The organism is Ignavibacteriales bacterium (assembly GCA_026390815.1).
In the GTDB taxonomy this organism is placed as follows: Bacteria; Bacteroidota; Ignavibacteria; order Ignavibacteriales; family SURF-24; genus JAPLFH01.
In genome coordinates this window covers 1-115,343 of record JAPLFH010000016.1, presented here as the reverse complement: position 1 = coordinate 115,343, position 115,343 = coordinate 1, and the positions used below count along the sequence as shown (strand labels likewise).

The window sequence follows — 115,343 nt, the reverse complement described above, 5'->3', positions numbered from 1 at the left end:
GCAACTTGGTGTAATGGAGGATGCAAAGAAAGAAATCATAAAATATTCCTCTAAAGCATTAAGTGAACTTAAATTTATTCCTTCAATTAAAGACAAAGAAATGCTAACTTGGATTACACATTTATTGATTAAAAGAAACAAATGATGATTGAAAGAACCATAAAAATAATTAACAATGCGGGTTTACACACTCGTCCCGCAGCAACAATTGTAAAATTAGCTGCCAGGTATAAATCAGAATTCTATTTGGAAAAAGATGGTTTGCATATAAATGGAAAAAGTATAATTGGAGTTATGACACTTGCGGCAGAAAAAGGTTCAGAAATAACTCTTACATTTGATGGTCCAGACGAAGCACAAGCCTCAGAAGAAATTATTAATTATTTTAATAGAGGATTTGACGAGCTGTGAACGATTTAAAACAAATTGAAATAAATACAATAATGGGAATTGCCGCCGCACCAGGTATTGCAATAGCCCGTGCACATCTATATTCAAAAGAAAAACTTGAAATAATAGATGCCGTTGTTGATAATACTGAAGATGCCAAAAAGATTTTATTTGAAGCGCTGGAAAGATCCAAATATGAATTGCGGAAAATATTAGACATTGCAAATGAGAAAATGGGAGAGAAACGCGCAGCAATTTTCGAAGCTCAGATTATGATCCTTGACGATCCAATTCTTATTGAAACTATTGTAAATAGAATCGAAGCTGAGAAAAGACTTCCGGAGTTTATTGTTAATAGTGAGATTTCTAAATATATAGATCTGATGAATGCATCCGATGAATCATATATGAAAGAACGTTCGCACGACATCGAAGATATTAAAAATAGAATCATCAGAAATATCCAGAAAAAAAAATTGAAATCGAAAATTACCGGTGAAGTAGTTGTAATTACTTCTAATCTTACGCCGGCAGATACGCTTCTCTTTTCAAAAAGTGATGTAAAAGGATTTATAACTGATTTTGGTGGATTGACCTCTCACGCAGCAATAGTTGCACGTTCCTTAAAAATACCGGCAATAGTTGGTACACACGAAGCAACTAAAAGAATTAAAACAGATGATTTAGTAATTATTGATGGTTTCCATGGCGTTGCAATTCTAAAACCAGATGAAGAACAATTAAAGTTTTACCAGCAAAAGCTGGAAAGACTAAATCAATACGACAAAGAATTGACACTGCTGAGGGATGAACCGGCAATAACAACTGATGGCAGGGAAATAATTTTACGCGGCAATATAGATGTTCCGGAAGAAATTGAAATCCTGATACAAAATGGTGCAAGAGGAATTGGATTATTAAGGACTGAACAAATTTTTGGCGATATCGATACTTTTCCTGATGAAGAAGAGCAATTTAAAGTATATTCTGAGATTGCTGAGAAAGCTTATCCTGAGTATGTAATCATTCGTGCTTTTGATGTTGGAGGCGATAAGTTTTTACCACACGATATTAAAGAGCCAAATCCTTTTCTTGGCTGGAGAGGAATTCGGTTTTTATTGGACAACATGGAAATCTTCAGGAGTCAGATAAAAGCCGTTCTGCGAGCTTCCATACATAAGAATATCAAGTTTATGCTTCCAATGGTTTCATCATTATATGAATTAAAAAATTCCAAGCAAATTCTCCAATCTTGTAAAGATGAATTAAAATCGCACAAAATAAAATTCGATAACCATATTAAAATTGGTATTATGATTGAAGTTCCATCTGCTGCTGTACTTGCAAAGGAATTTGCGCGTGAAGTTGATTTTGTAAGTATAGGAACCAATGATTTAATTCAGTTTCTTCTTGCTGTTGATAGAGGTAACGAAATTGTCTCTTCTCACTACCAGGAATTTCATCCTGCTGTTATTAGAACCATCCACAATATAATTAAAGCAGCAAAGGAAAATAATGCGTTGATAAGCATGTGTGGTGAAATGGCTGCAAATACTTTTGCTATACCGCTTCTAGTCGGAATGGGTTTGGATTCTGTAAGCGTTTCTCCGGCTGCTATTCCTTACATCAAAAAAATTATTCGCAGTATCAGTTTTGAAAAAGCCAGGTTACTTGCAGAAGATTGTTTGCATTGCACAATGATGGAAGAGGTCACACAAAAGATTGGTAAATTCTGCGAGACAAATTCTATTATACATTCAAATAACATTTTTTAATAAAATTTCAGAATAATATTATCCAGAGGAGAGAATGACAACTAAAGAATTCATTAAAAAGTACGATACAGAAAACCAGGTTGAAGTTTTAAAAGATTCTTATAAGCAAATTGAATACGCTTGGAAAAATGAATTTGATTTGGGAAAATTAGTTGAGAAAAAGTTTAAATCTGTTGTAGTTACCGGGTTAGGCGGTTCAGCAATCAGTGGTGATGTTCTGCAAAATTTTCTGCATAGTGAAATAAATGTTCCCTTTTTTGTAAACAGAAGTTACTCACTGCCAACTTTTGCTAATAAACAAACTCTTGTAATTGTATCCTCATATTCTGGGAATACAGAAGAAACAATTTCTGTTTTGGAACATGCGATTAAAAACAAGTGTGAAGTAATTTGCATTGGTGCAGGTGGAAAAACTGAAGAAATGGCAAAGCAATTTGGTTTTCCATTTGTAAAATTGGAAAAAGGATTTCAGCCTCGGTTTGCACTTTATATCAACTTTTTTTCGTTACTCAAAGTTTTTCAAAAACTTAACTTTATTAAACCACAGGATGATGTAGTTGAAAAAATTATTGCACTGATAAAAAGTAAATCACTTGAATATTCGTCTGAAGAAAATTTTGCGGTTGAAACTGCAAAATCTTTAATAGGATTTATTCCAATTATTTATTCTGCTGTTGATCTGACTTCTGCGGTAGGCAACAGGTTTAAATGCCAAATAAATGAAAATGCCAAGCTAAATGCGTTTAATAATGTTATCCCTGAATTGAACCATAATGAAATTATTGGTTGGGAAACTTTTTTTGAAAAGCAATTTGCAGCCAAAGTTGTTAACATACTTGATAAAGATTACCATCCGCAGATAATAAAAAGATTTCAAATAACGAGTGAACTTATTGAAAAGGTTGGTGTTGAAATTATAAATCTTAAAAGCGACCAGGAAACATTTAAGGAAAGAATCTTTGACTTGATTTATTTAGGAGATTGGATTAGTTATTATTTAGCAGTTTTTCGTGGACAGAATCCGATATCAATCAAAAACATTAACATCCTGAAAGAACGGCTTGCAAAGGAATAAGTTAAAATATTTTCTGCTTTTCTTTTTTTTACTTCCTCAGATTCTTTCTGCCCAATATTATTTCTTTGGAAGGAATAAAGTCCAGTATAATAATTTTGAATGGAAAGTTTTAAAGACTGAGCATTTTGATATTTATTATTATGATGATTTTGAAGAGATGGCAGAAATGAGAGCTGCATATGCTGAAGAAGCTTATAGTGAGTTTAAAGTAAAGTTTAATTATATAGTTACCACCAGAATTCCTTTAATTTTCTATAATACCCACATTCATTTTCAACAAACTAACACTACACCTGGATTTATTCCTGAAGGAGTCGGAGGATTTTTTGAATTTTTAAAAGGCAGAGTTGTAATTCCATATCTTGGTTCGCTCAACTCATTTCGGCACGTTATAAGGCATGAACTTGTTCACGTGTTTATGACATTAAAAATTTTTAGAGTTCTCAAAGATCATAGGTTGCCCGCAGAACAATATCCACCGCTGTGGTTTACCGAAGGTCTTGCGGAGTATTGGTCTACGGATTGGGATACTCAAGCAGAAATGGTTATGCGCGATGCTGTAATAAATAATTATGTTGTTGGACTTGAGAATATGTACCAGATTTATGGTTCGTTCCTGATGTATAAAGAGGGACAAAATCTACTTGATTTTATAGGCAAAACTTACGGTGAAGAAAAAATTTATTATTTGCTCGAGAATTTCTGGCAGTATGAAAACTTTAAGGATTTGTTGGAATATGTAATTGATAAGAAAATTGCAGAGATTGATAAGGAATGGCTTTTTTATCTAAAGCAGAAATACTATCCATTGATTTCAACAAATATTCCTCCGGACAATGGAGCAGAAAAGTTAACTGAGGATGGATTTCATTTCTCGCCATCGTATTATTCCGTTGATGGTAAAAAATATATTTATTTCGTTGCCAACAGAGATGGATATTCGTCAATATACAGGCTTGAATTAAGAAGCGACTTGAAAAAAGAAAATAGACCATCACCGGAATTGATATTACAGGGAGAAAAAGAGGAAGTCTTTGAAACTTTTCATTTGCTAGAACCATCACTTGAAGTTTCTAAGCAAGGAATTATTGCATTTGTAACCAAATCGGGTAGAACTGATGCGATTCATTTTTATTCTATCGCGGATGAGGAGGTTATTGGAACATTTCAGAATGATGAATTAATTTCAATATCATCACCTAAATGGTCCAACGATGGTACTAAAGTATTATTTCAGTCAATTGATCATAAAGGTTACAGTGATTTGTTCATTTATAATTATAATGATAAATCATTGGAAAGAATAACAAATGATTATTACAGCGATATTGATCCAATATTTGGAAAAGGTGATAGCACAATTGTATTTGCTTCCGATAGAACTGATGGAATTTACAAAGCTAAGTTTAATTTATTTGAATATAATTTGGGAAGTCACTCAATTAAATACCTCACTTATTGCAATTCCGATTTTCGTTCACCAAAATATTCAGCAGATTATAATGAACTCTATTTTACAACTGATTATGGTGGTATTCAAAACATCTGGAAACTTAATACACTAAACAATAATCCAGTTGGTATGACAAAGGTAACCAAATTTCTAACGAGCATTTATCAATATACATTTACCAAACCTTCGGAAGTAGTTGCCGCAGCTTTCGAGAATTTTTCATTTCAACTTTATCAAATAAATCTAAATTACCAGCAAGATAGCTTAAGAATAAATGTTGCATTCAATTTTGATTCTACTGGAAGTAAATGGTTTGCTAATAAAATTAAATTAAATCCAACAACAGATAAACTTAGGTATGAGAATAAATATACACTGGATTTTGCACAAAGCCAGATTACTACCGATCCAGTTTATGGAACGAGTGGTGGAGCAGTTTTTGCATTAAGCGATTTGTTTGGAGACGATAATTATTTTTTCCTGATTTATAACACTGCTGAAGTACAAAGCGAATTTTTGAAAAGTTTTAATATTGCAATTTCAAGAATTAATATTAAGAACAGGACTAATTACGCATATGGTCTTTTCCATTTTAGCGGCAGAAGATATGACATCAGGGATTCTGACGAATATTTTTTTGAAAGGAGTTTTGGCGGTTACTTTACTCTTTATTATCCACTTTCAAAATTTCAACGGATTGAAGCCAATATTTCTATTGCAAATTCCGATAAAGAAGTAATTACCGGTGTAATTGAAAGGAAGGCGTTGTTAGTGTCTAATTCGCTATCCTATGTTATTGATAATTCTCTTTGGGGACCAACTGGACCGCTTGATGGAACAAGGTTGAGATTGCTACTGGCATATACAAGCGATGTAAAATTCAGTAATGTAAATTATTTTACAGTGATAGCAGATTATAGAGAATATTTCCGCCTTTCACTTCGATCAAGCCTTGCATTTAGAACTGCTCTTTTCTACAATGAAGGAAGAGAAGCAAGAAGATATTTTATGGGTGGAAGTTGGGATTTGCGTGGCTGGCCCAGGTGGTCAATCCGTGGAGAAAAACTCTGGCTATCTTCACTTGAATTACGCTTCCCTTTGGTTGATTTATTCCTTGTCAAATTACCATTTCTGGATTTAGGATTTCCAAATATTCGTGGAGCACTTTTCTTTGATAGCGGGGGAGCGTGGGATAAAGAATATCAAACTACATTGGGAAGCGTTGGTGCTGGTATTAGAATAAATTTATTTGGTGCTTTATCCCTTAGATATGATATTGGGAAGAGGATTGAAAATAATTATACTTTGTTTCAACCAAGATTGTTTTACCAATTCTTTTTTGGCTGGGATTTTTAAAAATGGAAATAGTCAAATTTAAAATTGCAATTAACCGATGATAGAATTCATTTATAAAATAATTCATTTTTTCAATTGTAGGATAATTAAATCTCTCATTCCTTTGGTTGTGATTAGTATTTCATTTAGTTTTGGTTGTTTTAAAAGCATCATAATTTCAGATTCAAAATATGATAGCCCTGCTTATCCGATGTTCGGGAAAAATCCTGCCAGAAACTTCTTTGTTCCTTTAACAATAACCGATTCCCTTAAATTACTCTGGGAAAATGGAATTAACGGAAGTTTAAACAGTTCATCGTTAGTATTTCAAGGTGATTATCTTTTTGTATCAGATCTATCAGGAAGGATATATGCTTTTAATTTAATGAGCGGAAAAGAAATTGGTTATTTGAATTATAAAGGATTTATTGTTGCTTCTCCAATAATTAATCAATTAAAAATTATTTTTGCCGTTACTATTCCAAAGGAAAATAAATCTGTTATTTACAATTATGATTTCCGTACAGGAAAAGAAGTAAGTAAAATTGAAGTTGATGGCAGAATATTAACGGACATGATCGAATTGGATGATGGAATTATTTTTACTACGGAGCAAGGTAAAGTTTATCGATACCATTTCAATTCAACAAAAAAATGGGAGTATGATAATAATTGTTTTATTCACTCCTCATCGGCGGCAAACAATAAAACATTCGTCTTTGGTGATGATAAAGGAAATGTTACTGCGCTAAACTTAAATGATGGAAATCTTGTCTTCAAGAAAAAGATATCTTCTGGATTTGAATCTGGATTTGCAGTTTCCGGTGATACAGTTTATGTGGGCGATAATTCCGGTAATTTGTTTTCGTTTGATATTAATACAGGAACAAAATTTTGGGAATTCAAATCTGGTGCAAGTATAAAAAACTATCTTGTAATGAATGAACAATTTATTTTTGTTGGAAACTTGAAAGGAGAAATTTACAAGTTAAATAAAAATGATGGGCGATTAATCTGGGAAACGAAGACAGGTGGATTATTTAATACAACGCCACTACTATTTAACAATCGTTTGCTGCTAACAGATCTAAATAAAAAAATATTGATGATTGATGTAGAGTCCGGGAAAATTGTAAAATCAATTCCATTCGAGGAAAAACCAGTACTTTCGCCAATGTTTTTTAACAATATTATTTTCTTTGGTACAGATGAAGGACAAATATTCGCATATGAAATTGTTCACTAAAATTATTTCAAGCTTTCTGAATTGCTTGAAAACAATTTCATGTTGTAAGAAGTATTTCATTATCAATCTTGTAATATTACAATTTTGTAATTATGCATTTATTTCCGCCCAGGATTGTAAATCAGAACTATCCATAAAAACCAATCTTTCTTCATCAATTATTTATCTTAACAATCAATACGTTGGTAAAGGAGAAACAACATTACAAGTTGAAAAAGGTAAATATATAATTTCCATTAGGAAGGAAAAGTATGAATGGAATGCAAAGGAGATTGCGGATACAATATTAATTGCAAACTGTGGTGAAAAGAAAGAATTAGTTTATAATTATTCTGAGTATATTTATTTGAATAGCAGTCCGCCGGATGCTGGAGTATTTGAAAAAGATTCTTTAATAGGTTATACCCCGCTTAATTTAACATCTCCGTTTACTAATATTGAACTTAAGCGAAAGGAATATTCTAATAAAATAATCAATATAAATAATCTTAAAAAAGATGAACTAATGCACTTAACTTTTTCTGGTAAAAAGAATGGGGAAAGTTTTTTAAAAAAAGATTTATTTAAAATACTTTTTGGAACAGCAGTAATATTAGGCGGTGCGTCAGCTTATTATAAATTAAAAGCAGATGAAAATTTTGATAAATATAACCAAACAAAGCTGAATGATTATCTAAATAAAACTCATGAATACGATCTTATAAGTGGAATTGCATTCGGAGCACTTCAACTTAATTTTGGTGCACTTATTTATTACTTTTTGATAGATTAATCCGCAAAAATATAATTCTTAAATCTCCGCTACGTAACCAAACCGTGCAATACCTGACAAAAAAAATAATTTAACAATTTATCAATAGAGCAATTGTTTGTTAAGTTAAACTGATCTTACAATTTTGAATGATATTAAGAACTAACTAACTAATTTATATTGTAGATAAATAGAAATAAGGATAAATTTGAACGTAATAATTTAGTTTGGCAATAGGCTTGGTATATGATATTTAGCAGATTTAATTTATGGTTAGCAGTTTTAATAATAAGTGTTTCATCTTTACATTTTTACGGACAAACTTTCTCCAGTAATCTTCCAATTGTAAAAATTAACACTAATGGAAAATCTATTCCGAATTCTGTTAAAATTACTGCTGATCTTAAGATAATTAATAACGGAGAAGGAAACAGGAATAATATTACTGATGTACCGAATGATTACAACGGGAAAATTGGAATTGAATTAAGAGGATCTTCTTCACAAATGTTTCCCAAAAAACAATATTCCCTGGAAACACGCGATTCTCTTGGGAATCCTTTGGATAGCCATGTACTTGGCTTGCCCAAAGAAAATGATTGGGTCCTTTCCGCTTCCTTTAATGATAAATCATTTATTAGAGATGTTTTAGCTTTTAAGATAATGACCGAGATGGGATATTATTCAAGCCGATATAAATTTTGCGAACTGTTTTTAAATGGTGAATATCGCGGTATATATATTCTGTTTGAGAAAATTAAAAGAAATAAAAATCGGGTTGATATTTCAAAACTTGCTTTAACTTCGTCTACAGGTGATTCTCTTACCGGCGGATATATAATTAAAATTGATAAATGGGATGGTGAAGGAAATGCCGGATGGGAATCAAATTTTTTGCCTCAACCGTATTCAGCGTACAAAATATATTATCAATATCATTATCCCAAACCCGAAGATATAACTCTACAGCAGAAAAATTATATCCAGAATTTTATCAGGGTATTTGAAGCGGTTATGGCAGGCTCTCAGTTTTCTGATACAACAAATGGTTATCCTAAATATATTGATGTAGATTCTTTTGTAGATAATTTTATTATAAATGAATTTTCCAGAAATGTTGATGGATATAGGTTGAGCACGTTTTTTTATAAGGACAGAGATAGTAAAAATCCTAAATTGTTTGCTGGACCTTTATGGGATTATAATTTAGCTTTTGGAAACGCTGATTATTATGATGGTTGGCTTACTGAAGGTTGGGAAATAAATTACCTTACTACTGATCAGTCTTTTATATCTGGTGATAGTTACCAACCTCCATTTTGGTGGGGTAAACTTTATAAAGATCCCAGATTTATGACGAAGGTAAAGTCCAGGTGGAAAGAACTGCGTAGTAATATTTTAAGTGAAACATATATTAATCATTTCATTGATTCGCTTGCTGTACAGCTTGATGAAGCACAGCAAAGAAATTTTGCTCTATGGAAAATCTTAGGGACTTATGTATGGCCCAATCCTTATGATGAGTGGATTTTATCAACTTATGGTGAACAGATAACTTATTTAAAGAATTGGATAAAGCAAAGAATAGCCTGGATCGATTATCAACTTGGTTTAAGTGATGTTAAAGAGGATAGAGGCAACCTACCAACCACGTTTAAACTTTATCAGAATTATCCTAATCCTTTCAATCCTTCTACCAGCATTAAATATAATATTCCGGAAAATGGATTTGTAAAACTTATGATCTTTGATATTTTGGGAAGAGAAGTAAAAACTCTGGTTAATGGAAGCAGATCTGCAGGAAACCATATTGAAAAATGGAATGCAACTAATTTTGCCAGCGGTTTATATTTCTACCAATTGGAATTTACAGCGCAGGGTATGAGTAAAACTACTTTAAGAAAGAAAATGGTTTTAACAAAATAAACTAACAGAAAAAAAGAATAGAACACTGATGGCGCAGATTAAACGGATTTATACAGATTTAATCTGCGAGAATCTGCCGGATCCGCGTCATCCGCGTGCTATTAAAATTAGTGAAGAATGTATAATTTAGAACGAAGAACTAAGCGTGAAGAATGAAGATGAAGAACGTAGAATTATTAAATGATTGTTGATTGTAAATGAAAAATGATCTAATTTGAATCCGAAATAATTTTGAGGGGACGAAATAATGACCGGGATGAAATTTTTCAGAGATTACACACAAACAAATTTGTTTGAACAATCAGACTCCACTTTTTATACTTACAAACATAAAACAGCAAAAGAAATATTTAATATAGAGTTGAATAGTATATTTTATTATTCATCTGGAAATGTACATACCTTGTCTGAGATAACTTTACTTGATTATCAAAGTGTTATAATGATGGAGATGAAATTCAATTCACTATTTATTTTGATAATAGAAATGAATAAATACATCGAGGAAATTTTTTAACACCTAAGGACATTAATAATTAGTTATGTGAGGTGATTTTATGAATAGAAATTTTCTATTGATAATTATCTTTTTAGGAACACAATCTATTCAGTGGTCTAACCCAACTGATAATACTCCCATTACTGAATTATCAGAACTGGTTTTTGATAATAACGACAAATGGACGATGGAGCTTTTGTTTCCATTTGGCTATTGGGCTGAGGTAACTGATAGTATTGTTATTAAAATTTCAAATGTGGGGTCAAAATTAAAAAAAAAATATTTAAATGGTATTTTTGTAGCTTTTATAACTTCTGACAATCTCACGATACCGCTTTCAATAAACCGACAGGGTGATACAATAAAAATTTTTACTTATTCAAATATTTTTAACAATAAAAGTGTTAGAGAAGATCGGTTAATTTTTGGTGATTGTCCTGGTGCAGGTGTAGGTAAACCAATTAATGGATATTCCATTTTTAGATTAAGTGATGGTCCTGCCAAAAGTACATGGGAGGTTAATTTCCTTACTAAAAATCCATCATTAGGTGTTCTAAATAAAAGTATTGGTCAATATGGAATACTGAAAGGTAGCTTTTATGATAGGAATGGAAAGTTAATATCAAAACTTGGATTGTTTGGAGTAATTGGTTATCCATATTTTGAATTAGAGACACCACTTAAAATTGATTCAACTGGCGCATATTCAACACAAATATTTAATACTATTTATAAAGCAGGACAAATTAAAATTAAAGGTTGGGATTTCCCTGGATATTTAACTATAATAGAGATAGATTCATTTGAGTTGAAGGATATCCATCCAGATACTTTAGTTATTCAAGATATACATCTTAAATGGGATTGTGGTTTTTGCCAGGTTCTTGATGAAGTTGAAGATTATGTAACTCCAATTACAGATGAATTTAAACTAATTAACTATCCTAATCCTTTTAATTCTTCAACTAACTTCTTTATCAAAATTCCTTCATGGACAAAAAATAAATCAACGAATATTAATATCTATAATATTAGTGGGCAACTTGTCAGAAGTATTCCAGCAACAGAAAGCTCAACACTAAAATGGGACGGAAGAGATATGAATGGTGGAACAATGTCATCAGGAATATATTATTACAATCTTATTATGGATAAACAGGTAATGAAAAGCGGCTCGATGATTTTGTTGAAGTGAAATGAGAAAAATTTTGTACTTAATATTTTTTCTCAGCTCGTTTGTTTTGGGACAAAGAGCGGATTTCTTCAAGGAGGATATAACTTTCCGCTTAGATAGTCTTGCTATTGATGTTGATGGTTACTATTGGTTTGCTAATCGCTCTGATAAAACAATTGAGAGTAATATATTCTACCCGTTCCCGAATTATTCAGATGAGAAAATAGATTCAATCAGGCTTTATAATTTATCAGATGGGAGAGAAACCAGTTTTGCTAAAGAAGGGGAGAATGGAATATCATTTTTTTTGAATATTCCTCCTTTTGATACTGTTATATTCCAAATTGGTTATAGGCAGAAACTAATTGGAGATAGCGCAGTTTATATTTTAAGAACAACACAAGGCTGGGGTAAACCAATTGCTTATGCTGAATTTAAACTTATAGTTTCAAATTCTTTTTTGATAAAGCAATTTATTTATCCTCCGGACAAAACCTATAAATTTGAAAAGTACAAAATATACTATTGGAAAAAAGAAAATTTTATGCCTGTTCAAGATATGATATTTTATTTCTGATAATCTATTTTTCATCTGCCAATGTAAACATCTTGAAAGATATAACTTTACTTAAAAAACAAAGAGTTATAATATTGGAGACAAATTTAATCACCTAACTTTATAAAAATAATGATTACCAATTTTTCAAGGAATTGTTATTGAAACCAAAGCAATGGTAATAGAATAGTCTGCTGAAATTTTAATTAGTTGAGCTTTGCGATTTATCTACCAATTCCTCTAACCTTTCTACGCTAAAAGAATTTTCAAGATATTCTCCCATCCATCTTGCACACCGGTTTGCATTAAGCGGGATGCCGACGACAGGGATTCCTTTTTTAATGCAATTCATCATACCGTTAATCAGCTCTGGAATGCATGCAATTCCAAGGACACCTAACGAGCTATATTCATTTATTAAATTGTGAAAAAGTTTTTTGTCGTTTATGTTCATCCAAATGTATGGATGAATATCATTTTCCTTTAATAATTTTGTAGCAAAGTTAATAAAGCAATCTTTCGAACATCCTTTACATACAAGGTCAATATCATCCATCTCTGTACGGCAGTTTTTATTCAAATCGCGCAGACAATGAGGAAGTAAGGCAATTTTATAATTACAGGCTTCAAATTTGTTTTTATTTTTCAGCAGCTACACTATGTTTTTTTATTTTCCTTAAATAATGGATCTGAGCCAATCATCCCAACCAAACTTTTTAAATAGGATGGTGACTTAACTTTTTGTAATTGACTTTCCGCTATTGCCAACTGATTTTTTATTCCTAATTCTTCTGCTAATCCCAAATTGTTTGTTTGATTAATAAAGTGTTGTAAATGCGTTACATGCTTTTGCCACAAAGCAATATCACCCAGTTGCTTTGTCATCAGGCGATCCATATACCAATCGCTGGATAGCAAATTTTTCCTGGTAAACATTTCCCGTATTGAAGGATCATCAACATTTTTCCCTTCATAATTTCCGTTAGCCATTATAAAAAGTATTGCTTTCAATGGAGGGCAAGCGGCGCCAATGCTTCCATCATTAAAATATTGAATGGCAACTCTCTTTTGGGCTTCGACAATGTTATTAACACCATCAACAAAAATTTCTAAACTTTGTTTTTCAGGTTTCAGCATATCTTCGTTAAATACTGTATAAGGATTTTCAAATACCTTTCCACAAAACGTATGTACAAATTTTTCTGTTATTCTATAACCAAGTCTACTTGCAAATACTTTTTGATTGTTAAATTCGAAATCATCAAGTTTCTCCAAATACTTTCCTTCAATCAGGAATTTTGGATCACGTTCTTGAACAGATAATCGGCACCAGATTTCTGGTATAAGAAGACTTATATCGTGATCGACTCTGTAATTAGGACCAATATATCCAGCGGCAGTTGTATAGCAATCATAACCTGTAAGTATATAGGAAACAAGTGCATTGTTAATATCATGGATTGGGCTTAATGCATTGAACGGTCCTTTTGTAAGAGCGCCTTCAGAACCTGCCCCGGTTGTTGATGGTGATTTGCCAGTTAAACTGCAAATAAAATCCATGAACATTTCCGGAAGTTCCTGATAATGAATTGGATTGTATACACAAAGCGATCTTACTTTTGCATTAATCTCTGGTGGATTATTTCTTCTGCCTGGTAGTACTGCATTAACGGCAAAATGCAGTGGTTCATTCAGGGGAATTCGCCGGAAAAATCTCATCCCAATTTCTGCAATATATTTATTACGCGGATAAACCATGTCCGGGCGGTTCTGCAAATACCGCATGTTAGCCGATGGTTTTCCATTTATCATTCTTGGATGTGCAGAAGAAACAAAATATTTATTTTCATTATCCGGGTAAGCATCGATAATAAATTTTTTCATTGGTTCAGTAAACTTATCAAATCCGATTGCATCATCAATAATATTCTTTAAATCAGTTTTTGTCAGAGGTTCAAAGTTCGATATAAAAGTGCCTGGAGAAGAAATATCAAGCTCAGCTTGCTTATCATAACCACGATGTATTGCTTCATCAGGGCGTTGGAAGAAACGAAACTCGCAGTTCTCAACAATCTTTACACTTGGGTTATGATAATCAGGATTTAAGTTTTGTAAGGTCTCGGATGGAACAACAATAGACGCAGTGATATCATCTTCAAATTGAATTTTATCAGCCGCCACAAAATCCTGCCTTAGTTTAAAAGTTCGCCACGATTTATCCTTTTGCAAACCAACACGCAGGTAATTTGCAGAAAGTTTTCTGTTGTTGTATTTCAGTTCATTACCAGGATTTCCATTTACTATATCAACTGTAAAATGCTCTTGCCAATTTCCTTCCCATTCGTGTCGATAAAATCGTTTAATTAAAAATACCAATCCCTTTATGTATTGAGGAATTGTGTTTAACCAATCATTGTAATCTTGTGTAAATTCAGTTGGCGAAGGTGTAAGCATTTTAATTGCCGATCCAAGAGATCGCTTATAGCTAAGCAGCGCTCTTGCAGATTTATTTGGATCTTTCCGCACCTTATAACGATTGCTATAATCGTGATTAATTATTTCATCAATTAACTCAAAATCCTTTTTGAAATCGGCGATAAAGAAAGGACCAAAGATAATTGAATCAGAGATTGATTTTGATATTTCTGATTTTCCACCGCCGGAAACTGTGCTTGGTTTATGGCAAAATGTTCCTTCAGCAGTTGTTCCTACAAGACGCCAATTTTGACTTACAGGATTTTTTTCGAGTCGGACTTTGTAACCAGCCGGCAGAATGTAGGTGTTTTGCGGAAGTAATTTTATAGTAACATATTTTTCTTCCTGATGCCAGCTAACGGTTTGAACATTTAAATTAAATTTTACATCTTCAGGTACGTAAATAATATCAGAATAAATTTTATCAACAGCGTAGCCTTCCGGATGAACTTCAAGAATTTCAGAGAAAAGCTCAGTCATCTCCTTAAAATTGTGCTCATCTTTTCTAACCTGGTTATCATCATGGAAATCATCACCAAGATTGTAACTTGGGAAAGCAATGGCGCCACCGGAATGTTCTTCTTCAGCATTTCCATAAAGATTTGCTGAGTAGCTTATTTGTGTTTTAACTTCTTTTTTACAATAGCCAAAATAATTATCGGCAATTATTGTAATAATAATCCCGTCTTCTGTGCGCGCAGTTAGCTTAAATGCGTTGCCTTCATTGTACAATTCATCTTCATTTTTCCAGCACATTCCATCACGTATTTGTCTTTCAGTTGCGTCATCGATGTGTGGCAGCCCTAAAGATTTTTTTGTTAATTCAATTAGATGAGGAGCAAGAATAATACATCCTGAATGTCCAACCCAATGTTCAACATCTAACGCAGAATCATTTTCAGGGAGATAAGGATCACCTGCATTACCAAATATCGATTCAACAAAATCCAGATTGCCAACAAGATTACCAGGTGCGAAGAATCTTATCTCCATAGTTTTTTGTGGAGAATATCCTTTAACTTCTGGGCAAACAATGGGGCGAAGCAGAAGCGAAACGAAAACTTCCGCTTGATCTATCTGTGAAGAAGTATATGGAAGTTTAAGTAATTCTTTTGGAGGATTTAATGCAGACTTCAGAATTTTGAAAAATATATTTTTAGTAACTGAAATTTTATCATCGGGGATTGGCAATCCACCTTCTGATATGTGAAATACTCCTTTGGTCGTTCTCCTATCATTTTTGGGATTATGCAGCACACCTTGTTTAATTTTATATGAACTTACTATGTCGGACAAAAACTCATACTTGTCTGGGGGAATTGATAGAACGCGTGCTAAGCCATGTCTATCCAGGATAAATGTGTTAGAAGGAAGTCTTATTTCTTCTTTAAGTTTCAAATCGTTTAAATAGCTATTTAAAAAATTTTGGATGCGCTGATCGGCAGGGCAGAGGTAATCTGAAAGTAACCGGTTCTTTTCAATATGATTTGCAATTAAATCGTGTGCTATTTCTATAAATTCTTGATTTATGGTACCTTTAAAAATCGGCGCCCCAATAGCTGCTAACTTAAGATTGATATACTGTATTAATTTTTCATCATTTGCATAAGCAACACTTTTGCCTGACTCAAAACCAAGCGCTCTCCGATAATCCATTATGCTCCTTTTGTATTAATATTTTCTTAATTACGCATCTAAATAACTCAAAATTCCAGATATAATTCAAGGTAAAGATAATTTTGTGTGGATTAAACAATTGTAAATTTTAATTGATTACAATTTTTTTATTCTGATGGAATTATTCTTATTTTTCCTGCCATAAAACAACGTAACATAATTTTTATCTTTTCGGAAAACTTATCATGAAAAAATTTCTCTTATTTATATTTTCAACTCTATTCATTACCAATTTATATTCCCAATATCAATTAGACACAGTTTCAAGCAAGACGGCTGGACCGGGTGTAATCCATACTAAGATTCTTGTTAAATCTGCACCCTGGACAATTAATGTTCTGGAAGTAGATTTGAAAAATCCATTTATTAAAATTGAATCAGTAAAATCCAAGGATAAATTGATTGGAATGGAAAGAGCAAGCTCTATTTCATCAAGAAAAAATTACGATGGGCATCATGTTGTTGGTGCTGTTAATGCCGATTTTTATAATACAGCTAATGGTATTCCGATTAACATCCAAGTTGCCAATGGAGAACTGCTTCGAACACCAATTGCACTTTCTACAATTGGATTTGATGTTGATAAAAAACCCATGCTTAATATTGTTAATTTCCAGGGAAAAGTTATTGCTCAAAACTCAAGTGCTTTTGTAAGTGAAGTTAATACTGCGCGCGGAGAAAATCAGTTAATATTATACAATAGTTATTTTGGAAATTCTACAGCTACAAACCTGTGGGGAACTGAAGTGTTAATTCAACCTATTGATGAATGGTTAATGAATGATACAATGAACTGTGTAGTTGAAAACCTTGTAAAAGCAACTGGTAATATGATTATACCTGCAGGTAAAACTGTTCTTTCTGGTCACGGTTCTTCCGAAACTTTTATAAACAACAATATTAAAATTGGTGATACAATAAAAGTTTATATGGGAATTTCACCGGGTATTTCCAGGTTAAAAGAAATGTTGGGCGGCTTTCCCAAAATTGTGGCTGATGGAAAAGATTATGTTGATCAAGGCTATCAACAGGAAGGTGGTCCATCGCATACTTATGAAAAACATCCACGAACTGCAGCAGGTTTTTCAGCAGATAGCTCAAAATTATTTTTAATCACTGTTGATGGAAGACAGGCAATAAGTGCAGGTATGGATTTACACGAGCTTGCTAAAATAATGATTCAACTTGGCGTTTACCAAGGTTTAAATTTTGATGGCGGAGGATCTACTACCATGGTTGTTAGAGGGAAAATAGAAAATTCCCCGAGTGATCCGGGTGGAGAACGTTCAGTTGCAAATGCTATGCTTGTTGTTTCTTCGGAACCTGTTGTACCAGTTGGAATTAAGGTAACTCCGAAAAGGATTTATGTTGATACTTCTACCGTTGTAAACTTTGAAACGGGCTTGAAGGATAAATATGAAACTTTATCTGCATTGAACAATGATTTATGCAACTGGACTGTTGATAGTCCTCTTATTGGAAAAGTTGATTCTCATGGTAATTTCAGAGGACTTGCTGATGGTGTTGTGAAAGTGATTGTTGAATATCATGGTTTTTATGACACCGCTGAAGTGCATATTGAATTAGGTAAAGGAATTAGAACCTTAGATACTTTAGACAACTTATCAACCTGGATTTTAAGCGGTGCAAATTATGATTCACTGGCAACTAATATTAGTTTTTCTCAAGACTACAAAACTTTAGGCAATGGTTCATTTAAAGTTGATTACAAATTTACATATGAAGGTAAGTTCAATTACATTTACCTTGATCCTGTTGCACCAATACAAATTTACGGTACACCGGAATCCTTTTTTCTTGACGTGAAAGCAGACAGCGTTAAACATAAAATGTTTTATGTTGTATCTGATAATGATGGAGAACTTTTCCGTGTTAATGCAAACAAATACCTGGAAAGGGCATTCACCTTTGATACAATTACCTGTCCAACAACCAAATATATTCCAATAAACAACAGCCAGACACTTAATTTTCCAATTTCAATTAAAAGGATTGAAGTACAGCTTGGGAGCAAAAAAGTAAATGGACAAATTTATTCCGGTACATTATACTTCGATAATCTGAGGGTAAAATATTCCACACCTACAACAAATGTATCTGCTGAATCGATGGTTGCCAAAGGTTTTTATCTTTTACAAAATTATCCAAATCCATTTAATCCGGTAACACAAATCAGATGGCACTCTGCCATTAGAGACGACACAATATTAAAAGTCTTCGATGTTCTTGGAAGAGAAGTTGCTACTTTAATTAACAAGGAAACAGAAGCTGGACTGCACCAGGTTTCTTGGAATGCAAGTAATTGTTCAAGTGGTCTTTATTTTTACAGACTTCAAAGTGGAAATTTTTCTGAGACAAAAAAGATGATTTTAGTTCGTTAAAAAAATTATTTAAAATTAGTATTAGAAAACAGATTAAGATCAAGATTAAGACATTTTGATTGCTATAGCTCTTATTCTTGCTCTTAATCTTAATCTTGCTCTTAATCTTATTTCTTGTTCTTTTTCCTTCTCTTGAACTTTTTCTTGCATCTTATCCAATCCTTGTTATATTATTATATATCCAACAATCTACTTCTTTCAAATTCAATTTTAATGGAGGGCACATTAAATGAGTAATTACGAAAAGGAATTACGTATTGGTCTGGTGCTTTATGGGGGAGTTTCTTTATGTATGTATATTTTTGGAGTAGTTTACGAATTCCTGCGTCTGGTTCGCAAAGATGGAGCGTATAAACAACTTACTGATGAAGCTAAAATAAAGCCAATAATTGATGTTATATCCGGAACATCCGCTGGTGGAATAAATGGTATCTTTCTGGCAAAAGCACTTGCAACAGGTGCCTCACTTGATTCATTAAAATCTCTTTGGATTGAAGAAGGCGATCTGGATAAACTAATTGATATGGGGAAAAATCCTGTATCGCTTCTTGATTCCAACAACTATATGAAGAAACTTGAAAACGCACTAAATGGAGTTAAACTTAGTCCAGATGATCAAAAAAATTTTCAACCAGAGTTTGAGTTATTAGATTTATTTATAACTGCAACCGATCTTGATGGAGTTTTTCAAACTTTCGAAGGAAATTATTTTAACAGCCCGGTAACTGTAAAATCATACGAAACTGTTTTTCAATTTAAGATCCGTCCTGAAAGATATGAGAAAGTAATAGGTATTGAAGATAAATTATTGAACGAAAACCGAACTGGACGAAATGATTTTTCTGGAGAAAATGAATACCAAAAAAACAAGTACCTTGCACGAGTTGCGGCTACAACTTCTGCTTTTCCAGTTGCATTTGCACCGGTTAAATATACAGTGGAAGATAAAAAAAGAATGAAGGAAATTTTTCAGGAAAGCGTTTGTAAAGGCGATGGTACAAAAAACACGGTATATGGCGATGGTGGGATGGTTAACAATAGACCATTCAACTATACTGTACAAACCATTTTTAATAGACAGGCTGACACAATAGTTGACCGTAAATTATTTTTTGTTGAGCCAGATCCTGAAACTGTTAAATTTGCTCTTGAAGAAAAAGATGGGACTTTGAAAAGAGTGGCGGATAAAGAGGAAGCTGATGGATTCGATTCTTTAAAAGGATTGTTTGAAGCTGGATTATATCAAAGTATTGCAAGCGATTTGAAAAATGTATTTGAAAGAAACAATAAAATTGTTGAAGTAAAAAAAGTGTTGCGGGATATGGAAGCCGAACTCATTATTTTTATTTCAAATAATTCCAACAATATTAGAGAAGGAATTATTAGCAATCCTATCCACAATTCATATACAAATTTCAAAGTAAAAAGCCTTTGCAGTAAAATAGAAAATAATTTAGTTCAAAAAATCATCGATAAAAAAATTGAAGCTGAAATAAAATCTCTTGTTAAAAATAAACTAAATGACTTAGCGAAAGATAAATATGAATTTCTACAAACTTTTGATTACCCGTTCCGCATTCGCCGATTAAGATATTTCATTAGTATGATAAATCGCTGGGTTAGGGAGAATGAAGATATCGAGAAGACTACAGTGGAAAAGTTGAGTGAACTCAAATTGAAACTTTACAATTTCGTTGAGTTCTATAATCATCAAGCATGGCGGATTAATAACTTTATCCCAATTATTACAAAGGAAAATTGCAATGATGTTATAAATGATTACACGGAAAAATTTAAGAAAATAATGTCAGACGAATTCAAAGAGCAATCGAGAAAAATAATTGTAGAGTTACAGGATTACTTAGCTATAAATAAATTGAATGAAAAATTCGGTATAAAAATATTACTCAATGATATTTTTAATGCTTTTGAATTTTTAGATATGCACATTTTTCCAATGATTATTCTTTCAGATATTGGTGAAGCAGATCCTATCGAAATAATTAGGATTTCGCCGGATTTGGCAACTCATTATTCAAATGGTGACAATTTAATTTCTGATAAACTTGCCGGAGAAATGTTGATGCACTTTAGTGCATTCCTAAAAAAATCCTGGAGGGAGAATGATATTCTTCAAGGCAGGCTTGATGCTGCTGAATTAATTGTAAGAACAATATTGAATGAACCTGAAAATCAAAAGACCGCTGAAAGTATTATAGACAATCTGTGTAAAGGAATTGTCGAGACTGAATTGAAGGAAATTATAAACAGACGGAAATGTGAAATTACAAATTCGGCTATCAATCAAGATGATCTGAATAAAATAAAAACGATTTTGGATGAGAGATGCGGATTGGACATCAAGGCGACAGAAGAATATTTTAAAACTAATTACAAAGTTGGTCTGGAAAATTTAAAAGATATTCCTCAAAATTATGTTGTAGTTCTTGGTGCCAAAGTTTTACGCACGTTTGGATTTTTGGTTCAACGGATACCAGGAAAAGCCACACCATTAATTTCCAAAATGTTAAATAAGCCAGCTCAAATTGTTTCTAAGGTTAATAGTTATATTTATTACATGGTGTTAGCGTTAAAGGGGGAGTTAAAATCACTTACGCAAAATATTCTACTTTTTGTTTCTTTGTTTATTTTAGTTCTGCTAACACTAAATATTTTTGGGATGGTAAAAATTCAAACACCATTTATTTGGGGCGCAGTCGGATTGCTTTTCGTTTTTATTATAACAAACAGTAAGTGGATTCGGGTTATTTCATCCGCAGCCTATATAGGATTTGTCTTTCTGCATTATTATAATCGTGGCAGTTTTGATGCAATTATAAGCTTCTTCAATTAAAAAATTCAGGAACACGTATTTGCGTGTTCCTGAAGATATTAATTTTCTATCCTGTATACCTTCCAACCAAAGGCAGGAAGAACTAACGTGGCTGTATTGTTTTTTATTTCAATCGAATCATTATTTAAAACATCAATCAGTTTTTGAGATTTATAAACAGAAGGAATCCGAAGTTCAGTCGTTTGTTCTTTTTGATCTTTGTTTAAAACTACAATTAGTTTTTCATTCATATCAGCGCGTAGATATGAGTAAATTAAATTATCTGCTTTTAAGGTTTGGAAATCACCATATCTTAAAGCGGAATGTTCCAATCGTAGTTTTGTAATTGTCCTGGTTATCTTTAACATTTCTTTTTCTAATTGACTTAGCTGAACTCCAAATTTCATCATTCTTCTATTATCCGGATCATCTAAGCCAGTCATCCCAAATTCTGATCCGTAATAAATAATTGGAAGTCCTGGGATGGTATGCATAAAAGCAAGATATAATTCTGCTTTCTTATAACTGTCTGCGTGGTCAACTTGCGGTGGATTATTCCACGCCATTTCCCTTGAATCAACACCCTGGGTTTTAAAATCGCCATCAGCATACGCCATAAAGCGCACTTTATCATGACTATCCATAATATTTCCCATAAGGTTATTTACACCATAAACATCCAGGCATTGCTTCATATGCAAATCAAGTGTTGTAAATGATTTATCCTGTTCAAGAAAAACCGGAATAGCAAAGTATGATAGATCAAAATTGAATTGAGCATTTAGTTGTCCGTTGTTTACATACGATTTGACCAGCTTATGGTTCCCGAATGTTTCTCCAATCTGATATACAATTTTATTTTCTGGAATACCAATTTCTTCTTTTAACCTTTTTGTCAAGGCTCTCCAAAATTCGTTTGGAACATGCTTAACGGCATCATGTCTAAATCCGTCAGCACCGGATTCTTTTAACCACCATACGGCATTTTCCGTCATTGCATTTATTGCATTGCTTGAGTTGATAAAATCGAAAGAAGGCATGTATGGCTCGAACCAGGTTGTTAAACGATACTCATCCCAGAAACGCAGATTTAATCTTCCATCCGGTAACTTTAATTTACCAAACCAGTCCGGATGTTCTTTATAAAATGGATGATCGATATGAACATGATGAGCTACAAAATCCAATAGTATTTTTATTTTATGATTATGAGCTTTTGCTACTAATTCCTTCAACTTTTCCATTGTCCCAAATTTTTCTTCAACCATTTGGTGATGAACAGGCCAGTAGCCGTGGTATCCGGAATACCATCGATGAGGTTTTGGAAATTCCCTGAATGCAACATCTGGATTATCATAGACTGGAGAAATCCAAATAACATTTATGCTTAACGAATCAAAATATCCATCTTCAATTTTATTAATGATTCCCTGGAAATCACCCCCCATATAATTTGCCTGAGGGAAAAGAGAATCGTGAGCAACCGGAATATCGTTCAATTTATCCCCATCGTTAAATCTGTCAATCATAATTGAGTATATATTACTGTCATACCAGGAATTATGTTTTTCTTTATCAGCTGGTTTTCCATTAACTAAAAACAATGTTTGAAGATTAGTTGCTCTGTCATTTTGAGTAACGGCAATTCTAAAAATTTTTTCTCCTTTCATAAAAGAAGAGGGAAGCGATACTTCAATTGTGTTTCCTTCAATTGTAATATTATCGGCACTTACTTTTTGATTGTCAATCAAAGCAGAAATATTTTCTTTAACAATTTTATTCTTCTGATTGTCTCTTTCATAGATGAAGAATAATTTTGTAAAGTTTTTTGTTGCTTCATATCTATTGTTGTGCAGATAGCACTTTTCAATTTTTGAATCACCAATATTTATTACAGAATTAAAATCATCAAATCCTGTTGGTGTCCTTTGTGGATTTTCGGGATCAACTATTTCTTTTCCATCAACTATAAATTTGTAAGTGTAACTACCGGGTAAAAGTGGAATAAAAATTTCATAAACCCCATTTACTTCCTTTAATGGATGGTTATTCTTGTTCCAGTCATTAAAGCTTCCAAATATCTTAACTTCATTAACTTTTTTTGCTGGCTTGTAAGTAAACTTTTGTAAAATTGGCTTCTGCCCATTTTGTGGTGATTCAGAAAGGATTGGAATTGAATATTTTTTTCCGGTGAGTGAAAAATCGAGAAGTGTCAATCCTGTGAAATTATTTTTTGCATTTAAGATTAATTTCTGTGAAGATTTAGAATAATTTGCATCAACATTTTTATTCTCAAAGATTTTCAAATTATAATTTTTCGAATAAAAGAGATCAGAAATTAAAGTTGTATCAGGTACACCGATGGTTATTTTTTTTACTTCAATTAAATCGCTGGTAATTTGTCCCCAACTTAATGTTTGAATTAATGCAAAAAACAATAAACAAATAATCTTGATTCTTGATGAAAACATTATATTCTCCAGCTCTCGTTATTTTTAAGTAAAGATTTTGCCTTAAGAAAGATAAAAAAAATTGTTGAAGTTATATAATTAACTAACAGGCAAAAAAAAGCTCGTGATAAAACACGAGCTAATGATTAAAATTACTGTACCGGAGGCCGGACTCGAACCGGCACCTGGTGTAAGCCAGACTGGATTTTGAGTCCAGCGCGTCTACCAATTCCGCCACTTCGGCATTTCTAAGAACAAACTTTAATTCTATATACGTTAAGATCGATCTCAATATATCAAATATCGAAAAAGGTGAACACATTCAAACATTTTCAAGATCAAAATTACGATTCAAAATTACCCTAAATTTGATTTAATATCAAGATTAGTTTGTAACTGCTCATTTTATTATTTTTGTATAAAATATTAATCGAGGAATATGACAACTGCAGATAACAATCCAAACGAAAAATCTAATGAACCATCAAAAAAAAGTAATTTTATCCGCGAGATTATTGATGATGATTTGAAAACCAATAAGCGAGAAGGAAGAGTTCACACACGTTTTCCTCCGGAGCCAAATGGCTATCTTCACATTGGGCATGCAAAATCTATTTGCCTGAATTATGGAATTGCGAGAGATTATAATGGCAAATTCAACCTCCGTTTTGATGATACAAATCCCGAAAAGGAAGAACAGGAATATGTTGATTCGATAATTGAAGATGTTAAATGGCTTGGTGCCGATTTTGAGGATAGAATATTATTCGCTTCGGATTATTTTGAGCAGATGTATGAATACGCCACTGAGTTAATAAAGAAAGGCTTGGCGTATGTTTGTGATCTTAACGCTGATGAAATTCGTCAAACACGTGGTACACTTACAGAACCTGGAAAGGAAAGTCCATACAGTAATAGAAGCGTGGAAGAAAATCTGGATCTCTTTGAAAGAATGCACAATGGAGAATTTGATTCTGGAGAAAAAACCTTGCGTGCAAAAATTGATATGGCTTCACCAAATTTTAATCTACGCGATCCGATAATGTATCGTATCGTACATTCCGATCATCATCGGCAGGGAAATGCTTGGTGTATTTATCCAACATATGATTGGGCACACGGTATTGAAGATTCGATAGAAGGAATCACTCATTCAATTTGTACATTAGAATTTGAAAACCACAGACCACTTTATGATTGGTATCTTGATTCACTTAATGTTTACCATCCACAGCAAATTGAATTTGCAAGATTGAATTTGAATTATACAGTGATGAGCAAACGTAAATTGTTGCAGCTTGTTCAGGAAAAGTATGTTGATGGATGGGATGATCCACGAATGCCAACTGTTTCCGGATTAAGAAGAAGAGGATACACTCCATTGGCAATTAGAAATTTTGCTGATTTGGTTGGTGTAGCAAAACGCGATGCACTGACGGATATTTCCTTACTTGAATTTGCAATCCGTGATGATTTGAACAAACATGCACAGCGCGTTATGGCAGTTCTCCATCCACTGAAAGTTGTAATTACCAATTATCCGGAAGGAAAAGTTGAAGAACTTGTAGCGGTGAATAATCCAGAAGATATAAATGCAGGTACACGAAATGTACCTTTCTCCCGCGAGATTTTTATTGAACAGACTGACTTTATGGAAAATCCTCCAAAAGGATATCACCGTTTAATTCCTGGTGGCGAAGTTCGTTTACGTTATGCGTACATAATTAAATGCGAAGAAGTAATTAAAAATGATAAAGGTGAAGTAGTTGAACTCCATTGTACGTTTGATCCGGAAACAAAGAGCGGAACAGGAACCAGCAAGAAAAAAGTGAAAGGAACTATTCATTGGGTTTCTGCCAGCCACGCTGTTGAAGTAGAAGTAAGATTATACGATCGGCTTTTTACAATTGAAGATCCTGGTAGTGATGAAAACTGGTTGAGTTATTTAAATCCAAATTCGCTGGAAATTATTCCCAACGCATTGGTAGAACCATTTTTAAAAGATTCCGAACCTGGTGATAGATGCCAGTTTGAACGGAATGGATATTTTTGTGTTGATACAAAATATACAACAAGCGATAAGTTGGTTTTTAACAGAACAGTAACTTTGAAGGATAGCTGGGGAAAAGCAAACCAATAACAAAAGATGAAAACAGATTTAAATGATTTGTTATGAATAAAATCTTTTAAATCTGTTTTATTAATTTTTTATTTAATCTTTTCTAATGCTGAGTTAATTCGTTTTACGACTTCATCTTTTCCAAGAATAAACAACAAATCAAACATTCCCGGTCCAGTGCTTTGCCCAGATAGCGCTAAACGCAATGGATGAATTAGTTTTCCTTTGCTAACATTCAATTCTTCCGCAACTTTAGCCATAGTATTTTCATAATCTTCTTTGGTAGGATTTTCAAGTTGTGCAATTATATCGCGCAATTTTGTTAGTTGATCTGGAGTTTCAGATGTCCAGTTTTTCGCAACAGCCGCTTGCTCATATTCTTTTGGTGCTTCAAAAAAGTACGGACTCTTACTCAAATATTCCTTAACGAACGTTACTCTTTCTTTCATTGCAAAGATAACTTGTAAAAGATAATCATCCGAATAATTGCCAATTGCTAATTTCGAATTGCGAACTTCGTCTTTTAACATTTGAAGAATTTCATTATCACTCTTTTTTCGCAGATGTTCAGCATTAAGCCAGTTTAATTTTTCCAAATTAAAAACTGCTCCCGAATTATTCACTCTATCCAAAGAAAATTTTTCAATTAACTCCGGCATATTATAAAACTCAACATCATCGCCAGCATTCCATCCAAGTAGAGCTACAAAATTAACCAGCGCCTCCTGCAAATATCCTTTTGCACGATAATCTTCAACTGCCACATCGCCTTGCCGTTTGCTTAATTTGGATTTATCTGCGTTAAGAAGAAGCGGAAGGTGAGCAAATATTGGTCGCTCCCATCCAAATGCATCATAAAGCAAAACATGTTTTGGAACGGAAGGAAGCCATTCTTCACCACGAATAACATGAGTAATTTTCATTAAATGATCATCAACAACATTTGCCAAATGGTAAGTTGGATAGCTATCGCTTTTAACAAGAACCTGGTCGTCAATATTATTGCTATTAAATTCAACGCTTCCACGAATTACATCATCAACAACGATTGTGAAGTTTGGTTTTACATTTAAACGAATAACATGTGGGGTCTTGTTTTCAAGATTTTCATTTATTTCTAAGGAACTAAGGTTAAGACAATGCTTATCATATTTTGCCTGAGGAAGTTTTTGCCGCTGTTGTTCTTCGCGTAATGCTTCAAGCCGTTCTGTAGTGCAAAAACAATAGTAGGCATTTCCATTATCAATCAATGCTTTAGCATGCTTGTGGTAAATTTCCAGTCGTTGAGATTGCAAATACGGACCATATTTACCGCCAACATCTGGACCTTCGTCGTATTCAAGTCCACACCAGTTTAGAGCGGAAATCAAATTATCAACTGCACCTTCAACAAATCTGTTTCTGTCAGTATCTTCAATGCGAAGAATGAATTTTCCATTTTGATTTTTTGCAAACAAATAATTATAAAGTGCGGTTCTTAATCCGCCTACATGCAGAAAACCAGTTGGACTTGGAGCAAATCTAACTCTTGGATGTTCGTTAATCATTTTTTAGTGTTCCATCTTATCTAATAAGAAAAGGTCAGACAACTTTGTCTGACCCATAAAAAGAATTTATAAAATAGTAATAGGTTAAAATTTAAGCGCGCTCATTAGTATAGTATTTAACTTTTTCAATAAATTCCTTGCTGTCAATCGGTTTTGGAATATAATCAGTTGCACCAGCTTCAAGACATTTTTCTCTGTCACCCTTCATTGCAAAAGCAGTTAGCGCGATGATCGGAGTATCTTTATATTGCGGCATTAGTCGGATTTTTTCTGTTGCCTCAAAACCATTCATAACCGGCATCTGCATATCCATCAAGATCAAATCGAAATGTTGTTGTTTAGCCATTTCGATTGCTTCTTCTCCATTCTCTACAACAACAATATTTTCAAAAGTATTTTTCTTTAGCAATCTGGTTACAATTATTTGAGAGTGTTTATAATCTTCCGCTAAAAGAATTTTTATTACATCTTTCTTTTCAAATACTTCTTGTTGTGGCGGCGGTGTGTCATACCGATTGATCATTTTACTAATTACTTCGGAAAGGTCTTCGATATTTGTACTGCGTTTGCTTAAAAGTTCTTCAAATAGTCCATCAATGTTTTTCAAATCTTCTTGGTAATTTTCTTTTCCTGTATAGATAATTATTGGAAGATGAATAAACTTAGGATTCGATTTAATCAATTTAATTAATTCAAATCCATTTGGATGGGGCATATCTAAATCAATAATAGCTAAATCCAAATCCTTATCTTCAACCAGATCCATAACATTAGCAGAAACATTTTCTGCTATTGCTTTAAATCCTGCTGTTTCAATAGCTTCTTTAAGAAGTTGCAAAGTAGGTACATCATCATCAACACAAAGAATATTAGAATCAGTTCTTAGTCTATAACTCTGAAGTACTTCAACCAAAAATTTGTATTTAATTGGTTTTACAAAATATTCTACCGCACCAAGCATAAAAGCTTTTTGTTGCTCAGCTTCAACAGAACATACAATAACCGGTGTGTGTTTAGTATTTTTATGCTCATGAATTTTTTTAAGCAACTCTAAACCATTTATGTTTGGAAGAACAATATCCATTATGATCGCAAGGAATTTTTCCTTTTCGATCAGTTCCATTGTTTGGTCTTCACTATTTACAATAATTGGATTATATCCCCATCTTGTTAAATAACTGGATAATAGTTTAGATGTAGCATAATCATCTTCAATTACAAGAACACGCGTGCTTACAGTTGGTGGTGGAAGTTCAATAATTTTTCTTTCAATTTCAGAAATAGATTCAACATTAATCGAGAAATTAAATGTACTTCCTTTGCCAACAGTACTATCCAGATTAATATCTCCACCGAGTAGCTGAATATATTTTTTTGAAAGAACTAAACTGAGACCAAAGTTTCCGTTAGGTTTAATATTATCAGAGATAGAAATTGATGTTGGTTCAAATAAAGTTTTTCTTTTTTCGGAAGGAATTCCTTTTCCTGTATCTGCAATTCTGATGTTTAGGTGTTTATTATCAGCTTGTAAAACACGAACTGATATTTTCCCCTTTTCAGTTGATTTAACTGAATTAGCTATTAAAGCTATAATTACAAATCGCAATTTTTGATGATCAATATTTAATTTATCAGGAATATTTTTATCTATATCATAACTTAACTCAACATTTTTTTTATCAACTTTATCATCAAATACTTTCAGGATGTCATCAAAGAAAGGTTTTATTTCAATCAGACTTTTATTTTCAATTACTTTACCGGAATCAACTTTTGCAATATCAATAAGATCGTTAATTAATATAAGCAAACTATGTGCATTACTTTTAATTGTGTTTACATACTCTGATTGCGAAGAAGTCAAACTTTCTTCGCCAAGAATTGAAGCAAATCCAATAATGCTATTTGCTGGTGTTCGCAAATCCTGCGAAATTGAATTTAATATTTCGGATGTTGTTTTATTAACAACAAGAACTTCTCCGCCTCTTGCAACAAACCAATTCCTTAAAATCTGGCTTAAAAATTCTGAAATAGACTTAAATGAATCGGAATCATTTCTAAGGAATGGAGTTTTTCTTGCAATCTTAGCAAATCCTTTTTGTGTTTCAGAAATATTAAAAATATTGCAAGCTTCATAAATGATAAATTCAGAAATCAATACGTCACATTCCGGATCTGAAAAGAAATTAGTTGTTTGATCATTTGGATTGACAATTTTGCAATTGGTGCAGCTAAATATGGCACCTCGTAAATAATTCTTCTTTGTTGAAGTAGATTTCCCTAAAACTGTCAGGCTTTTATCTTCATTCACCTTAAACAAAACCATTGCCTGCAAATCGAATTCATTTACAACATAATCACAAATTTCGTCAGGAAATTGTTCTAATCCCTTGTTAGCTGATTTAACCAGTTGATTATATTTCTCAAGGAATTCTATTTTAACGCTTTGCATTATTAAGCCTTTGATTTAATGCATTAAAATATTGTATTTAAGTATTACAAATATATATAAAATTATATAGAAACTTTAAAAAACGCTGTTGTGAGTTTAAGATAATTTTTAGATAAAGACAATCAGAAAATTTGCAAATCACTATAAAATCCTTATTATTTACTTTAGAAAACATTTTTACAGATACGATAAACTAAATTGTATCTTTTTAAGGTTATTGCTATTATTCACCGACAATAAATTTAAATTGGAGAAGAAATGCTATTAATGATAAAAAGAGTATTAGTTCTTTTACTATATCCTGCGTTTTTATTCGGACAATTATACCAGGGACCGGTAGGTGGATCTGTTACTAATGGTGTTATTGTATCTACCAATTCTTTTGCGGATGTGGTTGTATTTAGTTTTCAGGAAAAGCCAGTTCATAATAAATTGCCTCGTAAATTATTTCCTAATCCAGATGGACAAGATTTGTATGAATCATCCATACCTTTACAAATTTTTAATGATCCGAGATTAACATTAAATAAAGCTTCGCAATTTGATAGTTCGTTTGTATTAAAGAATTTTGAAGGGATCCGGGAAACAAATTCAATTCCCCCTGATCCGTACATTGCCGTAGGACCAAACCACATAATGTTAGTTGTTAATTCCACTTTTAGAATATGTGATAAATCAGGAAATACTTTAAAAACTATTGGTGCAGATAATTGGTTTGCAACAACTTTAACAGGTGCATCACCATTTGATCCAAAAGTTATATATGACCATTACAGTAACAGATGGGTTATGGTATGGTTACATTTTGATGAAACAAAGAAAGAATCCTTTTACTTAGTATCAGTTTCTGATGATGAAAATCCTTTAGGAACCTGGTACAATTACGCAATGTCTGCTAAACAAAATGGAGCAACTGAAACAAATAATTGGGCGGATTATGAAGCTGTTGGTTATGATCAGCAAGCAATCTATATTACTTCTAATCAATGGTCATTTGGAACACAGGCTCAACCGCAGTATAATAAATTGCGTGTTATTATTAAAGAACAACTATATAGTAATACGGCAGGTGAAGTGGAATGGATTGATTTTTGGGATTTCAAAACTGGAAGTCCAGGTTCTTCTACCTGGACGTTAAGACCAGCTCGGTTAAAAAATACAGCTAACGAATTTTATTTATTAGCTTCCTCACCATTTCAACGTCCTACAAATTTGCTTGTACTCTATAAATTAAAAAACGCTCTTAGTGTTCCACAGTTAACAGTTAAAACTATTGCAATAGCAAATTATAATAATCCTCCAAATGCAAACCAGCTTGGAGGTAGCGGTAGCAATGATTCTTTATTAATTGAACTTGGCGGTAGTGAATTAAAAAATGAACCAATTTATAGTGATGGTAAATTATACCAGGTTTTTTGTGATAGAAATTTAGGGGATAGTAAATATTCAAGCATTAGATATGTTTCAATTGATGTTGCAACGGAAAAAGCAGTTGAAGATGTATCAATTGGTGCAAATGGTTTTTGGTATTATTATCCCGCTGTTGCAATAGATAAAAATGAGAATGTTGTAATTACTTATAGTAGATCAGGTATGGAAGAATATGCCGGTGCATATTATATAACCAGGCAAAAAGCTACTGGTATTTTTAATGGTAGTAAAACTTTGCAACCTGGTAAAGGAAATTATATTAAAGACTATAGCAGCAAAAGAAATCGTTGGGGAGATTATAATGGAATTTGGAATGATCCATTTAATGATGACATTTGGCTTTTTACTGAATATGCAGCAAGAACTAATTCCTGGGGAACCTGGGTAGGTCAAATTAGGTTAACTCCTTCAGAAGCTGCTTTCGTTTATGCTTCAGACACTACTTTGTATTTTGGTAACCGGCTCATTGCTACTACAAGCAACCCTTCAAAATTAATTATTAAAAATTTTGGTTATCAACAACTCCAGATTTCCAGCATTTCCAATGCAACTAACTCATTTAAGATTGAAAACTCATTTAATTTTCCAATTACAATTTCAACTTATGATTCACTTGTTCTTGATGTGGTTTTTAATCCAACAAAAACTGGTAACATTACAGATTCCATTGCAATAGTTTCCAATGATCCAAATTATCCTTCAAAATTTGTTGGGCTATCAGGATTCGGATATGTTATTAATCGGGCAACACGCGGAGTAATATATGGGTTAGCTGAGTTAAATACTGATTTAATTACCATCAATCCATCTACTGGTGCAGGTACCAAAATTGGTTCTACCGGCATTAAAGGATTAATTGGATTATCAGTTCAACTACAACGAGGTGAATTATTTGCTTTAATAGATCCGCTTTATGCTACTAACGGAGCATCAATCCTGCATACAATAAATGCCTCTGGTGGTGATGCATATGAAGTTTATTCTACCCAGTTGAGTGTTGCAGCATCGGCTTTTGATAAGCAGGGGAATCTTTATGTGGCAGCAAAAGATGGTAAGTTATACCAAACAAATGAATTCACAGATGATTATACTTTAATTGATTCACTTGGAATATCAATTTCTGGTATTACTATAAATCCCATTACAGACCAAATGTGGGCTTCAGTAGGGCTGGCTTCTACAAATGGTAAAGATAGAATTTACAAAATCAATAAATTGAATGGAGATACAACTTTTATCGGCAGGACAGGTACGAACAATACCGTTTATGCACTAACATTTGATAATGCTGGTAATCTTTACGGCACGGTTGGCTCTAATATTAATAGTTTAATAAAAATAGACACTACTACTGGAGTTGCTACCACCATTGGATCCATAGGACTTAAGCGGGTTAAAGGATTAGCATATTTTCCAGATTCTACAACAGGTGTTAATGAAAACAAATTGGCAAACTTGTTACCAGATAAATTTTCCTTAAAACAAAATTATCCTAATCCGTTTAATCCTAATACCACAATTGAGTATACAATTCCTTTTAATGCAAAAGTGCGTTTATCAATTTTTAATCTTCTGGGAGAAGAAGTTAAACAATTAGAAAATGGTGAAAAACCAGCTGGTTATTATAAAATTATTTGGAATTCGTCTGATAACTTTAATAAGCAACTGAGCAGTGGAATTTATTTCTATCGTTTAACTGCGGTTGATAATAATGGAAAAGAATACAAAGATTTTAAGAAGATGATTCTTTTGAAATAACGACAAATGGGGTAATAGTGAATAAAACTTCTGTAAACATGAATTGGTTGCCGGCTGTTAAGCGTACTGCTTTGCAGCCGGGAAATTTAGAATGAAGGATGTATGAGTCTGATCTAAAAAGGTCATTCCCATGAAAACCTACTTGCAGCAGGCAAGCGGGAATCTAAAAAATGTAGAATTTTGAATAGATTTCCACTCCCGACTGCGCTGGCAGGTTCGTAGGAATGACACTCAACTAATTATTAATTTTTCTGGAGTTTCTAAATATTAGTTGATTTGTATTGTTTTAATCCCATTCGAACTCAACCCCTCGTTCCCCTTTTCTTTTGAAGAAAAGGGGATAGGGAATGAGTTGGATAAAGTTTTTCTGTTTTATTGATATTGAAATGATTTTGGTTTAGTTTAGGCGAGAAATAATATTGAATAGTGTGGGCGGGAATTGATGGCAAAAAAAAATAATAATACTGTAGAAGAACCTCTCGAAAAAAAACTTTGGAAAACTGCTGATAAACTCCGCAAGAATATGGATGCGGCTGAGTACAAGCACGTTGTATTAGGTTTAATATTTCTAAAATATATTTCCGATGCGTTTGAAGAGCAGTATCAAAAACTTGTTGAGCAGAAAAGTGAAGGCGCTGATCCTGAAGATAAAAACGAATACACAGCAGAAAAAGTTTTTTATGTTCCGCCATCTTCGCGATGGAAATGGATACAGGGCAGAGCCACATTGCCAACTATCGGAAAAGATGTTGATGATGCAATGGATGCTATCGAAAAAGATAATCCAAAATCTTTAAGAGGTGTTTTACCTAAAGTATATGCTCAGGAAAAACTTGATAAAGCAACAGTTGGTGGTTTAATAAATTTAATTAGCACAGCAGTACTCGGTACTAAAGAAGCGCAAAGCAAAGATGTTCTTGGTCGCGTATTTGAATACTTTCTTGGTGAGTTCGCTCTTGCTGAAGGCAAGAAGGGCGGACAGTTCTATACTCCATCAAGCGTTGTAAGATTATTAGTTGAAATGCTTGAACCTTATGAGGGCAGAGTATTTGATCCTTGCTGCGGCAGTGGTGGAATGTTTGTGCAAAGCGAAAAGTTTATTAAATCCCACAACGATCATTATAAAAGCCAAAATGGTAAAGGATTAAATCTCAATCCACAAGATCGCATTTCTATTTACGGACAGGAAAGCAACCAGACTACCTGGCGTTTGTGCAAAATGAATCTTGCAATACGAGGAATTGACAGCAGTAATGTTAAATGGAATAACGAGGGCAGTTTCTTAAACAATGCACACAAAGATCTGAAAGCAGATTATGTTTTAGCTAATCCACCTTTTAATGATAGCGATTGGAGCGGTGAACTTCTACAGAACGATGCACGATGGAATGTATTAGGTGAAAAATTAACACCGCCTGCCGGAAATGCAAACTATGCCTGGATATTGCACTTCCTATATCATCTTGCACCTACAGGACAAGCAGGATTTGTTCTATCAAAAGGTTCACTAACTACTCAAACAAATAATGAAGGCGAGATAAGAAAAGCACTTATTGAAAAAGGTTTGGTTGATTGCATTGTAAACCTTCCCACAAAACTCTTTTTGAATACTCAGATTCCCGCTTGCTTATGGTTCTTATCCCGTATTAAAAACCCTCACCTAACCTCTCCCAAAGGGAGAGGGACTGATGAACCCAATTTTAGAAACAGGCATAATGAAATTCTTTTTATTGATGCATGTAATCTTGGATTCTTAGTAAACAGACGTAACCGCGATCTAAGTCCAGATGATATAAATAAAATTGCTAATACTTATCATACCTGGAGAAGTAAAGAAGGCAAGTATGAAGATATTGCAGGCTTTTGCAAGAGTGAGACTTTAGACAGAGTGAAAGAACTTAATTATGTTTTAACTCCCGGTAGATATGTTGGTTTGCCGGATGATGAAGATGATTTTAATTTTGTTGAACGCTTCACTTCACTTAAAGCAGAGTTGGAAAAGCAGCTTGCTGAAGAAGACCAGTTGAATAAAACGATTATAGAGAATTTGAATAAAATCAAATTATAATTGTGTAAATACCGCTTACACAATTACTTGACGAAATAGCAATTTTGAAGTCGCAATTTGCGACCTTTGACAGAAATAGTAATGAGATAACAGATGAATGAATCTAAAAATAATATAGTCGTTTATGACTCAACTGCAATTCAGCGAAAAATTTATACTATCCGTGATGTCCAGGTAATGCTTGATAGCGATTTAGCTGAGTTTTATGGTGTTAAAACTAAAAGACTCAATGAACAAGTAAATAGAAACAATGAAAGATTTCCCGATGAATTCATGTTCCGTCTTACTGAGGTTGAATACGAAGAATGGAAGTCACAAATTGTTACTTCCAATAGTATGGCTTTGAGGTCGCAATTTGCGACCTCAATTAAAAAAGGTGGTCGAAGATACTTACCTTATGCATTTACTGAGCAGGGTGTTGCAATGCTCTCCGGTGTTTTGAAAAGTGATACTGCTGTTAAAATGAGTATTCAGATAATCAGTGCTTTTGTGGCAATGCGGAAATTTATAATAAACAATGCACAGCTTTTCCAAAGGATTGATACTGTTGAGAGAAGACAGATAAAACACGAAATGGAAACCACTGAAAAGTTTGATAAAGTTTTTGATGAATTGCAAAGTAAAGATTTAGAACCCAAACAGGGAATCTTTTTTGACGGGCAGATTTTCGATGCTCACAAATTTGTTTCTGATCTTATCCGGAAAGCAGAAAAGTCTATCCTCTTAATTGATAATTACATTGATGACACTGTACTTAATTTATTTACCAAAAGAAAAAAGAACGTTGCAGTAACAATTCTTATAAAGAGGATAACAAAAGAGTTGCTGCTCGATTTGGGAAAATTTAACGCTCAATATCCTTCAATTGAAATTAAAGAATTTAAGGACTCCCACGATAGATTTATGATAATTGATAATGAAGATGTTTATCACATTGGAGCATCATTAAAGGATCTTGGCAAAAAATGGTTTGCTTTTTCTAAATTCGAAAAGAAAGCATTGCAGATTTTAGATAAGCTGAATGAGAAAAAATAATGAGTAATACAAAAGCAAAAATATCTGAACCGGGATTTATGGGATTAAATGATTACTCTGATTCAAATTCAAAAAAATCAAATAAATCATTTAATCATAAAAATCATAGTTCAGACTATATTATGTTGGTGAATAATGGGTGAGTGGAAAGCAAAAACGTCTGAACCAGGATTTATGGGATTAAATGATTACTATGATTCTAATTCAAATAAATTAAACAAATCACTTAATCAGAAAAATCATAACTTGTACCGACTCGGCGGGAGTTCAGACAATTATGAAATTTATAAAAGCATAATTGAGTTGGTGAATAATGGATGAGTGGAAAGAATATAAACTTGAAGAGATTGTTCTATTCCAAAGAGGGCACGATTTACCAAGAACCAATATGATTCAAGGCACATATCCAGTTGCAGGGTCAAACGGCATAATTGGTTATCATAATAGTTTTACTACAAAAGGTCCAGGCGTAACAATAGGTCGAAGCGGTAATATTGGTAATCCAAAATATTATGAATCAGATTATTGGGCTCATAATACAGTACTATATGTTAAAGAATTTCGAAATGCTATCCCAAAATACATTTATTATTTTCTCCTAACGTTCGACTTTTCACAATTTAATGCTGGAAGTGCAGTACCCACATTAAACAGAAATCATATACACGATCTCAGATTTTATTTTCCAGAAATTCCAGAACAACGCACCATTGCCACAATCCTAAGCAGTTTAGATGACAAAATAGATTTACTCCACTGCCAAAACAAAACCTTAGAACAATTAGCAGAAACACTTTTTAGGCAGTGGTTTGTGGAAGAGGTGGATGAGAGTTGGGAAGTTGGAACGTTTGGAGACGTAATAAATATTTTTGATAGTAAAAGAATACCACTCTCAAGTATGGAAAGAGATAAAATGAAATATGGCACTCTTTACCCTTACTATGGTGCTGCTACTATAATGGATTATATTAACGATTATATATTTGATGGAGAATATATTTTAATGGGTGAAGATGGAACAGTTGAGACCGAAGATGGCTATCCGATACTTCAAATGCCCGTTGGCAAATTCTGGGTAAATAATCATACGCACATTTTTACTGCCAAGCAACCTTACACAAATTATCTCATCTATATTTTCTTGAAGCTTACAAATATTTCTAATATTGTAACTGGTGCTGTTCAACCTAAAATCAATCAAGAAATGTTGAAATCAATTATTTTCTCTTTTCCACCAGCAGCAAAAACAAATGATTTTATTTTCATTACAAATCAATATTGGAATAAAATAAAAACGAATAACAATCAAATCCGCACTCTCACACAACTTCGCGATACACTTTTACCCAAGTTGATGAGTGGAGAAATACGTCTGAACTGTGATTTATATGATTAACTGATTAACGATGATTATGATAAATAAAAGTTTAACAATATTATTTTTGTATAAGGGATTAGTTATGTTTATAGCAATAAAAAATCAAATAAATCATAAGAATCATATGGATCAGCGGTTCAGACAATGATTGATGGTAAGTATAAATATTCTGAAATGACTTCTAAAATTATAGGATGTGCAATGAGAGTACATTCAGCTTTAGGAAATGGATTTCAGGAGGTTATTTATCAAAGAGCTTTGGAAATAGAATTCATAGATTCCAATATATTGTTTTCAAGAGAATACGAAATGCCGGTATATTATAAAGATCAACAAATAGGAACAAGAAGAGTTGATTTTTTAGTGGAAGAAAAAATTTCAGTAGAATTAAAAGCATTGGTAAAATTAGAAGATGTGCATTTAGCCCGCGCAATCAATTATCTGGAAGCATACGATTTAGAAGTTGGTCTATTAATAAATTTTGGTGCAAAAAGTCTGGAATTCAAGCGACTTGAAAATAAAAAATTCAAACAGAAAAATCAGGGAAACCCGAAAATCAAATGAATCATAGTTCAGACAAATGAAACCCATAACCGAAGATAAAATAGAATACTTCGCAATTGAGCAACTGAACTCACTCGATTGGGAATATGTCCACGGTTCTATAATATCTCCTGATGGCGAGAAACCTGAACGGGAAAATTATGATAAAATTATTTTAACGGATCGATTGCGTAAAGCAGTTTCAACAATAAATCCTCACATTCCAAAAGAAGCACAAGAACAGGCAATACAAAAAGTACTTCGCATCTATTCGCCGGATCTTCTTCATAACAACGAAACATTTCATCAATGCTTAATAGAGAAAGTAAAAATTCCTTATCAGCAGGATGGTTATGAAAGAAGTTATGAAGTTGCGTTAATAGATTTTGATAATGTTGAGAACAATCAGTTCCTTGTTGTTAATCAATACACGATAGTAGAGAACAACCCCGCCTCGGCGGGCAGGCAAAACAAAAGACCAGATATTTTACTCTTTGTAAATGGTATTCCACTCGTAGTAATAGAATTAAAAAATGCAGCAGATGAAAACGCAACAATTGAATCTGCATTTAACCAGATACAAACTTATAAAGCTATTATTCCAGGTTTATTTACTTACAATTCTATTTGTGTAATCTCAGACGGATTAGAATGTAAAGCAGGTAGTGTTTCCGCCGGTATCAAACGTTTTATGGCTTGGAAGAGTTCAGAAGGAACTAAAGAAGCATCACGTTTTACTCCTCAGCTTGAAACTCTTATCAAAGGGATGCTAAATCCTAAAACATTACTTGATATTACAAGATATTTCATAGTTTTCCAGAAAACTATGAAACCCTCTCCTAAATCCTCTCCCAATGGGAGAGGACTTGATGATGGGATTGTTCAAATATCTACAGAAAAGATCTTAGCAGCTTATCATCAATACTACGCAGTAAACAAAGCTATTGATAGCACTATTCGGGCTATTGGCTATCAACCCTCTCTTAATCTCTCCCAGAGGGAGAGAAATATGAATGATGAAACTCAGAGAGATAAAAATTATAGGGGTGGATTTAATTTTTCAGGATTGATTGATGAAGCAAGAGAACTTAGGAAAAACCAAACTAAAGCTGAAGAAATATTTTGGGAGTTGGTTCGCAACAGAAAATTTCTTAATCTGAAATTCAGACGACAGCATCAAGTCGGCTCTTATATTGTTGATTTTTATTGCAGCGAAAAGAATTTAATAATTGAATTTGATGGTGAAATCCATAATACCCCGGAACAACAAAGACACGATAGTATCAGGGACAAATATTTAACCTCGCTTGGCAATCAGGTTTTAAGATTCAAGAATGAAGAGTTATTAAATAATCCTGAGTCAGTATTTGAGAAAATAACTTCATCCCTCACCTCTAACTCCTCTCCCAGCGGGAGTGGAAAAACCAGTTTCTCGGACACATATTCTAAATCAAACCACACTCTCCCATTGGGAGAGGGCAAGGGTGAGGGTTACGGAAGCCGCAAGGCTGGAGTAATTTGGCATACACAGGGTTCAGGTAAAAGTTTAAGTATGGTTTTTTATTCCGGTAAACTTATTACAGCACCTGAGATGCAGAATCCTACTATAGTTGTAATAACAGACCGTAATGATCTGGATGATCAGTTGTTTGATACATTTGCAGCTTCAACACAATTGCTTAGGCAAGAACCAATCCAGGCTGAAAGCAGGGAACACTTAAAGAAATTATTAAAAGTTGCAAGCGGTGGAATTGTATTTACTACTATTCAAAAATTTCTACCGGAAGTAGGCAAAGAAGAATATGATCAGCTATCGGACAGAAGAAATATAATTGTAATTGCAGATGAAGCTCACAGAACACAATATGGATTTGAAGCATCGTTAAAAGATGTAAAAGATAAAGACAGCAACACAGTGATCGGGCAGCGTATTGCTTATGGTTTTGCAAAGTATATGCGGGATGCTTTACCAAATGCTACTTACATCGGATTTACAGGAACACCTATTGAAGGTACAGATATAAATACTCCTCAGGTATTCGGCAACTATGTTGATATTTATGATATAGCGAAATCGGTGGCGGATGGGGCAACAGTTAGGATTTATTATGAAAGCAGGCTTGCAAAAGTTAATCTTGATGAAGAAGGCAGACGCTTAATTGAGGAATTTGATAAAGAGTTAGAGCAGGATGAAGAGATTACAGAAAAACAGAAAGCAAAAGCTAAATGGTCTAAGTTAGAAGCTATTGTGGGTAACAATCATAGAATAAAAAATTTGGCGAAAGATATTGTTAATCATTTTGAAAAACGTCAACAAGTATTTGAAGGCAAAGCAATGATTGTTGCTATGAGCCGTAGAATTGCCGTGGATCTCTTCAATGAAATAATTACAATAAAACCTGATTGGTATAACGGAGATCTTACTAAAGGAACTATAAAAGTTGTAATGACTGCTGCAAGTTTCGACGGTCCCGTTTTGGCAAAGCATCATACATCAAAACAGCAGCGAAGATATTTATCGGACAGGATGAAAGATCCTGCTGATCCGTTGAAAATGGTTATTGTAATTGATATGTGGCTAACAGGATTTGATGTTCCTTGCTTACACACGATGTATATAGATAAACCTATGCGTGGGCATAGCCTAATGCAGGCAATAGCCAGAGTGAATCGAGTTTTTAAAGACAAGCCCGGTGGGTTGGTTGTTGATTATCTTGGTATTGCAACAGATTTGAAAAAAGCGTTGTCATTTTACTCAGACTCTGGTGGTAAAGGTGATCCAACTGAAAAGATAGAGCAAGCTGTAGAGGTAATGCTTGAAAAGCTTGAGATTGTTCAGCAGATGTTTAATGAGGAAAGTAAAACACAAAAAGATATTTTAGTTGAGGAACCGGCAGCTTATTACAAAGGACAATTTAGATTTAATTACAATCGTTTCTTTACTGGTACACCACAGGAAAAGCTTTCAATAATTCTTCAGGCTGAAGAACATATTTTAGGTTTGCAGGATGGAAAGAATCGCTTTGTTCATGAAGTTACTTTGTTAAATCTGGCATTTGCACTATCAATGCCGCACGAAAAAGCAATGGAGATAAAAGAAGAAGTTGCGTTCTTTCAGGTAGTGAAAGCAAGGTTAGTAAAATTTGAGACGGAGGGAAAAGGAAAATCCCAGACAGATATTGATACTGCAATTAAAATGATAGTTGACCAGGCAATAAGTTCAGATAAAGTTATAGATATTTTTGAAGCCGCAGGAATTGAAAAACCAGATCTATCAATTTTGTCAGATGAGTTTCTTTTGGAAGTTCAGGGAATGACTCATAAGAATCTTGCAATTGAATTGTTAAAGAAAATTTTAAATGATGAAATAAAATCACGATTGAGAACTAACCTTGTAAAGAGTAAAAAGTTTTTAGAGATGCTGGAAACTGCAATTAAGAAATATCAAAATAATCTATTAACAACTGCCCAGATTATTGAAGAGCTAATAAAAATTGCAAAGGAAGTTAAAGAATCGGATAAAGAAGGGGAGAAACTTGGATTATCGCAAGATGAATTGGCTTTTTATGATGCACTTGAAACTAATGATAGTGCAGTAAAAGTTTTAGGCGATGATACATTAAAAACTATTGCAAAAGAGATTGCTGACAAAGTAAAAAGAAATGCAACGATTGATTGGACAATTCGTGAAAGTGCAAGAGCGAAACTAATGATGCTCGTAAAACGCACATTAACTAAGTATGGTTATCCACCAGACAAACAACAAAAAGCTATTGATACCGTACTTAAACAGGCGGAATTGTTGGCAGATGATTTAACAATAAATTGTTGATTATAGAAGACTGGTTCAATTAATAGTTTCTCAGGAATGCTTGCATAGAAATATTATTCTTAGAAGATGCAAATCATTGTAACTTATCTCCCCTTTGTATTTTTCGAAAATCGGACTCAGTTTATCAGAGTTATCTTTCTTAAATTCATCAAATATTTTTTGGTGGCGATAGGGAGACAAAGTAATATATTTTAATAGTCCATCAATCCTTACTTTATTTCCTTCATTAACATACCTGCCAAGATGGTTTATTATTGTTGAAAGTTTAACTTTGTACTGTGCTACTAAAATTTCTAATGAAGTACCTGCATTATATGCTTCACTAACAACAACGTGTCTTAATTTATCTGCCGTTTTTTTATTTTGAGAAGGTCTCAATCCCTGCCTGTTACTGGAAATATTTTTTTTTGCGCAATAACTCTTCAAAATCTGTAAAAATATTTCGCCGTATCGTTCCAGCTTAGATTTTCCAACCCCGCTTATACTGGCAAAATCTTCTCTTGTCTGCGGATAATAAATAGCCATTTGCATCAAAGTCTTATCAGAAAATATTACGTATGGAGGAATATCAAACCGATCAGCTAATTCTTTTCTCTTTTTGCGGAGTAGTTCAAATAGCTCGTTGTTAAAAGATTGATCGACAGGTTTAACTTTCTTTGCTACAAATTCTGGTTCTTTAATCGATCCAAACACACGTTCATTTTTCAGTAAAACATTGTATGCTTTAGCCGGCACTTTTAAACTTCCAAATTCAGCATCTCTAAACAAAAGCTGCTTTCGCAAAAGCTGTTGAGAAAGCAATTGCCATTCTTTTCTTTTTAACTCTTTACCAATTCCATAAACTGTTAAGTTTTGATGCCGGTTGCTAAAAATCTTATCCGATTCAATACCAAGCAAAACATCAATGATGTATTTTGCCCCATATATTTCTCCGGTTCGTTTTATTGTTGATAAGAATTTTTGAGCTGGAATAGTTATATCCGTTAATTCTTTTTCATCAGCAACGCAATTATCGCACATTCCACAATTATCAATTTTATAATCCTCACCAAAGTAATTAATAAGCGGAATTCGTCTGCAGATTTCGGTTTCTGCAAATCTAACCATTTCATTTAAATGTGTTTTGGCAGAAAGTCTTTCATGCTGATCTTCTTTCTGATCAATAAAATAATTTATTTTAGCAATGTCCGAGTAACTAAATAACAGCAGACAATCAGACTTCAAACCATCGCGACCTGATCTGCCAATTTCCTGGTAGTAAGACTCAAGATTTTTAGGAAGATCGTGATGAAGCACGAAACGAACGTTAGATTTATTGATCCCCATTCCAAATGCAATTGTAGCAATAATTATTTGAATCTTATCTTTTATAAAAAGATCCTGATTAGAATTCCGTTCTTCATCAGAAAGCCCCGCGTGGTATGGTTTGGTTGAATACCCGAGATGAAATAAATCTTCATGTAAACTATCCACTTGCTTCCGCGAAAAACAATAAATAATTCCGGATTGATTTTGATGTCCCTCTAAAAATTTAACAGTCTGATCGAATGAATTTCCTTTTGGCAGCACCTGTAAAAATAAATTATCCCTGTTAAAACTTGCAATAAACCGGGTAGGGGATACCAATTTTAGATTCTTAACAATATCATCCTGAACTCTTGGTGTAGCAGTAGCAGTTAATCCAACACAAACCGCAGATGGAAAATTTTTCCTAAACTCTCCAAGCTGCCTGTATTCAGGTCGGAAATCGTGTCCCCATTCAGATATGCAGTGTGCTTCATCAACAGTAATGCAATCCAGCTTTATAGATTTTAATAAATTTATTATTTCTTCTTTGAATAGAGACTCAGGTGCGATGTAAAGTAGTTTTGTCTTCTGATTTCTAACGATAGATAAATTATTGTTATAGTCACTTGTAGATAATGAACTGTTCAAAAGTATTGCATTGATACCAAGCTGTTTAAGCTGTTCAACCTGGTCCTTCATCAAAGAAATAAGCGGAGAAATTACTATAGTCAATCCATCAAAGTGTAATGCCGGTATTTGGTAGCAAATAGATTTACCACCTCCAGTTGGCATTATTACCAATGAATCCTTTTTATTAAGAATAGTTTGAATTATATCCCGCTGTAACGGTCTGAACGAATCAAAACCAAAAATATTTTTTAATATTGCGTTTACTTTATCCATTAAAAATAAACCAATATTAGGGTAATTATAAATTCGGAAATAATCCTGTCTAAAAAATTTCTATCAACCATCCTAATGTGCATCCAGCCAATTGTTGCCAACGCCGGTATCTACAACAACAGGAACATTAAGTGGAAATGAAGTTTCCATAATTTCCTTTATGATTGGTCTGAGCGTATCGATTTCGTCTTTGTGCGCATCAAAAACAAGTTCATCATGTACCTGAAGAACCATTTTAGTTTTAGCTTTTCTCTTAATAAGTTCATTGTGGATGTTTATCATCGCAATCTTAATCATATCCGCAGCCGTTCCCTGGATGGGCATGTTTATGGCGGCTCTTTCTTCAAACGAACGCACCACGTGGTTATTGCTATTGATGTTTCTAAGGTATCTTCTTCTGCCAATTAAAGTTTCTGCATAACCTTTTTCTTTTGCTTGTGCAATCGCCGAATCCATATAACTTTTTACTTTGTTAAAGGATTTGAAATATGTATCAATAATTTCCTTTGCGTGTGCTTGACTAACTCCAAGTCTTGTTTTTAACCCAAAAACTCCAATGCCATAAAGGATTCCGAAGTTTACTTCTTTAGCTTTCCTTCTCATATCAGGATTTACATCTTTTGGATCAACCTGGAAAACCAATGCAGCAGTGCTACGGTGAATATCTTCGCCTTCCCGGAATGCTTTGCACAATCCTTCATCTCCACAAATGCTTGCCATTATTCTTAATTCAATCTGACTATAATCTGCACTTAAAATGATATAATCTTTATCTCTTGGAACAAATGCTTTTCTTATTTCTTTCCCAAGTTCAGTTCGGATCGGTATGTTCTGAAGATTGGGATTATTAGATGACAGTCTTCCGGTAGATGCAACAGTTTGGTTAAAGCTGGTATGTATTCTACCAGTTTTTGGATGAATTATTTCTGGAAGAGTATCTGAGTAAGTAGATTTTAATTTTTGCACTTGTCGATAGTTCATCAGCAGATCAATTATTTCATGTTCACCTTGAAGAACTTCCAGGGATTTTGCATCGGTGGAAAAACCGGTTTTGGTTTTTTTACCGGTAGCAAGTCCTAATTTATCATAAAGGATTTTCTGTAATTGATTAGGTGAATTGATATTAAATCTTTCACCGGCAATCTTCCAGATATTTTCTACAAGTCCATCAAGCTGTATTTGCAGTTCTTTGCTGAATGCTTTAAGGAAATTTTCATCTACTTTAATTCCTTCTCTTTCCATATCCTCCAAAACATTTACTAATGGAAATTCTACATTGAAGCATAAATTTTCCAAATTATCTTTTTCAACTTCCCTGGAAAGAATGTCAAATAAATGATAAGTAATATCAGCATCCTCACAGGAATAGTCGGATAACTTTTCTAAATCAACATCAAAAATTTTTAATGGATCTTTTTTTAAGCCAATTAGATTGGAAAGAGGAATAGGTTGATAGTTCAGGTATTTCACAGATAAGTCATCCATTCCATGTTTCTGATCTGGATCAATGGCGTAGCTTGCCAGCATTGTATCAAAGAAAAAATTCTTTACAACAATATCGTACTTCCTTAAAACAGATATATCAAACTTACCATTCTGACAAACCTTTTTTATTTTCTCATCCTCAAATATCGGTTTGAATATTTTGATGAAGTCATTAATATGTAAACGGTTAGAAAGATCACGTGAAAATAAATCGCTACGATCAGGAAACGGATTTGTTGCGATATAGAATGCCTCACCCTTTTTCAAACAAAAAGAAACTCCGGCAAGATTCAAATCAAAACTATCCAACGAGTCTGTTTCAGTATCAAAAACAAAAAGTGAAGTATGTTGTAATTTTTCTGCAAGTTCTTTTGCTTTTTTATATTCAGTTATCAATTGATAATTGACATCTTTTGAATTAAATGATTTGATTTCTTCCTGCTTCAAAACTTCTGTCTCTGGATTTTCTATTTTAGTTTCTTCCTTAGAAACCTTTTCATTAACCTTAGTCTGCGGCTTCAATTCTTCGCCAAAAATTTTCAGAAGTCGTTGAGCAAAATACCTGAATTCTAATTCAATGAATAAATTGTTCAGCTTTTCAATATCTGGTTTGGTGAAAGCAGCTTTTTCGAAATCGAAATCAATTGGAACCTCAGTATGTATCGTAGCTAACTCTTTTGAAAGAAAAGCATTCTCTTTTCCAGTTATAAGCTTTTGTTTAATACCAGCTTTTTCAATTGCATCAATATTCTGGTATATCCCTTCAACCGATTTATATTTTTGGATTAATGGTATTGCACCTTTTGGACCAATGCCGGCAACACCGGGAATATCATCAGAAGCATCACCAACAAGGGACAGGTAATCAATCATTTGGATCGGTTCAAATCCGAATTCTTCTTTTATCCAGGCTTTATCTACTAACACAATTTCATCAGTGGATTTCCCTGGTTTTATAATCTTTATATTTTCAGTAACTAATTGATTAAAATCTTTATCAGGTGTAATTGCAAATGCTTCAAAACCCAGCTCTTCCGCCTTCTTAACAGCAGTACCAATTATATCATCAGCTTCATAACCCTGAAGGATATAAACCGGAATATCAAAAGCTTCTATAACCTGCTTTATTCTTTTAATCTGAGGAATAAGATCTTCCGGCATTTCTGCACGCGATGATTTATATTTTTCATAACGTTCATGCCGGAATGTTTTTCCTTTTGAATCAAAAGCCACAGCTATATAATCAGGTTTATTCGTTTCAAGAATTTTTAAAAGCTGGTTGATAAATCCAAATACCGCCGATGTCGGTTCACCTTTAGTAGTTTTTAAAGGACGAGTGATAAAAGCAAAGTATGCTTTGTAGGCTAATGCCATTGCATCTATGATTACGAATTTCTTTTTCATTTTAAGTTCGATTCATTTTTAATTAGATGTAGAATTCTTTTTTGAAAAATATTTCCAGTACGCATAAATGGGTAATCCAAGTGAAATTAATATCAATCCCATCATTGCATTCCGTGTATTGGAAATAACAGTGTTTAATAAAAATATTAACGAAAAAATTATAAATATTGCAGGGGTATATGGATAACCCCAAACTTTGTACGGTCGTGGAGTGTCCGGCATTTTCCTGCGTAAAATAAAAACTCCATATGCACCTAATGCATAAAACAACCAGGCGGCAAACATCACGTAGTCAGTAATAATATCAAATGTGCCGGTAAGAACTAATCCACTGGACCAAATTCCAAGTACCACAAGTGAAATATGAGGTGTTTTATATTTATCATGAACGTTTCCCAAACTCTTAAAAAATAATTTCGATTTTGCCATTGCATAAAAAACTCTGGAAGTTGATAAGATACTTCCATTCACTGCTCCAAATGTAGAAACGATTACAGCGATAGAAATTATTGAAGCTCCAAGCGGACCAAAAATAACTTGTGCAGCAGAAGCAGCTACAAGCGGTGAATTTGCCATATCTTTTACTGGAAGGATATAAAGGTATGCAATATTAATTACCACATATACTAGAATTACAATCAATGTTCCAAAAAGCAAAGCCAGGGGAATATTACGTTTAGGATTTTTAACTTCACCGGATACATAAGTAACATTATTCCAACCATCGTAAGCCCAAAAAGCCCCGGCTAATGCTAATCCCATCATTACAAAAATACTATGACCATTGTTAACCGGTAAACTAAATCCAGTGTAAACATTGCTAAAAGATCCATTACCGAGAATTAAAATTAAGGCTGTTAGAATAAGGATTGAAGCAATCTTTATGATGGTTATTATAATTTGTACTATTCCACCAAATACAACTCCGATATAATTAACAAAAGTTAAAAAACCAAGACAAAGCATAGCAACTGCCTTAGTTCCAAAATCCTTTAAGGGAAAAATATCTCCAACAAACGGCATATAAATGGCAAACTGCTCAACCTCTTTAGAGAAGTGAGGATATTTAAAGAAGTAGCCTAAGTATTCAGAAAACACATAAGCTATGGCTGCCTGGCTGCCGCTTTGAATAACGGCTAATGTTGCCCAGCCATAAAGGAAAGCGGTAAAGTCACCATACATTTTACGGAAATAAATAAATTGCCCGCCAGTTTCGTCAATCATACCAGCTACTTCTGCATTAGATAGCGCACCAATAAATGTTATCAACCCTGCAACTATCCATACAATCAACAATAATTCAGGTGACATTAATTGACCAGCCATAGTTGCCGGTTTTCTAAATATACCTGAGCCAATCATTGAACCTGCAACAATCATCATTGCTGCTAAAAGACTTAATCCTCGCACAAGTTCATGTTCTTTACCGCTTTTGATCATTCGATTATGTCCTTAATACTTTTTGTGAAAATACTTATTTGAACTATTAAATGAAACTGGCAGATAAAAGAATTTTCATTTTTATAAAATGTTGTAGATTTTATTTGGATTTAAGCAATAAATTTGATTAGCACATTTAATTTCAATAGATTTGTTAAGAATTAACAAACAATAATTAAATACAAACTAATATGAAAAATATCACTTTAATAATTTTATTGATTGGTTCGTTAGTTTTTGTCTCAAATATTAATGGGCAAGAAAAGAAATATTTTGTTGCCGCCAACTGGAATTTGGAAAACCTTTTTGATACCGAAGATGATCCCGCTAAAAATGATGATGAATTTACACCTTCAAGTGAAAAAAAATGGGACCAGGAAAAGCTTGATAAAAAACTTTCCAATATTTCTAAAGTAATTCTTTCGATGAATGATGGAATTGGTCCTGATATTTTAAGTGTGGAAGAAGTTGAACACAAAGCATTGCTTGATACTTTGGTTAAAAAATACACTATTGCAAAAAACTATAAAGTGGCATATGCAGAAAGTCCGGATGAAAGAGGAATTGATGTAGGATTAATTTATAACTCCGATATTTTCAATTTGATAAGCATTATAACTGATACTGTAAATCTGCCGGATAAATGGCCCACAAGATTAATCCTAAATGTTAATTTGTTAACAAGGGATAAAGATACTATTTCTGTTTTCGTAAATCATTGGCCAAGTAGGAGAGGTGGTGAAACGGAATCCGAAGTAAACAGGTTAATGGCTGCATTGGTGTTACGGACTGAGGTTAATAAGTTATTCTTGAGAAATTATCATGCAAAGATTATAATACTGGGCGATTTTAATGATGAACCAAATAACAAATCAATTTCCGAAACATTGAATGCAAAAGATTTTGACTGCAGTAATATATCTCAAGTTAATTCCAAAGATCTTTTCAATTTAGCATATAAGAAATCGCAAGCAGGAGAGGGAACGTATTTGTACCAATTGAATTGGAACATGCTTGACCAGATTATCGTTTCTGGTGGACTTCTTCAACAAAAATATATTTGTGATTCGTTCGAAATTTATAAACCTGAAATTATGGTTACAAGAAGCGGTAAATTTAAAGGTGCCGCCTTTCCGACTTACGGCGGCGGCAACCGTTATCTTGGCGGTTATAGCGATCACTTTCCTGTCATAGCAAAATTTCTACTTAAATAGAGAACTGCGATGAAAAAAGAATTATTGATATTTGGTGCAGACGGAAATCTTGGCAATGGTGTTACGGAAATATTATCCAAAAAAGATTTCGAAAAGATTTATTTATTTGGACAAAATCCAAATAGCATCAGTATTCTAAATGATAAAACAGAATTTATTCATACCGTTGATTTGTCAATCGAAGAAAATGTTATTAATATTTTTTCCAAGATCCAACCAGCAAAAGATAAACTTTTTTTTCTGTTCAGCACAATTGGTGGTTATGATGGCGGAAAAAATCTTTGGGAGATTGAGCAAAAGGATTGGGAGTTTATTTTTAAACTGAATGTGAACATTTCTTTTTTGATTGCAAAACATTTTTCATTGTTAGTTAAAAAATCTGCTGGCGGTTCAATTTGTTTTACAACTGCTTTAACAAGCCTTCAACCGGAAGGGAATAAATCTTCTTACGGTGCTTCCAAAGCTGCATTAAATTACCTGGTGCAAACTCTTGCTGTGGAAGGCAAAGAGATTAGTCTTTCAGCAAATGCAATTGCTCCGTTCATTTTGGATACAAAAGAAAACAGGCAATGGGTTACAGATCAAACTTCGCTTATTAAATTAAATGAAATTGGAGAATTAGTTTCTAACATTTTTGAAAACTTTAGGATTGTTTCTGGTAACATTATACGGTTGCCTTACAATCTAAATATATAAGTTCGATATTTAATTCTATTTGATTTATTTTTACTTAGAAAATTTTAGGCAGTAACTCAAAAATATTCAAGGATAGTTATGACATTAAAAGAAAAAATTAACGAGGACTTAAAAACTGCAATGAAATCCGGAGAAAAGCTTCGACTTGAAACAGTGCGTTCTATCCGCGCATTAATATTGGAATTTGAAAAAAGCGGTGTTGGAAGAGAAATTAATCCTGATGATGAAATTAAAATGCTTACATCTGCAGTTAAAAAACGAAAAGATGCAATTGAACAGTATAGAAATGCCAACAGAAATGATTTGGCTGATAAAGAAGAAGCGGAAATGAAAATTCTTCTGGATTACCTTCCTAAACAATTAACTGAAGAAGAAGTAATAGTTATAATTAAAAAGATTGCTGAAGAAAGCGATTCAAAAGCAAAAGAAGATTTTGGTAAACTTATGCCGCTTGCAATGAAAGAATTGAAAGGTAAAGCCGATGGTAAACTTGTTAAATCAATTGTTGAAAAATTATTGAGCGGTAATTGAATTACATCGATTATATTATTATTGCTTTTTTAGTTATTGGATTCATACTAGGATTTAAAGATGGAATGGTTCGGAAATTAATTGGGCTTAGCGGAATACTAATAGGGATTTTTCTTGCAGTAAAATTTTCTGAACCTGTTGGCAAATTACTATCACCATTTTTCAACAATGAACCTTACCTTGCCGGCATTATTGGAGCATTTGTTATTTTTATCATTACAATTATTGCAGCTTCAGTTATAAAAAGATTAGTACATCCTCACGACAAAGTGAACCAATTAGTTAACCAGATTTCAGGCGGAATAATTGGAACAGTTCAGATTGTATTTTTCCTAAGCGTACTGCTTTTGTTACTTGGTGTATTTACTTTTCCAAAAACAAAAACTGCAGAAGCTTCTTGGCTGTATAAACCGGTTTATAATGTTGTTCCAAGTACAATTGGATTTCTAATTGGTGGAAAAGATTTTGTAAAAGAATTTATCGAAAGCAAAGACATAGATACTTCTGCTAATAATAAGCAAAAAAACAAATCATCTGACAAACAGAAAAACAATCAACCTGTTAAACAAATCGAAAAGAAAAAGAAATAAGGTCTAAATGATTTCAGAAGCTGTATTGGAAAAATTAGAATTTCCTAAAATCCTCCAGCAAATTTCCAAATATTCTTCTACTGAACCAGGTAAAAAAATCCTATTAGGATTGAAACCATTTGAGAGTTTATACCTCGCTATTCAGGAAGGAGATTATGTAACAGAAGCAAAAGAAATTTTAATTAAAAATGATTTCCCTCCGATAAATTATATTCCGGAACTTGCCGATTCATTATCACTAAGTGCAATTGATGGAAGTGTTCTGGATAGTAAAGCTATTTTAGAAATTCTAAAATTAGCTGAAACCTCGCGCTATTTATTTCTATTCTTAAAATCAAATGCTGAAGGAAAAAGTATAAGTAAAGATTTTCTGAATGATCTTTTTGTAGATAAAGTTTTAGAACATCATATAACAAAAGTTATAAATGAAAACGGTGAAGTTAAAGAAAATGCCAGTAGTAAGTTAAAAGAAATTCGTGAAGAAGTTAGAAGAAAATCCGAGACTCTTCAAAAGGTAATAAATAGAATTTTGAAATCTTTAAGTGATGCTTATCTTGTCCGAGAAGAATATGTAACACAACGGGATGGAAGAATTGTAGTACCGGTAAAAGCTGAACATAAACGTCATGTTAAAGGATTTATTCATTCAGAATCTGCAACCGGACAAACCGTTTATATTGAACCGGAAGAAACTCTTGAACTAAACAATGATATACTTTCTCTCTACTTTGCAGAGAAACGTGAGATTGAAAGAATCCTGCGCGAGCTTACGAAAAAGATTGGTGAGTATGTTCTACCGTTAAAGAAATCTTTAAGCGCCATCGCAGATCTTGATAGTATTTTTGCCAGAGCAAAATACTCAATTGAAATAATTGGATCTTTCCCATCAATCGATAATTCAAAACCAATTAAAATAATGGAAGCCAGGCATCCGTTACTTATTAAAAAAATTGGAAGAAGCAACGCTGTTCCATTGGACTTATCGATAGAAAATGGAACAAATATTATTCTAATTACCGGACCTAATGCCGGTGGAAAGACTGTTGTACTCAAGACAGTTGGATTGTTGTCCATAATGGTTTTATCAGGAATTCATATACCAGCACAGGCGGATTCCAATCTACATTTTTTAGAAAATATTCTAATGGATATTGGCGATCAGCAATCAATTGAAGATGACTTGAGTACATTTAGCTCACATCTTTCCAACATCCGAAAAATTATTTATGAAGCTGTAGAAAATTCGATTATACTTCTCGATGAAATTGGGACCGGAACTGATCCTGCTGAAGGATCTGCATTGGCAATTGCAATCCTCTTAACTTTGCAGAACAAAAAATCAAAAGTACTTGCAACAACTCATCACGGAAGTTTGAAATTAATGGCAGAAGAGCTTGAAGGTTTTCAAAATGCCTCAATGGAATTTGATTCAGATAATCTAATTCCAACATACAAATTCAGGCAAGGAGTTCCAGGTTCATCTTACGCATTTGAAGTTGCTGAAAGAATCGGTTTCACTAAAGATTTTCTTTCTTTGGCAAAAAACTACCTTGATTCCGATAAAATGAAAGTAGAAGAATTTTTAGTTGAACTTGAAACACGTTCCAGAAATCTACAGACAAAATTAAATGAATATGAAGTAGAAAATAGCAGGTTAAAAGGATTAACAAATCTTTACAAACAAAATTTGGAAAAACTGGAAACGCAAAAGAAAGATATATTGATTGATACGAAAACTAAAGCTGAATCGTTTATTAAAGATGTGAATAAGAAAGTTGAAAATGCTATCAAACAGATCAGAGAATCGCAAGCAAATAGAGAAGTTATTAAAGATGTACGAAAACAAATATCTGATTTGAAAAAAGATGTAGAAAAAGTTGCTGAAGTTAAAATTCAGAATGTAGCTAAAATGGAATTTGCGATTGGTAGTTTTGCCAAATTAAGAACTTCTGAACTTAGCGGTAAAATTATAGAAATTGATTTTGAAAAGAATAAAGCTGTATTGGTTACCGGTACCGTTAAACTTCAGGTTAAACTTGATGAAATAATTCCGATAAGTGGTAAAGAAGCTAAATCCCAAGAGAGGTTTCAGAGCAGTTTCCATCAAACAGAAGCAGAGGTTAGAATTGATATAAGAGGACAAAAACCTGAAGAAGCTGAATTTGAAGTGATTAAATTTTTAGATAACGCTTATACATCTGGATTGAACCGGGTTGAAATTTTACATGGTAAAGGAACTGGTGTACTGAAAAAAATGACGAAGGATATTCTGTCAGAACATCCTGGTGTGAGTAAATTTTATTTTGCAAACATAGAATATGGCGGTGATGGAATTACAATCGTTGAATTGAAGTAATTAAATTATGTTTTTTTAGTTGGATTTTTATTAAATAAAATCCAATAAGCAAATTGCAAATTCCTAATAATTTGAACATTCAAAATTCCTGCTTCATTTGAATATTGTTAATTGATTTTTATTAGTAATTTGCGTTCTGTTAATTAAATATTTCTATTCTTATTTGAATCTATATCTTATTTTAAAAGAGGGCAATAGTTTTGATAAAGAAAATCCTTATCGCTAACCGCGGTGAGATTGCAGTTAGAATAATTAAAGCTTGCCGCGAGCTTGGGATAATTTCTGCTGCAGTTTATTCAGAAGCTGATAAAAATTCACTTCACGTAAGACTTGCAGATGAAGCTTATCATATTGGTCCATCGCCATCATCCGAGTCATACCTGAATTTTTCTCAAATCATTTCAACAGCAAAAAAAATTAATGCATCCGCAATTCACCCAGGATATGGTTTTCTATCAGAAAATTATGAATTCATTAAAGCAGTTGAGGAATCAGGAATTATTTTTATCGGTCCCGATTCTAATTCAGTAAGATTAATGGGCGATAAAACTTCAGCAAGGAAGTTAATGTCTTCGCATATGGTTCCAATTGTGCCTGGAACTACAAGTCCAATTATATCTTTAGCAGACGGGAAGCGTGAAGGGGAAAGAATTGGTTACCCGATTTTGCTTAAAGCATCTGCTGGTGGTGGTGGTAAAGGAATGAAAAAAGTTACTTCAGAAAAGGAATTTGAATCAGCATTTACCAGCGCACAACGAGAAGCCTTAAAAGCATTTGGTAGTTCGGATATTTATATAGAAAAGTACATAGATAATCCCAAGCATATCGAAGTTCAAATTATTGCTGATAAACATGGGAATTATGCACATCTTTTTGAAAGAGATTGTTCCATTCAGCGAAGGCATCAAAAAGTAATTGAAGAAGCACCATCTACTTTTGTGGATAAGGAACTAAGGAAAAAATTAACTGATGCTGCAATTAATGCAGCAAAAGCATGTAATTATTATAACGCTGGCACAATTGAATTTCTTGTTGATAAAAATAAAAATTTCTATTTCCTGGAAATGAATACACGCCTTCAGGTTGAGCATCCCGTTACAGAAGCAATAACAGGAATCGATTTGGTAAAAGAACAGATCAATATTGCAGATGGACAAAAACTTTCTTTCAAACAAAAAGATTTGAAAATTAATGGGTACGCCGTTGAATGCCGTGTTTATGCCGAAGATGTTGATAATAATTTTGTACCATCAACTGGACATATTAGACTGCACCGGCGACCTGATGGAATTGGAATTAGAGTAGATACAGGAATAGATCCGTTCTCTAACATTTCGGTTTATTATGATCCGCTTCTTACAAAATTAATTGCGTGGGGAAGAACAAGATTAGAAGCTATTGAAAGAACGAAGCGCGCTTTGGGTGAATATAAAATTGCGGGAATTTTAACTAACATTGCCGCATTAAGATGGGTACTAAAACAGCCGTCATTTATAGATGGTAGTTATAATATAAATTTTGTTGAGGATTATTGGATACCGCTATTACCAGATAAATGGAAAGGAGAAAGCGCACAGGAATATGAAGATGTTGCTGCAATTCTTAGTGCTTTGCTAAAACAAAAAATGACAGAAGTAAATCCTTCATCAATTGACTGTGCTAAAAATAATAAATGGATCCAGCAGAATTATGAATGAATTTGTTGCTACAGTAAATGGAAATAAAAAATACATTACAGTTATAGATAACCAAATAATTCTTTTTAAGGAAACTGAAATTGAATACTCACTTTCCAAAATAAGTGAGTTTTCCTACCTGCTGAAAATTGGCAACAGGGTTTACGATTTAACTACTAACATTATTAACAACGAAAAAATCGGTGTACTTATAGATGGACATTATTTTGAAACAACAATCAGAACGTCCCTTCAAGAGAAAGCTAATGAATTAACGATTCTTACAAACCAGAAGAATCATCATGATTCGATCAAGGCTCCTATGCCCGGACTTATAATTAAAATAAAAAAAGTTGTTGGAGAAAAAATAGAGATTGGTGAATCTGTTATAATTTTAGAAGCGATGAAAATGGAAAATGATTTAAGAGCGCCATCATCTGGAATAATTAAAGAAATATTTGTAAAAGAAGGTAATTCAATTGAAAAAGGAAGTATTCTTCTTTCGATTGAATAAAAATATTGACTTTATTTCCTACAATTCATATTATCACTTGCCAAATTAATAAATAGTTTTCAAAATTCAATAAGGAGGTCCCGTGCGAAAGAATCTACTTACTATGTTTTTTATAATAGGGTTTTCCGCAATCCAGGTTTTTGGCAGCGGATTTCAAATAAACGAAAACGGTGCACGAGCAATGGGTATGTCCGGGGCATTCGTTGGATTAGCAAATGATCCATCAGCAGTTTATTTTAACCCAGCGGGTATAACGCAATTAGCTGGGGCTCGTTTTAGTTTTGGAGCAACCTATATTCGTCCAAACACTGCGTTTACCGGTCCAACTCCCGCCACTACAGAATCTAAGTTGAAACCTCGATATTTCACACCAGCTAATTTTTATTTTACTTATGATTTAGGAAATGATTTCTGGCTGGGATTTGGATTTCAGAATCCTTACGGGAATGGAATCGAATGGGAAGATGATTGGGTCGGTCGATATAAAACTACAAAAATGGAATTAAAAACTTATAATTTTTCTCCTACATTTGCTTATAAGATTTCAGAAAAATTATCAATCGCTGCTGGAGTAACAGTATCTTTTGCCGATGTTATTATAGCAAGAAAAGTTAAATACATCCCAACTGGTAACCCAGCAAATCCTCTTCTTGTTCTTCCAGACGATGCTAATATTGAAATGACCGGTGACAATACAGCCATTGGTTATTCTGCAGGATTGCTATATAAACCAACAAAGGAACTGTCAGTTGGATTGTCTTTCCACAGTAATGTTAAATATGATTTTAAGGGAGATGCAGTTGTTACTCTTGGTCTCAAAACTCCTGCTGCAATGGCAAAATATATTCCTTTTGGAAAGATTTCAGCTCCCTTTAAAACTCCTTATGTTTTTACCGCAGGGCTTGCATATCATGCAAATGATGAGTTGGTAATTACTGGAGATTTTCAGTATACCGGATGGAAAAGTTATGACAAGTTAGAAGTAACATTTGCAGATTATAAACCGGATGGAAAGAATCCTTATATTTCTACTTCAGTTAGAGATTATCAGAATTCATTTATTGCAAGATTAGGTGCAGAATATATTCTTAGTGATCAATTTACAATAAGAGGTGGAGGACTTTATGATAAAAATCCTATTAAGGATGAACGATTAGATGCAACTCTGCCAGATGCTGACAGATTTGGTGTAAACGTTGGTTTGGGAGTAAAATTAGCAAAGAATGTTACTGTTGATATTGCTTATCTGTTTATAATGTTCAAGGAAAGAACAATTAATACTTCAACGGATATCGTTCCTTTAAGTGTAACTAATTTACAGCAACCATGGAATGGAAAGTATAAATCCAGTGCTCATTTATTCGGATTGAATTTTAATTATAATATGTAATTAACCCAATTTATATTTACGGAGAAGGAATTATTCTTTCTCCGTTTTTATTTTCCATTAAACTCCAATTATTTTTGGAATTTATATGACTATCTCTCCCATTCTTTATAATCTTATCGTAATGATCTTTTCTGTAGTTTATGTTTTTTCTGTTGTTGCAATCATGGATCATTTTGTTAAGAAAGGATTTCCACAGGATATTTCGCGAAAGTTAGTACACATTGCTGCTGGTTCCTGGATTATCTTCTGGGCATTTTATGATAACTCACATTGGTCCAAATATTTCAATATCGCTCCGGCGCTTATTTGGTCAATACTTCTTTTACAAAAAGGATTTTTTGCTAAACCAGAAGATGAAGCTGTTAAAACTATGACCAGAGCCGGAGATAGAAGAGAATTACTTAAAGGACCTTTGTATTTTACTTTGGTAATGAACCTGATGGGGACGTTATTCTACAATACGACTTTATCAGTTACTGCTATGTCTTACTTAGGCTGGGGTGATGGTATAGCTCCGATATTTGGGAAAAAATTTGGGAAACATAAATTTAAATTCCTTTCCGAAAAAAGCATTGAAGGTAGTTTTGCATTTTTAATATTTGGATTTTTATCATCACTTTTATTCAATTACATTTTATTTGGAAATATTAGACTTACTGAAAATATTATAGTGGGAATTGCTGCAACAATTGCAGAAGCTTTTAGTCCAAAAGATTCAGACAACTTAGTTGTTCCGGCAATTATTGCTATTCTTTACCTATTCGTCTTAAACTGATCTGGGTGAAGTTTTAGAAATATTAATTGTTTACAAGTTAATTTTTTCTACTTATATTAAAACAGAATTAATTCAATATATATTAACATTATAGGGGCAAATGTAAAATGGCTTTTTCACTTAACAAGATTCTTCTTATTGGTAATTTAGGCAATGATGCAGAAACCAGGTTTACTACATCTAATGTTTCTATTACTACGTTTTCTTTAGCTACAACTAATAGTTACAAAGGCAAAGATGGAAATTGGGTAAATGAAACTACTTGGCACAATGTAGTTTCTTTTAATCTTTCTGATTACTTCAAAGAAGCTCTTAAAAAAGGTAAAAAATTCTATGTCGAAGGGCGACTTACTAAAAGAGATTATACCGACAAGGAAGGTATTAAACGTTATATGACTGAAGTTGTTTCTGAAAAAATAATTCCGCTTGATGCCCGCGGTGGTGAAGAAAGTGAATATACCAAGGATACAAGTACGGCAGAAACTACAAATGCAGGTGAAGTATCTGTTGACGAAAATGATGACCTTCCATTCTAGTGTTTTTCTAGTTTTTAATTTATAATGGATTAATAACTATAATTCATAAAAATTAAAATGATTTCTTGATCTTGCTCTTAATCTTGAATTCAATCTTAATAATCTTCTTTAATAAAAAGAGGATTTAGTTTATGTGGTTGATAAAGTTAAAGAGCAAGTTCAAGAAGAGTTTAACAACTGCAGATAAAACATTATACTTTATTTTAATATCGTATCCAATAAACTGTTCCTGCAAAATCAATTTATTTATACAACCAATTCAGCATATCATTTAGCACTTCAGGTTAAATTTGGAGAAGATAACAAGGAAAGTTAAGTTTGTAATTGAAACAAGCAATTGAACTAATCCAATTTTATCTTGGTAAGAGTTATAATATTATTAATAAAAATCATAAATTTGATACAATAGAAATAGTAAATAAGTACATTATAAAATTGATAGAAATAATTTCTAATATTAAATGAAATGAAAAAAGGATGTTTTATTATTCTTCTGGTTGTACTTACTGTTATAATTTCTGTAATCATTTATATCTTTAAAAATCATAAGAATGACGTAATTGGTATCTTTAAACCTGTTATAATAAGTTCGGTTGAAAGTGAATTATCAAAAAAAATAGATAGCGTTAAGAATTCAATTTACAAAGATTCTCTAAAATCCATTATCGCTGATTATATGATTCTAATAAAAAAAAGAAAAGATTTCAGCATGGATAAAGCCGGGAATTATTTTGACCAGGTTAAATTTGCTTTAATGGATGGAAAAATCGATTCGATTGAAATTAAAAATCTAAAAACATTAATGAAGGAAGATTTTAATACCAATGAAAGACCAAAGAAAAACAGAAATTAAAGTCGGGATAACTGTACTGCTCGGTTTAATTGCCTTGATTTATATTTTTGGTTGGGCAAAAAACTATAAGGTTTACGCAAATCAAAAATATATTGATGTAGAATTTGAAACTGCTTCCGGACTGGAGAGCGGCGATCCGGTAATGGTTAATGGTGTAAGATCAGGTTTTGTTGATGATATTTTGGTTAAAGGTAATAATGTAATTGTTAAAGTTGTTGTTAATCCGGATGTTCAACTAAAGGAAGATGCTGTTTTTTCAATATCAATGCTTGATTTAATGGGTGGTAAAAAAATAGAAGTTAAACCTGGCTTGTCATCTAAAACAATTGATTACACCATCATCCAAAAGGGAAAGTTTGAAGGCGATATTTCAACTGTTATGGCAATGGTGGGTGGAGTTCAAAATGATCTTGTGAAAATAATTAAAGATTTACAAGTTACTTTATCTTCGGTAAATAATATTATAAGTGATAAGGAATTTAACTCTCAGATTCGATCTTCAATTTCAAATCTTGCTCAGATAAGTTCTAAACTTAACGTGATGATAGAAGAGAATAGAACAAATTTAAAAACTATTACCAATAACACTGCAGAATTGACGAAAGAGGCTACTGCTTTTCTTAATGAAAATAAGGACCAAGTAAAAGCTGCAATAGATGACGTTCGCATAGTTATTAAAAGTACAAATGAATTAGTCGCAAAGATTAATAACCTTACTGATGAAACATTAAATAAAAAAAATAATGTGGGTAAATTATTGTACGATGATCAATTGATTACCGATCTGAAAACTTCATTGGAGCAAGTAAAAGAACTTACAAAAATCATCCTTGAACAATTAAAAGGCAAAGGATTAAATGTTGATGCAAATGTTGATCTCTTCTAAAAAAATAGTTTTTACTTTATTCCTTTTCCTACTGTTACTCAACTTTTCTAATGCGGCTTCGCCGGATCCTGCGCGTGGTAAAAAAGGAATGGTTGTTTCTGCAAGTGAACTTGCTTCTCAGGTTGGAACCTTAATGCTAAAACGCGGAGGTAATGCAATTGATGCATCAGTTGCAGTTGGATTTGCTTTAGCTGTTACATATCCTTCGGCAGGTAACCTTGGTGGAGGAGGATTTATGGTGCTTCATCTTGCAAATGGAAAAGATGTCGCTATCGATTTCCGCGAAACTGCACCAGCAAAAGCTTTTAAAGAAATGTATCTTGATTCAAACGGCAATTATTCGCCAGAACTTAGTTTGGAAGGAACAACCTCTGTTGGTGTTCCTGGAAGTGTTGCAGGTTTATTATATGTTCTTGAAAAATATGGTACGATGAAATTAGAAGAAGTTATTCAACCAGCAATTAATTTAGCAATAGATGGTTATCCACTTAACTTTAGGTTAACCGAATCATTAAATAGTGAGTTAAAAGATTGGAGAAAATATAAATCATCAGAAAAAGTTTTTACAAAGCAAGGAGATCCATTTTCTGAAGGAGATATTTTTAAGCAGCCTGATTTAGCTAAAACTCTAACTTTAATTAAGGAAAAGGGAAGAGATGGTTTTTACAAAGGGGAAATTGCTCAATTATTTATCAAACAAATCCAGTCAATGAAAGGATATATCACTTCTGAAGATTTAGAAAATTATAAAGTAATTGAAAAAGAACCAGTTAAAGGAACATACCGCGGATATGAAATTATTTCAATGCCTCCATCTTCTTCTGGTGGAATTGCAATCATTCAAGCATTAAATATTTTAGAAAATTATAATTTCAGTAAAGCTGATTGGAACAGTAGTCAATACATTCATAAATTAGTTGAAACATTAAAATTTGTGTACGCAGATCGTTCAAAACATCTTGGGGATGAGGATTTTTACAAAGTGCCAAAAAACTGGTTGACTTCTAAAAAGTATGCCCACAATCTCTTTGATAAAATTAAAGATAAAGCTGTTCCATCAAAAGAAATTTATCCTGGCGTGCCTTTTCAAAATGAAAGTAAAGAAACAACCCATTATAGTGTAGCAGATAGTTATGGAAATGTTGTTAGTACTACTACAACTATTAACTCAGCGTATGGATCAAAGATAGTAGTAGATGGAGCAGGATTCCTTTTAAACAACGAAATGGATGACTTTAGTTCGAAGCCCGGGGTTCCAAATCAATTTGGATTAATTGGAAGCGAAGCAAATTCAATTCAACCTGGTAAAAGAATGCTCAGTTCAATGTCTCCAACAATTGTTCTTAAAGATGGTAAACCTGTTTTGGTTATCGGTTCTCCTGGCGGTTCCACAATAATTACAGTTGTCTTACAAGTAATCTTGAACTACATCGATTTTGGAATGAATATTCAGGAGGCAATCGATGCACCAAGAATTCATCATCAGTGGTTGCCTGATGAAATTATTTATGAAGATTATGGTTTATCTCAAGATGTAATTGAAAATTTGAAAATACTGGGACATATTTTCGGAAAGCAAACCCATCTGGGTCTTGCAGAAGGAATACAAATCGATAATAATAATAATATCATCTATGGAGCCAGTGATCCGCGTGGTTATGGTAAAGCAGTAGGTTTTTAATGATTTTTGGGATAGGCATTGACATAATTGAGATTGATCGGATTAAGGAAAGCATAGATAAATTTGGCGACAGATTTCTAAATAAAGTTTTCACTCAAACTGAACTTGACTATTCACTTTTAAAACCAAATAAATACCAGCACCTTGCTGCTCGATTTGCTGCAAAAGAAGCTGTTGCAAAAGCATTATCTTTTAATGGCGATAAAGGATTTCACTGGAAAGATATTGAGATTTATAATGAGCCAAATGGGATGCCATCTGTTGTTTTGTTTAATTCATTGAAGAAAATTTTAAGTGATAATAAGGAACTTAAAATTACAATGAGTCATTCGCAGAATTATGTTACTTGCTTTGCAATAGTTCACCAAAAAAAGTAGAACTTATACCTATTTATCAGCCAATGCCTTTTACATAGAATCTTCCTCTATAATTGCCTATATTGTAACAGGTTTGATGAAAAGAAAGGTTTTTATGCCTAAAGGGCGGGTAGTTGTTGCTATGAGTGGAGGGGTTGATTCTTCAGTTGCAGCGGTCATTCTTCACAAAGAAGGTTATGAAGTAGTTGGTATAACAATGAAGACATGGGGATTCATGGAAGTTGGTGGAGCACCTAAGCACGAATCCGGTTGCTGCTCACTTGATGCTATTTTTGATGCTAAGAATGTTGCCACAATGTTTGGATTTCCTCATTACACGGTTGATTTTACCAGAGCATTTGAGGATGAAGTAATTGATAATTTCGTGTCAGAATACCTTAATGGAAGAACACCCAATCCTTGCGTTATTTGTAATAGAAAAATAAAATGGGAAGAATTATTAAAAAAAGCTGACGCACTTGATGCAGAGTTTGTAGCAACAGGTCATTATGCTAAAGTTGAATTTAACACAGAAACAGGCAGGTATTGCCTAAAAAACTCTGCTGATGATAGGAAAGATCAAACTTATGCTCTTTGGGGTTTATCACAGGAAAGTTTGAAAAGAACAATTTTTCCATTAGCAAAATTGAATAAAACTGAAGTGCGTAAATTGGCAGAAGAATTTGGACTGAAGACAGCTAACAAACCCGATAGCCAGGAAATTTGTTTTGTAGCAGATGATAATTATGAAAGATTTCTTAAAGAAAGAATTCCTGAGGTAATTGAAAATCTTCCCATAGGTGATTTTCTTTATAATGGAGAAAAAATTGGCGAGCATAAAGGAATACCATTTTACACAGTAGGACAAAGAAGAGGTTTAGGTATAGCAAAAGGAAAACCAGTTTATGTTACAAAAATAGATCATAAATCTAATACCATAGAAATTGGTGACAAAAACGATTTGCTTACTTATGAATTAATTGCTGATGATATAAATTATGTAAGCAAAGATTATTTTAAACCTGGGGAAAAAGTATTTTGTAAAATTAGATATTCCGATAAAGGAACAATGGCAGAATTGATTTCTGCGGATGAAAAAACATTTAAAATATTATTTAATGAAGCTAAAAGTGCAATTACTCCCGGACAATCAGCCGTATTATATGATGAACGGGGATACGTTTTGGCTGGTGGTATTATCAATCAGGTTTAAATGATTAAAAGATTTGACATATATAGTCTTGTTGGTTTAGGCGGAGTGATTCTATTATTTTTGCTTGTATTATTTAAAATAATTCCTCCGGAAGCTAACATTTATATAATAATATTTGTAATTCTTTCGTTAATTTTAAGAGTAGTTTTAAGAGTTGTCATATTCATTCAAAATAAAAATGATAAATAGGAGGTAGTCTTCGAACCTTATAAACATTTAAACGGTAAATTAAATGCAAAGGTTTTGATTTTAAACAGAAGTTATGAACCACTTACTGTTTGTAATGTTAAAAAAGCAATAGTATTAACTCTTCTTGAAAAAGCAGAAATTGTTGCAAGCAATAATGGTAAAATCATCCACAGTGCTTTCAATCAATTTCCATGGCCAAGCGTTATTAGGTTAAACAGATATATCCTGGTGCCCCATAAAAAAGTAATGATGACCAGGAAAAATATCTTAAAGAGAGATATGTACAAATGTGCCTATTGTGGAAGAAGTGATTTACCATTAACAGTTGATCATATTATTCCAAAAGCACGCGGTGGAGAAGAAACATGGGAAAATCTTGTTACTGCTTGCGTTGCCTGCAACAATAAAAAAGGGGATAGAACTTTAGAAGAAGCTGAGTTGAAGTTAAGGTTCCGTCCTTATAAACCACATTACATACTATTCATCAGTAATTCTGTAAGCAAGATTGATGAAAATTGGAAACCTTATTTATTCCAATAATAATTCGGGAATCCATAATAGAATTTTATCCGCCAAATATTAATAACAATTCATAGAGATATGCAGAAGAAAAGAATTTTAAGTGGAATGAGAGCAACAGGAAAATTGCATCTGGGTAATTATGTTGGTGCTCTTGAAAATTGGATTAAACTACAGGATGATTATGAAGGTTATCATTTAATTGCAGATTACCATAATCTTACAACTAACTTAGATACGTCTTTAATTTATCAGAATACGATTGAGATGGTGATTGATTGGCTTGCTTCCGGACTTGATCCGCAAAAAAGTCCTTTTTTCAGACAGTCTCAAATAAAAGAGCATACAGAACTTCATTTGATATTTTCAATGCTTATAACAACCGCCCGACTTGAACGAAATCCAACGTTGAAAGATCAACTAAGGGAATTGAATATTGACAACGTTGCCTACGGTCATCTTGGCTACCCGGTGCTTCAGGCTGCAGATATACTATTATACAAAGGAGAAGTTGTACCAGTTGGTGAAGATCAGGTACCGCACGTTGAAATAACAAGAGAGATTGCAAGAAAATTTAATTCGCAGTATGGATTTGTTTTTCCAGAACCCGAACCATTGCTAACAAAATTTGCTCGGCTTCCAGGATTGGATGGTCAGGCAAAGATGAGTAAATCACTTGACAATACAATTCTACTTTCAGATGAACCAGAAATTGTAAAAGCTAAGTTAAGAAAAGCAGTTACCGATCCTCTTAAAATAAGAAAAGGCGATCCTGGTAGACCCGAAATTTGTCTTGTATTTACATATCATAAAAAATTCAATCAACTAAGTGAAGTTAATGAAATTGAAAGCAACTGCCGATCTGGTGCTTTAGGATGTGTGGATTGCAAACTTAAATGTTCAGAAAGAATTAACCAGATATTGGCACCAATAATAGAAAAACGGAAATATTATGAAAGCCATCTTGATTCTGTAAAAGAAATTTTATTGGATGGTGAAATACGTGGTAGAAAAGTTGCACAGGAAACTATGAGTGAAGTTCGTGAAAAAATGAAGCTGGGTTAATCTTGTATAAAATAAAATTACTCAATTTTGAAGGTCCATTAGATTTACTTTTATTCTTTATAAAAAGAGATGAACTGAATATCTATGATATTCCTATCTCTACAATAACTGGAGAATTTGTTGAATATCTTAATCTAATAAAAATGATGGATCTTGAAGTTGCTGGTGATTTTATTTTAATGGCAACTACATTAATGCAAATTAAAGTAAGAATGCTTCTTCCCAAAGAGATTGATGAAAAAGGTGAAGAAATTGATCCAAGAGCAGATTTAGTTCGCGCGCTTCTTGAATATAAACGTTATAAGGAAATGTCCGAAGAGCTTTCATTCTTCGAAGCTAATCAACGAAGAGTAAGTTATCGTGGAAATTATTCAGCTGATAATAAAGTAGCATATCCTGAATATGAAACATTATTAAAGAACATTACTTTGTTCGATTTGATAAAAGCATTTAAGAATGCATTGTTGGACAAACCGAAGGAAATATTTCACGAAATAAAAAAACAGCCTATAACCATAGATGAGCAAATTGAATATATTTTGAGCATAGTAAAAGATAAAGGTGAATTGCATTTTTTAGAATTGGTAAAAGATATGCAGGAAAAAATCAGAATTATTGTTACATTTATTGCACTACTTGAGTTAATTAAAATGGGAAAAATTGGATTAAAAACGTCAAAGAGTTTTAATGATTTTGTAATTTATATCATGCTGCAAAATGGATAAAGTTTACTCCACAGTTATAGAAGCATTAATCTTTGCATCTGATGAGCCGATACCGGTACAGCTTATTTTTAATGCGATTAAGGAAATAGATGGTGAAGATATAAATTTATCAGTTGATGAAATTGATACATGTGTTGAAGAATTGAATACCAAATATTTATCAGACGACTTTTCATTTAATATTGTTAAAGTAGCAAATGGTTATATCTTTGCTACAAAGCCGGAATTTGGAAAATATGTCGGTTATCTTTCAACCGAAAAAAGTAAAAGAAGATTAAGCCAGGCAGCTTTAGAAACACTGGCTATAATTGCGTATAAACAACCGATTACAAAACCAGAAATTGAATCGATCCGTGGAGTAAACTCGGATTACATTATTAACACGTTATTGGAAAAAAATCTAATTACAATTACAGGTAGATCTGAAACTGTTGGAAGACCATTGCTTTACATTACTACCATTGAATTTTTAAAATACTTTGGATTGTATCAAATATCTGATCTTCCAAAACCGCGTGAGATTGAAGAAATAATGAAAGATGAAGATTTTATTGAGCAGAAACAAAAAATAATGATGAATGCACTAGAAGAAAACTTAGAAAAGGAAGGAGAAATAAGTACTGATGAAGACAATTCGATTAAATAAGTATCTTTCAGAATGTGGAGTTGATTCCAGACGTAAAGTTGAAGAATTAATTTTACACGGAAGAGTAGCTGTTAATGACGAAGTTATTACTGACTTTGTTGTTAAAGTGGATCCTGATAAAGATCATGTTACACTTGACGGAGAAAATATTAAACGACCAAGAAAAGTTTATTACTTGCTTCATAAGCCAAAAGCTTTTGTAACCACAACTTCAGATGAAAAAAATAGAAGAACTGTTATACAGTTAATAAAAACGGATCTGAAAATATTTCCCGTTGGCAGATTGGATTTTAACACAACTGGTGTTCTGTTTTTAACAAATGATGGCGATTTTACAAATTTACTTTTACACCCAAATAATAAAGTACCTCGTATTTATCTTGCAACTATTGATAAACCCTTGGTTGAAGAAGATAAACTAAAAATGTTAAAAGGAATTTATTTGGATGGTAAGAAGGGTAAATTTGAAGATATAAAAATCAATAACTTTAAAACTAAAAAATTGATTACTGTTAAAACGGTGGAAGGTAGAAATCATTTTGTAAAAAACATGTTTGAAGCATTAGGTTACATGGTAACAGCACTTTCAAGAATTAACTACGCTGGAATTGGAGTTGAAAAACTACCTGTTGGCGCTTATAGAGAATTAACAAGAGATGAGATTAATGGAATACTTCAAAAGTATGAAAATAATTAAACCTGCCATTTTTTTATTTCTTTTTTTTGCAGGCTCAGTTTATTCACAAACATTTCCTAATTACGGAAAGTTTAATCAATCACGAGTCCAGGAATTTTGGCAGCAAATTGATGATATTTTCAATGATCCAAACTTCAATTCGGCAAGTTGGGGAGTTGTTATAAAATCCCTTGAAACCGGTGAATATTTGTATAAACGAAATGAAGACAAATTATTTATGCCGGCTTCAAATCTAAAATTATTTACTACTTCTGCTGGATTGATGTTGCTTGGTAAATATTATCACTTTATAACAAATCTTTATATCAATGGAACTTTAGATGGTTCCATACTCCAGGGAGATTTAATTATTCAGGGTTTTGGCGATCCAACTATTGGCGGGCGATTTTCTGATGGTGATGTTTATAAGGTTTATAATCAATGGGCGGATTCACTTTTGTCTCTCGGTATAGATGAGATAAAAGGAAATTTGATTGGAGATGATAATACCTTTGATGATAATGGACTTGGTTCTGGTTGGGCTTGGGATTATGAAAGTTACTGGTATTCCGCACCAACCGGTGCTATTTCGTTTAATGACAACTGCGTTGATATAATTGTTAAACCAACAAAAAGCGGTTTGCCGGCAGAGATTACAATTGTGCCGGATACAAGATATGTTACCATCATAAATAAAGTTAATACAACCAATTTAAACACTAACTCTGATATTGATGTCTACCGCGAAAAAGGGACTAATATAATAACTGTATTTGGTAAGATTGCTGAGAATTCTGAAGAAAAGAAAACTTCGGCAACTGTAAATAATCCTACACAATACTCTATGGTTGTTTTAAAAGAAGTGCTTCAAAGGAAAGGAATTAAAGTAAGCGGGTACGCAGCAGATCTTGATGAAGAAATTACAAATCTTGATTATAACGGATTAGTAAAATTGTTTACTTATTATTCACCTTCGCTTGAAGAAATAATTAAGATTACAAATAAGAACAGCCGCAATTTTTACGCTGAACAAATACTTAAAGCAATTGGTTATGAAAAAAATGGTTATGGGTCGATAGAGAATGGAGTTAAAGAAATAAAAAAACTATCACGCGATTTTGGAATCAATCCGGAAAATTTTATAATGGTTGATGGTTCAGGTCTTTCCCGTTTGAATTTAGTTACTCCACGCCAAATTGTCGATCTGCTTTCTTTCATTTATAGGAATGAGATATTTCCTGTTTTTCTGGAATCATTACCAATAGCAGGCATTGATGGAACTCTTGCCAGAAGATTGAGAAAATCCAAAGCTGAAAATAATGTAAAAGCTAAAACCGGGTACATTGATGGTGTAAGATCTTTATCTGGATATGTAAATACTGCCGATAAAGAAGCTGTTACCTTTACAATGATTGTAAATAATTATATCGTTCCATCTGCCTTGGCAGATAATCTGCAAGATTTAGTTTGTTTGCGCCTGGCAAACTTCTCTCGAAAATAAAATGGAGGAATTTTGGAAAATAATATTGTTCAAGATGTAAATACACTTATTAAAAGAAGACTTGAGGAATTAGAAGAACTGCAAAAGAAAAATATAGAAACGTTTGCTTACAGTTTTGATGTTGATTCATATTCTCTTGAAATTAAAAATTCTTTCGTTGATGGTGTAGAAAAAAATGTTAAAGCAGCCGGAAGAATTATGGCAATAAGACGCATGGGAAAAGCATCTTTTGCTCATATTCAGGATATACAGGGAAAGATCCAAATTTATATTAAGAAAGATGATGTAGGAGATGATTACGATGTGTTTAAGCTTTTAGATATCGGTGACATCATCGGTGTGGAAGGTTATGTCTTCAAAACAAAAACTGGGGAAACTTCTATCCATACAAGAAAGATGAAACTTCTTTCTAAGTCGATCAGACCAATTCCCATTGTTAAAGAAGAAGTTGATGAAAACGGAAATAAAGTTGTACATGATCAATTTGTTGATAAAGAACTAAGATACCGCCAGCGTTACGTAGATTTAATAGTTAATCCTGGTGTTAAAGAAGTTTTTATTAAACGCAGTAAAATGATTTCATCTCTCCGAAAATTTCTTGATGCTAAAGGATATCTTGAAGTTGAAACACCAGTATTGCAACCAATATATGGCGGTGCTGCGGCAAAACCATTTTCAACACACCACAATGCTCTAAATATTCCGCTTTATTTGCGCATTGCAGATGAGCTTTATTTGAAAAGATTAATTGTCGGTGGATTTGATGGCGTTTATGAAATATCAAAAGATTTCCGAAATGAAGGAATGGATCGAACTCATAATCCAGAATTTACAATGCTCGAACTATATGTTGCTTACAAGGACTACGAATGGATGATGAATTTTGTTGAAGCAATGGTTTCTAATACTTGTATAGAAGTTTTTGGAAAATTAGAATTTGAGATTGAAGGTAAAGTTGTAAACTTCCAATCACCCTGGAATAGAGTTTCTATGGTTGAAGAAATTGAGAAGAAAACTGGAATTAATATTCTTACTGCGACTGATGACGAACTTAAAGCTGCACTTAAATCCAGAGGAATGGAAATAGATCCTAAAGAGGGGAGAGGAAAACTAATAGATGGATTGTTTGAAGTAGCTGTACAGAGCGAATTAGTACAACCAACATTTGTAATGGATTATCCGGTTGAGATTTCCCCGCTTGCCAAAAAGCATAGAAGCAAAGAAGGTGTGGTTGAACGATTTGAAGCATTTGTTTTGGGTAGAGAAATTTGCAATGCATTCAGCGAGTTAAATGATCCAATCGATCAGAAAAAAAGATTTGAAGATCAGGGCAAAATGCGCGAGGCTGGCGATGAAGAAGCCCACCAGATTGATGAAGATTTTGTTAGAGCACTTGAGTTTGGAATGCCACCAACTGCTGGCTTGGGAATTGGAATTGATAGGTTGGTAATGCTACTCACTAATCAATCATCAATTAGAGATGTAATTTTATTTCCATTAATGCGACCAGAAAAATAATTTCAACGAAAATAATTTCTTCAATATGAAATATTCAATCTTTTGGTTGCTCTTGATGATTGTATCAGTTTATCCTTATAAGGAAAATGATTCTACACTGATTGATAAGGTAAAAGCCAAGCCTTTGATTGATTTTAATAGTACTATTTTCCCACATCCTAAAAGGGATTTTACGGGCAAATTAGTCTGTGTAGACGATGACTTCCCAATAAAACTAATTTCGATTAATCCTTTCAAAACAGAAATCAATTACAATATACTTGCCGGAATGGGTGCCTTATTTTTAGGCACGGGTTATTACATAGATTACTACCAAAGAAAAGCCTGGTGGTTAGGCGGGCGCACTAAACTCCATTTACAGAATGATTGGTCTTATGCTTTAAACATTGATAAGATTGGTCACTTCTATGCAACGAATTTATATGCGCATGCATTCTCTGGTGGATATGAGGCAGCAAATATGCAGGCAGAACAATCAACCTGGTTCAGCGCTCTCTCTGCTCTCCTGTTTGAGTTGTATATCGAAACAGAAGATGGATTTCATAAGGATTATGGTTTTAGCCCAGGTGATGCTGGTGGAGATGTTCTTGGAAGCGCATTTTATATAGCTCAATATTATTATCCATTCCTTAAAAATTTTCAACCAAGATTTAGTTATATTCCAACGGAAAAATTAAAACATACACCAAACAAAATTTTTATTGATGATTACGAAGGACAAAAATACTGGATGAGCATGCGGATGAAAAATATTCTCCCAGAGGGAATAGCGGATTACTGGCCTTCATTTCTGAATCTTTCAGTTGGTATGGGTGTTAAAAATCTGAATGGTTCTGGTGGTGGACAAAGGGAATTTTATATTGCTTTCGATCTGGATACTGAAGAACTACCATTGTATGGCAGCTTCTGGCAATTTATGAAAAACTCATTTAATTATATTCACTTTCCAATGCCTGGTATTCGCATAACACCAAATTCCAAATTTTTTGTTCTATGTTTTTAAAGGATTTATATTGAAATATAGCATCATCATTCCAACTTTGAATGAAGAAAAACTTCTTCCAAATATCTTACGTCAAATTAAGGAGAATAAAATCACTTCTCGTTTTGATGCTGAGGTAATAATTTCTGATGGAGGAAGTGAAGATAAAACTTTAGAAATTGTTTCTTCATTTGAAGTTAAGGTTATTGTTCATCAAAACGGAAAAAAACAAAACATTGCGATGGGAAGGAATGCAGGCGTTCAAAAAGCTGAAGGTTCAATTCTCATTTTTCTGGGAGCAGATATTGTCATTCCGGAAATTATTAATTTCTTTGAGTTTATTGAAAAATATTTTAGCGAATCAACTTTTCTTGGAATGACTTGCAACGTTAAAGTTGCGCCAAATGAAGAAAGATTTAGTGATAGATTTTTTCATTCATTTTTAAATTTTTATTTTTATTCCTTAAATGTTCTTGGAATGGGTATGGGAAGAGGCGAGTGCCAGATAATTCCTAAAACAATTTTTGAAAAATTTGGCGGTTACAATGAAAACCTTGCTGCTGGAGAAGATTTCGATTTGTTCCGGCGCATAAGGAAAGAAGGGAATATTTTATATGCAAGAAATCTTTGTGTTTTTGAATCTCCACGAAGATACAGGAAATATGGTTATCTTAATGTGTGTAAATCCTGGTTTATAAATTCATTTTATGTTGTATTCAAAAATAAATCTCTGGCTACCGAATGGGAACAAATAAGATAAAAATCATTTTCATTTTTACTTTTATGCTTCTGTTAAGCACACGTTCATTCTCCCAGGCTGAATATGTTTCTTATGATCATGCTGTATATAATTTTTTGGAAAGAATGGATTCCAGACATTTAATTTCTGATTATAACAGTATTGAAAAACCTAAAACCCGGAAACAAATCTCAAACTACCTTAAACAAGTTATAGAAAACAAAAATTTACTTAACGATGTTGATATAAATATTCTGGAAGATTATAAGAAAGAATTTGAGTTTGAGCTATCCGGTACTTTAAATAATTCTGTTTCCTTAATTGGAAATTCGGAGTACAATTTTCTTTCACAAAAAGAAAAATATCTTTTTTCCATGGTTGATCCGGATAAAGCAGCTTTGTTTATTAATCTTGTTGGACAGGTAAATAGCATTTATGAAAATGATAAATCACTCCAAAAGAATTTTAACGCAGCATATATTAAATATGGTGGACAGATACGAGGAACAGTATTAAATCGATTTGGATTTTATATGAAAGGTACGAATGGAAAAGTTTTTGGTGACAAAACTGCAGCAGAAAATCTGAATGATATAAAGTTCAGTTATAAATATAATACAGATCCATTGGTTCATTCGGCAACTGATTATGTAGATAACACTGAAGGATATTTAACTGCTGATTTTGAGTTGATAAGATTCAAAATTGGAAGAGATAGAAAACAAATCGGTTATGGTCCTGTCAATTATATTCTTAGCGATAATGCTCCACAATTCGATTATATTTCTTTCGACCTGAATATCCAACCTTTAACATTTTCATACTTCCATGGTAAACTTCTTGGCAATTTATCTGCACGAACAGATTCAGTTCAAGGTGGAATAAGAACAGTTAAGGATAAATATATCGGCTACCATCGGATCGGGATTAATATTTCACGGGATATTTCTTTTGGTTTGGGAGAAATGATTATTTACGGAGATCGTTCGATTGACTTTTCCTACCTAAATCCATTTAATTATTATAAAAGTGTTGAGCATGCAAATCAGGATAGAGATAATTCTTTACTTTTTTTAGATGTAATGAACAACTCTATTAAAGGATTAAAATTGTTCGGCTCAATTCTAATTGATGATCTTGATTTCAGCAAGTTGGGTACAAGTTGGTATGGCAATGAACTATTATACAATTTCACTTTGTATTCTTCTAACTTATACGATATAATTCCTATGGAATTTTATGCTCAGTATCTAAGGTGCGAGCCATATGTTTTTACGCATAGGATTAGTAATAACAATTATGCTAATTCAGGTTACAGCTTATCGGCTCCAATCCAGCCAAATAGTGATATGTTTTTATTAAGCGCAAAATATACACCTTACTACCGTTTGCAAATTACATTGGATTGGAATTACTCCCGGCATGGTGCAAACGAATTAAATCCTAATGGAACAATAAAGAAAAACGTTGGGGGTAATATGTTGGTGGGTCATAGAGAATTTGATGGAATGTATGTTAACTTTTTAGAAGGTGATAAGGAATATTACCGAAGCATAACTTTTGGTGCTGCATTCGAACCAATTAAAAATTATTTTTTTGGTGGTAAGTTAAATTACCAGGTTAATTCATTACAAAATTCAGTAACTCAAAAATTATTAACTGGTTATTTAGTTATTGATCTTAGAATATAACGGAGAACTTTAATGGATTTGAAAAAAATAAAATTTCCTTATATCGGAATTATTGTATTAGCTGTTGGAATTCTACTTGGAATTGAAATTCAAAAAGTAATTTCCAGTGATAATCTTCGTGAAGGTTTACGGAAGTTTAATGATGTTCTTACTTATACAAATAAATATTATGTAGATTCTGTTGATTCCCAAAAATTAGTTGATGCTGCAATAAATGGTATGATGGATTCATTGGATCCACATTCCGTTTATATCCCTGCTAAAAATATGGAAGGAATAGATGAACAATTCAGAGGAAATTTTGAAGGAATTGGAATTGAATTCCAGGTTGTTAATGATACACTAACTGTTGTTTCTGCAATCAGCGGCGGACCGAGCGAAGCACTTGGAATTATGGCAGGAGATAGAATAATTAAAATAAACAAAAAGGAATGTATAGGTATTACCAATGAACTGGTGAGGCAAAAACTTCGTGGTGCTGCTGGAACTAAAGTAATTGTTTCTATTTATCGTCCCGGAGTAAAAGGAATTAATGACTACATTATCACAAGAGATAAAATTCCACTCTATTCTGTAGATTCACATTTTATGTATGATGAAAAGACTGGTTATATAAGTGTTTCCCGTTTTTCTGAAACAACAACAAAAGAAGTTGTTGATGCTCTGAACGATCTGCAAAAGAAAGGAATGAAGCGTCTGGTGTTTGATTTAAGAAATAATCCGGGAGGATATTTAACCCAGGCATTTCAAATTGCAGATCTGTTTATTGATGATGATAAAATGATTGTCTATACCAAAGGACGAAAGTCTGAATTTAATGAAGAATTTCATGCCAAAATATCATATCCATATGAAAAAATTCCGCTCATAGTTCTTGTTAATGCAGGAAGCGCTTCGGCAAGTGAAATTGTTTCTGGCGCAATTCAGGATTGGGATAGAGGTATGGTTGTAGGTGAAACTACTTTTGGGAAAGGATTGGTTCAAAAGCAACTTCTGTTACCAGATAACTCTGCAATTAGACTTACAATATCTAAATATTACACACCTTCCGGAAGGCTTATCCAGAGAGATTATAAAGATAAAAAAGCGTACTATTCTGATGTCGCCAATAGGGTAGAAGGTGAAGTCGATAACCTAGAACATAAAGTAGAAAAGGATTCAACTAAACCGATATATAAAACTAAAGGTGGTAGAATTGTTTATGGTGGTGGAGGTATAACACCGGACTACATCGTCAACTCAGATAAAATTCAGGGTTATTCTGTTGCATTGAGAAGAGCAAATATTTATTATCAATTTGTACTTGCTTACATGGATAAGAATGGTGAGCAAATCAAAAAGAAATATCTAAAGAACTTTCAAGGATTTAATAAGGAATTTAAATTTTCTGACGGTGATCTGAATGATTTAATAAAATTTTCTTCAAGCAAAAATATTGAGTTCAATAAGGAAGATTTCAACAAGGATAAAGAATTCATACGTATACAATTAAAGGCATACATAGCACGCGATCTCTGGAAGAACGAAGGTTGGTATCAGGTACTATTAGGAATTGATAATCAGTTCAAGAAGGCAGTTAATCAATTTACTGAAGCTGAAAAACTTGCAAATCTATAAGTGATCTAATGAAAACAATAAAAAATATTTTGTTGATAATTCTGTTTTTTTATTTTTCTGGTTTTAGTGACAGATCATTTTTAAGTGAGTCCAATTCTTCAACCAGAAATATTCCAAAAGAAATGCAGGTAAATGAAGATATTACTTATGTAGTTAAGTTCGGCTTTATTAAACTTGGAGAAGTTCGTTTAGTAATTCTTGAGAAAAAAGATAATAAGGGACAAGCGTTTTTCAAATCAAAAGCTTACATAGATTCATATGGTGGAATTCCATTCGTCAGCATCCATCAGATTTATGAAAGCAACTTTACAAGTGATCAATACTCAACTTATTTCCGTGCAACAGAAAAGGAAAAGAATTATATAAAATTCACAGAGTATTTTTTCAAATATGAAAAGAACAGACTTGAAGTAAAAAAGGGAAAGTTCAATCCGTATCAAATGTGGACTGATTCAACAACAAAAATAACTAAGAAATTTCAGGATGGGCTTTCTTTGTTTTATTTTGCACGTTTAAATACCGGTCAAATTAAAACGGTAAACATTCCTTGTTTTGTAACAGAAAAATTTGAAACTACAGTTATAAATTTTTATAATAATATAGAAAAAATTGAAATTGATGCAGTTGATTATGACATAGCTTGTGTTAAGCTTGATGGTTATACAACATTTAAGAGCATATATGGTTTAACTGGCGAGTTTGAAGGATGGTTTACTAACGATAAATATGCTGTTCCAACTATTGCAAGAATGAAAGTTTATATTGGAAGTGTAGCTCTTGAATTAAAGAAATGGAAAAAACAGGATTGGAAACCTCCAAAATACAGTTAGCAAGTACTGGAAAATTATTTCCTTATCAAAATTTGTATCCTGAAATTCATTCATCAGTATTTTTAGCCGATGGAGTAAAAATTATTGGGGATGTAAAAATTGGCATGGATTCCAGTGTGTGGTATAATACAGTAATCAGGGGAGATGTTCATTATATTAAAATTGGCGACACAACTAACATTCAAGATTGCAGCATGTTACATGTTACAAATGGAAAATATCCATTGAACATAGGAAATAAAGTAACAATCGGACACAGTGTAAAATTGCATGGATGTACAATAAAAAACAATTGCCTTGTTGGTATTGGTGCAGTTGTGTTAGATGGTGCAATTGTTGAGGAATATTCTATGGTGGCTGCGGGAGCGGTTGTTAAACCAAACTTTGTTGTTCCAGTTGGAAAATTAGTTGCTGGTGTACCTGGAAAAATTATAAGAGATTTAACTAATATTGAAATGGAAGAATTTGAAAAATCAGCTTTACGTTATAAACATTATACAGAGCTAACCGTTGAATCATTATTAAAAACATCAAAATAAAATTATGATTGTTAAATTTTGGGGAACAAGAGGTTCTATACCAGTACCTGGAGCAACAACCATAAAGTATGGTGGTAATACTCCCTGTGTTCAAATTATAACAAAGGAAAATGAATGTATTATTTTAGATGCGGGTACCGGTATTAGGCAATTAGGAAATCACTTGGTTAAAGAAAATCAATTTAAACGGCTTAGTATTCTCATTTCACATAATCATTGGGATCATATACAGGGAATTCCTTTTTTTCTTCCATTGTTCAGAAAAGAATTTTCTGTAGATTTTTATTCTAATCCAGAAAGTGGAATAAACTCAGAATCAGTTGTTGATGCACTTATGAATCCCACTTTTTTTCCTGTAGATAAAGAAATATTCAATGCAAAAATCTCATACAATTCCATTTATGCCAGTCAAATATTTACAATTGGCAACACTTCAATTGAAACAATAAAAGTTAACCATTCAAATGGAACGCTTGCTTTTAAAATTACGGAAGGTGATAATTCAGTTGTTTACATGACCGATAATGAAATCAAATATGATAAACAAAATGATTCAATTGATGTTAACAGTTTAAATATTTTAAATAATGACCTGATCAAATTTTGTAAAAATTGTACTTACCTGATTCATGATTCAATGTATACTGTAGAGGATTATAAAAATAAACTTGGATGGGGGCATTCAAATAATATATCTGCGGGTTATCTTGCGCTTATAGGTGATGTAAAAAACTTAGTTCTATTCCACTTCGATCCAGATTACACTGATGAAGTTATCGATATATTGTTTTTTGAAACAAAAAATCATTTTGAAATAAATAATTCAAAAATTAATTGCATTGCTTCCTGGGAAGGACTTGAATTAGAAATCTAAATTTATATTTCCTATATTTTGAATGTTTGTTTATATAATTATGATTGCAAGTGATTAAGAATTTTTTTGTTACTGTTGAAAAGAATTTACCTGGAGTAAATAAACAACTCGTACATAAGATTGTGAATATATTGATGGAAGAATTAAATTTTACTATTCAGTCAATGGAATTAAATTTAATATCAACACAAACTATTCAGGTTATAAATAAAAAATATCTTAAACATAATTACCCGACAGATATTCTGACATTTAATTATTCTGGTTCTGAAAATAATTTAGAAGGCGAGATATTCATTTCGGTTGAAGAAGCAAAACGCAACGCAAAAAAATTTAAGTGTTCATTTGAGCAAGAAATTGTTAGATTAATTGTGCACGGTTTTCTTCATTTAATTGGTTACAATGATGATAAACCAAGTAGAAGAAAAAAAATGGAAATAATAGAAGATCATTTTGTTGCTTTTTTTCATCTTTTAATAAATGGTAAAGAATTGATATATGACAGCAGAATTTGTTGAAGTGCTTGCAAAAATACTTGATGGATTAGACAAAAACTTTTCACTTGAAGAAGTAAATAAAAAGCTTTCAAAAGAGAAAAGTCTTAACAAGCAAACAATTAGTGCTGCTTTTAGCTGGTTGTATGATAAAAAATTAAATAAATTTAATGGGAAGTTTAAATTAAAGAGAAATAATTATCGCTTTTTGTCAAATGAAGAAATAAATTTTCTGGGAGCTGAAAATCATAATTATATTTCTCATTTAATTAATGTTGGATTGATAAATGCATCCGATCTAGATTCAATTCTAGACCAACTTTTTCTGTATCCGGGTGAAACTATCACAAAGGAAGAAATTAACTGGATAATACTTTTTTCTTTGGTTGATTTCAGTGAAGATGTGCCCCCAGGCAGCAGATTTCTACTCTACTCTTCAGATACTATTAACTAAAGGAAATTTAAATATGAGCAAAAATCTTGTTTTGGTTGAATCACCTTCCAAAGCTAAAACAATAAACAAGTACCTTGGTAAAGATTACCATGTTGAAGCAACAATTGGACATATCAGAAATCTGCCTAAAACTAAATTAGGTGTTGATGTTGAAGATAATTTTAAACCGCAATTAGTAAACATTAGGGGCAAGGGCGATATAATTAAAAAAATTAAATCGTTAGCATCTAAAAGTAAAAATATATTTATAGCTACCGATCCTGACCGCGAGGGTGAAGCAATAGCCCAGGATATTGCTGATGTAATTAATGGAACAACTAAAGCAAAAATATTCCGGGTTTTGTTTAATGAAATTACTAAGAATGCCGTACTTAAAGCAATTAAAGCTCCACTTGAAATTGATACTCGCCTGGTAACATCGCAAAGAGCAAGAAGAGTGATGGACAGAATTATTGGTTATAAAATTAGTCCTTTGCTTTGGAAATATATCGTTAGTTCTTCGGATAATGCCTTATCGGCTGGTAGAGTTCAATCTGTTTCTCTTAGATTAATTTGTGAACGAGAGGAAGAAATAGCTAATTTTATTCAAACTGAATATTGGGCAATCTGGGCTATTTTCCGCACTGATAAGAATGAAACATTTAAAGCCAAGTTAGCAGAGATTGATGGTAAAAATATTAGATTACAACCTAAGCCTGTGATGTCTGATGAAGATTGGCAGGAATTCCTTAAAGTAAATTTTGCAATTAATAATGAAACAACTGCCCAGGAACTTTTGGAAGAAGTTGAAAGTAAAAAAGAATTTGTAATTTCTGACATAATTAAAAAAGAGGGAAGAAGAAACGCACCTCCACCTTTTATTACCAGTTCACTTCAATCAGAAGCTTCTAAAAGTTTACGTTACAGACCAAGACAAACTATGCAGCTTGCGCAAAATCTTTATGAAGGAATAGATTTAGGCAATGAAGGTCTTGTTGGTCTTATTTCTTATATGCGAACTGATTCCACCAGGATTAGTTCGGAAATATTAACTGATTTACGTGAATATATTGTTGCTACTTATGGTGAAAAATATCTACCCGAAACTGTTAAAAGTTTTGAAAAAAAGAATGATACGAATGTTCAGGATGCTCACGAAGCAATTCGTCCCACTTCTTTAAAATATACACCGGAATTTGTTAAACCATTTTTAGAACCAAAGCAGTTTAGATTGTACGAACTAATCTGGAAAAGGTTTGTTGCATCTCAAATGAATTCTGCCATTGTTGAAACTACAACAGTTGAAGTTAGAGCCGACAAATTTTTGTTTAAAGCTTCCGGTACTGCAATTAAGTTTGATGGCTTTATGCAAATTTATGATGAACAAAATGAAGAAAGTAATGGCAAGGATGAAGGAGAAAATGATTTAATTCCTTCAGGATTAGAACAGAATCAGAAAGTGGAGTTGAACGATTTACATAAAACTCAACATTTTACAAAACCGCCGGCACGTTATAGTGAAAGTTCATTAATAAAAGAATTGGAAAGTGAAGGAATAGGAAGACCCAGTACCTATGCGCTTATAGTTACAACTATCCAGGATAGAAATTATGTTGTAACCGAAGAACGCCGACTTAAGCCTACTGATTTAGGAAAAAGAGTAAATGAAATCCTGGTAAAGAGTTTTCCAGATATATTAAATGTTAATTTTACTGCTAAGATGGAGGGAGAATTAGATTCAATTGCACAAGGTGAAATTGATTACACAACAGTACTGAATGACTTCTATGTTCCTTTCTTGAAAGATCTTGAAAAAGTTGAATTGACTGTGGAAAAAATTTATTGCGAAAAGTGCAATAGTGAAATGATTATGAAAGTTGGAAGGTTCGGTAGGTTTTTAGCTTGCAGTAATTATCCTGAATGTAAAAACATAAAATCTCTTAAAGAAATGATGGGAGATAAAAAAGACGAAGTGGAATTAACAGGAGACAAATGCGAGAAATGCGGTTCGAATACAGTTTATCGGGTTGGAAAATTTGGTCGATTTATTGGTTGCGAAAAATATCCTGATTGTGATTTCATTAAAGCAATTACTATCGATGTAAAATGCCCTAAATGTAAAATTGGAGATGTTACAGAAAGAGTTTCCAAACGAAGGAAAGTTTTTTATGGGTGTACTCGATATCCCGAATGCGATTTTGTAACCTGGCACAAGCCAGTAAATGGCGATTGTCCAAATGGCGATTCAACTTATATGGAAAAAAGATATAGCTCTAAAAAAGGTGAATATCTAAAATGTCCAACTTGCGGCGAAGAAGTAATTGTTGAAGAAAAAGATCAAGTAACAAATGATAATTAAAACAGGTGTAGAATTTTTCCTTGATGATATTCAGAAAGTTAGGAGATATTCCATTCAAACGCATCGGGCATATAGGAATGATCTCTTTCAATTTGTTTCATTTTCTAATGAACATGAAAAATTTGAAATTGAAGATGTTAGTGAAAAACTTATTCGAAAGTATGTTATGGTACTAAGTGAATCTAAGTTAACAACTTCATCCATTTCAAGAAAATTATCGTCACTAAGAAGTCTTTTTGATTTTTTAATAAAGAATGATTATGTTTCTTCAAATCCATTAAGTTCAATTGTAGGTCCTAAAATTAAAAGGAATCTTCCTGAAGTAATTTCTTATGAAGAATATCAAAAGATTCCTGAAGAAATTGAAAAGCAAAAAAGAATTACTTTTCAAAAAAAAGAGGAGCAGAACTCATCGGATACAGATAATTTTAAGTTGATTGTTGCAGTGTTGGAATTACTTTATGGTTGCGCTTTACGTGTTTCTGAAGTGTGCAATTTAAATTATGGCGATGTTGATTTTACAAACAATTCTATTAGAGTATTCGGTAAAGGATCAAAGATGCGTATAGTTCCAATCGGAAAAGAATCAATTTCAATACTAAAAAAATATTTAATCACACGGGAACAATTGGTGCATAAATCACCATTATTAATAACAACAAACAATTTACGAATTTATCCCAGATACGTTCATAGAATTGTAAATAAATACTTATCAAAAGTATCTGATATTAAAAAAAGGAGTCCACACGTTTTAAGGCACTCTGCAGCAACACATATGCTTGATAGAGGTGCCGATCTTTTAGCAGTCAAAGAAATATTAGGTCACGAAAATCTATCAACTACACAAATCTATACGCATGTAAGTATAGAGCGGTTGAAGCAAATTTATAAACAAGCTCATCCCAAATCATAAAAAAAGGAGCTCATATGAACATTCAAATTACTTCAAGAAAGTTTAAGGCAAAAGATTCCCTAAAGGATTTTATTGAAGCAGAAGTTAGTTCCTTGGAAAAAATAAGTGATGAAATTCTTGATGTTGAGGTTATTCTTAGTTTCCAAAATAATAAAGACAGTGTAAAAGATGCCGAGATTATTTTAAAGGTACCTCATAAAATTTTAAAAGCTACGGCATCTACGGACGATTTTAATAAATCAGTTAGTATTGTTATAGAAAAATTAGAACGGCAAATAACTAGATTGAAAACTAAAAGAATTGATAATAAAAGAGTTGAAAAGATTAAATGATCAAAATCCAAAACAAACATATTGTAAAAAAAGAACATGTTACAGTGGATTTTTTGTACAAAATTGTTAAAGATAAATTTCAATTATCTTTATTTACAAATACTTCTGGATTTGATAGAAAAATTTATGAAAATCATCTTCACAGACCCGGACTTGCATTAGCCGGGTTTGTTGAATTGTTTTCATATACCCGCGTTCAGATATTTGGAAATACAGAAATGAAATATTTAAATCAACTTGATGAACCAGCTAGGATTGAAACTTTAAAAAGAATTTTTCAATTCGATATTCCCTGCATAATTCTAACTGATGGCAATAATCCTTTTGCAGAGATGATTGATTTAGCAAATGATAACAACATTCCAATGTTTGGAACGAAATATTCTACAACAAAAATTTCCTTCCTAATCAGTGATTTTTTAGATGATCAATTTGCTTCCCGTGTTTCTATTCACGGTTCCTTTGTAGATGTTTATGGTATTGGTATTTTGTTTATAGGTAAATCGGGAATAGGGAAGAGCGAAGTTGCATTAGATCTTGTTGAAAGAGGGCACCGGCTTGTTGCAGATGATGTAATAATTGTTACAAAAAAGGGAGAAGGCATTTTAATCGGCTCCGGAACTGAATTAGTTAAACACTTTATGGAAGTTAGAGGAATTGGTATAATTGATGTTAAAAGTATTTTCGGTGTTCGCTCTATAAGATTTCAGAAGAGATTAGAAATTATTGTTGAGTTAGAACTTTGGGACGATAAACAAGAGTACACGCGTACTGGACTTGAAGATAAAACAGCAAATATTCTGGATGAAGAAATTCCGTATATTAGATTACCAATTATTCCAGGTAAAAACATTACTGTAATTGCAGAAGTAATTGCATTGAACTATTTATTAAAACATTATGGTTATGAACCTGCTAAGGTTTTACAAAAAAGATTAGAAGAAAAAATTGCAAATAAGGTAAAATTGGAGGATAGAAGGTTTATTGACTATTTTGAGCACGATTTTGAGTAAAAATTAAAAAATTTTTAGCTTGACATATCGCTCATATTTTAATAATTTCGCCTACGATTATGAATAAATTTTATTACTTTTCCAAATCAAAATTAGAATTCGTTGAAATTAAGAATTTACCGAAAAAGTTCGCTTTATCGGTTATAATTTCAACTTTTATCCTTTTGGGTGTACTCATTGGTGGATATTCTATAGTAAACTCATTCTCTAATTCTGGTTCCGAAATTGATAATTTAAGATCAGAAAATAAAGAATTAAGTAAAAAATACTCTGAGATAGTTTCTTTGTATAAAGAAATTAGTGGAGATTTAGATAGTTTATCAAAATCAAATGATGATTTGCGAATTGCCGCAGATTTACCACCCATTTCTGCTGAAGAAAAAATATTAGGAACAGGTGGTAATGCTTTTGATAATTTACTTTCAATTGTTAAAGGAAGTTCTAAAATCAATATTGATGAAATTCAATCGTTTATAAACGGTGTACAGAAAAAAATAGAGTTTGAAAAGAATAATTATTTAAATATTTCAAGCAAGTTAAAAGAAAATAAAAAATTCTATGCTGCAATGCCCGCCATTAAACCAACAACTGGCACTTTGGGATTACATGGATTTGGAATGAGAATGCATCCCATACTTGGAATTAATCGAATGCACGAAGGTGTTGACATTCTTACTAATGTTGGAACACCAGTTAAAGTTACAGGATCTGGTAATGTTGATTTTGTTGGTTATAAAGGTGGTTTAGGTCTTTGTATTGAAATTGATCATGGTTTTGGATATAGAACAATTTATGGTCACCTTTCAGCTACGGAGGTTAGTGTTGGTCAAAAAGTTTCCAGAGGGCAAATTATAGCTAAGACCGGTAATACTGGTTTATCAAGTGGTCCGCATTTACATTATGAAGTACAACATAATGGTATTAAACAAAATCCAATTGATTTTATTTTTGATGATCTTGAAGCATTTGATCTAACGAGAAAAAATTAGTATTTAATTACCGGAGAAGGATTTAATGATTTGGACAGTTGAATTAGCATCATATTTAGATGATGCACCTTGGCCCGCGACTAAAGAAGAATTACTTGATTATACCGAAAGGATTGGGGCTCCTATTGAAGTTATTGAAAACCTTCAGGAACTTGAGGATTCTGACGAACCTTATGAATCTATTGAAGATATTTGGCCAGATTACCCAAGCGATGAAGACTTCTTTTATAGTGATGATGATGATAATTAGTTTATCAAATCTTCTAAGTACCTCAGTTTTTTTAAAATGATTGATAATTGGAATGACGTTTATGGGCAGCAAAAAGTAAAGGAATGTCTGGATAGAGTTTTGCAATCTTCGCAAATACCTCACGCATTTCTTTTCCAAGGTCCCGATGGCATTGGAAAACATTTTACTGCAATTCGGTTTATACAATTACTTAATTCTAATCAAACATTTGAGAAAAATAGTTTAGTCTCTTCAAAAATAAAAAATTTTTCTGAACCATTTGTTAAGTTGATAATCCCACTACCACGAGGTAAAAGCGAATCACCAACTGATTCACCATTAGATAAACTTAATAAAGAAGTCTTAGAGATTTTAAAAAGTGAGCAACAAATCAAAATTAATAATCCTTACTATAAAATAAACCTACCAAATGCAAACAATATAAAAATTTCCAGCATAAGGGAAATTAAAAATTTCTTATCATATACTTTTGATGAGGCACAATACCGGGTAATTTTAATTGAAGATGCTCATTTGATGAGTGATGAATCGCAGAACGCATTATTAAAAAGCCTGGAAGAACCTCCGGAAAAAGTTATATTCATTTTAATTACTAATCAACCAGAAACACTTTTTGAAACGATAAAATCTCGTTGTTGGCAAATCAACTTCGATCCATTAGAACCAAATGATATTAGCGAAATTTTAATTAATAATTTTAACATTCAAAAAAACCGAGCTGATTCTGTGGCTTCTTTTGCCTCTGGATCGGTAACCGAAGCAATCGAATTATTAAATCATAATTTCGAGCATTTAATTAATTTAACAATAAACATTCTGCGCTTTTCATTAACACATAAAATCCACTCAGCCATTAAGGAACTAAATCAACTTACTTCAGAAAATTCTTCTGATTCCATTAAACTCGTTATTAAAATGATTATCATTTGGTTAAATGATATTCAAAAAGAACGTTCTGGAATTTCAGATTTTTATTTTAACAATAATATTGAGAATCTTAAAAAATTTAATCATAGCTTTCCAAGTGTACAAATAAATACTTCAATCGTTATTTTAAATGAACTTCTAAAGATTTTAGAAGGCAATGTTAACTTGAATATTGCTTCATTGAATCTTATATTTGAATTGACCACACTACGATAATAGGATTAACCATTGGATGAATTAGAATACTCTTTAACCGAAAGTAAAAGTCATTCAAAACTTGAAATAAATAAAAATTATATTCAAGACCTCTTCCATGATTTTATAGCACAAAATCTTTCTTCTCCACAAAATAAAATTATTGATTGCTTAGATGAAGGGGAGGAAAGTTTTACTTTAGTACCGATTGATAATCGATTGATTATTGAAGCCAGATGTGGGGGAGTAATGAACATTTTTTATTGCCATGCTACACAAGAACTTGTAAATGAACTGAAGCAAGGTGATTCAGTAATTATCAATTGTGAAGATGTAACAGAAATGGCAACGATTAAAGAATTAGGAAAAATAGTTGAAGTAAAAAGACAAAGATTGGGTTTGTCCGGAGAATATTTGCCTAAATTAATTCGTAAGGCAAATAGTGAAGATTTATTAATTCAGAAAAAAAATATTGAAAATGAAGAAACCGCCAAAGAATCATTTAAAGTAAAATCTTTAAAATATAGTCTTGCAATGAAACTTGTTGAAGTACATTTTCAATTTGATCGAAATAAATTATTCTTTTTTTATACTGCCGATGGTAGAATTGATTTTCGTGAACTTGCAAAGGACCTAGCTTCTGAATTTAGAACAAGGATTGAATTAAGGCAAATTGGCGTAAGGGATGAAGCAAAAAGAGTAGGTGGCATTGGCATTTGTGGAAGGGAATTTTGCTGTTCTTTATTTCTTTGTAATTTTAAAAGGATCACAACTCAACTTGCTACGGATCAAAATATTGCACCTAATTTTTCTAAATTAAGTGGACCATGCGGAAAATTAAAATGTTGCTTATCATTTGAAATAGAATATAATTATTTAAATCAATAAATGAGTTTGATCTAAAAAGGTCATTCCCGTGAAAACCTGCTTGCAGCAGGCAAGCGGGAATTTAAAGAACCTGGAATTTTGAATAGATTTCCACTCCCGCCTACAGCTGGCAGGTTCGTGGGAATTACAATTTGAGTATTTGGGTTTTTTAGAGTGGACTCATCAGTAAATTTTTTTTACAGCATTTTTCTTTCAACTATCTTTTTCTTATACTATTAATTATTTCAAACGATCGAGGGCAAAATTGAGAAAGGTTGTAATTACTTCAGCTAAGAGAACTCCAATTGGTTCATTTCTTGGTAGTTTGGCAAAATTTAATGCACCGCAATTAGGCAGTCTTGTTATAAAATCAATACTGGCTGAAACTGGGATTAGCAAAAATTTAATAGATGAAATAATTTTAGGTAATGTATTAACAGCTGGATTAGGACAAGCTCCTGCACGGCAAGCTGCATTGTTGGCTGGGTTACCGGATAGCGTCGAATGTTTAACGATCAATAAAATGTGTGGGAGTGGATTAAAAGCTGTTATGCTCGCTCACCAGGCTATTGCTTTAGGGGATGCTAATATAATCATTGCTGGCGGACAGGAAAGTATGTCCAATGCTCCTTATCTTATTCAAAAAGCAAGAAATGGTTTACGACTTGGACATAGTGATATTCTTGACTCCTTAATTTTAGATGGATTATGGGATGTTTACAATAATATTCATATGGGAACTTGTGCAGAAACTTGCGCCAGCCAGTTTAATTTTACAAGAGAGAATCTTGATAAATATGCTATCGAATCATACCAAAAAGCTATCGAAGCTCAAAACAATCATAAATTTAAAAACGAAATTGTACCGATTGAAATAATTCAGAGTGGTGAAAAAAAATTCTTTGCTGAGGATGAAGAACCTAAGAAAGTTAATTTTGAAAAAATACCTAAACTTAAACCTGCTTTTGAAAAAAATGGAGTACTAACAGCTGCTAATTCCTCAAAAATAAATGATAGTGCAGCAGCTCTAATAATAGTGTCTGAAGATAAAGCATTGGAACTCGGTTTAACTCCTTTAGTTGAAATTGTTGCTTATTGTTCGATAGCAAAAAATCCAATTGATTTCACAACCGCACCAGCAGATGCTATAAGGAAAGTATGTAACAAAGCTCATTTAGAACTATCACAAATTGATTTGTTTGAAATCAACGAAGCTTTTGCTGTTGTTTCTTTAGCCGTTAATAAAATTCTGGATTTAGATCCACGCAAAGTAAATATTAATGGCGGTGCTATTGCATTGGGACATCCAATAGGAGCAAGCGGTGCTAGAATTTTAGTAACATTAATTCATAGCCTTTTAGCAAATAAGCTTAAATACGGATTAGCATCTCTTTGTATTGGCGGTGGTGAAGGAATTGCATTAATAATCAAAAGCTACGAAAAGGTTTAAAATGAAAATTAATAAAATTGCTGTAATAGGCGCCGGTACAATGGGTATTGGGATTGTGCAAACAGTTGCTCACAAAAAAATTAAAACGTATTTATTTGATAGTGACTTATCAAAATTAGACAAAGTTCAATCAACCTTATCGAACAATATTGATAAACTTATTTCCAAGGGAATCCTTATTGTGGAAGATAAAATTGAGATATTAAAAAATATTGAATTAATATTTTCAATTGATCAACTGCCTAAGGAAATGGATTTAATTATTGAAGCTATAATTGAAAAAAAGGACGTGAAGTTGGCTTTATTCCAAACTTTAAATGAAATAATCGCTTCAAATTGTATTTTTGCAACAAATACTTCATCAATATCAATAACTGAGCTTTCATTATTTCGACCAGAAAAAACTATCGGAATGCATTTTATGAACCCAGTTCCTTTAATGCAGTTAGTGGAAATCATTCGAGGTTATTCAACTTCAGATGATACATTTGCTTCAATAAGTGATTTAGTGATAAAATTAGACAAAACTCCAATTCTTGTAAATGATTTTCCAGGATTTGTTTCTAATCGTTTGTTAATGATCATGATCAATGAAGCCATTTTTGCATTAATGGAAGGAGTGGCAAATAAAGAAGATATTGATAGTGTTATGAAATTAGGAATGAATCATCCAATGGGACCACTTAGACTTGCAGATTTCATTGGATTGGATGTTTGTTTAAATATTATGGAAGTATTATATGATGGATTTAAGGATTCCAAATATAGACCATGTCCATTATTACGAAAAATGGTTGCAGCCAATAAGTTAGGGAAAAAGAATGGTGAAGGTTTTTATCTTTACAAGTAGTTGTCCGATAATGTATATTATGTAAATTTATAATTATTAAATAATGAACCTTAATTTATCTTTTCTTAATTCTATTTGCACCTTTGAGACTGACGAACTTATCACTTCCCCATCGCAATGAAGATAACTTGGATCAGATAAATGTATCGTACATTTTTGAAATTGCAATAGTTTAACTTCTTTTAACAAATTATGTTTACCAGTAATGGCTTTTGATAATTTTTGCAAAATTTTTAACTTGGATAAAGAATCAATAATACATGCATCCAATTTTTCGTCATTTAATTTAGCGTAAGGATTTAGTTTAAAACCCCCTCCAGATGTCTTCCCATTACCAATAGCAACGAGAAGTTTTTTCCCAGTAATTCTCTTATCATCAAATGCCGCATCAATTTCAAAAGGTTTAAAACAAAATAATGCTTTAAGTACTGCTGACAAATAAAGTGGTAATCCTTTTAGGAAATGATTCTTTAATATTAATTGCGAAACTAGGGCATCGAAACCAATCCCACAACTATTTATAAAATGACTTGCAATAATTTGATCATTATGAAACTCCTTGTATTCAATCTTTCCAACATCTACAGTAAAAACATTCGTACTATTTATGATAGTATGAATATTATTTTCAAAATTATTCTTAATTCCCAGAGCTTTAGCAAAATCATTTCCAGAGCCATATGGAAGGATACCTAATTTAATATGACTATTACCATTAAGTCCATTTATAATCTCATTTAAAGTGCCATCACCACCAACAGATACAATGATATTGAAATTATCTGTAGTATTTGAAACATATTCGTGAGCCCTTCCTTTCTTATCAGTAATAAAAATTTCTGAATAGGCTGAGGAATTGTCTAAGTACGTCTTCAATTTAGGTAGAATCTTTTGAGTTCTCCCTCTTCCAGCAATAGGATTAACGATAAATAAAATTTTTCTTTTTGAATCCATTTCTACCTAAAATAACTATTAATTAAAAAATAAAGCTTCTACAAAAGATTTTGGATCAAAATTTTGTAAATCATTTATAGTTTCCCCAACACCAATATACTTAACGGGGATTTTTTGAATTGAACAAATTTGAAATATTACTCCACCTTTAGCAGTGCCATCTAACTTAGTTAAAATCAATCCACTAATTTCTGTTGCTTCATTAAAATATTTACTTTGAAGTAATGAATTTTGTCCAGTCGTTCCATCTAAAACGAGAAATGTTTCATTCGGTGCATAATCAAAAATCTTTTTCATTACTTTTTTTATTTTCTTCAATTCTTCCATAAGATTGTGCTTTGTATGTAGTCTACCAGCAGTATCTATTATTACAACATCAATATTTTTCTTTTTTGCCAGCTCCAGAGCTTCGTAAGCCACCGATGAAGGATCTGCCCCCGAAGCTTTTTGAATAATTTCTACATTTGCTCGATTTGCCCAAATTTCTAATTGTTCATTGGCTGCAGCTCGGAATGTATCAGCTGAAGCGATTAAAACATTCAAACCAGATTGTTTAAAATTATATGCTAATTTTCCAACAGTAGTTGTTTTACCAACTCCATTAACTCCAACAACCAGAATAATATAAGGTTTATATTTTTCTAATTCGAAATCAATTGAATATTTAGAATTGTTTTCTAAAATACCGATCATTTCGTTTTTAATAATTGAAATAATTTTAGTTTTACTACGATCGCTTTCGGTTTTTAATTTAGTTCTGGTATTGTCAATTATTTTCAATGTAGTGTCATAACCGACATCGCTGGTGAGAAGTATTTCTTCAATTTCATCCAATAACTCTTCATCTAATTTAGCTTTACCAGTTATAGTTTCAGTAATTCTATTTACAAGTTTTTCTCTTGTTCTTGAAAGACCTTCTTTTAATTTTTCAAAGTTTAGATTTTTAAACAGACCCATTTCGATTCCTTATTACTGATTCAATCGCTCTAATTGTGTAAGCAAAAAATGAAATGAAAACCAAACTGATACTTAAATAAAAAAGAATATCATATAATAGTAAAAAAGTAGATCTGGCGCCAAATAATGCTGATAGAATAAAAAAGCCAATCGAAAGTACCGTAATCTTTCCAAGCATATTCGATGGTAATACTTTTCCTATTTTTTGAGAAAGTAACAATCCTCCCAAAAGAATAAGTAAATCCCTTCCAATAACAATTATTAAATAATAAAGTGGGATTTCTTTAATAAAATAAAGTTGAATTAGCACAATACCAACAACTATTTTATCAGCGAATGGATCAATAATTTTTCCAAATTCTGTAATCTCATTATATTTTCTTGCAAGATATCCGTCAAGTAAATCTGTTAATGTAGCAAATAATACTAATCCGATTGTTAAATATCTAAAGGTTGCAGAATCATTTATTTTAAAAACTAAATAGTAAATAGGAATTCCAAGTAACAATCTAAAAATACTTAACATATTAGACTTAGTATAAATTTCCCGGTAATTAATTCTCATTTTACTACTGCAAATTTTCCTATTTTTATTTCACCTTCATTATTCTGATTATCAATAACTGCAACTCTATAAATATAAATACCGCTATCAATAATCTCACCAGATTCATTTATCAGATCCCAATTTATTCCGCCATCACCATTATTTTCATTAAGGGTTTTAATTTTCTTTCCATTAAGATTAAAAATTGTAATTGTTGCACTTTTAGTTAGGTTAGCAAAAGTTACATTCTGATTTTTAGAATATAATTTTACAGGATTCGGATAAACAAATATATTATTTAAATCTTTTGCATAAGAAGTTAATAATATATAACTACCCGATTCATTATTAATTTCAATTTTACCGGTGGAGGCTGAAGAAAACAAATTATTAATTTTCAATTTATATTCTTTACCAATTGAGCCAACTGGAAAATTTGAAGTAATAATAATTGATTTTAGATCTGACTTATCAGCTACTATTGACGTTACATCATTTGTAGGTTCAAATTTATAATTTTCAATTTTGCTTGAAGAACTCTCATCAACTTCCAGGTTAAAATTTATTTTAATTTTGTTGGAAGTAAGTAATTCAAACGACGTAATGTAAAACTCTTTTTCTTTTTCAATTGGCGATAATATAAAACTCAAAGTATCGGTTTGAATTGGTGAATCATAGAAATCTTTCAAACCTTTAATTACTAAATTGTTTGCACCAGTTAATGATTGACTGAATGAAACCAAATAGGAATTCTGAGTAGCTGGTGTAATCGAATTAGGAATCCCCTTCCCTACTATTTCAAAACTCATTAAATTTTCTATAGTAGGATTTATCCTGTCGCTAAACTTTACCACTACAGAGTTTTCGCTTTTACTTTCGGCAGATATAGCTCGTGCCGGAGTATGCACAAATACATTTATAGTTTTACTTTGATCTGAAAATTCCATTTTAATTGTATGATCAAACGCCACTATCCTATAAAAATAATTAGCATGGTTTAGAACTTTTCTATCAAAATAAGTAGTGGATGTAATAGAATCATATAAGTTAATATTCTGTTCATTAGTTCCTTTATAAATAAAATAAAGTGGAGATGAACCTTTCCAATTAATCTTTACTGTAAAACTATCCGGGCTGTAACCTGTTAACTCTATAGGTAAGTTCGGTTTTTCTGGAAGAGCAAATTCAAAAAATTTAATCCCAGCTGATGTTGGATATGCAATTTCTTTTACACCATCTGAATTTATATCTCCAATAAAAATAGAATTTGAATTTATATTTTCCATATAACTAATAATTTTATTTTCCCCGCCCTCTCTTTTAATAATGTATGAATATGGAAAAGCAAAAAGAATTAGTTCATTCTTCTTATCGTTATCAATATCTGCGAATCTTATTGAGCTTTCCGCACTTTGAAAACTCGATTTATATTCTGCAGAAGGATCAAGAAATATTTTTTCGTATAAAACATTAAATTTATTTCCAAGTGTATTAAATACAATAAGCAAATTGAAAGGAGCAATGCTGTAATTTTTAGATGATTGTAGCAATACTGCTATATCATTTTTTCCATCTCCATCATAATCTCCAGCTGTAATAAGAGAATTATTACTATTATAATCCGTGGGTATAACAACACCATCTGAATAATTATCTGGACCATTAATAACAAAACTAATTATGTCTCCATCCTGATCAACCGTCCAAATTTCATCTTTACCATCATTGTCACTGTCGGTTACAACTGCATTTGGATAAGTAAAGTTATTCCCAAATTCATTTAAAGGATCATTCTGGGAAAAATTATTTAGAGTATCTTCTAATGAAACTGCCAGATCATTCATCACTTGCCAAACTGCTAAAGTTTTGTCTTTCATAATCGATAAAATTTCTGTTTTACCATCTTTATCAATATCCCTTGCTAAAATGGGGAAAAAGAAACCGCTTGAATCTACCCATTTATTTTCTAACTTTGTTGAGCCGATGGCTTTTTGCTCATCCACATAACCAGTACGGTTAAGCGAGCTTAACAAGTCCCATTTTCCATCAAGATTAAAATCTCCAAATTCCTTTGGATATCTGTTTATTAACGAATCGATTTTAACCAATGAACCAAATTCATATTTATAAATCTTTGTTGGATATTTTGAATTACTTAATTCCTGTAAAATTATTTCTTTGTATCCACTGTTTGTAAAGTTAACTGGGTCCTTAAATATTAATCCCGGAGGTAATGAAAAAGTTTGCTCATACTCTGCTACCAAATTGAAATAGGAATCAGTTCTGACTTGATAAAATTTATCCCCATCTTTCAATAATGATTTTAACCCAGCTAAATTAATCGCCTCAAAATAAATTTCATAATCAGTTCCAGAAAGAATTATATCTTTGGGTATAAATCCGTAATGTTGTTTTTTAATGAATTGATTATTAGTACTAAATCCATCCAGGCTAATGAAGTTAAATTTACTTGAACCTTTGGTTCGATAATACATTCGAACAGTTGAAGGATCATCCGTTAAAACTTGTGCTAAGATAGTTGACTTTTCTCCATAGTAACTTGGCGAAACCGATATTAAAGAAATCTTCGGTGGAGTATGATCAACAATAAAATTGACCCGCTCCTCTGTTGTTCTTCCATTAGATAAGGAAACTATCAGTCTTAAGGTGTAAACCGTATCTTCTAATCCAGCCAGATTTAGTTTGTAAATTTCTCTATCAGTGAATTGAAATTTTTGATTACTTAAAAGTGAATTCCAATTTTGCGGATTATATCCAATTCCATAATCAAGATTATAATGCATAAAATATGGTGAAAGGATTGAAGCGGAAATTTTAAGAGTATCCTGATTTGTGGCAAAATCCTGAAGCGGATAATTAAATTTTATAATTGATGGGGCGAGAACTTTCAATGCATTAAAAAGATTTAATCTTCCAGCACCACTTCGCAAATCCCATCCTGTTGGAGCAATATCATCAGATGAGGATTTAAGAATTTGTTTTATTTCTTCAGAAGAAAAATTCTTTAATGATAAAATCAACCCAGCAGCCGCACTTACAAAAGGAGCCGCAGCAGAAGTTCCACCAACATTTTCATATTCATTGTTGCGGGCAGTTGTAAAAATTTCTGAGCCTGGTGCAATCAAATCAATTGTGGAACCAGTATTAGAAAATGAAGCAACATAATCTTCTTTTGTTGATGCACCAACACTTATTACTTCGGAATATGATGATGGATAATGAGGAAGATCTGATGTAGAATTTCCCGCACTGGCAACAAGAACAACATTTTGGCTGTTGGCGTATTTAATTACATCTTGAAGAACTAACGAAAACGAATCATCACCAAAACTCATATTTATAACTTTTACTTTCATTTTAACAGCGTAAAGAATTGCTGCAGCTACATCATCTTCTTCGCCATTGCCAGTCGGATCGAATGCACGAACATTTAATATTTTTATTTTTGGTGCGGTACCTGCAATACCAATATCGTTGTCTGTTTCCGCACTTATAATTCCGGCTATATTTGTTCCATGTCCGTATTCATCCTTAGGATTATTATCCCATTTTAAATAATCGCCTCCGGTCGAATCGAATGGAAAACCTTGCCTGTCTGTAAAATCCCAACCAATAACATCATCAATAAAACCGTTTCCATCATCATCAATCCCATTTAAATCACCCGCATCTAAAATTCCATTATGATTTAAGTCTTCCGCAGAGTTAATAAATATTTTTCTTTCCAAATCCGGATGGAGATAATCAATCCCAGTATCAATAACTCCAATAATTACAGAATCATTCCCCTGAGTTATATTCCATGCATCGAAGGCTTGAATCTTTTGCAAAGCCCACTGTAGGCTAAGGAATTTATCATTTGGAATCATATCAATCTTATAAGTATGAGCTCTCTGGATATATTCAATATCTGATGAGGCAAGCTGTAGATTTCTCAAATCGTCATCAGTTAAAGTTTTGTTAGATCTTACTTTTAGAATTTTAGATAAAACCTCAATTCCTTTCCCGGTTCCATTAGCCAAATAATTTATGGATATACCAGTACTCTTGTTCAATACATTATTGGACTTTAGTGTTAAATCTTTCTGTTCAATTACTTTCTGAATGTTAGAAGAAGACACACTTTCTTTATATTTAATAAAAAAAGTTGTTTGAGAAAAAGAAAGATAGTTTAAAAGAATAAAGTAAAAGAATAAAAATTTATTCTTCATAAACTTCCTTGGTAAATGTAGAATTAACTTCAGTAGGATAATTACCAGAGAAACATGCCGTACAAAAATGATGCGGCTCCTGATCAACCATTGCTTGAAGCATTTCATCTATCGTCAGATATTCCAAGCTATCAACCTCAAGATGTTCTTTAATTTTTTCAATATCGCTGTTCATTTTGTGCGCTATCAATTCTTCTTTTGATGGAAAATCCATTCCGTAATAACAAGGATTTATTATCGGTGGTGAAGTTATCCTGATATGAAGTTCTTTAGGATTTGCTTCTTTAATTAAATTAACAAGCTGCTTGGATGTGGTTCCGCGTACGATGGAATCATCAACTAAAACAATTGTTTTATTATGAAGTACACCTTTTACAACGTTAAATTTTATTCTAACTCCCATTTCTCTTTTCTGCTGTCCTGGTTGAATAAAAGTTCGTCCAATGTAATGACTTCTGATTAAACCAATTTCAAACTTTGCTTTTATTCCATCCTTTTCCAATTGGTTCTCGTATCCCATCGCAGCGGTATTAGAGCTATCAGGAACACTTATTACAATAACTTTCTCGCCATCTTTGTCTATTACAGGATGATTTTTGGCGAGCACTTTTCCCAATTTTCTTCTAATCTTATCAACACTATGACCAAATATTTTACTGTCCGGTCTTGAGAAATAAATATATTCAAAGACACAATGTTTGGTTGGAAAAGAACTCTGATGTATTTGAAAAGATTTAATCCTATGATTTTCTAAAACATTTCGGTCGATAACAATCATTTCACCTGGTTTTACATCTCTCACATATTCAGCATAATTAATATCAAAAGCGCATGTTTCTGATGCAAAAATATATGAACCGTTTAATCTTCCTAATGCAAGTGGTCTAAATCCATAAGGATCTCTGGCAACAATTAATTTGTCGTTTGTAAGTATAACAAGGCAATAAGCACCTTCAATTTTTTGAAGAGCTTCCAATACCTGATCGATTTGATTTTCTAATCTGCTGCGTGCAATCAAATGAAGAATTACTTCTGTATCGCTGGTTGTTTGAAAGATTGCACCATCATTTACCAATTGTTTCCTAAGTATGTGAGCATTGGTTAAATTTCCATTGTGTGCAACCGCCAAATGACCTAAACGATAATTTACCATAAACGGTTGAATGTTCTTCCTTGATTCCGAAGCTCCTGTAGTTGAATATCGATTATGACCAATAGCAGCAAAACCTGGCAGCTCTGTCTTCAAAATATTCTCATCATATATTTCAGAAACTAATCCTAAAGCTTTATGAATATTAAAAGTAGTTTTACCATTTTCTTTAAGATCAGCGGATACAATTCCAGAAGCTTCCTGTCCGCGATGCTGCAAGGCATGAAGTCCGTAGTAAGTTAACATTGAAGCATTCTCAGATCCAAAGACTCCAAAAATTCCACAATATGAATTTGGTTTATCTGGTATCAAGGCAAATCTCTTTCAGTTACAAGACAAAATTATGAAATATTAATAATAAAAAAGGCACATAAAATATGCACCTTTATAGTCGGAACGGTGGGATTTGAACCCACGACCACCTGAACCCCATTCAGGTACGCTACCGGGCTGCGCTACGTTCCGATTTTTACAGTCGCGATTGAATGATTAACAAAAACTTTTTTATTTCTTCTAAATCTTTTTCTAATGATGAATTTTTACCATTGCTTTTTTTTATTTTTTCAATGGAATTAGTTTCAGTAAATAATTGAGGTTCTTCAACTTCCTCTGGAATATTATCTAACAAAACTCTTTTTGCTCCCTCAATAGTATATTTCTGCTCGCGTAACAATTTCTTAATTTTTAATATTGCCTGAATATCTCTATTCGTATAAATCCTGTTACCGGCTCTGTTTTTTGAAGGTTTTATTTCTTCAAATTCAGTTTCCCAGTAACGCAAAATGTACTGCTCAAGATCAGTAAGGCGACTGACCTCACTTATCGAATAGTATAATCTTTTAATACTAAGATCTTTCATCAAAGCCATTTTTTACTCGAAGACAAAATAGTAAAAGGGTTTTCAAATATCAATAATTTGTAATTTCAATTAAATAACCTTCTCACCTTTTAAGTGATAATTTTTTTAATAAAAAGACGGCTGCCAAGTATCCTTGTTCTTTAAAGCCCGAAAGGTAGCCATTACAAGCTGAAGCAGTTATATAAACTTGTCTGAATTGCTCCCTTGTGGATAAATTAGAAAGATGAACTTCTACCTTTGGTAATTTGCATTCAGCCAATGCATCGCGGATTGCCACCGACGTGTGTGCATAACCACCAGGATTTATTATCACTCCATCAAAATAAGATTCTGCTGATTGAATTTTATTTATTAATTCTCCTTCAACATTGGATTGATAGAATTCGAAATATTCATCTGAGAATTCTTTTATCAACAATTTCTCAATGTCCTGTAAGGTAAAATTCCCGTATTGTTCATTATCTCTCTTACCAAGAAGATTTAAATTCGGTCCGTTTAAAACAAGAATTTTCATGCTTCCTCAGTCATTTCTTCAATCACTTCTCTCAAACGCGGATTAAGATAAATTTGATCTATTCCCAACTCCTTCAAAGCAGCGGACAATATCATCACCTTACGCTGAAGGTTTGCCATTTTATTAATTACAATTACTTTAGAATCTTTTAATAAACAATAACCGCCCTTAAAATCACCTTTTTCAAAACGTATAGAAGCGCCTAACTCGCCAGCTAACGATTTTAATTCATCAAGAATATCTTCGAACTCCTTTTCTTTTATCTTCATTTATTTTTCATTTTTAACGGTTTAAACAAAGCCAAAAATACTATACCAGCATATGAAAATATTTCTATCAAAGGAAAGCTGCTTAGAATGGCCAATCTTTTACTATATAAATTAAGAATTTCTTCAACCATAAAATTACCATATAAAACTTTTGTTGCAATCTTATAATCAATAGTCATCAAAAAGATTTCAAATGGGGCTGTTATTATAACAACTAACAAAATTATTAACAACCAACCTTCTCTTTTCAAATTTACTTTTGAGGTTAAGAGAAACAACACAAAAGAAATTAAAAAAATTGGGAATAAGATTAAAGTAAAAGTAACGGCTGTATTTAATGTAAATAATATTCCAGATAGATTATTTTGATTAACATAGGATTTTAAAATTAAATCTCTTGGCTCATACAACTGATAAGTTAAAAGTAATCTTAAGAAATATCCGCCGAACCAAAGGACTACAGATAAAACGCAAACGAATAAAAAGAATTTGGCAAGTTTAGAAAGATTTTCCATAAATTATTATTAAGTTTGTCTAAAAAATAAAAAAATTTTATGAATATTGCTTCGATAGATATAGGGACTAATACAGTTTTGCTTTTAATCGCTGAGGTAAATTTAAGCAATAAATTCCTTAAAACCATTTTAAATGAATATAGAATGCCGCGCATAGGAAAAGGTTTACAACCTGGATGTGAAATTCAATCAGAAAGAATTCAATCGCTATTTCAGGTACTTGAAGAATATTCAAAATTATAAAGCAATATGATTGTAAAGAAACTATTTTGGTTGGTACAAACGCATTAAGATTAGCATCGAATAGTACCTGGATAATTAACGAAATTGCAAAACGATGGAATTTTAATGTAAAAATAATTTCAGGAAATGAGGAGGCAAAACTATCTTACCTTGGTGCTACTTATGAGAGTAGTTCAGATTCAAACATTGTAATTGATATTGGCGGAGGAAGTACAGAATTAATTTATGGCAATAAAGATGGAATAAAGTTTAGTAAAAGTTTTTCCACTGGAGTTGTAAGGTTAACCGAAATGATTATTAAAAATGACACTCCTAAACCACATGAAGTTGAAAGAATGAAAATTGAGTCTTATAATACATTCAAAGAAATTGAAAATACATTTCCAATTGGTATAAATACAATTGCAGTTGCAGGTACTCCAACTTCCCTTTCGGGTATTAAACTTAATTTGCCTAAATATGATGAAACTATGATTGAAAATTCCATCCTTACCGATAATGATTTGAACAAGTTTATTAATTATTTTTCAAGTTGTTCCAGCAAGATGCTGCTAAGCGATCACCCGGAGTTTTTAGCAGGACGGGAAGATGTTATTTTGGCTGGAACAATTATCTTAGCTGAATTAATGAAATTGTTAAAAACTAAAAAGATTATTGTAAGCGCAAAAGGAATTAGGTATGGTTCAATAATTGAATACATGCAAAAGTGTGGCTAATTGCGTTTTGGATTTTAGAATCAAATCGTAATTACGATTTAATAAAATTTATGGAATTCTATTTTGAATTATAGTATCCCTCGGTTCTATGGAATCATCTGTATTCAGGTAATCCAGTGTGTAATGAAGCCCCCGGCTTTCTTTTCTTGTCTTTGCTGATTTTATAATTGTATGTGAACATGTAATCAGATTTCTTAATTCCAGAATATCTTCAAACACCTTGGTTTTTTTGTACATATCCTCAATTTCCATATAAAGATTATGCAGCCGGTGCTCAGCTCTGTCCAAGCGAAGATTTGATCTGACGATACCAACATAATCCCACATAACCTGTTTAACTTCTCTAAAACTATGACTTATCATTACTAATTCATCCCTGGAAAGCGTACCAGAATCATCCCAAGCTGGAATGGAAGGAATATCAATTTTATTTTTTTTAATGAAACTATTTATTACTTCAGCCGCACGAAAAGAAAACACAAGTGCTTCCAATAATGAGTTACTTGCCAAGCGGTTAGCACCATGAACTCCAGTCATCGACACTTCTCCACATGCGTACAATCCTGTTAAAGAAGTTCTACCATTTACATCAACTACAACGCCGCCACAAGCATAATGAGCAGCCGGCACAACTGGTATAAAATCCTTCGTTATATCAATTCCTTTTTCCAAACAGCTTTTATTGATGTGAGGAAAATGTTCAAGGATGTCATTTTTATTTTTATGTGTGATATCCAAATAAACAAAATCATCACCACGTTTTTTAAGTTCATTATCAATCGCTCTTGCAACAATATCACGTGGAGCTAATTCTTTCCTCGAATCATACTTTAGCATAAACTCGTTTCCATCTTTCGTTCGTAGTATTCCTCCAAAACCGCGCACGGCTTCCGAAACTAAAAAAGATGGTTTGAAAATATTTGAAAAATCAGATTGCGAGTAAAACGCTGTTGGGTGAAACTGAATAAATTCCATATTTCCAATTACAGCACCAGCACGGTAAGCCATTGCAAATCCATCTCCTGATGCAATTTTAGGATTAGTTGTGTGCAGGTAAACCTGTCCTAATCCACCAGTAGAAAGAATTGTTGCTTTAGAAATTATTGTAAGAACTTTATCATTCTTAATATCTAAAACATAAACCCCCCAGCAATGCCTGTTATTTATTGTTTCGTGCTTAAGTCCAAAAACATTATGCTCGGTTATTAAATCAATTGCAATATGATTTTCTAACAATGTGATATTATTTCTTTCGCTAACAGCATTTAGTAATGCACGCTCAACCTCTTTTCCAGTCAAGTCAGCAGCATGAACTATCCGATGTGTTGAATGACCACCTTCTTTTACTAAATCAAGTTCGCCATTTTTAATTGTAAAGTGCGTTCCGAGTACTATCAAATCCTTAATTCTGTCTGGACCTTCGTTAACCATAATTTCAACTGGTTCTTTCTTGCATAATCCAGCGCCGGCAATCAATGTATCTTTAATGTGATTTTCAAAAGTATCGTGCTGGCTCATTACGGATGCAATCCCACCTTGAGCAAGATTTGTATTGGATTCTGTGCTGTCTTTTTTAGTTACAATTATAATGGAAGCTTTGGATGAAATGTTTAAAGCTGCATACAACCCCGCAATTCCGCTTCCTATGATTAAAACATCAGCATCAACGTTCATTTTTATTTCCCTTCCAAAGTATCTTTTAATGCTTTTAAGTAAATATCAATATGTTCCTGTGTAGAAATAAGCGGTGGAAGAATTCTGATAACATTCTGATTGGTGCAATTTGCCAAAACATTTTTGCTTCGCATTTTCTTAACAACTTCTGCACAATCATTAAAAATTTCTACGCCAAGAATAAATCCTTTTCCTCTAACATCTTTTATTTTGTCGGGAAATTCTTTCTTCAAATCCAGCAATTTATTTTTGAAATATCCACCAAGATCAAAAACCGATTCCATTAATCCATTTTCAAAAACTTCTTCCAGAACAACTTTTCCTGCAGCACAGGAAACAGGATTACCACCAAATGTAGTTCCGTGTTTGCCAACTGTAAAAACATCTTTGTATTTGTTGGATGTTAAAAATGAACCAAGCGGAAGTCCGCCGCCAATTGCTTTTGCTACTATTATTATATCCGGATTGATGCTGTAATAATTATGTACAAATGGTTTACCACTTCTTCCAATTCCATCCTGAATAGCATCGGCAGTTAGGGTAAAGCCATATTTTTCTCTCAGCTCAACAACTTTTTCTAAAAACTCTTCAGATACTTCGTTTATTCCACCTTCACCTTGTATAAATTCAAAAATGATTGCTGCGGTATCGTTCCCAACTTTGGATTGAAGATCTTGAACATCATTAAAATTTATGTGATAAATATTTGGAACGAGCGGCTCAAATCCTTTTTTATATTTTTCTCTTGCAGTCAACGTCATAGCACCGTATGTTCTTCCATGAAAAGAATTGGTAAGCGAAAATATTTTTTTATCTGGTCCTTCTTTTAAACGAATTAATTTTATAACTCCTTCTACTGCTTCAGTTCCGCTGTTGGTTAAAAATGCTTTATCCATCTTTGAGTACTTCAATAGCTTTTCTGTAAATTCTATTTGAATATCTGTTATATAATTATTGGAAAGATGACCAAACTTTGTAATTTGTTCTGAAACTGCTTTAACAATTTTTGGATGAGCATAACCAAGTGCATTAACAGCTAATCCAGTAAAAAAATCAAGGTACTTGCTCCCTTTCTTATCAAAAAGGAAAACGCCCTCACCGCTACTAATCTCGATTGGTATTCGGTTGTAAGTTGGAAGAAATAATTCTTTTTCTCTGGCAAAGATTGATTCCATATGATCTTAAATCCTCAATTTATAATAATGAAGTAATACAAAAAGTATATTGTTAAGATAAAGATTAGCTTAGGAAACAGCAATTAGTTAACCTCTAGATCAAATATACAATATGATCAGAGGAATTAAATTTATTCCGACAACGATTAAAAGTGCAGCTATCAAAGAAAAGATTTTAAGTTTAGTTGTGGTTTTTATTGCAAAGAATATTAAAAGGACACTCCATAAAATAATTAATATTTCCATTCCCAACATAATGTATGCAGGCATTGGCTTTAGAAGAAATGGTGATGGATTACTTGAAAATAGAAAACCACCAAACAGCACTATCTCTACTGGGAATAAAAAAAGTAAAGCAAAAATTTGCGGAGTAAAACTATAAATAATCATTGAAAAATTATCTTTGAATCGGGTTTTGATTCCCATAAAATTGGAAAGGAATTTTATTTTGTAAGAAAATATTCCAACAAATATTACAAAGAATACAATTGAAAATATGAAAAGAAGCAATGTATTTTTAACAATTTCTGGATTTGCCGAAACATATGGAGTTAAAATTAATGAATTAATGAACAGCTTGATTTCAACTATAAAAGCAATTAGGGTTACAAAATTTTTATGTTCAGCATAAATCATTTTCTGGAATGCTTTTGAAGGTGTTTCAATCAACATTCCGATCATATTCCACAAATCAATATTAACAATTCGTTCGCGGAGATATGAATTACATTTGGAACAGATAAAACTGTAAAAAGGATTTTCAGTACCGCAGTTCTTACAAGTGATTATGTTTTTCATATTTGTTTTTAGTTGTTGTGCAATTTAGACGAGCAGAATATATAAAAGTCGTAACCTAATTGAGAAATATTAAAACCTTATTTTCAAGTTCATCCGAGCAGTCTGTCCAAATGGTTCATCCTTAATATCAAAATCAAAAAGATGTGCATCCACATAAGCATCCATTAAATTTAAGAAGTAGGTTATTGCAATATAAATTGCAAACAGGTCACGCTGATCATGATAAATATCTCTGCTTGTTATATAATTAGAATTACCGTCTTTGGTTTCCCGTAGACTTTTCGTATAAAGATCACCCCAATCAATATATTTATTGTTATTCTTTATCCAATAGTAAAGATAGTAACCAACAAAACCCCAAACGATTGGAGCTTTCCAATATGACCGGTTATATAGCTGACCCCAGCCAGGAATAATTGCACTACGTAAAACAGCACCAAGCGGAGATTTTTGCATTACAAATTTTTGCTGGGTAGTATCAGCAGATGCCTGGACAGAATCTGTCTGTGCAATCGTTGAGGAAAAGAGAATTGCAATAAAAAAAAATATTTTAATTATACGTCTTTCCAATTATCTCAAACATTTCATAAAGACGATCGAGCTCGTCGTTGGAGTAAAATTCAATTATTAGTTCACCCGCACCATTTGGTTTTAATTTACACGTTACTTTGGTTCCCAAAATCTTTCTCAATTTATCTTCCAGGTCAGCTTGCGAAAGATTTTGCATATTCTGTTTTGAAATATCAACTGTAGCTTTTCTTTTGCCAAAGCCTCCAGTCAAATATTTCTTAACAATATTCTCAACTTTTCTAACTGAAAGATTTTCATCTATTATTTTGTGCATCAACTCTATTTGAATCCGTTCGCTTGGCAAATTTATTAATGCTCGTGCATGTCCAGCACTCAATTCTTCTTTAATTATACTATCCTGTAATTCCTTGGGAAGTTTTAAAAGTCTGATGGTATTAGTTATAGTTGTTCTATCCTTACCCACTTGCTCTGCAATTTGCTCCTGGGAAAGATTACATTCCTCAATTAATCGTTTATAAGCGTTGGCAATCTCAATTGCATTTAATTTTTCTCTCTGGATGTTTTCAATCAGAGAAAGCGCTAACATCGCTTCTTTGGTGTCTACCTTGATGATATACGCTGGAATTTCCCTATAACCAATATCTTTGCAGGCTCTAAGTCTTCGCTCGCCAGAAATCAACTCATACTTCTGATAAGCGGAACGTCGGACGGTAATTGGTTGGATTAATCCATTTGATAAAATAGATTTCTTTAGTTCATCCAAAGCGGCTGGATTGAAATTAGTCCTTGGTTGAAATGGATTTGGAGAAACCGCATGCACAGGAATTTTTACCAAAATCTCATAATCCTGTCCATCATCCTGCTTAATATCCTTTGCAGGAATTGTAAGATTTTGATTAGTTGTTTTTAAATTTGGCGAAATGAGGGCATCCAATCCCCTTCCAAGTCCTGGTTTTATTTTACTTATGTGATCAGACATTAGAATCTTTATATAAATGATTTCTTTTCATTAGTTCTGTTGCCAGGCTGATATAATTTTGCGCACCGGTTGAAACAGCATCATAAAGTATAACTGGTTTGCTGTGGCTTGGCGCTTCCGATATTCTAACATTTCGATGGATAATCGTATCAAATACTTTTTCGCCAAAGTATTTTTTTACTTCATCAGCAACCTGGTGGGATAATCTTAACCTTGTATCGAACATTGTTAATAAAACTCCTTCAATAACCAAATCTGGATTGAAATGCTTTTTAACTATGTTAATTGTATTAAGAAGTTGTCCTAATCCTTCCAAAGCAAAATACTCGCATTGAACTGGAATTAAAACCGAATTAGATGCAGTTAATGAGTTTAATGTTAAAATGCTTAGCGAAGGTGGACAATCAACAAAGATAAAATCATAATTGTCTTGAATTGTTTGCAGGGAATTTTTAATCAGGTACTCACGATTTTCTATACCAACCAATTCAACTTCTGCTCCAACAAGATTAATAGTCGATGGAAGAAGATCAAGATATGGCATATATGTGCTTAATATGCAGTTTTGAATGTCATCTGTACCTACGAGAACTTCATAAATCGATTTTTCCTTTCCATCATAGCCTAATCCGGAAGAGGAGTTGGATTGTGGATCGATATCAATAAGCAGAGTTTTATTTTCCGCTGCGGCAATTGATGCCGATAAATTGATTGCAGTAGTTGTTTTACCAACACCGCCTTTTTGGTTCGCTATCGCAATTATTTTAGCCAATAATCTTCTTTTTATGATAAGTTAACTGATTAAAACTGTTGGTAAAAATTAAGAATAAAAAGTTAAATAAAGAAATTTAGTTGAATTTATATGGTTGAAACTTCAAAGCCGATACTTCTTATTTAATCAGGATAAGTTAACCTGAAATGAATCATGAATAAAAGAAGAGAAACAAACTTATAATTCTATTTCTTCACCGTAACCCATAACCCGGCAATTCATATTTCTCGATTCAACTAATTTCTTAAACTGGTAGGGGTCGGAATCTATTACTGAAAAAGTATTATAATGCATTGGTATTGCAACCTTTGGATTTGCTAACTCAACAGCTTTAGCCGCATCAGTTAAACCCATCGTAAAATTATCACCGATTGGTAAAAGCATATAATCAATAGGATTCATTTCTCCAATTAATTTCATGTCATAAAATAATCCTGTATCACCTGTATGATAAATTGTAATTCCATCTGCAGAAATTATTGCTCCGGAAGGTTCACCGCAATAGTAATTATCTGAAGTTGAAGAACCATGATGCGCAATTGTAAATTTAACTTTGCCGAAATCAAATTTATGGCTGCCACCGATGTGCATATTATGCGCCTTGAATCCTTTAGATATACAATAGTTTGCTAATTCGTTTACACAAATAAACAATGCACCGGTTCTTTTTGCAATCTTCCAGGCATCACCTATGTGATCGCTATGTCCGTGAGTTAAAATTATATAATCAGCATTTACATCTATCGATTTTACGGGGGAAGTTGGATTATCGTCTAAGAATGGATCAATCAAAATTATCTTACCGCTGCCAGATGTAAGTTGAAATGCTGAATGAGAAAAATATTTTAGTTTCATCAGCCGTCCTAAATTTTGTTTGTAAAAAATCCTTTTATTTCTTTGTCTTTTAGAAATTTCATTAACATCAATTTTATGTTATGAGTTGAATCTACTTTTCTTTTTTCAATACTTTGGTAAAGTGCTTCCGGAACTTCAATTTCATTTTCTTCTGATAAATGTTTTATTTTTTCTTCAAGCACATCAAGGTCTCTTCCCTCTCCAATTAAATCTTGGAGGTAACGCATAAACTCTATCATTTTGGTGAAATCTTTTTTTCTATAACAAATCTCAAAATTCTCCATTGAATAGCGCAATCTTCTTATGGCAATTCTTAAGTTATGAAGATTTTCAACTGTATCAGCATTAAGATACTCTTTTGTTTTTTTTCTAATTACATTAAATCGGAACTTTAGTATGATAAAAGCAGATTCTACAAAAGATTTATTTTTTGATAACCCTTTTATTTTATTTGCCATTTAGCTTAACAATTAATTAAAATAAGTTTGAGCTGCGCAAAATGTTATAAGTGAAACTTCATTACAATCATTCCGTTGCCAACAATAAGACAATAAATATTTACTTGTAGATTTAATTTCATTTTTAATTTCAACCATTTAATGATTGAAGAAACTTCAACTTTCTTTTTCATTACCAGAAAAAACTGCCTTCAATCCTCTTTCTTTCTGATGTTCAATTACAACTGAGAGTCGTTCTCTTAATTTTTCTTTGGAAAGTCCTTTTGTTAATTTCCCTTCCTCTGCAATGGAAATACTGCCAGTTTCCTCTGAAACTATTAGGCTTAAAACATCGGCTTGTTCTGCAATTCCTAATCCAGCCCTGTGCCTCATACCTAAAGAATGACCATCTACAATTGTTGTTGAAGAGAGCGGCAAAGTACATCTTGCTGCTTCAACGCTATCGTTTTTAATAATAACCGCACCATCGTGCAATGGTGAACGTGGATAAAAAATTGACATTAAGAGACTTTTGCTTAATTTGGCTTTAAGAATAATTCCAGATTCTATAAAACTTTTTACTCCAGTTGTTTTTACAAGTACAATTAAAGCACCGTGTTGAAGCTGAGATAATTCGAATGCTGATTCCGTTAAAATATTTGCAATATTTTTTTCATCTCTTCTTAAATTCCATTTGAAGAATGGATTTCTGCCTACAAGCAAAAGCAATCTTCTTATTTCTGGTTGGAACAAAACAATAAATGCAATTACCCAAATATCTGTAATTATTTTTAATAACCATCCCAATGCTTTAAGGTTGGCTGCCTGCGCAACAAATGATAGTAATACAACAATTATCAACCCGATAAATATTTGTGCCGCTATTGTACCTTTAATAAATCCATAAACATTATAAATTATATATGCAACAATTAAAACATCTACAACATCCAAAAAAGTTATGGTAAGGAATCCTATTTTAAACAGATCAAACATTAATTTCTTCCGGGTTTTGAATAAAATTTAAAATCTTTCTTGATTGAACAGCCGATTTAACATTGTGTGTCCTGATTATATTAGCGCCATTTTTTATTGCAATAGATTCCGCAATAACTGATGAAATATCTCTATTCTCCACTTCCAGACCAAGAGATTTTCCTAAGAATGATTTTCTTGATACACCAATCATAATTGGTAATCCTAATCCTTTGAATTCATCTAATCTTTTTATCAACTCATAATTATCCTGCACCCTTTTTCCAAACCCTATTCCTGGATCTATAATTATATTTTTTATTCCCAGCTTTTTTGCAGCAATCAGTCGATGATTTAGAAAGTCATAAGCTTCGGAAACAACATCATCATAACTTGGATTTACCTGCATATTTTGGGGATTCCCTTTCATATGCATCAAAATTAATGTAGCATTAAATCTTTTTACCACTTCAAGTAATTCAGATTCAAAAGTTCCGGCACTGATGTCATTTACTATTTTTACACCGCGCCTTAACGCTTCAAACGCAACTTCTTTTTTAGTTGTATCTATTGATAAAATTGCGTTTGGTTTTATTTTTAGTATTTCATTTATTATTGGTAAAACTCTTTTAAGTTCTTCTTCCAGAGATATTTTTTCCGCTCCTGGTCTTGTGGATTCTCCTCCAACGTCAATAATATCCGCACCATCATTTAACATTGCCAGAGCATACGGGACAGCTTTTTCTTGTTCTAAATATTTACCACCGTCTGAGAATGAATCCGGTGTAGCATTAAGTATACCCATTATAAAAGAATTTGAGAAAGAGAAAACCTTATCTCCGATTGTAAATGATTGCTGGTCAAATTCAACAAAATTGCGTATAACTTTTTTAATTCTGTAGCCTAATTCTTCATTACCAACAGAAACAATTTCGCGCGATAATTCTTTTAATTTACCAATTGATGCTATTACTAATAAATCAGCGGTTTCCTTTCCATTATCCAATGCTTTGTAACAGATTTCCTTTTTATCAAGAATAATTTTTTGTATAACATCTGCATTAATCAAACTAATATTTCGTAATTCAAGCCCATGTAAACCTAATTCATAATTCTCTCTAAAAATATTATACTTTTTACTGTATCTTTGAAAAACTTCTAAAAAAGAAATATTTACAAATTGGATATTCAAAATTGCTCCTGATTAAGAGTATAAATAGAAAATTAACTAACCTTGGGTACTATTATAAAAAAAAAATGTGAGAAAACCTTAGAAATGAAAATAAAATATCATTTGGATAGAAGTCCCTTGATTAGGATATTCATATTGAAATGTTATTTTAAAAGCGAGCTTGATTCTTGATACTGGATTTCCCCATTATCCAGCATCAAGTATCCAGCATCAAACATTTTATTTATTATGTGCATTTTTGTGTTTGTTAAGAGTGTTTTTCTTATTCGATAATCCTGCAAAAAATATTTAATGTTTTAAAAATTAAGTTTGTTTCTAGTTAAGCGATATTTCTCCAAATCCTAAATATCGTGCAACACACTTTATAAAATGTTCTCTTTCTCGCGGTGGTTTGGTAATTCTACAATAATGTTCAAGTGCATTTTCCACCATCATCCTAGAAAGCATTGGATATTCCTCAAGTATAATTTGAAAAATATAACTCCTTTCGTTAAGTTCATCACAAGAAACAAAATCAGATTTGTACTTATTTTTAAGTTTTTCATTTACTTTTTCCCAACCCATAAATTGTACTCCAAAATAATTTATTGATTATTTAAAACAACCTACATAATCTAACTGCCTAAATTTCAATTCAAGCATATGAACAAATCCCCATGCCCCATTCCCCCGCAAGCTGATGATTAACTTGCCAGGTTGCTAAAATGCAATCCTGTAAATGGGGCTGAAAGGAAAATTGCTTTTTGATAAGCTTTATTTTTCTAAAAACAAAAATCATTTATATACTCAACTATATATTCTGAACTTTTTCGTCACTTGGTATAGCTTTATTTTCATAATTATTCTGAAAATCAAAATTGTTTGATGGCAATAAATACTTTTGAAGTTTAGCATAATTATTTTTAAAGATAATTAAAGACGCCTCATTAATATCCACCATCTTCTCCCATACTTTGTTTAAAGAATTTATTCTATCAGAGGTTTGAGAAGCTCCGTTTTTTTTTGCTTCTGATTGCTCAGCTACTTCTTTAATTAATTCATCTTTCAAATTGTTTAGCCTTATTAACTTGATAGTGCTATAACCATTATTTGCTAATACATCCTTAAATTTTTCTGCTATGTAACAAAGTCTCCCCATGAATTGAATCAATCTTGTTAATGAACTAGTTGCTATAGAATAATCTATAAAACCAAATTGATTCCAAACTGTAAGATTTCCAGGGAAAGTTCTTTCGACAAAGAATTTTAATTCCTGGTAAGCCGATGTACACAATGCAATTATTTTCTTTATATCATCAATTTCTTTTAATTGCTCTTCTACAGCGCAAAAATCATTCATCAAACTTTTGGCAGCAGCTACTTCTGCAAGGAATTCTGACTTAAAAGAATCGGTAAACAAAGAATTGTTAAAATTTTTGAAATCTTTTTCATCGTCAGCATAGTAGGTATTAATAGTATCTGCCGCTGTTAGAATATTTGTATAAGGCAAGTTATATTTTAGAAATATTTTGCTTGCCATAGTATTTTCTCCTTTTTAATATTATTAATTGCTTTGGGTAACATACTTTTAGGAAATTAAAAAGTAAATGGTACTTGTACTAAATCGTAAGGGCGTTTTGGGTACAAGTACCCAAAATTGTGTCTCATTCTCGGGCACCATTATGAGACACTTTTTAAAAATCGCTTAAAATAGTTCGTTTACAGTGCGTAATCAAAGTTTTTGAGGGTAAAAAAATTATTCCAAAATCATGGTACAAGTACTAACGTTTTAAAAATAATTTTAACATATATTTAGTAAGTTATTTACTCCCCTAAGTTAGCGACAATAATTTCTCACTTTTGAAGTATCATCTTTTTACCCTGAATAAAATCTTGAGTTATAAAGCTGTAGATAAAAATTGCGCAGGGTAATCCAGTTAAAGTTGGGAAAATTTGTAGGTCGAAGTTCAATTCGACCTACAAAATATGATTAACGAACGAGCAACATTTTCTTTGTTACTGAATTATCCTTGAACTTGATATTATAGAAATAAATTCCTGAAGAAACTTCATTTTCATAAATATCCTGACTATTCCAAACAGCAGAATAGCTCCCTGCAGTTTTATAATCTTTAACCAACGTTTTTACTTCTCTTCCAAGTATATCAAAAATCTTAATTGTAGCTCTTCCATCTGATGGTAAAGTATAGCTTATTGTTGTAGTAGGGTTGAATGGATTGGGATAGTTTTGCTCCAACTGAAAATTGAAAACTTTAGGATAGGTACCAACACTTGTTGTACCAGTATCTCTTATAGCTATTAAAGTTTTTTGTTGATTGGTAGCCAGTGAACTTTTATGAACACCTAAATAAAGTGTTCCATCTTTCGCAATAGAACCCGTGTTGTCCACTTGGTAATCATTCAATGGAAGTTTCCATTTTAATTTTCCATCAGTTGAAATCGCGAAATAGAATTTACCATAAGTTGAGCCCAAATAAACTGTTCCCTCAGAATCACAAATTAATGGTTGCCAAAAATCTTCGTATTCTTCGAAAATATAACTCCATCTAAAATAACCATCAAAATTTAATGATATCAAAGCTCTATTGGGAAATACTGTTGAATCAATTGCAATAAAATAAATATTACCTTCATAATCTATAGTTGGTATTGAAAAAACTTCTGCAACACTTCTAACGCCATATTTCCATCTTACATTGCTATTGGGAAAGAGTGAATATAAATATTGAGGCAGGACTTTAGGTATAAAATAGATATTACCATAAGAATCTATTATCGGTGACCTAAATATTTTTCCACACTTAAATTTCCATTTAAGACTTCCATCTAAGTTAATCGCAAAAATATTAGAATCTCTTCCCGCAATATAAATAGTATTACCTTCGGGAGAAAAAACAGGCGAATCCGCAAAGAATCCATTTTCATATTTTACTTTCCAGTTTAATGTTCCATCGGGATTAATAGAATATAATTCTCCTAAACCATTTGTTATATACAATCTTCCTTCTAAATCTATATTCGGTATAGCAAGTTCTACAATTGGTGCCGATGTTTCATATTTCCATTTAAATGTACCATCGGGATTTAATGCGTAAAAGTATTTATCGAGTGAGCCGAAATAAATTGTGTTGCTGGAATCTATTAGAATACCTGTTTGAGGTGGACGATTACTACCCGTGTTATAATCCCATCTTAATTCTCCATCAGATGTAAATGAGTAAAAATGATCTGCACTATTTAGCTGATAATAAGAACCAAAATAAAGATTACCTCCTGTATCGACTACTGGACCTGAGAAGATTCCGTCCTTCATATCTGCGGTCCAGATTATAGTTGGTGTTTGAGGACCTTTATAAGGTGAACGACCTGTAAATTGAGGATCATGCTTTATCATAGGCCATGGTGAATCTGCTAAAGTTGGCCATAAGATTTTTTTCTGCGTTGGTTGAGCAAAACAGGTAACTATTGAATAAAGTATAATTATGCTTATATGAATTTTCATAATAAATCCTAAATAAAGTTTGGGCTGTTACATAAACAGCCCAACTTTGCTTATTTCAATGATGTGAATTTTTTACAATCAATAAAATCATCAGTCATTAACTGGTAAATATATATACCGCTTGGAAGTGATGATGCATCGAATTCTAAATTGTAATTGCCAGCAGATTGGTATTCATTTACTAATGTTGCAACTTCTTTTCCTATAGGTGTGTATATTTTTAAGTTAACGCTTCCAGAATTCTTTATCGAATACTCAAAGATTGTATTCGGGTTGAACGGATTGGGATAATTTTGTGACAAACTATAGTTAAATAAAATGTCTTTCGCTGAAAGTTGTTTATCTTTTTGTTTTTGTAAGCCATCATAAGTAATACTTGCAACATTTGAATAGCCAGTCTCCCGATTACCATTCACTGCCTTAACCCTATAATGAACATACCCCCCAGATCCTACATGTACATCGCTATCTATATATTGCAAACTGGTTGTAGTTGCAATCTTCGTAAAACCCACGTTTGGCGAAGTAAAACTTCTATAAATATCATATCCTGTAACATAATCATCAGTAATCAGTTTTTCCCAGGTTATTTTTGGCATACTATTATAACTTGCAACACTTGCGTTTTGCGGTGTGCTTGGTTCAAACTCTGTGGTAACAAGATCACAATCTGACCTCAAATCCCAAACTGTTTGGTTAGTACCATCAATCGTTTGAGTGTCATCGAAATCTCTAAATCTATTGTTACCAACATCATATTTAAATTGCACATCTGGAGAAGATCCATAACCAGAAGTTCTCCAATCCATGTAGAAATAAGCTGTTGCTTGATCATTTTCGTAAGCTGTTATCTTATATTTTCCAAGTGCCATGATTGGATTTGTTCCAGCATTTGGATCAGTAATTAAATCAAATCCAGTCGCTAATATTCCATCTGAGGCTGTTTGTTCCCCATAAGAATACCCGCTACTAAAGTTATAATTTTCGTCCCATCTCGAACTAACTGCTTCAAAGGTTATTGTTACATTCCATGATGAGCCTTTATTGATTCGCTCAAACCTAGCTTCATATGTATGTCTTGCATACAGAATTGGGCTAGATATGATTGTTATCATAAAAAACAAAAGTAATTTTTTCATTATTTTTACTCCTAAATTTCTTTAGATTTAATCTAGGACTTCATTTTAATGCGGATGAAGCCTAATGCAATTGTTAAATTATCTACGGTTATAGATTTTTCACATTTGTAATAAGGTTTTGTCCGCATTTAATAGAATTGTTTTGTATTCATTGTACCTCCTTTTTGTTTAAATAAGTATTTTGGTATTACAATTAAACCGCTGCCTAAACGAGAATGCTATTCAGAAATAATTATATAATAGAACAAACTTGAAAGCTAAACTACACACAGAAATAATAGCAATAATATCCTTCGGTTATTTAAATATGGATCCTGAAAGTTAAGAAAATTTGTAGGTCGAACTTAAGTTCGACCTACAAAATATGATTAACGAACGAGCAACATTTTCTTTGTTACTGAATTATCCTTGAACTTGATATTATAGAAATATATTCCTGAAGAAACTTCATTACTGTAATTATCTTTGCTGTCCCAAATAATTGAGTAACTGCCAGTGCTCTTAAAATCATTAACCAACGTTTTTACTTCTCTTCCAAGCATATCATAAACTTTAATTGTTACCCTTCCATCTGATGGTAAAGTAAAGCTTATTGTTGTAGTTGGGTTGAAGGGGTTAGGATAGTTATTAATATCCAAATCATTCTTATGACTTACTACTATTTCATCATTTGGTTTTATAACATTTCTTTCTGAACTGTTCTTTTTACCTAATTCTGAGTTTGCAAATCGAGTCATTATGTTTTCAGGATATTTATTTACTATTTCATTAAAGAACGCATCAGCTCTTTCCAATTCATTTAAGCTGTACTTGTATATCAATGCTTTTTCATAAAGCATTTCGCATAATAAATCTTCATCGCTTGAAGCTACTTTTATTATTTCATCTGCTATTGCTAGAGCTGATGAGTAGTCTTTTTGATCGATATAATAAGGCATGAGATGCCGTTTTATGTACGGTGAGTAATCCTCCATCTTTTTTATTCCAAGAAGTTTATCAACAAAACTTTTCAACTCATTGGTTTTATTCATCAATTGATAGCACTGCGATAATCTGAATATTATTGTTTTGATTATGCTTGCATCAGAAGTTCTTTGCATCAAACCATTCAGATTGGCTATAACAGCATTGTACTCAGGAATAAAATCATCAATACCAAAATCTTTGTTCTTAACTTTTTCATTTACTCTGCTTCTTATGTCCATT

Annotated in this window: 97 protein-coding genes and 2 tRNA genes (1 of these 99 running past the window's edge); 65 read left to right on the top strand and 34 right to left on the bottom strand. The window is 32.5% G+C overall.

Features of this window, described 5'->3' with window-relative positions; all coding sequences use genetic code 11:
• The 11 genes from NTX22_07095 to NTX22_07045 all read left to right on the top strand — a co-directional run.
• Positions 1-145: the end of a polyprenyl synthetase family protein gene (locus NTX22_07095; protein ID MCX6150271.1), read on the top strand. 851 nt of this gene lie to the left of the window's left edge; only the last 145 of its 996 coding nucleotides appear in the window; its start codon lies beyond the left edge, outside the window; the stop codon is at positions 143-145.
• Positions 142-411 (top strand): HPr family phosphocarrier protein, encoded by a 270-nt coding sequence (locus NTX22_07090; GenBank protein MCX6150270.1) that lies wholly within the window; start codon positions 142-144, stop codon positions 409-411. The genes NTX22_07095 and NTX22_07090 overlap by 4 nt, the downstream gene beginning before the upstream one ends.
• Complete coding sequence (gene ptsP, locus NTX22_07085) at positions 408-2,165, top strand: phosphoenolpyruvate--protein phosphotransferase (GenBank protein ID MCX6150269.1); 1,758 nt, start codon at positions 408-410, stop codon at positions 2,163-2,165. Before NTX22_07090 ends, ptsP begins: the two co-directional genes overlap by 4 nt.
• A gap of 34 nt (positions 2,166-2,199) precedes the next feature.
• Entirely contained in the window at positions 2,200-3,240 is a 1,041-nt protein-coding gene (locus tag NTX22_07080) for a bifunctional phosphoglucose/phosphomannose isomerase (GenBank protein ID MCX6150268.1), read from the top strand.
• Positions 3,227-6,049 carry a hypothetical protein gene (locus NTX22_07075; protein MCX6150267.1) on the top strand — a complete coding sequence of 941 codons (2,823 nt, stop codon included), beginning with the start codon at positions 3,227-3,229 and terminating at the stop codon, positions 6,047-6,049. The genes NTX22_07080 and NTX22_07075 overlap by 14 nt, the downstream gene beginning before the upstream one ends.
• 37 nt (positions 6,050-6,086) lie before the next feature.
• Positions 6,087-7,274: a PQQ-binding-like beta-propeller repeat protein gene (locus NTX22_07070; GenBank protein MCX6150266.1), complete on the top strand. Its 1,188-nt coding sequence runs from the start codon at positions 6,087-6,089 to the stop codon at positions 7,272-7,274.
• Positions 7,275-7,299: 25 nt separating this feature from the next.
• Entirely contained in the window at positions 7,300-8,046 is a 747-nt protein-coding gene (locus tag NTX22_07065) for a PEGA domain-containing protein (protein MCX6150265.1), read from the top strand.
• Between the two features lie 225 nt (positions 8,047-8,271).
• Entirely contained in the window at positions 8,272-9,951 is a 1,680-nt protein-coding gene (locus tag NTX22_07060) for a CotH kinase family protein (protein ID MCX6150264.1), read from the top strand.
• Positions 9,952-10,198: 247 nt separating this feature from the next.
• The gene (locus tag NTX22_07055; protein MCX6150263.1) at positions 10,199-10,468 is read left to right on the top strand and encodes a hypothetical protein; all 270 of its coding nucleotides are present in this window, start codon (positions 10,199-10,201) and stop codon (positions 10,466-10,468) included.
• A 40-nt stretch (positions 10,469-10,508) separates the two neighbouring features.
• Positions 10,509-11,645, top strand: coding sequence for a T9SS type A sorting domain-containing protein (locus NTX22_07050; protein MCX6150262.1), 1,137 nt, complete (start codon positions 10,509-10,511; stop codon positions 11,643-11,645).
• A gap of 1 nt (position 11,646) precedes the next feature.
• Complete coding sequence (locus NTX22_07045; GenBank protein MCX6150261.1) at positions 11,647-12,201, top strand: hypothetical protein; 555 nt, start codon at positions 11,647-11,649, stop codon at positions 12,199-12,201.
• A 181-nt stretch (positions 12,202-12,382) separates the two neighbouring features.
• On the opposite strand, the gene NTX22_07040 is transcribed toward NTX22_07045, so the two are convergent.
• Together NTX22_07040 and NTX22_07035 are read right to left on the bottom strand one after the other, a co-directional pair.
• Positions 12,383-12,829: a DUF116 domain-containing protein gene (locus NTX22_07040; protein ID MCX6150260.1), complete on the bottom strand. Its 447-nt coding sequence runs from the start codon at positions 12,827-12,829 to the stop codon at positions 12,383-12,385.
• Between the two features lie 8 nt (positions 12,830-12,837).
• Complete coding sequence (locus NTX22_07035; GenBank protein ID MCX6150259.1) at positions 12,838-16,311, bottom strand: hypothetical protein; 3,474 nt, start codon at positions 16,309-16,311, stop codon at positions 12,838-12,840.
• Between the two features lie 206 nt (positions 16,312-16,517).
• Here NTX22_07035 and NTX22_07030 point away from each other — a divergent pair, with 206 nt between their 5' ends.
• On the top strand, positions 16,518-18,734 hold the full coding sequence (locus NTX22_07030) for a phosphodiester glycosidase family protein (protein ID MCX6150258.1): 2,217 nt from the start codon (positions 16,518-16,520) through the stop codon (positions 18,732-18,734).
• A gap of 229 nt (positions 18,735-18,963) precedes the next feature.
• Positions 18,964-21,588, top strand: coding sequence for a DUF3376 domain-containing protein (locus NTX22_07025; GenBank protein MCX6150257.1), 2,625 nt, complete (start codon positions 18,964-18,966; stop codon positions 21,586-21,588).
• Between the two features lie 38 nt (positions 21,589-21,626).
• Here NTX22_07025 and NTX22_07020 read toward each other — a convergent pair whose 3' ends face one another.
• Complete coding sequence (locus NTX22_07020) at positions 21,627-24,038, bottom strand: alpha-amylase family glycosyl hydrolase (protein MCX6150256.1); 2,412 nt, start codon at positions 24,036-24,038, stop codon at positions 21,627-21,629.
• Between the two features lie 137 nt (positions 24,039-24,175).
• Positions 24,176-24,261, bottom strand: a tRNA-Leu gene (locus NTX22_07015).
• 195 nt (positions 24,262-24,456) lie between these two features.
• Here NTX22_07015 and NTX22_07010 point away from each other — a divergent pair.
• Positions 24,457-26,157, top strand: coding sequence for a glutamine--tRNA ligase/YqeY domain fusion protein (locus NTX22_07010; GenBank protein ID MCX6150255.1), 1,701 nt, complete (start codon positions 24,457-24,459; stop codon positions 26,155-26,157).
• Positions 26,158-26,225: 68 nt separating this feature from the next.
• On the opposite strand, the gene gltX is transcribed toward NTX22_07010, so the two are convergent.
• Entirely contained in the window at positions 26,226-27,683 is a 1,458-nt protein-coding gene (gene gltX / locus NTX22_07005; protein ID MCX6150254.1) for a glutamate--tRNA ligase, read from the bottom strand.
• Positions 27,684-27,774: 91 nt separating this feature from the next.
• Positions 27,775-30,135 carry a response regulator gene (locus NTX22_07000; GenBank protein ID MCX6150253.1) on the bottom strand — a complete coding sequence of 787 codons (2,361 nt, stop codon included), beginning with the start codon at positions 30,133-30,135 and terminating at the stop codon, positions 27,775-27,777.
• 258 nt (positions 30,136-30,393) lie between these two features.
• On the opposite strand from NTX22_07000, the gene NTX22_06995 reads away from it, so the two are divergent.
• From NTX22_06995 to NTX22_06960, 8 genes are all read left to right on the top strand, one after another.
• Complete coding sequence (locus NTX22_06995) at positions 30,394-33,324, top strand: T9SS type A sorting domain-containing protein (protein MCX6150252.1); 2,931 nt, start codon at positions 30,394-30,396, stop codon at positions 33,322-33,324.
• A gap of 442 nt (positions 33,325-33,766) precedes the next feature.
• Positions 33,767-35,392, top strand: coding sequence for a class I SAM-dependent DNA methyltransferase (locus NTX22_06990; protein ID MCX6150251.1), 1,626 nt, complete (start codon positions 33,767-33,769; stop codon positions 35,390-35,392).
• 93 nt (positions 35,393-35,485) lie between these two features.
• Positions 35,486-36,427: an ORF6N domain-containing protein gene (locus NTX22_06985; GenBank protein ID MCX6150250.1), complete on the top strand. Its 942-nt coding sequence runs from the start codon at positions 35,486-35,488 to the stop codon at positions 36,425-36,427.
• The gene (locus NTX22_06980; protein ID MCX6150249.1) at positions 36,427-36,570 is read left to right on the top strand and encodes a hypothetical protein; all 144 of its coding nucleotides are present in this window, start codon (positions 36,427-36,429) and stop codon (positions 36,568-36,570) included. Before NTX22_06985 ends, NTX22_06980 begins: the two co-directional genes overlap by 1 nt.
• Positions 36,563-36,748, top strand: a complete 186-nt coding sequence (locus tag NTX22_06975) for a hypothetical protein (GenBank protein ID MCX6150248.1) — start codon at positions 36,563-36,565, stop codon at positions 36,746-36,748. The genes NTX22_06980 and NTX22_06975 overlap by 8 nt, the downstream gene beginning before the upstream one ends.
• Positions 36,741-37,823: a restriction endonuclease subunit S gene (locus NTX22_06970; protein MCX6150247.1), complete on the top strand. Its 1,083-nt coding sequence runs from the start codon at positions 36,741-36,743 to the stop codon at positions 37,821-37,823. The genes NTX22_06975 and NTX22_06970 overlap by 8 nt, the downstream gene beginning before the upstream one ends.
• 126 nt (positions 37,824-37,949) lie before the next feature.
• Positions 37,950-38,369: a GxxExxY protein gene (locus NTX22_06965; GenBank protein MCX6150246.1), complete on the top strand. Its 420-nt coding sequence runs from the start codon at positions 37,950-37,952 to the stop codon at positions 38,367-38,369.
• A 16-nt stretch (positions 38,370-38,385) separates the two neighbouring features.
• Complete coding sequence (locus NTX22_06960) at positions 38,386-42,180, top strand: HsdR family type I site-specific deoxyribonuclease (GenBank protein ID MCX6150245.1); 3,795 nt, start codon at positions 38,386-38,388, stop codon at positions 42,178-42,180.
• A gap of 30 nt (positions 42,181-42,210) precedes the next feature.
• Here the strand turns inward: NTX22_06960 and recQ are convergent, their stop codons facing one another.
• The 3 genes from recQ to NTX22_06945 form a co-directional block, all read right to left on the bottom strand.
• Entirely contained in the window at positions 42,211-44,370 is a 2,160-nt protein-coding gene (gene recQ, locus NTX22_06955; GenBank protein MCX6150244.1) for a DNA helicase RecQ, read from the bottom strand.
• Between the two features lie 72 nt (positions 44,371-44,442).
• On the bottom strand, positions 44,443-47,259 hold the full coding sequence (gene polA, locus NTX22_06950) for a DNA polymerase I (GenBank protein MCX6150243.1): 2,817 nt from the start codon (positions 47,257-47,259) through the stop codon (positions 44,443-44,445).
• 18 nt (positions 47,260-47,277) lie between these two features.
• A complete protein-coding gene (locus tag NTX22_06945; protein ID MCX6150242.1) occupies positions 47,278-48,699 on the bottom strand; it encodes an amino acid permease in 1,422 nt (473 codons plus the stop codon).
• Between the two features lie 191 nt (positions 48,700-48,890).
• Between NTX22_06945 and NTX22_06940 the strand changes: the two genes are divergently transcribed.
• The 42 genes from NTX22_06940 to NTX22_06735 all read left to right on the top strand — a co-directional run bounded on the left by NTX22_06940 (position 48,891) and on the right by NTX22_06735 (position 89,152).
• Positions 48,891-49,913 (top strand): hypothetical protein, encoded by a 1,023-nt coding sequence (locus NTX22_06940; GenBank protein MCX6150241.1) that lies wholly within the window; start codon positions 48,891-48,893, stop codon positions 49,911-49,913.
• Between the two features lie 9 nt (positions 49,914-49,922).
• Positions 49,923-50,609, top strand: a complete 687-nt coding sequence (locus NTX22_06935) for an SDR family NAD(P)-dependent oxidoreductase (protein ID MCX6150240.1) — start codon at positions 49,923-49,925, stop codon at positions 50,607-50,609.
• Between the two features lie 78 nt (positions 50,610-50,687).
• Complete coding sequence (locus NTX22_06930) at positions 50,688-51,140, top strand: GatB/YqeY domain-containing protein (GenBank protein MCX6150239.1); 453 nt, start codon at positions 50,688-50,690, stop codon at positions 51,138-51,140.
• Positions 51,137-51,730 (top strand): CvpA family protein, encoded by a 594-nt coding sequence (locus NTX22_06925; protein MCX6150238.1) that lies wholly within the window; start codon positions 51,137-51,139, stop codon positions 51,728-51,730. The genes NTX22_06930 and NTX22_06925 overlap by 4 nt, the downstream gene beginning before the upstream one ends.
• Before the next feature lie 7 nt (positions 51,731-51,737).
• A complete protein-coding gene (locus tag NTX22_06920; protein ID MCX6150237.1) occupies positions 51,738-54,086 on the top strand; it encodes an endonuclease MutS2 in 2,349 nt (782 codons plus the stop codon).
• A gap of 200 nt (positions 54,087-54,286) precedes the next feature.
• Positions 54,287-55,783, top strand: a complete 1,497-nt coding sequence (locus NTX22_06915) for an acetyl-CoA carboxylase biotin carboxylase subunit (GenBank protein MCX6150236.1) — start codon at positions 54,287-54,289, stop codon at positions 55,781-55,783.
• Positions 55,776-56,276, top strand: a complete 501-nt coding sequence (locus NTX22_06910) for an acetyl-CoA carboxylase biotin carboxyl carrier protein subunit (GenBank protein MCX6150235.1) — start codon at positions 55,776-55,778, stop codon at positions 56,274-56,276. Before NTX22_06915 ends, NTX22_06910 begins: the two co-directional genes overlap by 8 nt.
• Positions 56,277-56,358: 82 nt before the next feature.
• Complete coding sequence (locus NTX22_06905; GenBank protein MCX6150234.1) at positions 56,359-57,666, top strand: outer membrane protein transport protein; 1,308 nt, start codon at positions 56,359-56,361, stop codon at positions 57,664-57,666.
• 85 nt (positions 57,667-57,751) lie between these two features.
• Positions 57,752-58,441, top strand: a complete 690-nt coding sequence (locus NTX22_06900) for a hypothetical protein (GenBank protein ID MCX6150233.1) — start codon at positions 57,752-57,754, stop codon at positions 58,439-58,441.
• A 107-nt stretch (positions 58,442-58,548) separates the two neighbouring features.
• Positions 58,549-58,977 carry a single-stranded DNA-binding protein gene (gene ssb, locus NTX22_06895; GenBank protein ID MCX6150232.1) on the top strand — a complete coding sequence of 143 codons (429 nt, stop codon included), beginning with the start codon at positions 58,549-58,551 and terminating at the stop codon, positions 58,975-58,977.
• A 466-nt stretch (positions 58,978-59,443) separates the two neighbouring features.
• Positions 59,444-59,830, top strand: coding sequence for a hypothetical protein (locus tag NTX22_06890; GenBank protein MCX6150231.1), 387 nt, complete (start codon positions 59,444-59,446; stop codon positions 59,828-59,830).
• Positions 59,802-60,716: an MlaD family protein gene (locus NTX22_06885; GenBank protein ID MCX6150230.1), complete on the top strand. Its 915-nt coding sequence runs from the start codon at positions 59,802-59,804 to the stop codon at positions 60,714-60,716. The genes NTX22_06890 and NTX22_06885 overlap by 29 nt, the downstream gene beginning before the upstream one ends.
• A complete protein-coding gene (gene ggt, locus NTX22_06880) occupies positions 60,694-62,397 on the top strand; it encodes a gamma-glutamyltransferase (GenBank protein MCX6150229.1) in 1,704 nt (567 codons plus the stop codon). Before NTX22_06885 ends, ggt begins: the two co-directional genes overlap by 23 nt.
• Positions 62,397-62,774: a holo-ACP synthase gene (acpS, locus tag NTX22_06875; protein MCX6150228.1), complete on the top strand. Its 378-nt coding sequence runs from the start codon at positions 62,397-62,399 to the stop codon at positions 62,772-62,774. Before ggt ends, acpS begins: the two co-directional genes overlap by 1 nt.
• 76 nt (positions 62,775-62,850) lie before the next feature.
• Positions 62,851-63,966 carry a tRNA 2-thiouridine(34) synthase MnmA gene (gene mnmA, locus NTX22_06870; GenBank protein ID MCX6150227.1) on the top strand — a complete coding sequence of 372 codons (1,116 nt, stop codon included), beginning with the start codon at positions 62,851-62,853 and terminating at the stop codon, positions 63,964-63,966.
• The gene (locus tag NTX22_06865; protein MCX6150226.1) at positions 63,967-64,155 is read left to right on the top strand and encodes a hypothetical protein; all 189 of its coding nucleotides are present in this window, start codon (positions 63,967-63,969) and stop codon (positions 64,153-64,155) included.
• A gap of 54 nt (positions 64,156-64,209) precedes the next feature.
• The gene (locus NTX22_06860; protein MCX6150225.1) at positions 64,210-64,695 is read left to right on the top strand and encodes an HNH endonuclease; all 486 of its coding nucleotides are present in this window, start codon (positions 64,210-64,212) and stop codon (positions 64,693-64,695) included.
• A 60-nt stretch (positions 64,696-64,755) separates the two neighbouring features.
• A complete protein-coding gene (gene trpS / locus NTX22_06855; protein ID MCX6150224.1) occupies positions 64,756-65,739 on the top strand; it encodes a tryptophan--tRNA ligase in 984 nt (327 codons plus the stop codon).
• 2 nt (positions 65,740-65,741) lie between these two features.
• Positions 65,742-66,464 carry a segregation/condensation protein A gene (locus NTX22_06850; protein ID MCX6150223.1) on the top strand — a complete coding sequence of 241 codons (723 nt, stop codon included), beginning with the start codon at positions 65,742-65,744 and terminating at the stop codon, positions 66,462-66,464.
• A complete protein-coding gene (gene scpB, locus NTX22_06845) occupies positions 66,457-67,110 on the top strand; it encodes an SMC-Scp complex subunit ScpB (protein ID MCX6150222.1) in 654 nt (217 codons plus the stop codon). The genes NTX22_06850 and scpB overlap by 8 nt, the downstream gene beginning before the upstream one ends.
• Positions 67,088-67,807 (top strand): pseudouridine synthase, encoded by a 720-nt coding sequence (locus NTX22_06840; protein MCX6150221.1) that lies wholly within the window; start codon positions 67,088-67,090, stop codon positions 67,805-67,807. The genes scpB and NTX22_06840 overlap by 23 nt, the downstream gene beginning before the upstream one ends.
• Positions 67,794-69,287, top strand: a complete 1,494-nt coding sequence (gene dacB, locus NTX22_06835) for a D-alanyl-D-alanine carboxypeptidase/D-alanyl-D-alanine-endopeptidase (GenBank protein MCX6150220.1) — start codon at positions 67,794-67,796, stop codon at positions 69,285-69,287. Before NTX22_06840 ends, dacB begins: the two co-directional genes overlap by 14 nt.
• A gap of 12 nt (positions 69,288-69,299) precedes the next feature.
• On the top strand, positions 69,300-70,805 hold the full coding sequence (gene lysS / locus NTX22_06830; GenBank protein ID MCX6150219.1) for a lysine--tRNA ligase: 1,506 nt from the start codon (positions 69,300-69,302) through the stop codon (positions 70,803-70,805).
• A 55-nt stretch (positions 70,806-70,860) separates the two neighbouring features.
• Positions 70,861-71,808, top strand: coding sequence for a DUF2279 domain-containing protein (locus NTX22_06825; GenBank protein MCX6150218.1), 948 nt, complete (start codon positions 70,861-70,863; stop codon positions 71,806-71,808).
• Between the two features lie 10 nt (positions 71,809-71,818).
• Positions 71,819-72,547, top strand: coding sequence for a glycosyltransferase (locus NTX22_06820; GenBank protein ID MCX6150217.1), 729 nt, complete (start codon positions 71,819-71,821; stop codon positions 72,545-72,547).
• Positions 72,529-74,217 (top strand): hypothetical protein, encoded by a 1,689-nt coding sequence (locus tag NTX22_06815; protein MCX6150216.1) that lies wholly within the window; start codon positions 72,529-72,531, stop codon positions 74,215-74,217. The genes NTX22_06820 and NTX22_06815 overlap by 19 nt, the downstream gene beginning before the upstream one ends.
• A gap of 12 nt (positions 74,218-74,229) precedes the next feature.
• Entirely contained in the window at positions 74,230-75,834 is a 1,605-nt protein-coding gene (locus NTX22_06810) for a S41 family peptidase (GenBank protein ID MCX6150215.1), read from the top strand.
• 8 nt (positions 75,835-75,842) lie between these two features.
• The gene (locus tag NTX22_06805; GenBank protein ID MCX6150214.1) at positions 75,843-76,664 is read left to right on the top strand and encodes a DUF3108 domain-containing protein; all 822 of its coding nucleotides are present in this window, start codon (positions 75,843-75,845) and stop codon (positions 76,662-76,664) included.
• The gene (locus tag NTX22_06800; protein MCX6150213.1) at positions 76,625-77,203 is read left to right on the top strand and encodes a gamma carbonic anhydrase family protein; all 579 of its coding nucleotides are present in this window, start codon (positions 76,625-76,627) and stop codon (positions 77,201-77,203) included. Before NTX22_06805 ends, NTX22_06800 begins: the two co-directional genes overlap by 40 nt.
• A gap of 4 nt (positions 77,204-77,207) precedes the next feature.
• Positions 77,208-78,077, top strand: coding sequence for an MBL fold metallo-hydrolase (locus NTX22_06795; protein MCX6150212.1), 870 nt, complete (start codon positions 77,208-77,210; stop codon positions 78,075-78,077).
• 50 nt (positions 78,078-78,127) lie between these two features.
• Positions 78,128-78,595, top strand: a complete 468-nt coding sequence (gene ybeY, locus NTX22_06790) for an rRNA maturation RNase YbeY (protein ID MCX6150211.1) — start codon at positions 78,128-78,130, stop codon at positions 78,593-78,595.
• The gene (locus NTX22_06785; protein ID MCX6150210.1) at positions 78,576-79,025 is read left to right on the top strand and encodes a DUF494 family protein; all 450 of its coding nucleotides are present in this window, start codon (positions 78,576-78,578) and stop codon (positions 79,023-79,025) included. The genes ybeY and NTX22_06785 overlap by 20 nt, the downstream gene beginning before the upstream one ends.
• A 13-nt stretch (positions 79,026-79,038) precedes the next feature.
• Positions 79,039-81,363 (top strand): type I DNA topoisomerase, encoded by a 2,325-nt coding sequence (gene topA, locus NTX22_06780; GenBank protein MCX6150209.1) that lies wholly within the window; start codon positions 79,039-79,041, stop codon positions 81,361-81,363.
• A complete protein-coding gene (locus tag NTX22_06775; protein MCX6150208.1) occupies positions 81,353-82,279 on the top strand; it encodes a tyrosine-type recombinase/integrase in 927 nt (308 codons plus the stop codon). Before topA ends, NTX22_06775 begins: the two co-directional genes overlap by 11 nt.
• A gap of 14 nt (positions 82,280-82,293) precedes the next feature.
• Positions 82,294-82,611, top strand: a complete 318-nt coding sequence (gene raiA, locus NTX22_06770; GenBank protein MCX6150207.1) for a ribosome-associated translation inhibitor RaiA — start codon at positions 82,294-82,296, stop codon at positions 82,609-82,611.
• Positions 82,608-83,624 carry an HPr(Ser) kinase/phosphatase gene (gene hprK, locus NTX22_06765; GenBank protein MCX6150206.1) on the top strand — a complete coding sequence of 339 codons (1,017 nt, stop codon included), beginning with the start codon at positions 82,608-82,610 and terminating at the stop codon, positions 83,622-83,624. Before raiA ends, hprK begins: the two co-directional genes overlap by 4 nt.
• 59 nt (positions 83,625-83,683) lie before the next feature.
• Positions 83,684-84,613: a peptidoglycan DD-metalloendopeptidase family protein gene (locus tag NTX22_06760; GenBank protein MCX6150205.1), complete on the top strand. Its 930-nt coding sequence runs from the start codon at positions 83,684-83,686 to the stop codon at positions 84,611-84,613.
• Positions 84,614-84,638: 25 nt separating this feature from the next.
• Positions 84,639-84,863: a DUF2795 domain-containing protein gene (locus tag NTX22_06755; GenBank protein ID MCX6150204.1), complete on the top strand. Its 225-nt coding sequence runs from the start codon at positions 84,639-84,641 to the stop codon at positions 84,861-84,863.
• 36 nt (positions 84,864-84,899) lie between these two features.
• Positions 84,900-86,006, top strand: coding sequence for an AAA family ATPase (locus tag NTX22_06750; GenBank protein MCX6150203.1), 1,107 nt, complete (start codon positions 84,900-84,902; stop codon positions 86,004-86,006).
• Positions 86,007-86,018: 12 nt separating this feature from the next.
• Positions 86,019-86,873 (top strand): regulatory iron-sulfur-containing complex subunit RicT, encoded by an 855-nt coding sequence (gene ricT, locus NTX22_06745; protein MCX6150202.1) that lies wholly within the window; start codon positions 86,019-86,021, stop codon positions 86,871-86,873.
• A 244-nt stretch (positions 86,874-87,117) separates the two neighbouring features.
• Positions 87,118-88,302 carry a thiolase family protein gene (locus NTX22_06740; protein ID MCX6150201.1) on the top strand — a complete coding sequence of 395 codons (1,185 nt, stop codon included), beginning with the start codon at positions 87,118-87,120 and terminating at the stop codon, positions 88,300-88,302.
• Between the two features lies 1 nt (position 88,303).
• Positions 88,304-89,152 (top strand): 3-hydroxyacyl-CoA dehydrogenase NAD-binding domain-containing protein, encoded by an 849-nt coding sequence (locus NTX22_06735; protein MCX6150200.1) that lies wholly within the window; start codon positions 88,304-88,306, stop codon positions 89,150-89,152.
• A 36-nt stretch (positions 89,153-89,188) separates the two neighbouring features.
• On the opposite strand, the gene NTX22_06730 is transcribed toward NTX22_06735, so the two are convergent.
• The 10 genes from NTX22_06730 to NTX22_06685 all read right to left on the bottom strand — a co-directional run bounded on the left by NTX22_06730 (position 89,189) and on the right by NTX22_06685 (position 99,149).
• A complete protein-coding gene (locus NTX22_06730) occupies positions 89,189-90,106 on the bottom strand; it encodes a diacylglycerol kinase family lipid kinase (GenBank protein MCX6150199.1) in 918 nt (305 codons plus the stop codon).
• Positions 90,107-90,124: 18 nt separating this feature from the next.
• A complete protein-coding gene (ftsY, locus tag NTX22_06725; GenBank protein MCX6150198.1) occupies positions 90,125-91,063 on the bottom strand; it encodes a signal recognition particle-docking protein FtsY in 939 nt (312 codons plus the stop codon).
• A complete protein-coding gene (locus NTX22_06720; protein MCX6150197.1) occupies positions 91,050-91,628 on the bottom strand; it encodes a CDP-alcohol phosphatidyltransferase family protein in 579 nt (192 codons plus the stop codon). Before NTX22_06720 ends, ftsY begins: the two co-directional genes overlap by 14 nt.
• Positions 91,625-95,842 carry a S8 family serine peptidase gene (locus NTX22_06715; protein MCX6150196.1) on the bottom strand — a complete coding sequence of 1,406 codons (4,218 nt, stop codon included), beginning with the start codon at positions 95,840-95,842 and terminating at the stop codon, positions 91,625-91,627. The genes NTX22_06720 and NTX22_06715 overlap by 4 nt, the downstream gene beginning before the upstream one ends.
• A complete protein-coding gene (purF, locus tag NTX22_06710) occupies positions 95,832-97,304 on the bottom strand; it encodes an amidophosphoribosyltransferase (protein ID MCX6150195.1) in 1,473 nt (490 codons plus the stop codon). The genes NTX22_06715 and purF overlap by 11 nt, the downstream gene beginning before the upstream one ends.
• Positions 97,305-97,383: 79 nt before the next feature.
• Positions 97,384-97,457, bottom strand: a tRNA-Pro gene (locus NTX22_06705).
• 4 nt (positions 97,458-97,461) lie between these two features.
• A complete protein-coding gene (locus NTX22_06700) occupies positions 97,462-97,860 on the bottom strand; it encodes a MerR family transcriptional regulator (protein MCX6150194.1) in 399 nt (132 codons plus the stop codon).
• Positions 97,861-97,933: 73 nt separating this feature from the next.
• Positions 97,934-98,365, bottom strand: coding sequence for a 3-dehydroquinate dehydratase (locus NTX22_06695; protein MCX6150193.1), 432 nt, complete (start codon positions 98,363-98,365; stop codon positions 97,934-97,936).
• Positions 98,362-98,634 (bottom strand): hypothetical protein, encoded by a 273-nt coding sequence (locus NTX22_06690; GenBank protein MCX6150192.1) that lies wholly within the window; start codon positions 98,632-98,634, stop codon positions 98,362-98,364. Before NTX22_06690 ends, NTX22_06695 begins: the two co-directional genes overlap by 4 nt.
• Positions 98,631-99,149, bottom strand: coding sequence for a hypothetical protein (locus NTX22_06685; GenBank protein MCX6150191.1), 519 nt, complete (start codon positions 99,147-99,149; stop codon positions 98,631-98,633). Before NTX22_06685 ends, NTX22_06690 begins: the two co-directional genes overlap by 4 nt.
• 239 nt (positions 99,150-99,388) lie before the next feature.
• Between NTX22_06685 and NTX22_06680 the strand changes: the two genes are divergently transcribed.
• Positions 99,389-100,108 (top strand): hypothetical protein, encoded by a 720-nt coding sequence (locus NTX22_06680; GenBank protein ID MCX6150190.1) that lies wholly within the window; start codon positions 99,389-99,391, stop codon positions 100,106-100,108.
• 48 nt (positions 100,109-100,156) lie between these two features.
• Here NTX22_06680 and nadB read toward each other — a convergent pair whose 3' ends face one another.
• The 15 genes from nadB to NTX22_06605 all read right to left on the bottom strand — a co-directional run.
• Complete coding sequence (gene nadB, locus NTX22_06675; protein MCX6150189.1) at positions 100,157-101,782, bottom strand: L-aspartate oxidase; 1,626 nt, start codon at positions 101,780-101,782, stop codon at positions 100,157-100,159.
• Positions 101,783-101,784: 2 nt separating this feature from the next.
• Positions 101,785-102,957 (bottom strand): acetylornithine/succinylornithine family transaminase, encoded by a 1,173-nt coding sequence (locus NTX22_06670; GenBank protein ID MCX6150188.1) that lies wholly within the window; start codon positions 102,955-102,957, stop codon positions 101,785-101,787.
• 99 nt (positions 102,958-103,056) lie between these two features.
• On the bottom strand, positions 103,057-103,755 hold the full coding sequence (locus NTX22_06665) for a YIP1 family protein (protein MCX6150187.1): 699 nt from the start codon (positions 103,753-103,755) through the stop codon (positions 103,057-103,059).
• Between the two features lie 69 nt (positions 103,756-103,824).
• On the bottom strand, positions 103,825-104,325 hold the full coding sequence (locus NTX22_06660) for a DUF5683 domain-containing protein (protein MCX6150186.1): 501 nt from the start codon (positions 104,323-104,325) through the stop codon (positions 103,825-103,827).
• Entirely contained in the window at positions 104,306-105,265 is a 960-nt protein-coding gene (locus NTX22_06655; GenBank protein ID MCX6150185.1) for a ParB/RepB/Spo0J family partition protein, read from the bottom strand. The genes NTX22_06660 and NTX22_06655 overlap by 20 nt, the downstream gene beginning before the upstream one ends.
• Positions 105,258-106,037 (bottom strand): AAA family ATPase, encoded by a 780-nt coding sequence (locus NTX22_06650; GenBank protein ID MCX6150184.1) that lies wholly within the window; start codon positions 106,035-106,037, stop codon positions 105,258-105,260. The genes NTX22_06655 and NTX22_06650 overlap by 8 nt, the downstream gene beginning before the upstream one ends.
• Before the next feature lie 177 nt (positions 106,038-106,214).
• Positions 106,215-106,892 carry a metal-dependent hydrolase gene (locus NTX22_06645; protein ID MCX6150183.1) on the bottom strand — a complete coding sequence of 226 codons (678 nt, stop codon included), beginning with the start codon at positions 106,890-106,892 and terminating at the stop codon, positions 106,215-106,217.
• 8 nt (positions 106,893-106,900) lie between these two features.
• The gene (locus NTX22_06640; GenBank protein ID MCX6150182.1) at positions 106,901-107,350 is read right to left on the bottom strand and encodes a CHAD domain-containing protein; all 450 of its coding nucleotides are present in this window, start codon (positions 107,348-107,350) and stop codon (positions 106,901-106,903) included.
• A 156-nt stretch (positions 107,351-107,506) separates the two neighbouring features.
• Complete coding sequence (cdaA, locus tag NTX22_06635) at positions 107,507-108,325, bottom strand: diadenylate cyclase CdaA (protein ID MCX6150181.1); 819 nt, start codon at positions 108,323-108,325, stop codon at positions 107,507-107,509.
• The gene (gene folP, locus NTX22_06630; protein ID MCX6150180.1) at positions 108,318-109,496 is read right to left on the bottom strand and encodes a dihydropteroate synthase; all 1,179 of its coding nucleotides are present in this window, start codon (positions 109,494-109,496) and stop codon (positions 108,318-108,320) included. Before folP ends, cdaA begins: the two co-directional genes overlap by 8 nt.
• 315 nt (positions 109,497-109,811) lie before the next feature.
• Positions 109,812-110,060 carry a hypothetical protein gene (locus NTX22_06625; protein MCX6150179.1) on the bottom strand — a complete coding sequence of 83 codons (249 nt, stop codon included), beginning with the start codon at positions 110,058-110,060 and terminating at the stop codon, positions 109,812-109,814.
• A 226-nt stretch (positions 110,061-110,286) separates the two neighbouring features.
• Positions 110,287-111,015 (bottom strand): hypothetical protein, encoded by a 729-nt coding sequence (locus NTX22_06620; protein MCX6150178.1) that lies wholly within the window; start codon positions 111,013-111,015, stop codon positions 110,287-110,289.
• A gap of 450 nt (positions 111,016-111,465) precedes the next feature.
• Positions 111,466-112,998 carry a T9SS type A sorting domain-containing protein gene (locus NTX22_06615; protein ID MCX6150177.1) on the bottom strand — a complete coding sequence of 511 codons (1,533 nt, stop codon included), beginning with the start codon at positions 112,996-112,998 and terminating at the stop codon, positions 111,466-111,468.
• A gap of 50 nt (positions 112,999-113,048) precedes the next feature.
• Positions 113,049-114,113, bottom strand: a complete 1,065-nt coding sequence (locus tag NTX22_06610) for a T9SS type A sorting domain-containing protein (protein MCX6150176.1) — start codon at positions 114,111-114,113, stop codon at positions 113,049-113,051.
• 392 nt (positions 114,114-114,505) lie between these two features.
• On the bottom strand, positions 114,506-115,343 hold an 838-nt coding region (locus NTX22_06605), incomplete at its 5' end, for a T9SS type A sorting domain-containing protein (GenBank protein MCX6150175.1).

Bases quoted from the DNA above. Each gene is read 5' to 3' on its own strand.
- NTX22_07090 (MCX6150270.1), top strand. From the start codon at position 142: ATGATGATTGAAAGAACCATAAAAATAATTAACAATGCGGGTTTACAC.
- NTX22_07080 (MCX6150268.1), top strand. From the start codon at position 2,200: ATGACAACTAAAGAATTCATTAAAAAGTACGATACAGAAAACCAGGTT.
- NTX22_07070 (MCX6150266.1), top strand. From the start codon at position 6,087: ATGATAGAATTCATTTATAAAATAATTCATTTTTTCAATTGTAGGATA.
- NTX22_07060 (MCX6150264.1), top strand. From the start codon at position 8,272: ATGATATTTAGCAGATTTAATTTATGGTTAGCAGTTTTAATAATAAGT.
- NTX22_07055 (MCX6150263.1), top strand. From the start codon at position 10,199: ATGACCGGGATGAAATTTTTCAGAGATTACACACAAACAAATTTGTTT.
- NTX22_07050 (MCX6150262.1), top strand. From the start codon at position 10,509: ATGAATAGAAATTTTCTATTGATAATTATCTTTTTAGGAACACAATCT.
- NTX22_07045 (MCX6150261.1), top strand. From the start codon at position 11,647: ATGAGAAAAATTTTGTACTTAATATTTTTTCTCAGCTCGTTTGTTTTG.
- NTX22_07035 (MCX6150259.1), bottom strand. From the start codon at position 16,311: ATGGATTATCGGAGAGCGCTTGGTTTTGAGTCAGGCAAAAGTGTTGCT.
- NTX22_07030 (MCX6150258.1), top strand. From the start codon at position 16,518: ATGAAAAAATTTCTCTTATTTATATTTTCAACTCTATTCATTACCAAT.
- NTX22_07025 (MCX6150257.1), top strand. From the start codon at position 18,964: ATGAGTAATTACGAAAAGGAATTACGTATTGGTCTGGTGCTTTATGGG.
- NTX22_07020 (MCX6150256.1), bottom strand. From the start codon at position 24,038: ATGTTTTCATCAAGAATCAAGATTATTTGTTTATTGTTTTTTGCATTA.
- NTX22_07010 (MCX6150255.1), top strand. From the start codon at position 24,457: ATGACAACTGCAGATAACAATCCAAACGAAAAATCTAATGAACCATCA.
- gltX (MCX6150254.1), bottom strand. From the start codon at position 27,683: ATGATTAACGAACATCCAAGAGTTAGATTTGCTCCAAGTCCAACTGGT.
- NTX22_07000 (MCX6150253.1), bottom strand. From the start codon at position 30,135: ATGCAAAGCGTTAAAATAGAATTCCTTGAGAAATATAATCAACTGGTT.
- NTX22_06995 (MCX6150252.1), top strand. From the start codon at position 30,394: ATGCTATTAATGATAAAAAGAGTATTAGTTCTTTTACTATATCCTGCG.
- NTX22_06990 (MCX6150251.1), top strand. From the start codon at position 33,767: ATGGCAAAAAAAAATAATAATACTGTAGAAGAACCTCTCGAAAAAAAA.
- NTX22_06985 (MCX6150250.1), top strand. From the start codon at position 35,486: ATGAATGAATCTAAAAATAATATAGTCGTTTATGACTCAACTGCAATT.
- NTX22_06980 (MCX6150249.1), top strand. From the start codon at position 36,427: ATGAGTAATACAAAAGCAAAAATATCTGAACCGGGATTTATGGGATTA.
- NTX22_06975 (MCX6150248.1), top strand. From the start codon at position 36,563: ATGGGTGAGTGGAAAGCAAAAACGTCTGAACCAGGATTTATGGGATTA.
- NTX22_06970 (MCX6150247.1), top strand. From the start codon at position 36,741: ATGGATGAGTGGAAAGAATATAAACTTGAAGAGATTGTTCTATTCCAA.
- NTX22_06965 (MCX6150246.1), top strand. From the start codon at position 37,950: ATGATTGATGGTAAGTATAAATATTCTGAAATGACTTCTAAAATTATA.
- NTX22_06960 (MCX6150245.1), top strand. From the start codon at position 38,386: ATGAAACCCATAACCGAAGATAAAATAGAATACTTCGCAATTGAGCAA.
- recQ (MCX6150244.1), bottom strand. From the start codon at position 44,370: ATGGATAAAGTAAACGCAATATTAAAAAATATTTTTGGTTTTGATTCG.
- polA (MCX6150243.1), bottom strand. From the start codon at position 47,259: ATGAAAAAGAAATTCGTAATCATAGATGCAATGGCATTAGCCTACAAA.
- NTX22_06945 (MCX6150242.1), bottom strand. From the start codon at position 48,699: ATGATCAAAAGCGGTAAAGAACATGAACTTGTGCGAGGATTAAGTCTT.
- NTX22_06940 (MCX6150241.1), top strand. From the start codon at position 48,891: ATGAAAAATATCACTTTAATAATTTTATTGATTGGTTCGTTAGTTTTT.
- NTX22_06935 (MCX6150240.1), top strand. From the start codon at position 49,923: ATGAAAAAAGAATTATTGATATTTGGTGCAGACGGAAATCTTGGCAAT.
- NTX22_06930 (MCX6150239.1), top strand. From the start codon at position 50,688: ATGACATTAAAAGAAAAAATTAACGAGGACTTAAAAACTGCAATGAAA.
- NTX22_06920 (MCX6150237.1), top strand. From the start codon at position 51,738: ATGATTTCAGAAGCTGTATTGGAAAAATTAGAATTTCCTAAAATCCTC.
- NTX22_06910 (MCX6150235.1), top strand. From the start codon at position 55,776: ATGAATGAATTTGTTGCTACAGTAAATGGAAATAAAAAATACATTACA.
- NTX22_06900 (MCX6150233.1), top strand. From the start codon at position 57,752: ATGACTATCTCTCCCATTCTTTATAATCTTATCGTAATGATCTTTTCT.
- ssb (MCX6150232.1), top strand. From the start codon at position 58,549: ATGGCTTTTTCACTTAACAAGATTCTTCTTATTGGTAATTTAGGCAAT.
- NTX22_06890 (MCX6150231.1), top strand. From the start codon at position 59,444: ATGAAAAAAGGATGTTTTATTATTCTTCTGGTTGTACTTACTGTTATA.
- NTX22_06885 (MCX6150230.1), top strand. From the start codon at position 59,802: ATGAAAGACCAAAGAAAAACAGAAATTAAAGTCGGGATAACTGTACTG.
- ggt (MCX6150229.1), top strand. From the start codon at position 60,694: ATGCAAATGTTGATCTCTTCTAAAAAAATAGTTTTTACTTTATTCCTT.
- acpS (MCX6150228.1), top strand. From the start codon at position 62,397: ATGATTTTTGGGATAGGCATTGACATAATTGAGATTGATCGGATTAAG.
- mnmA (MCX6150227.1), top strand. From the start codon at position 62,851: ATGAAAAGAAAGGTTTTTATGCCTAAAGGGCGGGTAGTTGTTGCTATG.
- NTX22_06865 (MCX6150226.1), top strand. From the start codon at position 63,967: ATGATTAAAAGATTTGACATATATAGTCTTGTTGGTTTAGGCGGAGTG.
- trpS (MCX6150224.1), top strand. From the start codon at position 64,756: ATGCAGAAGAAAAGAATTTTAAGTGGAATGAGAGCAACAGGAAAATTG.
- scpB (MCX6150222.1), top strand. From the start codon at position 66,457: ATGGATAAAGTTTACTCCACAGTTATAGAAGCATTAATCTTTGCATCT.
- NTX22_06840 (MCX6150221.1), top strand. From the start codon at position 67,088: ATGAAGACAATTCGATTAAATAAGTATCTTTCAGAATGTGGAGTTGAT.
- dacB (MCX6150220.1), top strand. From the start codon at position 67,794: ATGAAAATAATTAAACCTGCCATTTTTTTATTTCTTTTTTTTGCAGGC.
- NTX22_06825 (MCX6150218.1), top strand. From the start codon at position 70,861: ATGATTGTATCAGTTTATCCTTATAAGGAAAATGATTCTACACTGATT.
- NTX22_06815 (MCX6150216.1), top strand. From the start codon at position 72,529: ATGGGAACAAATAAGATAAAAATCATTTTCATTTTTACTTTTATGCTT.
- NTX22_06810 (MCX6150215.1), top strand. From the start codon at position 74,230: ATGGATTTGAAAAAAATAAAATTTCCTTATATCGGAATTATTGTATTA.
- NTX22_06805 (MCX6150214.1), top strand. From the start codon at position 75,843: ATGAAAACAATAAAAAATATTTTGTTGATAATTCTGTTTTTTTATTTT.
- NTX22_06800 (MCX6150213.1), top strand. From the start codon at position 76,625: ATGGAAAAAACAGGATTGGAAACCTCCAAAATACAGTTAGCAAGTACT.
- NTX22_06795 (MCX6150212.1), top strand. From the start codon at position 77,208: ATGATTGTTAAATTTTGGGGAACAAGAGGTTCTATACCAGTACCTGGA.
- NTX22_06785 (MCX6150210.1), top strand. From the start codon at position 78,576: ATGACAGCAGAATTTGTTGAAGTGCTTGCAAAAATACTTGATGGATTA.
- topA (MCX6150209.1), top strand. From the start codon at position 79,039: ATGAGCAAAAATCTTGTTTTGGTTGAATCACCTTCCAAAGCTAAAACA.
- NTX22_06775 (MCX6150208.1), top strand. From the start codon at position 81,353: ATGATAATTAAAACAGGTGTAGAATTTTTCCTTGATGATATTCAGAAA.
- raiA (MCX6150207.1), top strand. From the start codon at position 82,294: ATGAACATTCAAATTACTTCAAGAAAGTTTAAGGCAAAAGATTCCCTA.
- hprK (MCX6150206.1), top strand. From the start codon at position 82,608: ATGATCAAAATCCAAAACAAACATATTGTAAAAAAAGAACATGTTACA.
- NTX22_06760 (MCX6150205.1), top strand. From the start codon at position 83,684: ATGAATAAATTTTATTACTTTTCCAAATCAAAATTAGAATTCGTTGAA.
- NTX22_06755 (MCX6150204.1), top strand. From the start codon at position 84,639: ATGATTTGGACAGTTGAATTAGCATCATATTTAGATGATGCACCTTGG.
- NTX22_06750 (MCX6150203.1), top strand. From the start codon at position 84,900: ATGATTGATAATTGGAATGACGTTTATGGGCAGCAAAAAGTAAAGGAA.
- NTX22_06735 (MCX6150200.1), top strand. From the start codon at position 88,304: ATGAAAATTAATAAAATTGCTGTAATAGGCGCCGGTACAATGGGTATT.
- NTX22_06730 (MCX6150199.1), bottom strand. From the start codon at position 90,106: ATGGATTCAAAAAGAAAAATTTTATTTATCGTTAATCCTATTGCTGGA.
- ftsY (MCX6150198.1), bottom strand. From the start codon at position 91,063: ATGGGTCTGTTTAAAAATCTAAACTTTGAAAAATTAAAAGAAGGTCTT.
- NTX22_06720 (MCX6150197.1), bottom strand. From the start codon at position 91,628: ATGAGAATTAATTACCGGGAAATTTATACTAAGTCTAATATGTTAAGT.
- NTX22_06715 (MCX6150196.1), bottom strand. From the start codon at position 95,842: ATGAAGAATAAATTTTTATTCTTTTACTTTATTCTTTTAAACTATCTT.
- NTX22_06700 (MCX6150194.1), bottom strand. From the start codon at position 97,860: ATGGCTTTGATGAAAGATCTTAGTATTAAAAGATTATACTATTCGATA.
- NTX22_06695 (MCX6150193.1), bottom strand. From the start codon at position 98,365: ATGAAAATTCTTGTTTTAAACGGACCGAATTTAAATCTTCTTGGTAAG.
- NTX22_06690 (MCX6150192.1), bottom strand. From the start codon at position 98,634: ATGAAGATAAAAGAAAAGGAGTTCGAAGATATTCTTGATGAATTAAAA.
- NTX22_06685 (MCX6150191.1), bottom strand. From the start codon at position 99,149: ATGGAAAATCTTTCTAAACTTGCCAAATTCTTTTTATTCGTTTGCGTT.
- nadB (MCX6150189.1), bottom strand. From the start codon at position 101,782: ATGAACGTTGATGCTGATGTTTTAATCATAGGAAGCGGAATTGCGGGG.
- NTX22_06670 (MCX6150188.1), bottom strand. From the start codon at position 102,957: ATGGAATCAATCTTTGCCAGAGAAAAAGAATTATTTCTTCCAACTTAC.
- NTX22_06665 (MCX6150187.1), bottom strand. From the start codon at position 103,755: ATGAAAAACATAATCACTTGTAAGAACTGCGGTACTGAAAATCCTTTT.
- NTX22_06655 (MCX6150185.1), bottom strand. From the start codon at position 105,265: ATGTCTGATCACATAAGTAAAATAAAACCAGGACTTGGAAGGGGATTG.
- NTX22_06645 (MCX6150183.1), bottom strand. From the start codon at position 106,892: ATGAAACTAAAATATTTTTCTCATTCAGCATTTCAACTTACATCTGGC.
- NTX22_06640 (MCX6150182.1), bottom strand. From the start codon at position 107,350: ATGGCAAATAAAATAAAAGGGTTATCAAAAAATAAATCTTTTGTAGAA.
- cdaA (MCX6150181.1), bottom strand. From the start codon at position 108,325: ATGTTTGATCTGTTTAAAATAGGATTCCTTACCATAACTTTTTTGGAT.
- NTX22_06625 (MCX6150179.1), bottom strand. From the start codon at position 110,060: ATGGGTTGGGAAAAAGTAAATGAAAAACTTAAAAATAAGTACAAATCT.
- NTX22_06620 (MCX6150178.1), bottom strand. From the start codon at position 111,015: ATGGCAAGCAAAATATTTCTAAAATATAACTTGCCTTATACAAATATT.
- NTX22_06615 (MCX6150177.1), bottom strand. From the start codon at position 112,998: ATGAAAATTCATATAAGCATAATTATACTTTATTCAATAGTTACCTGT.
- NTX22_06610 (MCX6150176.1), bottom strand. From the start codon at position 114,113: ATGATAACAATCATATCTAGCCCAATTCTGTATGCAAGACATACATAT.